At 70.0% G+C, this 83,847-nt stretch carries 74 protein-coding genes and 1 pseudogene; 28 read left to right on the top strand and 47 right to left on the bottom strand.

What is annotated here, in order from left to right; translation table 11 throughout:
* Nucleotides 1-151 precede the first annotated feature (151 nt).
* From pheT to infC, 7 genes are all read right to left on the bottom strand, one after another.
* Nucleotides 152-2,680 (bottom strand): phenylalanine--tRNA ligase subunit beta, encoded by a 2,529-nt coding sequence (pheT, locus tag ACFYXH_RS39550; RefSeq protein ID WP_389573849.1) that lies wholly within the window; start codon nt 2,678-2,680, stop codon nt 152-154.
* Nucleotides 2,680-3,807, bottom strand: a complete 1,128-nt coding sequence (gene pheS, locus ACFYXH_RS39545; protein WP_385306367.1) for a phenylalanine--tRNA ligase subunit alpha — start codon at nt 3,805-3,807, stop codon at nt 2,680-2,682. Before pheS ends, pheT begins: the two co-directional genes overlap by 1 nt.
* Nucleotides 3,808-3,922: 115 nt before the next feature.
* The gene (locus ACFYXH_RS39540) at nt 3,923-5,044 is read right to left on the bottom strand and encodes an ATP-binding protein (RefSeq protein WP_389573845.1); all 1,122 of its coding nucleotides are present in this window, start codon (nt 5,042-5,044) and stop codon (nt 3,923-3,925) included.
* A gap of 98 nt (nt 5,045-5,142) precedes the next feature.
* Nucleotides 5,143-5,982, bottom strand: coding sequence for a TrmH family RNA methyltransferase (locus ACFYXH_RS39535; RefSeq protein ID WP_389573843.1), 840 nt, complete (start codon nt 5,980-5,982; stop codon nt 5,143-5,145).
* Nucleotides 5,983-6,149: 167 nt separating this feature from the next.
* Nucleotides 6,150-6,542 (bottom strand): 50S ribosomal protein L20, encoded by a 393-nt coding sequence (gene rplT / locus ACFYXH_RS39530; protein ID WP_326648697.1) that lies wholly within the window; start codon nt 6,540-6,542, stop codon nt 6,150-6,152.
* A gap of 109 nt (nt 6,543-6,651) precedes the next feature.
* Entirely contained in the window at nt 6,652-6,846 is a 195-nt protein-coding gene (rpmI, locus tag ACFYXH_RS39525) for a 50S ribosomal protein L35 (protein ID WP_142216133.1), read from the bottom strand.
* A gap of 121 nt (nt 6,847-6,967) precedes the next feature.
* Complete coding sequence (gene infC / locus ACFYXH_RS39520) at nt 6,968-7,642, bottom strand: translation initiation factor IF-3 (RefSeq protein WP_389573840.1); 675 nt, start codon at nt 7,640-7,642, stop codon at nt 6,968-6,970.
* 355 nt (nt 7,643-7,997) lie between these two features.
* Here infC and ACFYXH_RS39515 point away from each other — a divergent pair, with 355 nt between their 5' ends.
* Nucleotides 7,998-8,360: a DUF1844 domain-containing protein gene (locus ACFYXH_RS39515; RefSeq protein ID WP_389573838.1), complete on the top strand. Its 363-nt coding sequence runs from the start codon at nt 7,998-8,000 to the stop codon at nt 8,358-8,360.
* 17 nt (nt 8,361-8,377) lie between these two features.
* Here the strand turns inward: ACFYXH_RS39515 and ACFYXH_RS39510 are convergent, their stop codons facing one another.
* Entirely contained in the window at nt 8,378-9,109 is a 732-nt protein-coding gene (locus ACFYXH_RS39510; RefSeq protein WP_389573835.1) for an SseB family protein, read from the bottom strand.
* Between the two features lie 23 nt (nt 9,110-9,132).
* On the opposite strand from ACFYXH_RS39510, the gene ACFYXH_RS39505 reads away from it, so the two are divergent.
* Complete coding sequence (locus ACFYXH_RS39505; RefSeq protein WP_389573832.1) at nt 9,133-9,732, top strand: serine hydrolase; 600 nt, start codon at nt 9,133-9,135, stop codon at nt 9,730-9,732.
* On the opposite strand, the gene mycP is transcribed toward ACFYXH_RS39505, so the two are convergent.
* Both mycP and ACFYXH_RS39495 read right to left on the bottom strand, forming a co-directional pair.
* Nucleotides 9,719-10,888 carry a type VII secretion-associated serine protease mycosin gene (gene mycP / locus ACFYXH_RS39500; RefSeq protein ID WP_389573829.1) on the bottom strand — a complete coding sequence of 390 codons (1,170 nt, stop codon included), beginning with the start codon at nt 10,886-10,888 and terminating at the stop codon, nt 9,719-9,721. The genes ACFYXH_RS39505 and mycP overlap by 14 nt on opposite strands.
* Nucleotides 10,885-11,670 carry a hypothetical protein gene (locus ACFYXH_RS39495; RefSeq protein ID WP_389573868.1) on the bottom strand — a complete coding sequence of 262 codons (786 nt, stop codon included), beginning with the start codon at nt 11,668-11,670 and terminating at the stop codon, nt 10,885-10,887. The genes mycP and ACFYXH_RS39495 overlap by 4 nt, the downstream gene beginning before the upstream one ends.
* A gap of 978 nt (nt 11,671-12,648) precedes the next feature.
* Here ACFYXH_RS39495 and ACFYXH_RS39490 point away from each other — a divergent pair.
* Entirely contained in the window at nt 12,649-13,851 is a 1,203-nt protein-coding gene (locus tag ACFYXH_RS39490) for an amino acid deaminase/aldolase (RefSeq protein WP_385306355.1), read from the top strand.
* A 39-nt stretch (nt 13,852-13,890) separates the two neighbouring features.
* On the opposite strand, the gene ACFYXH_RS39485 is transcribed toward ACFYXH_RS39490, so the two are convergent.
* The 5 genes from ACFYXH_RS39485 to ACFYXH_RS39465 form a co-directional block, all read right to left on the bottom strand.
* Nucleotides 13,891-14,841 (bottom strand): DUF2510 domain-containing protein, encoded by a 951-nt coding sequence (locus ACFYXH_RS39485; RefSeq protein ID WP_389573826.1) that lies wholly within the window; start codon nt 14,839-14,841, stop codon nt 13,891-13,893.
* 22 nt (nt 14,842-14,863) lie between these two features.
* Nucleotides 14,864-16,132, bottom strand: coding sequence for a haloacid dehalogenase-like hydrolase (locus tag ACFYXH_RS39480; protein ID WP_389573823.1), 1,269 nt, complete (start codon nt 16,130-16,132; stop codon nt 14,864-14,866).
* Nucleotides 16,133-16,233: 101 nt separating this feature from the next.
* Nucleotides 16,234-17,016 (bottom strand): 3-oxoacyl-ACP reductase, encoded by a 783-nt coding sequence (locus ACFYXH_RS39475; protein ID WP_327322397.1) that lies wholly within the window; start codon nt 17,014-17,016, stop codon nt 16,234-16,236.
* Nucleotides 17,017-17,022: 6 nt separating this feature from the next.
* Nucleotides 17,023-18,405, bottom strand: coding sequence for an aldehyde dehydrogenase family protein (locus tag ACFYXH_RS39470; protein WP_389573818.1), 1,383 nt, complete (start codon nt 18,403-18,405; stop codon nt 17,023-17,025).
* An 8-nt stretch (nt 18,406-18,413) separates the two neighbouring features.
* Entirely contained in the window at nt 18,414-19,778 is a 1,365-nt protein-coding gene (locus ACFYXH_RS39465) for a glutamine synthetase family protein (RefSeq protein WP_389573816.1), read from the bottom strand.
* Nucleotides 19,779-19,855: 77 nt separating this feature from the next.
* Here ACFYXH_RS39465 and ACFYXH_RS39460 point away from each other — a divergent pair, with 77 nt between their 5' ends.
* The 3 genes from ACFYXH_RS39460 (at nt 19,856) to ACFYXH_RS39450 (ending at nt 22,896) form a co-directional block, all read left to right on the top strand.
* Nucleotides 19,856-20,584 (top strand): FadR/GntR family transcriptional regulator, encoded by a 729-nt coding sequence (locus ACFYXH_RS39460; protein WP_389573813.1) that lies wholly within the window; start codon nt 19,856-19,858, stop codon nt 20,582-20,584.
* 135 nt (nt 20,585-20,719) lie between these two features.
* Nucleotides 20,720-22,165, top strand: coding sequence for an ethanolamine permease (gene eat / locus ACFYXH_RS39455; protein WP_389573811.1), 1,446 nt, complete (start codon nt 20,720-20,722; stop codon nt 22,163-22,165).
* A 47-nt stretch (nt 22,166-22,212) separates the two neighbouring features.
* On the top strand, nt 22,213-22,896 hold the full coding sequence (locus ACFYXH_RS39450; RefSeq protein WP_389573808.1) for a gamma-glutamyl-gamma-aminobutyrate hydrolase family protein: 684 nt from the start codon (nt 22,213-22,215) through the stop codon (nt 22,894-22,896).
* A 235-nt stretch (nt 22,897-23,131) separates the two neighbouring features.
* Here ACFYXH_RS39450 and ACFYXH_RS39445 read toward each other — a convergent pair whose 3' ends face one another.
* Nucleotides 23,132-24,070, bottom strand: coding sequence for a LysR family transcriptional regulator (locus ACFYXH_RS39445; RefSeq protein WP_389573805.1), 939 nt, complete (start codon nt 24,068-24,070; stop codon nt 23,132-23,134).
* 70 nt (nt 24,071-24,140) lie between these two features.
* Between ACFYXH_RS39445 and ACFYXH_RS39440 the strand changes: the two genes are divergently transcribed.
* Complete coding sequence (locus ACFYXH_RS39440; protein WP_389573866.1) at nt 24,141-25,268, top strand: TDT family transporter; 1,128 nt, start codon at nt 24,141-24,143, stop codon at nt 25,266-25,268.
* A 190-nt stretch (nt 25,269-25,458) separates the two neighbouring features.
* On the top strand, nt 25,459-27,528 hold the full coding sequence (locus ACFYXH_RS39435) for a right-handed parallel beta-helix repeat-containing protein (protein WP_389573803.1): 2,070 nt from the start codon (nt 25,459-25,461) through the stop codon (nt 27,526-27,528).
* Nucleotides 27,529-27,634: 106 nt separating this feature from the next.
* On the opposite strand, the gene ACFYXH_RS39430 is transcribed toward ACFYXH_RS39435, so the two are convergent.
* The 4 genes from ACFYXH_RS39430 to ACFYXH_RS39415 all read right to left on the bottom strand — a co-directional run bounded on the left by ACFYXH_RS39430 (nt 27,635) and on the right by ACFYXH_RS39415 (nt 32,102).
* On the bottom strand, nt 27,635-28,357 hold the full coding sequence (locus tag ACFYXH_RS39430) for a helical backbone metal receptor (RefSeq protein ID WP_389573800.1): 723 nt from the start codon (nt 28,355-28,357) through the stop codon (nt 27,635-27,637).
* Nucleotides 28,358-28,368: 11 nt separating this feature from the next.
* A complete protein-coding gene (locus ACFYXH_RS39425) occupies nt 28,369-28,956 on the bottom strand; it encodes a helix-turn-helix domain-containing protein (protein ID WP_389573863.1) in 588 nt (195 codons plus the stop codon).
* A gap of 166 nt (nt 28,957-29,122) precedes the next feature.
* Nucleotides 29,123-30,955, bottom strand: a complete 1,833-nt coding sequence (locus tag ACFYXH_RS39420) for an ABC transporter permease/substrate binding protein (RefSeq protein WP_389573797.1) — start codon at nt 30,953-30,955, stop codon at nt 29,123-29,125.
* The gene (locus ACFYXH_RS39415; protein WP_389573794.1) at nt 30,948-32,102 is read right to left on the bottom strand and encodes a glycine betaine/L-proline ABC transporter ATP-binding protein; all 1,155 of its coding nucleotides are present in this window, start codon (nt 32,100-32,102) and stop codon (nt 30,948-30,950) included. Before ACFYXH_RS39415 ends, ACFYXH_RS39420 begins: the two co-directional genes overlap by 8 nt.
* A 277-nt stretch (nt 32,103-32,379) precedes the next feature.
* Between ACFYXH_RS39415 and ACFYXH_RS39410 the strand changes: the two genes are divergently transcribed.
* Together ACFYXH_RS39410 and ACFYXH_RS39405 are read left to right on the top strand one after the other, a co-directional pair.
* On the top strand, nt 32,380-33,285 hold the full coding sequence (locus ACFYXH_RS39410; protein ID WP_389573860.1) for a 5'-3' exonuclease H3TH domain-containing protein: 906 nt from the start codon (nt 32,380-32,382) through the stop codon (nt 33,283-33,285).
* Nucleotides 33,286-33,336: 51 nt separating this feature from the next.
* Nucleotides 33,337-34,185: a siderophore-interacting protein gene (locus ACFYXH_RS39405; protein ID WP_389573791.1), complete on the top strand. Its 849-nt coding sequence runs from the start codon at nt 33,337-33,339 to the stop codon at nt 34,183-34,185.
* A gap of 254 nt (nt 34,186-34,439) precedes the next feature.
* Here ACFYXH_RS39405 and ACFYXH_RS39400 read toward each other — a convergent pair whose 3' ends face one another.
* Entirely contained in the window at nt 34,440-35,084 is a 645-nt protein-coding gene (locus ACFYXH_RS39400; protein ID WP_389573788.1) for a MerR family transcriptional regulator, read from the bottom strand.
* Between the two features lie 113 nt (nt 35,085-35,197).
* Here ACFYXH_RS39400 and ACFYXH_RS39395 point away from each other — a divergent pair, with 113 nt between their 5' ends.
* From ACFYXH_RS39395 to ACFYXH_RS39375, 5 genes are all read left to right on the top strand, one after another.
* Nucleotides 35,198-36,175, top strand: coding sequence for a hypothetical protein (locus ACFYXH_RS39395; RefSeq protein ID WP_389573785.1), 978 nt, complete (start codon nt 35,198-35,200; stop codon nt 36,173-36,175).
* Nucleotides 36,172-36,633: an ABA4-like family protein gene (locus ACFYXH_RS39390; protein ID WP_389573783.1), complete on the top strand. Its 462-nt coding sequence runs from the start codon at nt 36,172-36,174 to the stop codon at nt 36,631-36,633. The genes ACFYXH_RS39395 and ACFYXH_RS39390 overlap by 4 nt, the downstream gene beginning before the upstream one ends.
* Before the next feature lie 163 nt (nt 36,634-36,796).
* On the top strand, nt 36,797-37,381 hold the full coding sequence (locus ACFYXH_RS39385) for a sigma-70 family RNA polymerase sigma factor (RefSeq protein WP_327322410.1): 585 nt from the start codon (nt 36,797-36,799) through the stop codon (nt 37,379-37,381).
* Nucleotides 37,378-38,124, top strand: a complete 747-nt coding sequence (locus tag ACFYXH_RS39380) for an anti-sigma factor domain-containing protein (protein ID WP_389573779.1) — start codon at nt 37,378-37,380, stop codon at nt 38,122-38,124. The genes ACFYXH_RS39385 and ACFYXH_RS39380 overlap by 4 nt, the downstream gene beginning before the upstream one ends.
* 13 nt (nt 38,125-38,137) lie before the next feature.
* Complete coding sequence (locus ACFYXH_RS39375; protein ID WP_389573776.1) at nt 38,138-39,508, top strand: cryptochrome/photolyase family protein; 1,371 nt, start codon at nt 38,138-38,140, stop codon at nt 39,506-39,508.
* A 43-nt stretch (nt 39,509-39,551) separates the two neighbouring features.
* Here the strand turns inward: ACFYXH_RS39375 and ACFYXH_RS39370 are convergent, their stop codons facing one another.
* Both ACFYXH_RS39370 and ACFYXH_RS39365 read right to left on the bottom strand, forming a co-directional pair.
* On the bottom strand, nt 39,552-40,814 hold the full coding sequence (locus tag ACFYXH_RS39370) for a class I SAM-dependent methyltransferase (RefSeq protein WP_389573773.1): 1,263 nt from the start codon (nt 40,812-40,814) through the stop codon (nt 39,552-39,554).
* Between the two features lie 116 nt (nt 40,815-40,930).
* A pseudogene (locus ACFYXH_RS39365) lies at nt 40,931-41,089 on the bottom strand (FAD-dependent oxidoreductase); the annotation flags it as partial.
* A gap of 231 nt (nt 41,090-41,320) precedes the next feature.
* On the opposite strand from ACFYXH_RS39365, the gene ACFYXH_RS39360 reads away from it, so the two are divergent.
* Entirely contained in the window at nt 41,321-42,919 is a 1,599-nt protein-coding gene (locus ACFYXH_RS39360; RefSeq protein ID WP_389573770.1) for an amino acid permease, read from the top strand.
* A 39-nt stretch (nt 42,920-42,958) separates the two neighbouring features.
* Here the strand turns inward: ACFYXH_RS39360 and ACFYXH_RS39355 are convergent, their stop codons facing one another.
* A complete protein-coding gene (locus ACFYXH_RS39355; protein ID WP_389573768.1) occupies nt 42,959-43,198 on the bottom strand; it encodes a hypothetical protein in 240 nt (79 codons plus the stop codon).
* 75 nt (nt 43,199-43,273) lie between these two features.
* Here ACFYXH_RS39355 and ACFYXH_RS39350 point away from each other — a divergent pair, with 75 nt between their 5' ends.
* Nucleotides 43,274-44,215, top strand: coding sequence for an ADP-ribosylglycohydrolase family protein (locus tag ACFYXH_RS39350; protein WP_389573765.1), 942 nt, complete (start codon nt 43,274-43,276; stop codon nt 44,213-44,215).
* Nucleotides 44,216-44,386: 171 nt separating this feature from the next.
* Here ACFYXH_RS39350 and ACFYXH_RS39345 read toward each other — a convergent pair whose 3' ends face one another.
* Nucleotides 44,387-45,013, bottom strand: a complete 627-nt coding sequence (locus ACFYXH_RS39345; protein ID WP_389573763.1) for a TetR/AcrR family transcriptional regulator — start codon at nt 45,011-45,013, stop codon at nt 44,387-44,389.
* A 172-nt stretch (nt 45,014-45,185) separates the two neighbouring features.
* On the opposite strand from ACFYXH_RS39345, the gene ACFYXH_RS39340 reads away from it, so the two are divergent.
* The 6 genes from ACFYXH_RS39340 to ACFYXH_RS39315 all read left to right on the top strand — a co-directional run bounded on the left by ACFYXH_RS39340 (nt 45,186) and on the right by ACFYXH_RS39315 (nt 53,765).
* On the top strand, nt 45,186-46,010 hold the full coding sequence (locus tag ACFYXH_RS39340) for an urea amidolyase associated protein UAAP1 (protein ID WP_389573760.1): 825 nt from the start codon (nt 45,186-45,188) through the stop codon (nt 46,008-46,010).
* A complete protein-coding gene (locus ACFYXH_RS39335; protein ID WP_389573758.1) occupies nt 46,007-46,612 on the top strand; it encodes an urea amidolyase associated protein UAAP2 in 606 nt (201 codons plus the stop codon). Before ACFYXH_RS39340 ends, ACFYXH_RS39335 begins: the two co-directional genes overlap by 4 nt.
* On the top strand, nt 46,609-50,115 hold the full coding sequence (locus ACFYXH_RS39330) for a 5-oxoprolinase/urea amidolyase family protein (RefSeq protein ID WP_389573755.1): 3,507 nt from the start codon (nt 46,609-46,611) through the stop codon (nt 50,113-50,115). Before ACFYXH_RS39335 ends, ACFYXH_RS39330 begins: the two co-directional genes overlap by 4 nt.
* A 235-nt stretch (nt 50,116-50,350) precedes the next feature.
* Nucleotides 50,351-51,991 (top strand): allophanate hydrolase, encoded by a 1,641-nt coding sequence (gene atzF, locus ACFYXH_RS39325; protein ID WP_389573753.1) that lies wholly within the window; start codon nt 50,351-50,353, stop codon nt 51,989-51,991.
* 173 nt (nt 51,992-52,164) lie between these two features.
* The gene (locus tag ACFYXH_RS39320; RefSeq protein ID WP_389573751.1) at nt 52,165-53,274 is read left to right on the top strand and encodes an LLM class flavin-dependent oxidoreductase; all 1,110 of its coding nucleotides are present in this window, start codon (nt 52,165-52,167) and stop codon (nt 53,272-53,274) included.
* 95 nt (nt 53,275-53,369) lie between these two features.
* Nucleotides 53,370-53,765, top strand: coding sequence for a nuclear transport factor 2 family protein (locus ACFYXH_RS39315; RefSeq protein ID WP_362679034.1), 396 nt, complete (start codon nt 53,370-53,372; stop codon nt 53,763-53,765).
* Between the two features lie 63 nt (nt 53,766-53,828).
* Here the strand turns inward: ACFYXH_RS39315 and ACFYXH_RS39310 are convergent, their stop codons facing one another.
* From ACFYXH_RS39310 to ACFYXH_RS39260, 11 genes are all read right to left on the bottom strand, one after another.
* On the bottom strand, nt 53,829-56,657 hold the full coding sequence (locus tag ACFYXH_RS39310) for a DEAD/DEAH box helicase (RefSeq protein WP_389573858.1): 2,829 nt from the start codon (nt 56,655-56,657) through the stop codon (nt 53,829-53,831).
* Between the two features lie 197 nt (nt 56,658-56,854).
* Nucleotides 56,855-57,757, bottom strand: coding sequence for a twin-arginine translocase subunit TatC (tatC, locus tag ACFYXH_RS39305; protein WP_389573855.1), 903 nt, complete (start codon nt 57,755-57,757; stop codon nt 56,855-56,857).
* Nucleotides 57,758-57,865: 108 nt separating this feature from the next.
* Nucleotides 57,866-58,153: a Sec-independent protein translocase subunit TatA gene (gene tatA / locus ACFYXH_RS39300; RefSeq protein WP_362679032.1), complete on the bottom strand. Its 288-nt coding sequence runs from the start codon at nt 58,151-58,153 to the stop codon at nt 57,866-57,868.
* Between the two features lie 213 nt (nt 58,154-58,366).
* Nucleotides 58,367-58,564, bottom strand: coding sequence for a hypothetical protein (locus ACFYXH_RS39295; protein ID WP_389573747.1), 198 nt, complete (start codon nt 58,562-58,564; stop codon nt 58,367-58,369).
* Nucleotides 58,565-58,583: 19 nt separating this feature from the next.
* Complete coding sequence (locus tag ACFYXH_RS39290) at nt 58,584-58,838, bottom strand: hypothetical protein (RefSeq protein WP_327322427.1); 255 nt, start codon at nt 58,836-58,838, stop codon at nt 58,584-58,586.
* A gap of 42 nt (nt 58,839-58,880) precedes the next feature.
* Nucleotides 58,881-59,849 (bottom strand): WYL domain-containing protein, encoded by a 969-nt coding sequence (locus ACFYXH_RS39285; protein ID WP_327322428.1) that lies wholly within the window; start codon nt 59,847-59,849, stop codon nt 58,881-58,883.
* 17 nt (nt 59,850-59,866) lie between these two features.
* Nucleotides 59,867-60,823 (bottom strand): helix-turn-helix transcriptional regulator, encoded by a 957-nt coding sequence (locus ACFYXH_RS39280; protein ID WP_389573745.1) that lies wholly within the window; start codon nt 60,821-60,823, stop codon nt 59,867-59,869.
* A 127-nt stretch (nt 60,824-60,950) separates the two neighbouring features.
* Nucleotides 60,951-61,325 (bottom strand): FKBP-type peptidyl-prolyl cis-trans isomerase, encoded by a 375-nt coding sequence (locus ACFYXH_RS39275; protein WP_327322430.1) that lies wholly within the window; start codon nt 61,323-61,325, stop codon nt 60,951-60,953.
* A gap of 43 nt (nt 61,326-61,368) precedes the next feature.
* Nucleotides 61,369-62,313, bottom strand: a complete 945-nt coding sequence (locus ACFYXH_RS39270; RefSeq protein ID WP_389573743.1) for an FKBP-type peptidyl-prolyl cis-trans isomerase — start codon at nt 62,311-62,313, stop codon at nt 61,369-61,371.
* A 108-nt stretch (nt 62,314-62,421) separates the two neighbouring features.
* A complete protein-coding gene (pafA, locus tag ACFYXH_RS39265) occupies nt 62,422-63,783 on the bottom strand; it encodes a Pup--protein ligase (protein ID WP_327322432.1) in 1,362 nt (453 codons plus the stop codon).
* Between the two features lie 9 nt (nt 63,784-63,792).
* The gene (locus ACFYXH_RS39260; protein ID WP_389573741.1) at nt 63,793-65,061 is read right to left on the bottom strand and encodes an MFS transporter; all 1,269 of its coding nucleotides are present in this window, start codon (nt 65,059-65,061) and stop codon (nt 63,793-63,795) included.
* 473 nt (nt 65,062-65,534) lie between these two features.
* Between ACFYXH_RS39260 and ACFYXH_RS39255 the strand changes: the two genes are divergently transcribed.
* Together ACFYXH_RS39255 and ACFYXH_RS39250 are read left to right on the top strand one after the other, a co-directional pair.
* Nucleotides 65,535-66,692, top strand: coding sequence for a LacI family DNA-binding transcriptional regulator (locus ACFYXH_RS39255; RefSeq protein WP_389573852.1), 1,158 nt, complete (start codon nt 65,535-65,537; stop codon nt 66,690-66,692).
* A gap of 58 nt (nt 66,693-66,750) precedes the next feature.
* A complete protein-coding gene (locus tag ACFYXH_RS39250; protein ID WP_389573740.1) occupies nt 66,751-67,806 on the top strand; it encodes a hypothetical protein in 1,056 nt (351 codons plus the stop codon).
* Between the two features lie 112 nt (nt 67,807-67,918).
* Here ACFYXH_RS39250 and prcA read toward each other — a convergent pair whose 3' ends face one another.
* The 5 genes from prcA to arc all read right to left on the bottom strand — a co-directional run bounded on the left by prcA (nt 67,919) and on the right by arc (nt 73,602).
* Nucleotides 67,919-68,686, bottom strand: coding sequence for a proteasome subunit alpha (gene prcA, locus ACFYXH_RS39245; RefSeq protein ID WP_389573737.1), 768 nt, complete (start codon nt 68,684-68,686; stop codon nt 67,919-67,921).
* A 52-nt stretch (nt 68,687-68,738) separates the two neighbouring features.
* Nucleotides 68,739-69,584, bottom strand: coding sequence for a proteasome subunit beta (gene prcB, locus ACFYXH_RS39240; RefSeq protein WP_385306298.1), 846 nt, complete (start codon nt 69,582-69,584; stop codon nt 68,739-68,741).
* Nucleotides 69,585-69,731: 147 nt separating this feature from the next.
* A complete protein-coding gene (locus ACFYXH_RS39235) occupies nt 69,732-69,950 on the bottom strand; it encodes a ubiquitin-like protein Pup (RefSeq protein WP_326648749.1) in 219 nt (72 codons plus the stop codon).
* A gap of 137 nt (nt 69,951-70,087) precedes the next feature.
* Entirely contained in the window at nt 70,088-71,599 is a 1,512-nt protein-coding gene (dop, locus tag ACFYXH_RS39230; protein ID WP_385306297.1) for a depupylase/deamidase Dop, read from the bottom strand.
* A gap of 236 nt (nt 71,600-71,835) precedes the next feature.
* Nucleotides 71,836-73,602 (bottom strand): proteasome ATPase, encoded by a 1,767-nt coding sequence (arc, locus tag ACFYXH_RS39225; protein WP_389573732.1) that lies wholly within the window; start codon nt 73,600-73,602, stop codon nt 71,836-71,838.
* Between the two features lie 253 nt (nt 73,603-73,855).
* Between arc and ACFYXH_RS39220 the strand changes: the two genes are divergently transcribed.
* The gene (locus tag ACFYXH_RS39220; protein ID WP_389573729.1) at nt 73,856-74,167 is read left to right on the top strand and encodes a ferredoxin; all 312 of its coding nucleotides are present in this window, start codon (nt 73,856-73,858) and stop codon (nt 74,165-74,167) included.
* 4 nt (nt 74,168-74,171) lie between these two features.
* On the opposite strand, the gene ACFYXH_RS39215 is transcribed toward ACFYXH_RS39220, so the two are convergent.
* From ACFYXH_RS39215 to ACFYXH_RS39205, 3 genes are all read right to left on the bottom strand, one after another.
* Nucleotides 74,172-74,744: a hypothetical protein gene (locus ACFYXH_RS39215; RefSeq protein ID WP_389573727.1), complete on the bottom strand. Its 573-nt coding sequence runs from the start codon at nt 74,742-74,744 to the stop codon at nt 74,172-74,174.
* A gap of 225 nt (nt 74,745-74,969) precedes the next feature.
* The gene (locus ACFYXH_RS39210; protein ID WP_326648753.1) at nt 74,970-75,857 is read right to left on the bottom strand and encodes a tRNA (adenine-N1)-methyltransferase; all 888 of its coding nucleotides are present in this window, start codon (nt 75,855-75,857) and stop codon (nt 74,970-74,972) included.
* Between the two features lie 415 nt (nt 75,858-76,272).
* On the bottom strand, nt 76,273-77,523 hold the full coding sequence (locus ACFYXH_RS39205) for a site-2 protease family protein (protein WP_389573725.1): 1,251 nt from the start codon (nt 77,521-77,523) through the stop codon (nt 76,273-76,275).
* A gap of 139 nt (nt 77,524-77,662) precedes the next feature.
* On the opposite strand from ACFYXH_RS39205, the gene ACFYXH_RS39200 reads away from it, so the two are divergent.
* Both ACFYXH_RS39200 and ACFYXH_RS39195 read left to right on the top strand, forming a co-directional pair.
* Nucleotides 77,663-78,523, top strand: a complete 861-nt coding sequence (locus ACFYXH_RS39200; protein ID WP_389573722.1) for a RecB family exonuclease — start codon at nt 77,663-77,665, stop codon at nt 78,521-78,523.
* Nucleotides 78,524-78,537: 14 nt separating this feature from the next.
* Nucleotides 78,538-79,209, top strand: coding sequence for a response regulator (locus ACFYXH_RS39195; protein ID WP_389573719.1), 672 nt, complete (start codon nt 78,538-78,540; stop codon nt 79,207-79,209).
* 71 nt (nt 79,210-79,280) lie between these two features.
* Here ACFYXH_RS39195 and ACFYXH_RS39190 read toward each other — a convergent pair whose 3' ends face one another.
* The 3 genes from ACFYXH_RS39190 to ACFYXH_RS39180 form a co-directional block, all read right to left on the bottom strand.
* Entirely contained in the window at nt 79,281-80,876 is a 1,596-nt protein-coding gene (locus ACFYXH_RS39190; RefSeq protein ID WP_389573716.1) for an ABC transporter substrate-binding protein, read from the bottom strand.
* A 502-nt stretch (nt 80,877-81,378) separates the two neighbouring features.
* Entirely contained in the window at nt 81,379-82,080 is a 702-nt protein-coding gene (locus tag ACFYXH_RS39185; protein WP_389573713.1) for an HAD family hydrolase, read from the bottom strand.
* 96 nt (nt 82,081-82,176) lie between these two features.
* A partial coding sequence (locus ACFYXH_RS39180) for a vitamin B12 dependent-methionine synthase activation domain-containing protein (protein ID WP_389573710.1) occupies nt 82,177-83,847 on the bottom strand: 1,671 nt, incomplete at its 5' end.

The raw sequence follows: 83,847 nt of genomic DNA, 5'->3' as shown, positions 1-83,847 counted from the left end.
GGCCCCGGGCCGGCCGGCCGGCCGCCCCCCCGGGCCGGGACGATTGTGTCTAGCGCCGGGGCCCGTAGGCCACACCCCCCCCCCACCCCCCCCCCCGGGGGGGGGGGGGCGCCGGGGGGGCGGGGCCCGCCCCTCAACGGGCAGGGAGCGGTCAGGCTCCGCGCAGTACCGCCCCGGTGCGCTCGGCGGCGAGCGCCACCGCCGCGTCGCGGGCGGCCGAGGCCTCCTCGACCGTCAGCGTCCGGTCGGCGGCACGGAACCGCAGCGCGTACGCCAGCGACTTCTTGCCCTCGCCGATCTGCTCACCGGTGAAGACGTCGAACAGCCGGATGGACTCCAGCAGTTCACCCGCTCCCTCGGTCAGCACCTTCTCGACCTCCACGGCCGGCACCTGCTCGTCGACGACGAGCGCGACGTCCTGGGTCGCCACCGGGAAGGTGGAGATCCGCGGCGCCTGGAGCGGGCCCTGAGACGCCTGCTCCAGCAGGTCCAGATTCAGCTCCATCGCGCAGGTGCGCGCGGGCAGATGCAGGGACTTCACCACGCGCGGGTGCAGTTCACCGGCGTATCCGACGGTCTGCTCCGCCCCGTCGATCACCACGGCGAGCTCGGCGCACCTGCCCGGGTGCCACGGACCGTACTGGCCCTGGCGGACGATCAGTTCGGTCCCGGCCTCGCGCGCGACCGTGCGGGCGGACTCGACCGCGTCGGCCCAGGTGGCCGGTCGGCCCTTGCCCCACCAGCCTGCCTGCTCACGCGCACCGGCGAGCACGACCGCGACATGGCGCGGCTGCACCGGCAGCACACCGGTCAGTCCGGCGATCTCCTCGTCGGTCGGGCGGCGGTGGACGGGCAGCCGCACCGCGATGCCCTCCTCCGTGGGAGCCTTGAAGACCAGGCCGGTCTCGAAGAGGGAAAGATCGTGGCTGCCGCGGCCGTCGTTGCGGCGCAGCGCGCCGAGCAGTCCCGGCAGCAGCGTGGTGCGCAGCGCGGGCTCCTCGTCGGAGAGCGGGTTGACCAGCTTGACCAGCCGGCGGCAGGTGTCGTCCGCCGGGATGTCCAGCTGATCGAGGATCTGCTCGCCGATGAACGGGTAGTTCAGCGCCTCGACATAGCCGGCGCCGGCCAGCGCGCGGCCGACGCGGCGGTGCAGCCGCTGCCGTCCGGTGAGCCCACGGCCGGGCGGCGGCGTGGGCAGCGTCGACGGCAGGTTCTCGTAGCCCTCGAGCCGGATGACCTCTTCGGCGAGGTCGTTCGGCTCGCTCAGGTCGGGACGCCAGGACGGGACGGTGACGACCAGTTCGTCCTGCCCGTAGACGTCACAGCCGACCTCCTGGAGGCGGCGTACGACGGTCTCGCGGCCGTAGTCGACGCCCGCGACGCGGTCGGGGTGGTCCGCCGGCATCGAGATCGTACGAGGCGCGGACTGCGCGACGATCTCGGTGACGCCGGCCTCCGCGGTACCTCCCGCGAGGAGCACCAGCAGGTCGACGGTCCGCTGCGCGGCTGCTGCCGCGGCCTGCGGGTCGACGCCCCGCTCGAAGCGCTTGGACGCCTCGGAGGCCAGCTTGTGGCGGCGCGCGGTACGGGCGATGGTGATCGCGTCGAAGTGCGCGGCCTCGATGACGACCTCGGTGGTGCCCCGGACCTGGCCGGTCTCGGCGTCCGTCTCGGAGTCGGCGATCTCGGTGTTGGCGCCGCCCATGACGCCCGCGAGGCCGATCGGCCCGCGGTTGTCGGTGATGACCAGGTCTTCGGCGTCCAGGACGCGGTTGACTGCGTCGAGGGTGGTGAGCTTCTCGCCGGGCTCGGCGCGGCGCACCCCGATCGGCCCGTCGAGACGGGAGCGGTCGTAGGCGTGCAACGGCTGGCCGAGCTCGAGCATCACATAGTTGGTGACGTCGACAGCGAGCGAGATCGGGCGCATCCCGGCCTTCTGCAGCCGGCGCTGCAGCCAGATCGGGGAGCGGGCCTCGGGCTCCAGGCCGACGACCGTACGCGCGGTGAAGCGGTCGCAGCCCATCGGGTCGGAGACCCTCACCACGTAGCCGAAGGAGTTCGGGACGGGGACGTCGAGCAGCGCCGGGTCGCGCAGCGGCAGTCCGTACGCGATGGCGGTCTCACGGGCGACGCCGCGCATCGAGAGGCAGTAACCGCGGTCGGGCGTGACGGCGATGTCGAGGACCTCGTCGATGAGCTCCAGGAGCTCGATCGCGTCGGTGCCGACCTCGTACTCCGGCGGCAGCACGATGATGCCGCCGCTGCCGTCGTCGCCCATGCCCAGCTCGTCGCCGGAGCAGATCATGCCGTGGGAGGTCTTGCCGTACGTATCGCGCGCGGCAATCGCGAAGTCACCGGGCAGGACGGCGCCCGGCAGGACCACGACGACCTTGTCGCCGACGGAGAAGTTGCGCGCGCCGCAGACGATCTCCTGCGGCGCACCGGTGCCGTTGGCCATGCCGACGTCGACGGTGCAGAAGCGGATGGGCTTCTTGAACTCCGTCAGCTCCTCGATGGTCAGCACCTGGCCGACGACGAGGGGGCCCTTGAGCCCGGCGCCGAGCGGCTCGACGGTCTCGACCTCGAGGCCGGCGGAAACGAGCTTGGCCTGGACGTCACGGCCGGTCTCCGTCGCCGGCAGGTCGACGTACTCCCGCAGCCAAGAAAGCGGGACCCGCATCAGATCTCCATCCCGAACGGCCGGGTGAACCGGACGTCACCCTCGACCATGTCTCGCATGTCTTCGACGTTGTGGCGGAACATCAGCATCCGCTCGATGCCGAACCCGAAGGCGAATCCGCTGTACTTATTGGGGTCGACGCCGCAGGCGATGAGCACCTTCGGGTTGACCATGCCGCAGCCGCCGAGCTCGATCCAGCCCTCGCTGCCGCAGGTGCGGCAGGGCCGGTCCGGGTTGCCCACGGACTCGCCGCGGCACACGTAGCAGACCATGTCCATCTCGGCGGACGGCTCGGTGAACGGGAAGAAGTTCGGGCGGAGCCGGGTCTTCATGTCCGGGCCGAAGAGCGCCTGGACCATGTGGTCCAGCGTGCCCTTGAGGTCGGCCATGGTCAGGCCCTCGTCGACAGCGAGCAGCTCGATCTGGTGGAAGACCGGGGTGTGGGTCGCGTCCAGCTCGTCGGTGCGGTACACGCGGCCGGGGACGACGACATAGACGGGCGGCTCGCGGTCGAGCAGGGTGCGGGCCTGGACCGGCGAGGTGTGCGTACGCAGCACGATGCCGGACTCGTCGTCCGTGGTGCCCTTGGGGCCCTGGACGAAGAAGGTGTCCTGCATCTGGCGCGCCGGGTGGTCGGGCACGAAGTTCAGGGCGTCGAAGTTGAACCACTCCGCCTCGACCTCGGGGCCCTCGGCGACCTCGTACCCCATGGATACGAAGACGTCCTCGAGCCGCTCCATGAGCGTGGTGAGCGGGTGGCGGGCGCCGGCCGGGATCCGGTCGTGGGGCAGCGTGACATCCACTGCCTCCTCGACGAGCACCCGGGCGTCGCGCTCGGCCTCCAGCTCGGCCTGGCGGGCGGCGAGGGCCTTGCTCACGGCGCCGCGGGCCTGGCCCACGCGCTTGCCGGCCTCGGCCTTGGCCTGCGGCGGCAGCGCGCCGATCTCCCGGTTGGCGAGCGCGAGCGGTGAGGCGCCGCCGGTGTGCGCGACCTTCGCGTGGGCGAGAGCGTCGAGGTCGCCGGCGGCGGCGAAGGCAGCGAGCGCCTCGTCCCGCATGCGCTCGATCTCTTCCGGCTTCAGTGCCTCGACCTCAACAGGGTCGTACGACTTATTGGGTGCGGACATCTCTTCCCGTACTTCCGATGGGCTGGCTGGGGCCCCCGCTCGTCGACCGAGGACGCAAAGGTGCCAAAGAACGAGTCTAACGGGGTGTGGAGAGGCAAATGAGCCCGCGGGCTGCTCAGGCCAGATAGGCCGGGGCGCCGACGGGCAGAATAAATCGGAACTCGGCGCCGCCGCCGGGTCCACGGCCGACGGTGATCGTCCCGCCGTGCGCCTCGACGATGCCCTTGACGATGTAGAGACCCAGGCCCGTACCGCCGCGCTTGCTTCCCCGCCAGAAGCGGGTGAAGACACGGCCCATCGACTCCTCGGGGATGCCGGGACCTTCGTCGCTCACGGTGACGGCCGTTCCCTTCTCGTCGTCCTTCGCGGATGCCGGTGCCACCTCGATGGTGACGGTTCCCTCGCCGTGGCGCACCGCATTTTCCAGCAGATTGCCGAGTACCTGGTCGATCTTGTCCGGATCGGCCCACATATCGGGCAGCTCCCGCTGGATGCGTACGAAGAACCGGTCCGGCCGCTGGCCGCTGGCTATGTGGGCCTGGATGTGCCGACCGACGGCCGCCGCGATATCGACGGGCTGGCGGCGCACTTCGAGCCGTCCGGAGTCGATACGGGAGATGTCGAGCAGCTCCGCGATCAGCCGGGTGACGCGGTTCGCGTCGGCGTCGACGGTCTCGAGCATCAGCCGCTTCTGGTCGTCGGTGAAGCGTTCCCACTTGGCGAGCAGCGTCGCTGTGAACCCCTTGACGGAGGTGAGCGGGGAGCGCAGTTCATGGGCGACGGTGGCGATCAGCTCGGCATGGCTGCGTTCGGTACGGCGCCGGGCCTCGGTGCCGCGCAGGCTGATGATCAGCCTGCACAGGGGGCCGGTGGGGCGCTCGCGCACATAGCGGGCGGAGACGAGGACTTCACGGCCGCCGGGCAGCAGGAGATTGCGCTCGGGCTGGCCGACACGAGTGGCGAGTCCGCCGTACGGATCGGTCAGCGTCCACCAGCGGCAGCCCTTGAGGTCCTCCAGGGGCAGCACGCGCTCCAGCGGCAGGCCCAACGCATCGGCCTTGGACACGGCGGTGATCCGTACGGCCGCGTCGTTGAAGCAGATCACCCGGCCGGTCTCGTCGGCGACGACCAGTCCGTCGGGAAGGTCGTCGGGGTCGATCCCGTACATGTCGGAGCCGTCGGAATGGCACAGCAACGCCCCGTGTGTCCCCGCGGGCCTGCTCGTCCCGACAGCCATCCCCGTACCCCACCTCTCCGACGGTGCAGTGGGCCCCCGAGCCCGTCACCCTACTAGCTGGAAGTGACGGAGCGGACCCCCTGAGCGAGTACTGCTGGTCAGCGAGCACTGCCTGCGCGCTGGGCACGCGCCGAGGCATAGAGACATACGGCTGCGGCGGTCGCGAGGTTCAGGCTCTCGGCCTTTCCATGGATCGGGACGCGCACCACCGCGTCCGCGAGCGCGCGGGTCTCCTCCGGCAGGCCCCAGGCCTCATTGCCGAAGATCCAGGCGGTGGGGCCGCCCATGGTGCCCGCGTCGAGTTCGTCGTCCAGGTCGTCGTCGCCCGCGCCGTCGGCGGCCAGTACGCGCACTCCGGCGGCGCGCAGCCCCTGGACGGCCTGCTCGACGGGCACGCCCACCGCGACGGGCAGATGGAAGTGCGAACCGACCGAGGCCCGCACGGACTTGGGGTTGTAGAGGTCCACGGAGGCATCGGTGAGGACGACGGCGTCGGCGCCCGCGGCGTCCGCGCAGCGCAGTACGGTGCCGGCGTTGCCGGGGTCGCGTACATGCGCGAGGACGGCGACGAGTTTGGGCCGCGCCGCGAGGATCTCCTCGAACGGCGAGTCCAGGAAGCGGCAGACCCCGACCAGGCCCTGCGGAGTGACGGTCTGCGAGACCTCCGCGAGCACCGCGTCGGAGGCGTGGTGCACCCGGGCCCCTGCGGCATGGGCGGCGTCGACGATCTCCGCGTACCGCTCGGCGGCCTCGACGGTGGTGAAGAGCTCGACCAGGGTGGGCTCGCCACCGGGGCCGCGGTGGGCGACGGCCTCGCGCACGGCCTGCGGGCCCTCGGCGATGAACAGCCGTTCCTTGCCGCGGAAGGCGCGCTTGGCAAGCCGCCGGGCGGCAGTGACACGCGGGGATCGCGGGGAGATCAGCTCGGGGGTGCCCATGTCGCCTGCGGCTCTCTGATTCGGGTTCCGGGGTCGGCCCGGACGGACTGCGTGGTGCCCCCGCCCGGGAAGCCGACGGGGGTTCGGGGGCCACCCCCGAAAACAACGCCAAACACACCGGACCCGCAGGCCCAAGGCCTGCGGGTCCGGTCGGCTCGACGCGGCCGTCAGGCCGCCGACTCGGCCTTCGGGGCGTTGACGTCGCTCGGAAGCGCCTTCTGGGCGACCTCGACGAGCGCGGCGAACGCGTTGGCGTCGTTGACCGCGAGCTCGGCCAGGATCTTGCGGTCCACCTCGATGTTGGCGGCCTTCAGACCCTGGATGAGGCGGTTGTACGTCATGCCGTTCTGGCGGGCAGCGGCGTTGATGCGCTGGATCCACAGCTGACGGAAGTCGCCCTTGCGCTTCTTGCGGTCGTTGTAGTTGTAGACCAGGGAGTGGGTGACCTGCTCCTTGGCCTTGCGGTACAGGCGCGAACGCTGACCGCGGTAACCGCTGGCGGCCTCGAGAATTGCCCGGCGCTTCTTGTGGGCGTTGACTGCCCGCTTGACGCGTGCCACTTGTTAACTCCTTGTAGCGGGGCTGGGATTGAGAGTTCGACTCACCCCGGCCCGGAAACGAATTGGTCCCGGTCTCGGCGCGTGTCCCCGGGGACCGGGGACACGGACGTCACTTGCCGAGAAGCTTCTTGATGGTCTTCGAGTCACCCGGGGCCATCTCGGCGTTGCCGGTGAGGCGACGCGTCAGCTTGGACGACTTGTGCTCGAGCAGGTGGCGCTTGCCGGCGCGCTCACGGAGCACCTTGCCGGAGCCGGTGATCTTGAAGCGCTTCTTGGCACCGCTGTGCGTCTTGTTCTTCGGCATCGCGCCGTTATCTCCTCGTCAGTGGCGCTCCCCGGTGCGGACACCGGACAACAGGAGCGTCAGATCTTGGTTTATGGGTTCCGGGCGGGACCGGGGGCCGCCTGGGTGGCAGCCCCTTGGATCACGCCTCGGAGGACGTCTCGGAGGGTGCTTCGGCCGGAGCCTCCGCGACCTCGTCCGTCGACTCCTCGTGCGTGTAACCCTGACGCTCCGCCTTGCGGGCGGCCTGGGCCTCACGCGCCTCGGCCATGGCCTCGGTCTTCTTCTTGTGCGGGCCGAGAACCATGATCATGTTCCGGCCGTCCTGCTTCGGGTTCGACTCGATGAAGCCGAGGTCCTCGACGTCGGAAGCGAGACGCTGCAGCAGGCGGAAGCCAAGCTCGGGGCGGGACTGCTCACGACCACGGAACATGATCGTGATCTTGACCTTGTCGCCCTGCTTGAGGAACCGGACGACGTGACCCTTCTTGGTGTCATAGTCGTGCGGGTCGATCTTCGGCCGGAGCTTCATCTCCTTGATGACCGTGTGCGCCTGGTTCTTGCGCGCCTCACGGGCCTTCATGGCCGACTCGTACTTGAACTTCCCGTAGTCCATGAGCTTGCACACGGGCGGACGGGCGGTCGCCGCGACCTCGACCAGGTCGAGGTCGTACTCCTGCGCAAGCTCGAGGGCCTTGGCAAGCGGAACAATCCCGACCTGCTCGCCGCTGGGACCGACAAGTCGCACTTCGGGAACGCGAATCCGGTCGTTGATGCGGGGCTCGGCGCTGATGGATCCTCCTAAGTAGCACCACACGGATGTCTGGCAGGCAGCCGCGTAACGTCTGTTTTCGTAAGACCAACCGCACCGGATAATGAAAAATGCCCCGGACGGGACACAGGCGGCAGCTCCGTGAATACCGGAGCACCGCCGCGGTCAACCGCGGGGCGCACATCGGGCGACTTCCATCGTCCGTACGGAACGATGGGCGCCGCCTGACCGGTGACCCGCCGCCCAGTAAGGACGGCCAGGTGGGAGATCGGAGCCTCCACTTGTGGGCCGAGCACACACGTGTCCGGCCGGTCGTTACACAAGGTTAGCAGCTCCGGCTATGCAGGGCTAATTGGGGTCAGCAGCCGGTCGCGGTCCGCCGGGGCCTATCGTGAGGGGCATGAGCGACGCGACCAGCCCCAATGAATCTCCCGGCTTCGACGACATGACCCGCGACATCGCGGAGGTCCCCGCCGTCCAGGTGATCGTCACGGTCGCGGTGAACCTGATGAGCGCCGCCGCCGTGAAGCTCGGCCTGACCGAGGACGGCGCCGACCACAAGGACCTGGACGAGGCCCGCAAGCTGGTGCACGCGCTGGCCGGTCTGATGGACGCGAGCGCGACCGAGATCAGCTCCTTCCATGCGGCGCCGCTGCGTGACGGACTGAAGTCGCTGCAGCTGGCGTTCCGCGAGGCGTCGCTGGTGCCGGACGAGCCGGGTCAGGGTCCGGGCGAGAAGTACACCGGACCCGTGTACGGCTAGGGCGCACGGCTCAGCAGCTACTCACGTACGAAAAGGGGCTCGCCCGGAGGGGTGGCCTCGGCGGGCAGCAGCGCCAGGTCGAGGCCCCGCACCAGGCGGGCCCTCAGTGCGTCGTCCGCCGCCAGCGCCTCGGCGACGCGCCGGGCCGCCTCGGCGGGGACCGCGTCCCGCGCGAGTACCAGGGCGAGGGTGCCGTCCGCGCCGCCCGGGCCCAGATGCGCGCGGAGCACCGCGGGCTCGGCGGCGACCGCCGCCGTCACCGCGGCGATGACCGTGGGGTCCTGGAGCGGGTCGGCGTTCGTACGGCCCTCGGCGAGGGCGAGCAGCGCCGGGCCGGTCAGCTGGTACGGGACGGGGCCCGCCAGGTCGAGCACCAGCGTGTCGGCCTTTTCGTGGGCCGCCGCCTGCAGCGCCTGGTGCATCGGTACGGCGACGGGGCGGGCCTCGGGGTTCCAGCGGGCGAGCGACGCGATCGAGGTGAAGGCGGGCAGCGCGCGGCGGTCGCCCGCGGTCAGCGTCGGCACCGCCATATCGCTGGTCTTCTCGCGGCGCAGTCCGTTCTCGTCCTCCTCGACCTCGCCGAGCACGGCGACGACGGGGACCAGCAGCCGGGCGGTGCGGAGGGCCTCGAGGACCGGACGTACGGCGGTTCTGTCGTCCGCCCAGGCGGCGAGGGCCGCCGTCAGTGCCGGGTCGGCCGTGCCGTCGTCGTCGGAGAATCCGGGGTTCGGGATGTTCTTGAGCGCCACAGGTCGACCCTAACCTCCCTGGTATGAGTGCCAGTGTCTCGGTCGCCGTCTCGGTCGCCCCGCCCGACCGGTCGTACGGCGAGGAGCGGACGTATCCCTCGGCGAGCATCGTGAAGGTCTCGATCCTGGCCGCACTGCTGCAGCAGGAGCGCCCGCTGACCGCGCGGGAGCGGTCGCTCGCCCGCGCCATGATCGTGCGCAGCGACAACGACGCGGCGTCGGTGCTGTGGGAGACGATCGGCGGCGCGGCCGGGCTGGACGCCGCGCATGGACGGCTCGGGCTCACCGGGACGTGGGCGGAGTCGGCGTGGGGGCTGACCCGGACCACCGCGCGGGATCAGCTCACCCTGATGCGGGCTGTGTTCGGCGGCCGCTACCCGTATCTCTGCTCCTTGATGGAGCAGGTGGTCGACGGGCAGAACTGGGGGGTGTCGGCCGCGGGCGGTGAGTGGGCGCTGAAGAACGGCTGGATGCCGATGCGCGACACCGGCCTGTGGGTCGTCCACTCCGTCGGGCGGGCCGGGGGCCGTCCGATCGCGGTGCTCTCCGACGGGCATCCGACGAAGGAGGCGGGCATCGCGCGCGTCGAGGAGGCGGTGCGGGCGGCGGTCAGTTCCTGCTGACCCGGCCGCCGCGCCAGAGCACCACGGCTCCCGCCAGCAGCAGGGCGCCGACGCCGCCGGCGAGCGGGGCGAGCCAGCCCGCCGGTTCCGCGTCCTCCTTCACGACGGCGGGACCTGAGCCGAAGTACCGCTTGCCGTAGCCCGCAGAGGCCGCCTTCAGATCCGTGGGGCGCATTTTCGCCGCCGCCTTGAGCGCGGCGACCGGATCGACCATGCCGTACCCCTTGGCGTCGTCGCGGCCGCTCTTGCCGCCGCCCCGGGCCGTGTCGGTGAGGAGCTGCTTGATCTGGGCGGGGGCCAGGCCCGGGTGGGCGGCCCGCACCAGGGCGACCGCGCCGGAGACGAACGCGGACGCGGCGCTGGTGCCCCAGCCCTGGTAGTACTTGCGGTCGGGGTCGGCGATGACGATGTCGACGCCGGGGGCGCTGACGCTGGCGTACCAGCGCCGGGTGGAGAAGGCGGCGTGGGTGCCGAAGCGGTCGACGGCCGTGACGGCGATCACGCCGGGGTAGGCGGCGGGGTACGAGATGTGGTCGCCCTTCTCGCCGCTGTTGCCGGCCGAGGCGACGACGACGGAGCCCTTGGCGAGGGCGTACTGCACTGCGGCGTCCTCGCCCGCCTCCGGGTGCGCGGACTCGCTGTCGTCGCCGAGGGAGAGGTTGATGACGTCGGCGCCCTGGTCGGCGGCCCAGCGGATGCCCTGGGCAAGGGCGTTGCCGCGGGAGGTGCGGGCCTTGTCGCGGGCCTTGTCGGTGCCTTCGAGGATGACCCGGACCGGGAGGATCTTCGCCTCGGGAGCGATGCCGATGACACCGTCCTCGCGGTCGGAACCATGGCCGTGAGCGGCGATGATGCCGGCCATCGCGGTGCCGTGGCGGGCCCAGGCGCGTGAGCCGCGCTGCGCGCCGAAGCCGATGAAGTCCTTGCCGGGCAGGACGGTGCCGGCGAGGTCCGGGTGGCTGTCGTCGACACCTGTGTCGAGGACGGCGACCGTGATGCCGCTGCCCTTGGTGGTGGTCCAGGCCCGGTCGGTCTTCATGGCGTCGAGCGCCCACTGCTGGGCCCGGATCGCGTCCGCGTGCGCGGGTGTCGCCGGCAGGAGCACGAAGGCGGCGGCCGCGAGGGCGGCGGCGAAGCGGTGGCGGCGACGTGTCATTCGGGCTTCTCCGTGGCCGTGCGGACGGTCTTGCGCAGACCGGCCTCGATACGGTCCGCGATTCCCTTGGCCTCGTGGCCGAGGCCGGCCTGGGCCGGCGCGGAGGTCGCGCCCTCGGCCTTGGCCTCGTCGGCGGGCTGGGGGTCGGTGACGGCGCGCCCGTCGGCAAAGCCGGACACGGCGTAGACGACGACAGGCGCGTCGGTCAGCACGCTCACGGTCCAGCTCGCGCGCTGTCCGTTGCCGAACCCGTCGGCGACGGTGCTCTTGGCCGGGAGGGTGCGGGGCATCAGATCGGGGCGCTCGTCGAGCCCCTCCGAGGTGAAGCGGGCGGCCAGCGCGTTCATCGCCTTCACATCGGCCTCGGTGAAGATCATGCCGACCGTGGTGACGCTGCTGGTGGTGGCGTCGGTGTAGGTGGCGCGCAGCACCCGCGTACAGCCGACCGGCTGCAGGGTCTTGAGCAGCAGCGGATCGAGCGCGGTCGCGCAGCCGCCGTCGGGCGCGACGGCGATCCGGGTCCACACCCGGTCCGCGCCGCCGGGACCCGCGCCGTCGCCGTTGAGGGTGCGCGGGAAGAGTGTGTCCACGGGGACGCTGTGCCAGAGCGTGCGCGCCTCGGTGTAGCCGGTACGGGCGGCGGGGTCCGCGTTCGAGTCGCCGGTCAGCCAGCTGCCGGTGGCCGCACCGCCGATCAGCCCGAGCCCGAGTACGACACAGGCGACGGCGCCGAGGGTGCGCCCGGGGTGCCGGGTGCGCACCGGGCGCAGCCGGGTGGTCATCTCGACCGGCGTCTCCGGCGGCGCCCACGAGCGGGGGGCGGGAACCGTGTGCGCGGCGGGCCGTCCGGCACCGGGCCGCGGCGTGAGATCGACGGACCCGACGGGCCTGCGCCGGGTGGGCGGGGCCGTGGGCCGGGGCGGCGCCTGGGGCGGCAGGGGCGCGGACGCCGGCGCACGTCGGGGTGCGGAGATGGGCCGCAGCCGGGTGGTGGTCTCGACGGCGGGGACGCCGACCTCGTCCGGGGGCGTGTCGGGCCGCGGCGGCACGGGCCGCTCGGCGGAGGTGGCTGTCCCGGGCGGGGGTGTGTCGGGGCGCGGCGGCAGACCTGGCGGCGGCGGCTCGGCGGCGGGCGCGGTCGGCGTGGACGGGAAGGTCGAGGGCCGACCCGCCTGGTGGCCGCCCGCAGGGGGCGCGGTCGGCGTGGACGGGGAAGCGAACGACCGGCCGGTTCCAGGTGAGGCAGGACGGCCGGCGTCGGCTCCGCCCGACGGCCTCGGGATGGCGACACCCCCAGCAGCGGGCCGGGCGCCGGACCCGCTCGGCGTCGACGGAAGCCGGTCCGACCCACCGGGGGCACCGTGGCGCTCGGGCTCCGCGGCCTGAGAGGCATCAGGACGCGCGGGCGGCGGCGGATCTGTCGGCAGGAGTTGAGTGATGCCGGAAGCGCGGAGCGCCCTCGGCGCCGTCTCCGGCGGGACCAGGGCATCGGTGATACGCGAGGTGCCGGGCGCCGTCTCCCCGTTGTCGGGATGGGACGAGGCCGGGCCGGGAGGGCGCTGCGCCTCCGTGCTCATCCCGCCCCCTGTTCTTCGTCCACGGACACCGACGGTTCGCCTTCCGGGCAGGCCCGTTCGTCACCGCGTGTCGGTCACTCTACGGGCTGGAACGCACCCCGCGGCAACGTGACCGGGGGTCCGGGAGGATCTGCCCAGAACATCCCCCTACCCTGCGGTAATCCGGTCTGGCAAGCTCGGGCCATGACTCCCCGTGCAGCTGACCGGGCCCGCTACGACAGGGCCACTGCCCAGCTCGACGCACCGCTCGCCGTCGTCGATCTCGACGCGTTCGACGCCAACGCGGACGATCTGGTGCGCAGAGCGGGCGGCAAGCCGATCCGGGTGGCGAGCAAGTCCGTACGCTGCCGGGCGCTTCTGGAACGGGTGCTGGAGCGGGACGGGTTCGCCGGAATCATGTCCTTCACGCTGGCCGAGTCCCTGTGGCTGGCCAGGTCGGGCTTCGACGATGTGCTGCTCGCGTACCCGTCCGCGGACCGGGCCGGTTTCGCCGAGCTGGCCGCCGACCCGAAGCTCGCCGCCGCGGTGACCGTGATGGTCGACGATCCGGCTCAGCTGGAGCTGATCGACCGCGCCCGCGACGGCGGCACGGAAGAGGTCCGGATCTGTCTGGAGCTGGACACGTCCCTGAAACTGCTCGGCGGGCGGGTGCGGATCGGCGCGCTGCGCTCCCCGCTGCGCGAGGCGGCCCAACTGGCCGAGCTGGCCCGGACGATCGCGCGTCGCCCCGGCTTCCGGCTGGTGGGGCTGATGGCGTACGAGGGGCATGTCGCGGGTGTGGGCGACTCCCTCGCCGGGCGCCCGATACGCTCCCGCGCCATCCGGCTGATGCAGGGCGCGGCGCGTAAAGAGCTGGCGGCCCGGCGGGCGGCGGTGGTGCGTGCCGTACGGGCGGTGACGCCGGACCTGGAGTTCGTCAACGGCGGCGGCACCGGCAGTGTCCAGCACACGGCGGCCGAGGACGCGGTCACGGAGATCGCCGCCGGTTCCGGGCTGTATGTACCGCGGCTGTTCGACAACTACACGTCGTTCACCGGGCGTCCGGCCGCACTCTTCGCCCAGCCGGTGGTGCGCAGGCCGGGCGTGGGTGTGATCACGGTGCTCGGCGGCGGCTACCCGGCCTCCGGTGCGGCGGGCGCGGACCGGCTGCCGGTGCCGTATCTCCCGGAAGGGCTGCGCTACGACCCGCAGGAGGGGCCCGGCGAGGTGCAGACCCCGCTGCTCGGCGCACCCGCCGACGATCTGCTGATCGGCGACAAGGTGTGGTTCCGGCATGCCAAGGCCGGGGAGATGTGCGAGCGGTTCGACACGCTGCACTTGATCGAGGGCGACCGGGTGACCGGTACGGCGCCGACCTACCGGGGCGAGGGCCGCACGTTCCTCTGAGTACGGATTCCTCTGAGCACGGAGGCAGTCAGCCGGGTCCTAGCCCGGGCCGATGCTGCTGCCGACCCCGCCGCTCGTGGAGTCGCCGATCGGGCGGATGCTCGCGGCGATCTTGTCCATGTCGGTGAGCTTGGGCCCCTGCGGACCCGCGTCGAAGGCGAAGCGGACGACCACCAGTGCCTCGCTGCCCACGGTCGAGGGGAAGGCCAGCGACTGGACGTAGCCGCCGGGACCGGCTCCGGTGGTGACCCGCCAGCGCACGAGGTAGCCGGCGCGTCCGGCGACCGCGACGGACTGCGACTTGAGCACCGTGTGGGACTTGATGCCGCCGTGGATACGGTTGCCGACGGCGTCTTCCTCGTACGCGTCGTCCGCCGCCGTCACGATGTCCTTCCTGGCCAGCGCTTCCACGGAGGAATCGCCGGTCTGTGTCGCCGTGATGGACGACACCCGGCCGTGCCGACAGAGCGGCGAGCCGCCGGCGGGGCACTCGTACGTCTCGTCCGTCACCATCGTCGTGCCCTCGTCGAGGGAACTGTCGGACTTCTCCCAGCCGGCCGGGATGGGCATGGAGATGCCGTTGAGCTGGTCGGTCAGGAGAGCGGAGCCGTCCGTCGCCGGCGGGGTGGTGGCGGGAGTGTTCTTGGGGTCGGCCGTGGTGGGGACCGGTTCGCTGACGGTCGGCGCGGACTCGGGCTTCGCGGACCCGTCCTTGCCGAGCAGCACGGCACCGGTGGCGACCGCGGCGACGAGCACGACGCCCGCGGTGACGAGTGCGACGACACGGCTCTTGCCGCCACTACTGCCGCCGCGTGCGAGGGCCGACTGATGCATCGGTACGGTCTGCGGGCCGAAGCCCGGCACCGGGGCGGCCGGGACCTGCGCCTGGACCGGGCGTGTGTGCGCGGTCCAGGCGGTCCCGTCCCACCAGCGTTCGGTGCCGGGCGCGTTCGAGTCCGGGTACCAGCCAGCCGGTGTCGTCATGCTCATCCGGCCACCTTAGGGGGCCCGTTCAGGACGGGTACACCGAGTCCCGCTGGTCGGGAACGACGCTGCCGTCCGCCCTGCGTACGGGCGCGGATGTGCCGTCCCGCTCGGTGAATGCCGAGGTGGCGCAGGGGTATGGGGCGACCTGCCGCTTCTTCGGCTCTATGAACATCGGGTTGACGATCCAGCGGCCGTCACCGTTGTCGTAGGCGCGGCACATGACTTCCTCCTTGTTGCGGTTCAGGACCAGCCGGAGGCCGGTCGCGTCCCGCAGGAAGGAGATGTCGGTGTCGGAGTCACCCGCCGCGAACACCGGCCGGCGGTGGACGGGCTGGACCTTCTCGGCGGCCGCGCCTCGCACCCCGAAGATCTCCTTGTTGATCCAGCAGCGCTTCCCGTCGATGTACGTGATCATCGAGTCGTCGCCGTCCGCGACCGTCCCGCAGCCCTTGAGATGCGACGTGAGGCGGCCGTGCTCGGTGACGCTGCGGATGCCGAGCGAGTGGTCCGCTGCGATGCCGACTCCGCGCGCCCAGACGTCGACGACGGGCTCGGGCGAGGCCGAGGTGATCCAGACGTCGAAGCCGGCCTTCTGCAGAGTACGGATCAGATCGCGCTGCTGGTCGTAATAGCGCACCCAGCCGGTCGCCCTGCCCGAGCCGACCTGCTGCTCGGCGCCGATGGGCGCGGCCAGGTTCTCGGCGCGGGCAGCGGCGGCGAAGGTCTGGATCTGCCGGGTCGTCCAGCCGTTCATCAGCTGGGCGAGCCAGGCGTACTGCGGCTCGATCCGGCGGTGGTCGAAGCCGGCGAAGGCGGTCCCACCGCTCGTGGTGGTGCCCTCGGAGTAGACGGAGTTGATCTCGTCGGCGCAGCGTGTGTCGGTGCCCGTGGGGAGCGTCCGCACGCCGGTGGGACAGGCGGTCTTCAACGAGTCGGCGGCCTCGGCGGTCAGATGGCGACTGGTGGTGCGCCAGTCACCGCCCCTGGGCGGCCGGATCTTGCTGTTGCGCAGCATCCAGAACATGGTCGCGTCGCCGACATCGTTCTTGACGACGGTGTTGTCCCAGTCGAAGACGGCGACGGGCCTGTCCCTCTTCTTGCGGTGATCGCCGCAGCGTCCGTGGTCGTCGATCAGCTGCTGGAGCCGCGCCTTGTTCTCCCCGTACCAGCCCTGCGAGATCTCCAGCGTCGGGCAGCTCCGCGGCTTCGCCTGGGCGGGCTGGGCGGCGGCGAGACCGGTTCCGGCGATGGCGAGAGCTGCGGCTGCCGCGGGCCAGCGGTGCTTGTGGTTCATGAACATCCTCCTCGGTACGCAGAACAGCCGGGCGTCGTGCGACGCCCGGCTGTCGGGGTGGTTGCTGCGGAAAGAACTACAGAGGCGAAGAAGCGGATGACCTACAGAGGCGTGACGTACGCGCCCGAGATTCCGCCGTCGACCAGGAAGTCGGTGGCGTTGATGAACGAGGAGTCGTCGCTGGCGAGGAAGGCCACGGCGGCGGCGAGCTCGTCCGCCTCAGCGAACCGGCCGGCCGGGATGTGGACGAGCCGGCGCGCGGCGCGCTCCGGGTCCTTGGCGAACAGCTCCTGCAGGAGCGGGGTGTTGACCGGCCCCGGGCAGAGCGCGTTCACCCGGATCCCCTCACGGGCGAACTGCACGCCGAGTTCGCGCGACATGGCGAGCACGCCGCCCTTGGACGCGGTGTACGAGATCTGGGAGGTCGCCGCGCCCATGATCGCCACGAAGGACGCGGTGTTGATGATGGAGCCGCGGCCCTGGCGCTGCATATAGGGGATGGCGGCCTTGCAGCAGAGGTAGACGGAGGTGAGGTTGACGTCCTGGACGCGCTTCCAGGCCTCCAGTCCTGTGGTGAGGATGGAGTCGTCGTCGGGCGGCGAGATGCCCGCGTTGTTGAAGGCGATGTCGACGCTGCCGTAGGTGTCGTACGCCGTCTTGAACAGCGCCTCGACCTGCTCGGGGTTGGTCACGTCGACACGTACGAAGGTGCCGCCGACCTCGTCGGCCGCCGCCTTGCCCGCGGTCTCGTCGATGTCGCCGCAGACGACGTTCGCGCCCTCGGAGGCGAGGCGGCGCGCGGTGGCCAGGCCGATTCCGCTGCCGGCGCCGGTGATGACTGCGGTACGGCCCACGAGGCGGCGGCACACAGGGGTTTCGGTCATGGTGGTTCAGGCCTCCGTGCTGATGAAGACGTTCTTGGTTTCGGTGAAAGCGGTGAGGGCGTCCGGGCCCAGTTCGCGGCCGAGTCCGGACTGCTTGTAGCCGCCGAACGGGGTCCAGTAGCGGACGCTGCTGTGGGAGTTGACCGAGAGGTTGCCGGCGGCGACGGCACGCGAGACGCGGATCGCGCGGCCGACGTCGCGGGTCCAGATCGAGCCGGACAGGCCGTACTCGGTGGCGTTGGCGAGCCGGATCGCGTCGGCCTCGTCCTCGAAGGGGAGGACGACGGCGACCGGGCCGAAGACCTCCTCGCAGGCAGCCGGGGCGTCCGGTTCGAGGTCGGTGAGGACGGTCGGCGGGAACCAGAAGCCGGGGCCGTCGGGGGCGGTGCCGCGGATCCCCTTCAGCTCTTCGGGTACGTAACCACGCACCCGCTCCAGCTGCGCCTGCGAAATCAGCGGACCCATCTGGGTCTTCTCGTCGGACGGATCGCCGACGACGACGGACTCGATCCCGGGGGTGAGGAGTTCGAGGAAGCGGTCGTACACCGACCGCTGCACCAGCACACGGCTGCGTGCGCAGCAGTCCTGTCCTGAGTTGTCCAGGAACGACATGGGGGTTGCGGCGACCGCGGCCTCGAGGTCGGAGTCGGCGAAGACGATGTTGGGGCTCTTGCCGCCGAGTTCGAGTGTCAGGCGCTTCAGACGGTCGGCGCTCTTGGCCATGATCTGCTTGCCGACCCGGGTGGAGCCGGTGAACACGATCTTCGCGACGCCGGGGTGTTCGACCAGCGCGTTGCCCGTGACGTCGCCCGCGCCCGGGAGCACCTGGAAGAGATGCTCGGGAAGGCCTGCCTCCAGGGCGAGTTCGGCGAGCCGCAGCGCGGTCAGCGGCGTCGTCTCGGCCGGCTTGAGGAGTACGGCGTTTCCTGCGGCGAGGGCCGGGGCCGTACCCCAGGCGGCGATCGGCATGGGGAAGTTCCAGGGCGCGATCACGCCGATGACGCCGAGCGGTTCGAGGATCGTGATGTCGAGTCCGCCGGCCACCGGGATCTGGCGGCCGTTGAGCCGTTCCACTCCTCCGGCCGCGAAGTCGAGGAGATCGCGGACGTTGCCGGCCTCCCAGCGGGCGTTGCCGATCGTGTGACCGGCCTCGCGGACCTCCAACAGGGCCAGTTCTTCGAGGTGCTCGTCGACGACCGCGGCGAACCGGCGCAGCAGTCTGGCCCGGTCTGCGGGGGCCGCGGCCGCCCAACCCCGCTGCGCCTTCGCGGCCCGCGCGACGGCGGCGCCCACCTCGGCGGCCGTCGTCGCCGGGACGGTCTCGATGACCTGCCCGGTGGCGGGGTTGAGTACCTCGTGGTGCGTGACCTCGTGGTGCGTGTACGACAAAGCGTCCCTCACAGACGTTCGAAGGAGCGGCGGAGCTCCCAGTCGGTCACCGCGGCGTCGAACGCTTCCAGCTCGACCCGCGCCATGTTGCGGTAGTGCGCGACGACTTCGTCGCCGAAGGCCGCCTTGGCGATGGGGCTGTTCTCCCAGAGCTCGGCGGCTTCGCGCAGCGTGGTGGGGACCTGCGCGTATCCGGCGGTGTACGCGTTGCCCGTGCACTCCTCGGGCAGCTCCAGCTTCTGCTCGATTCCGTACAGACCGGCGGCGACCAGGCCCGCGACGGCCAGGTGCGGGTTGACGTCGCCGCCCGGCAGCCGGTTCTCGAAGCGCATCGAGCGGCCGTGGCCGACGACGCGGAGCGCGCAGGTGCGGTTGTCGTAGCCCCAGGCGACCGCGGTCGGCGCGAAGGAGCCGGGCTGGAAGCGCTTGTACGAGTTGATGTTGGGCGCGTACAGCAGCGAGAAGTCACGCAGCGCGGCCAGCTGCCCGGCCAGGAAGTGCCGCATGACCTGCGACATGCCGCCGGGTCCGTCGCCGGCCATGACGTTTGTGCCGTGTTCGTCCTGGAGCGAGAGGTGGATATGACAGGAGTTGCCCTCGCGCTCGTTGTACTTGGCCATGAAGGTGAGCGAGACACCTTCCTGGGAGGCGATCTCCTTCGCGCCGGTCTTGTAGACGGCGTGCTGGTCGCAGGTGACCACGGCCTCGTCGTACTTGAAGGCGATCTCGTGCTGGCCGGGGTTGCACTCGCCCTTGGCGGACTCGACGGTCAGGCCGGCCGAGGCCATCTCGTTGCGGATCCTGCGCAGCAGCGGTTCGATACGGCCGGTGCCGAGAACCGAGTAGTCGATGTTGTACTGGTTGGCCGGGATGAGGTCGCGGTAGTTGCGGTCCCAGGCCTCCTCGTACGTGTCCCTGAAGACGATGAACTCGAGCTCGGTGCCGACATGTGCGGTGAAGCCGTGCTCGGCGAGGCGGTCCAGCTGGCGGCGCAGCACCTGGCGGGGTGCGGCGACGACGGGTGAGCCGTCGTTCCAGGCGAGGTCGGCGACGAGCAGTGCCGTGCCCTCGTTCCAGGGGATGCGGCGCAGTGTGGTGAGGTCGGGGTGCATGGCGAAGTCGCCGTAGCCGCGCTCCCAGGAGGACATCTCGTATCCGTCGACGGTGTTCATCTCGGTGTCGACGGCGAGGAGGTAGTTGCAGCCCTCGGTGCCGTGTTCCAGGACCTCGTCGAGGAAGAAAGGTGCGGCGAACCGCTTGCCCTGGAGCCGCCCTTGCATATCGGGGAAGGCCAGGACGACTGTGTCGATCTCACCGCTCGCGACGAGGGCACGAAGCTCCTCGACCCCGAGCGGGGCTTTGCGGTCTGCCACGGGATACGCCTCCTTGGGTCAGCCGGAAGCCTTAAGGTATTACCGAAGACCATTGTCTGGGAAGAGGAAACGGCGACGTGGTGAAGACGAATGAACCGGCCGACCGGCTGACACCCGTACTGCGCCCCGTGCGTGCGGGCAACGGCTTCGAAGAAGCGCTGGAACAGATTCTTCAGCTGCTGCGGCTCGGCCTGGTCCCCGGCGGGGAGCGGCTGCCCGCGGAGCGCGAACTCTCGGAACGGATGGGGATCAGCCGGGTCACGCTGCGCGAGGTGCTGAAGGTCCTCACCGACCAGGGGCTGGTGGAGAGCCGGCGCGGCCGGTACGGCGGAACGTTCGTGCTGCAGCGCCCCGACAGTCACGGCGAGGACGAGCTGCGGCGGCGCGTGGCGGCGGTGGACGTCGAGGACACGCTGCGTTTCCGGGAGGTTCTCGAGGTGGGGGCGGCCGGTCTCTGCGCCGCGCACGGCCTGACCGAGGAGGGCGCGGACCGGCTGCGTACGGCACTGGCCGCGACGCACGACGCACCGCTCGCCGAGTACCGCAGGCAGGACACACTGCTGCATCTCACCCTCGCCGAGCTCTCCGGCTCCCCCACGCTGACCGCGCAGTACGCCGCGGTGCGGTCGACGCTGAACGAGCTGCTGGACTGCATTCCGCTGCTCGTACGGAACCTCGAGCACTCGCAGCATCAGCACACCGCACTGGTCGAGGCGGTGCTGGATGCGGATGCGGACGCGGCCCGCGAGGTGATGCGGGAGCACTGCGAGGGGACGGCGGCGCTGCTGCGCGGCTTCCTTCCCTGACCATCTCCTGCCCCTCCCTCCGACCCTTCGCGTCAACCGATCCGTAACCTCGGCTTTACGCGCGGGGCTTGCGCATCCGTGATGGCTAGCGCAAAGGTGTGCCCACAAACCTTTGACCTCTGCCAGGAGCGACTCATGGCCGAAGACACCACCACGCGCGCGCCATCACCGGCCGACGACGCCTACCTCAACCGCCGCACGCTGCGCAGGGGCAGCGCCGGCTGGCTTCTGCTCACCGGCCTCGGCGTCGCCTATGTCGTCTCCGGGGACTTCTCCGGCTGGAACATCGGCCTGTCCAAGGGCGGCTTCGGCGGACTCGCGATAGCCACGCTGCTGATGGGCGTGATGTACGCCTGCCTGGTCTTCGCGCTCGCCGAACTCTCCGCGATCCTGCCGACAGCGGGCGGCGGCTACGGCTTCGCCCGCCGCGCGCTCGGGACCTGGGGCGGGTTCCTGACCGGTACCGCGATCCTCATCGAGTACATCCTCGCGCCCGCCGCGATCTCCATCTTCATCGGCGACTACGTCGAATCGCTCGGTCTCTTCGGCCTGGAGTCCGGCTGGCCGGTCTATCTCGCCTGCTTCGCGATCTTCATCGGCATCCATCTGTGGGGTGTCGGCGAGGCGCTGCGCTTCAGCCTGGTGGTGACGGCGATCGCGGTCGCGGCACTGCTGATCTTCGCGGTCGGCGCGTTCACCGAGTTCAGCGCGAGCGGGCTCGACGACATCCCCGTGGACAAGGACGCGCTCGGCTCGGGCTCCTGGCTGCCGTTCGGGCTGCTGGGCATCTGGTCGGCGTTCCCGTTCGGCATGTGGTTCTTCCTCGGCGTCGAGGGCGTACCGCTGGCGGCGGAGGAGGCGAAGGACCCGGTGCGCTCCATGCCGCGGGCGCTCTCGATCTCCATGGGCATCCTGGTGCTGCTGGCCGTGCTGACCTTCTTCGCCTCGACCGGCGCACGCGGCTCGAACGCCATCCAGGAGGCCGGAAACCCGCTGGTGGTGGCGTTGCAGGGAGACGGCGACCCGACGGCACTGAGCCGCTTCGTCAACTACGCGGGCCTGGCGGGCCTGGTCGCGTCCTTCTTCTCCCTCATCTACGCGGGCTCGCGCCAGCTCTTCGCGCTCTCGCGGGCCGGCTATCTGCCGCGCTTCCTCTCGCTGACCAGCCGCCGGAAGTCGCCGTATCTCGGACTGCTGATCCCGGGAGCGATCGGCTTCGCGCTGGCGGCGGGGACGGGCAACGGGGCGCGGATGCTGAACATCGCGGTCTTCGGCGCGACGATCTCGTACGCGCTGATGGCTCTCTCGCACATTGTGCTGCGGCGCCGCGAGCCCGAACTCAACCGCCCGTACCGCACGCCCGGCGGCATCCTCACCTCGTCCGTGGCCTTCGTCCTTGCGCTGTCCGCGCTGGTGGCGACGTTCCTGGTGGACAAGGACGCGGCGTTCATCGCTCTGGGCGTCTACGCCGTCGCTCTCGCCTACTTCGCGATCTACAGTCGGCACCATCTGGTCGCGCGGGCGCCGGAGGAGGAGTTCGCGGCGCTGGCGGCGGCCGAGGCGGAACTCGAACGGGACTGAGCTGAACTCGAACGAGCGCAATTCGAACGAAGCTGAACGGAGTCACTGTGTCCAAGCCGCTGATCGGCGTCACGACCTATCTGGAACCGGCCAAATGGGGCGTGTGGGATATGCCCGCGGCGTTGCTGCCCGCCGGGTATCCGCGCCTCGTCCAGGCGGCAGGCGGCCTCGCCGCGCTGCTCCCACCGGACGATCCGGCCCTGGCCGAGTCGGTCGTATCGCGGCTGGACGGGCTCGTCATCGCGGGCGGTGCGGATGTCGAGCCCGTACGGTACGGGGCCGAGCCCGATTCCCGCACCGGCCCACCGGCGCGGGACCGGGACGCGTGGGAACTCGCCCTGATCCGGGCGGCGTTGGAGTCCGGCACACCGCTGCTGGGGATCTGCCGGGGCCTGCAGCTGCTGAACGTGGCGCTCGGCGGGACGCTGGTCCAGCACCTGGACGGGCATGTCGGGGGTGTGGGCGTCTTCGGCCGGCACACGGTGAAACCTGTGCCGGGGACGCGGTATGCGGAGATCGTGCCGGAGGAGTCGTCGGTCCCTACGTACCACCACCAGTCGGTGGACCGCCTGGCGGACGCGCTGGTGGCGAGCGCGTACGCGGAGGACGGCACGGTGGAGGCGGTGGAACTGCCGGGTGCGGGGTGGGCGCTGGGGGTGCAGTGGCATCCGGAGGCGGGCGAGGACGACCGAGTGATGTCGGCGCTGGTCGCGGCGGCGTCGGCAAATTGAGCCCCTCCGGCGATCGAGGGGCGGGGGTCCGGGGTAGAGCCCCGGACCCCCGCCCCTTCGGCGTTTGAGGCGCGGGGCCCGGAGCGAAGCCCCCGGAAACCAGCCCCGCCGGCGACTGAGACGCACGGCCCGGGGCAGAGCCCCGGTTACGGGAAGGGGCGGGGTGGGGGCTGTATCCGATCTGCGGATCCGCCGCGTGGGCCCGCCGCAGGCGATCGACGCGCGGGAATCCGGGTCAGCCCGACGTCGGACGTCTCCTCGTCAGCGTGAGCAGATCCCGCGCCGGGCCCGTCGGGCGATGCGACGTCGGCCAGACGGCACGCAGATCCCGGTGAAGGTCCACATCCTCCACCGGGACGGCCGTCAGGCGGCGGGCCGTCAGTTCCTCCGTGACCGCCAGTTCGCTCAGGACCGCCGGGCCCGCGCCGCTCACCGCCGCCGCCTTGACCGCCGTCGTCGACGCGAGCTCCAGAAGCGGGTCCGCGAGGCCCCCGTACTCGCTGAGCGCCGAGTCGAGGACCTGGCGGGTGCCCGAACCCCGTTCGCGGAGGATCAGCGGGGTTGCCGCCAGTTCCGCCAGGGGCAGCGGTGACCGGCGGCGGGCCCACGGGTGGCTCGGGGCGGCCAACACGACGAGCCGGTCGTGGCCGATGGGCGTCCCGTCCAGGCCCTCCGGCACGGACAGGCCCTCCACGAAGCCCAGATCCGCCTCGCCCGCGAGCAGGCTCCGGGCCACCATCGCCGAGTTTCCGGCCATCAGCGAGACCGCAGTGCCGGGGCGCTCGGCACGGAGCGCGATCAGCCAGCCCGGCAGCAGGTACTCCGCGATGGTCATCGAAGCCGCCACCCGCAGCCGCGAATCGCGCCGCCCCCGCAGCGCCTGCGCCCCCGCGTCGAACGCTTCCGCCGCCTCCACCACCCGCCGCGCCCAGTCCGTGACGAGCGCACCGGCGTCCGTGAGCCGGGAGCCGCGCGGCGACCGGTCGACCAGGGCCACGCCCAGCTGCCGTTCCATCGAGCGGATCCGGCTGCTCGCGGCCGGCTGGGTGATCCCGAGCTCGCGCGCCGCACGCCCCAGACTGCCGTGCCGGGCGACAGCGAGCAGGAGCTCCAGCGCGCCCAGATCCGGCACCCGGTGTGCGAGCGGCACCCGTCCGTCGTCCTCGTCACTCATAAATCCAGCTTATGGGGCCATAGAGGAGTGATCCCTGGTGGGGCCCCTCACCCCGCGTGACAGTGGAGACATGGTCACCGCCGTGCAGCCCAGCCCACGCACCGCCGTCGCACTCGCGGCCGTACGGCTGCCCTCGTTCCGCCACTTCGGCCCCAACTGGTACGCGACCGTCATGGGCACCGCCATCGTCGCGAACGCCGGCGTCGCCCTCCCCGTCGATGTCCCGGGGCTGCGGACGGCCTGCGCCGCGGTGTGGGTGCTCTCCGCCGTGCTGCTGGCCCTCGTCCTGACAGCGCGCGCCACGCACTGGATCCACCACCGCGACCAGGCCCGCGCCCACCTCGTCGACCCGGCGATCGCACCCTTCTACGGCTGCCTGTCCATGGCGCTGCTGGCCGTCGGCATCGGCACGTTGACCGTGGGCCAGGACTTCATCGGCGAGCGCGCGGCCGTGGCGGCCGCAGCCGTGCTCTTCGGTGTCGGCACCCTCGTCGGACTCTCCGCCGCCGCCGTCGTCCCGTACCTCATGGTCGTACGCCACCTGGTGACGCCCGGCACCGCCTCGCCCGTCTGGCTGCTCCCCGTCGTCTCTCCCATGGTCTCCGCATCGCTCGGTCCCCTGCTGGTGCCTCATCTGCCGGCCGGCCAGTGGCGGGAGGCGATGCTGCTCGGGAGCTATGCGATGTTCGGGATCAGTCTGCTGGCCACCCTCGTCATCCTGCCGATGGTCTTCGCCCGGCTCATGCACCACGGCCCGCTGCCGCTCGCGCTCACCCCCGCCCTCTTCCTGGTCCTCGGACCGCTCGGCCAGTCGACCACCGCCGTCAACAGGCTCGCGGAAGTGGCTCCGGCCGCGATCTCGGCTCCGTACGCCACCGGTCTCGGCACCTTCGCGGTGGTCTACGGCGTCCCGGTGATGGGTTTCGCCCTGATGTGGCTGGCGCTCGCGGGCGCGACGGTGGTGCGGGCCGCACGCGAAGGCATGCCGTTCACGATGACCTGGTGGGCCTTCACCTTCCCGGTCGGTACCTGTGTGACCGGCGCGGAGGCTCTGGCGGCCCACACCGGGCAGGCCCCGTTCGAGTGGCTCGCGGTCGGCCTGTTCGCCCTGCTCGTCACGGCGTGGGCCGTGACCGGGGTGCGTACCTTGCGCGGTCTGTTCAGCGGAGCGCTGCTCGCAGCACCTGTACAGCGGTGACAGCGCCGCTGATCCCTCCGTGCTGAGCAGAGTCCGGGCGGTGTCCAGCCGGCGACATCCGACGCACGGCCTCGCGCCCAGGCTGTCGGCGCATTGGCGTCCGTAGCGGATGCTGCCGCCATCCGTAACGGGTCAGTCACAATGCGCTTTCCTTGCGCTCCCGCATCTGCCACTGAACTAAGAACGTCGTGTGACCACGGAACCCAACACCCCAGTCGACACCGGGCCTGAAGGCAACCCGCCGCCCGCTGGCGCCCACTGTGGTGGGGAGGGGGATGCAATGCCCGGTAAGCCTGTGGCGTTCATGAGTTATGTCCGTTTCAATGACCAGCACGATGACGGCCTGCTCACCGCGTTCCGGGAACGGCTCGGTACCGAAGTCCGGGCGCAGACCGGCGAGGAGTTCGTGATCTTCCAGGATCGTAACGATGTCGCCTGGGGGCAGAACTGGCAGCAGCGCATCGATGAAGCGCTGGACGCAGTGACACTGTTGCTGGTCATCATCACGCCGAGCCTGTTCCGCAGCCCCGCCTGCCGGGCAGAGGTGGCACGGTTCCTGGAGCGGGAGCGTGACCTGGGCCGCCAGGACCTGATCCTGCCGGTGTATTACATCAGCGCCCGGGAGCTGGACGATCCCGGGCTGCGCGAAGCCGATGACATGGCCCGGATGCTGGCCTCACGGCAGCACGCCGACTGGCGGGAGCTGCGGTTTGAGCCGTTCACCTCACCGCTCGTGCGCAAGGCCATCGCGCACCTGGCGTCGCGGATGCGGGACACGTTCTGGCAGCCGCCCGCCACCGCCCCGATTCGCCCCGCCAGGCGTGCGGAGGCCAGTCGAGCCACGGCCGGGCCGATGGAACAGACGGGGGACACGGCCAGAGTCACGGCCAAGACCGAGCCGCCGACCCATGTGGTGGATCCCTATCAGCGGGGGGACTTCGTCACGGTCAGCGCTGCGATCAAGACCGCGAGACCCGGTGACCGGATCCTGGTCCGGCCGGGCCTGTACGAGGAGGGCCTCGTGGTCGACAAGCCGCTGGAAATCCTCGGCGACGGCCCGGTCGCCGACATCGAGATCCGCGCCCGCAACGCCGACGCGCTGATGTTCCAGGCCAGCATCGGCCGGGTCGCGAACCTGACACTGCGCCAGACGGGAGGTAAATGGTTCGGCGTGGACATCACCCAGGGGCGGCTGGAGCTGGAAGGCTGCGACATCAGCAGCCAGGGCCTCGCGTGCGTCGCCATCCGCGACGGCGCCGACCCGCGGCTGCGCCGCAACCAGATCCACGACGGTAAGCAGAGCGGCGTGTACGTCCAGGCCGGCGGCGCGGGCACGCTGGAGGACAACGACATCACCGGCAACGCTCTTTCGGGCGTGGAGATCACAACGGGCGGCAACCCCACGCTGCGCCGCAACCAGATCCACGACAACAAGCAGAACGGCGTGTACGTCCAGGACAGCGGCGTCGGCACGCTGGAGGACAACGACATCACCGGCAACGCTCTTTCGGGCGTGGAGATCACAACGGGCGGCAACCCGACCTTGCGCGCCAACCGGCTCAACGACAACAAAGGTGGCGGCGTGTTCGTCCAGGACAGCGGCATGGGCACGCTGGAGGACAACGACATCACCGGCAACGCCTATTCGGGTGTGACGATCAAAACGGGCAGCAACCCCACGCTGCACCGCAACCAGATCCACGACAACAAAGGTGGCGGCGTGCTCGTCCTGGACAGCGGCGTCGGCACGCTGGAGGACAACGACATCACCGGCAACGCTTTCGCGGGTGTGACGATCCAAACGGGCGGCGACCCCACGCTGCACCGCAACCAGATCCACGACAACAAGCAGAACGGCGTACTCGTCCTGGACAGCGGCATGGGCACGCTGGAGGACAACGACATCACCGGCAACGCCTATTCGGGTGTGACGATCAAAACGGGCGGCGACCCCACGCTGCACCACAACCAGATCCACGACAACAAGCAGAACGGCGTGTACGTCCTCGACAGCGGCATGGGCACGCTGGAGGACAACGACATCACCGGCAACGCTTTCGCGGGCGTGCAGATCACAACGGGCGGCAAACCGACCTTGCGTGCCAACCGGGTCAACGACAACGGATACGAGGCGGTATGGATTTACGAGGATGGCGGTGGCGTGATCGAGGGCAATGACCTGACGGGCAATACCAGAGGCGCGTGGGACATCGCAGAGGATTGCAAGGACAACGTGACCCGCGCCCGCAACAAGGAATGAAGGATCGTGCGGGCGTCGATTGCCAGGGTCCGGTTGGTCGCACCGGCCTCCTCGGAAGGTTTCCCCCATGTGCCCGATGCACCAAGTCGCCGGCCGTGCAACGCAGTTACATCTGCTGGGTTGCTCGTCGCAGCGCCGCGCCGAGCACCGCGGGCGCCTCGGCCAGTGAGGGCCCGTACCAGGTCAGATGGCGGCCGCCGACAAGCGCGGCGGGCAGCCCGGGAAAGGCCTCGGGTCCGTCGTCGGCCGCGAAGCGATACGGCTCGTCGGGCAGGACCACCAACTGGGCGCCGCGGTTCCGCAGTTCCTCCAACGGGATACGCGGATAGCGCTCGGCGTGCCCCGCGTACACATTCCTGACACCGAGCCGGGCCAGCAGATCACCGGCGAAGGTGTCGCGGCCGAGCACCATCCACGGTCGCCGCCAGATCGGCACGACCGCCCGCCACTCCCCCAACGACGCGACCGCGGCCCACGCCGCCTCCGCCTCGTCCAGCCAGCGCGGCCGCGCCATCCCGCACCCGGCCACCAGCACCCGCTGCAGCTCGCGGAACGCCTGCTCCAGATCGCGTACCTCGGTGACGAGGACCTCGAGGCCCGCCGCCCGCAGTGCGGCCAGATCGGGCTCCCGGTTCTCCTCCTCGTTCGCGATCACGAGATCCGGGCGGAGCCGGACGACGGCCGCCACGTCCGGGTTCTTGGTGCCCCCGATCCGTACGACATCGAGGTCCGGGGGATGGCTGCACCAGTCCGTGGCCCCGACCAGCAGCCCGGGTGCGCTGACGGCCACGGCCTCGGTCAGCGAAGGCACCAGCGAGACGACACGCACCGGGGCCGCCCTCAGCGCCGCTGGTCTGTGGACGCGTCGATGTGGTCGGAGACGGTGACGACCAGGATCCGGGTGTCGGGCGTGGTGGCGCGCCAGCGGTGCCGGACGCCGCCGGAGAGGAAGAGGGTGTCGCCGCGCGCGAGCCGGTAGGCGCGTCCTTCCGCCTCGACCTCCGCCGTACCTTCGGCGACGTACATCAGCTCGTCGTTGCGGTGCTGGAACTCGCGTCCCGCATCCTGCTCACCGGTGAATTCGAGGGCTTGCAGCTGATGCTGTCCGCGCACGAGGCGGCGGGTCGTGGCGGCAGGCGGAAGCCCGGCGTCGTCCGGGGCGCGTACGACATTGATGGTGCGGGCGGCGTCGGATGCGGCGATCAACCGGCCGGCCGTGGTCTCCAGCGCGTCGGCGACTCGCTGGAGCGAACGCATGCTGGGGCGGGCCCGCTCGTTCTCGATCTGGCTGAGGAAGGGCACGGAGAGACCGCTGCGCTCCGCCACGGCGGCCAGCGTGAGGTCAAGGGACCGGCGGCGCCTGCGGACGGCCGCGCCCACCCGAAGGGGTTCGGTCTCCTTCGGGTCCTTCGCGTCCTTCGCGTCCATCGCGTCCATCAGCCGGGCTCCCCTCCCTGGTCCTGTCTCACCTTACGCAGCTTCCGACCGCCGGTGCTCAGGGAGCAGGCCGGTACCGCGGCCGCCCCGGCCCGGAAAGCCCGAAGGGGTGGGCCCGCCAGAAGCGGGGCCCACCCCTTCGCGCAACGCTCAGCCGCTACTGCGGAGCCGTCGTGCTCGCGGCCTTGCCCGCCTCGGCGAACGGGGTCCACTTCTCGGCGAGGTCCGGGTTCTCCTTGAGCCAGGCGCGTACCGCGTCCTGCTCCTTGCCCTTGCCCGTCGTCTGGATCTTGGCTTCAAGGTCCGTGAGCTGCTTCTCGGTCATCTTGAAGTTCTTGAGCCACTTGCCGACCTGCGGGTTGTCGGCGCCGAAGCCCTTGCGGGCCAGGGTGTGCACGCCGTCGCCCTTGCCCCAGGAGCCCTTGGGGTCCTTGAGCTTCTTCAGGTCGTAGCTGCTGTACGCCCAGTGCGGCGACCACAGCGTGGTGACGACGGGTTCCTTCTTGTCGTACGCGCGCTTCAGCTCGGCGAGCATGCCGGGCGTCGAGCCGTCGACGACCTTGTACTCGCCCTCCAGGCCGTAGTCCTTCAGGACCTTGTCCTTGAGGATGCCCATCATTCCGGCGCTCGGCTCGATGCCGACGATCCGGCCCTTGAACTGACTCGACTTGCCCTTGAGGTCCTCGAGGGAGTCGATGCCCTTCATGTACGAGGGAACGGAGAGCTCCAGCGAGGTGGGGCCGTACCAGGGGCCCAGGTCCTCGAGCTTGTTCTGGTACTTCTTCCAGTACTGGGCGTGGGTGACCGGGAGCCAGGAGTCGGTCTGGAAGTCGACCTGACCGCCGGCCAGACCGGTGTAGAGCGCGCCGGCCTCCAGCTGCTTGGTCTCGACCTCGAAGCCGCGCTTCTCCAGCATCTCCTTCCAGAGGAAGGTGGAGGCGATGCCCTCGTCCCACGGGATGTATCCGATGGAGACCTTCTTGCCCTGGCCGACGTTGCCGGCCGAGGCGTCGGCGGACTTGGCTCCGCCGAACATGCCCATGCCGCCCGCGACGAGGGCGAGGACGACGACGCCCGCGACGGCGACGGCCGGCTGCGGACGGTAGTTCCAGATCTTCACCCCGCCGGTCAGCGACTTCGCCTTGGCGAGGGCGCGACGGCCGAGCGGTGAGACCTGCCGGCCCAGCGCGCCGGTCATCCGGTCGAGGTACATCGCCAGGATGACGATGGAGATGCCCGCTTCGAAGCCGAGGCCGATGTCCACATTGCCGATGGCGCGGTAGACCGCGCCGCCGAGACCACCGCCGCCGACCATGCCGGCGATGACGACCATGGACAGGCCCAGCATGATCACCTGGTTGATTCCGGCCATGATCGTGGGCAGGGCGAGCGGGAGCTGGACGCGGAGCAGGGTGTTGCGCGGCGTGGTACCGAAGGCCTCGGCGGCCTCGACGAGCTCCTCGTCGACCTGCCGGATGCCGAGTTCGGTCATCCGTACACCGGGCGGCAGGGCGAAGACGATGGTGGCGATGATGCCGGGGACCACGCCGACGCCGAAGAAGATGATGCCGGGGATCAGATAGACCATCGCCGGCATGGTCTGCATGAAGTCCAGGACCGGCCGGGTGACGGCGCTGACGGTCTTGGAGCGCGAGGCCCAGATACCGAGCGGTACGGCGATCACCAGGGTGACGATCGTGGCGACGAGCACCAGGGAGAGGGTCGACATCGCGTCGTCCCACAGCTCGATGGAGTCGATCAGCGCGAAGCCGGCGAAGGCCAGCACGCCGCCGAGCAGCCCGCGCAGCCACCAGGCGACGACGGCGAGGATGCCCGCGAAGAGCAGCGGCTGGGGCGCGGAGAGCGCCGCGTCGATGCCGTCGTACATACCGGTGACGACCGAGGTGATGGCGTCGAAGAGCCAGGAGAGATGGGACTGGAGCCAGTTGACACCGGCGTCGACCCAGTCGCCGAGATGGAGCCTAGGCACTGGCCACCTCCTTGGTCACGCCCTGCTGCGGGACCGCAGCCTGCCGCGATCCCGCGTCCTGCGGCGGAATCGCTGCCGGGGTCATCGGCTCGCCGAGGACCGCGAGCAGCCGGGCGCGCGGTACGACGCCGATCAGCTCCCCCTCGTCGTCGATGACGGCTACGGCGACGCCGCTGGTGGAGCAGGGGGTGAACAGCTCGATGATCGGCGTGTCGGCGGAGACGGTGGCGGGCGCCGCGGCGAGCACGTCCTTGGCGTTGCGCAGTTCCTTGCCGCTGTCCGTCTTCCTGCCGAACGACGTCTGCGGATCGGCCATGATCGCGCCGGCGGTCAGCACCCGCGAGCGGTCGACGTCCTGGGTGAAGGAGGCGACATAGTCGTTGGCCGGGGTGACCAGGATGTCCTCGGCGGTGCCGAGCTGGACGATCCTGCCGTCCCGCATCACCGCGATCCGGTCGCCGAGGCGCATGGCCTCGTTGAGGTCGTGGGTGATGAAGACGATGGTCTTCTTGAGCCGTTTCTGCAGCTCGAGCAGCTGGTCCTGCATATCGCGGCGGATCAGCGGGTCGAGCGCGCTGAAGGACTCGTCCATCAGCAGCAGATCGGCGTCGGTGGCGAGCGCGCGGGCCAGGCCGACGCGCTGCTGCATACCGCCGGAGAGCTCGTCGGGCCAGGAGTTCTCCCAGCCGGCGAGGCCGGCCAGCTCCAGGGCCTCGGCGGCGCGCTTGTCGCGCTCGGCACGCGGGACACCCTGCACCTCGAGGCCGTAGCCGGCGTTCTCCAGCACGCTGCGGTGCGGGAAGAGCGCGAAGTGCTGGAACACCATGCTGATCTTGGTCGAGCGTACGGAGCGCAGCTCGCGGCGGCTCAGGGCGGTCAGGTCCTGACCGTCGAAGAGCACGCGTCCGGCGGTGGGCTCGAGCAGTCCGTTCAGCATGCGCAGCAGCGTGGACTTACCGGACCCGGACAGACCCATGACGACGAATATCTGCCCCGGCTCGACGGCGAACGATGCGTCGATCACCGCTGCGGTCGTTCCGTCGGCGCGCAGCTCGTCGCGGTCACTGCCGCTCTCGAGCTTGCGCACCGCTTCGTCGGGTCGTCTGCCGAACACCTTGTACAAGTGCTCGGCTTGCAGCCTGGACACATACACCTCACGCGTTGAACCGAAAACGGCTCGCCAACCCCCGCAGGCGAGCCGTGGAGCAGGACGGGTTCCGCCCGCTTGCCCGTGGCATGTGCCGGCCGTCTTGATCCAAAGCCGTGCCGCGGGGTCCGCTCCGGGTCCGCGCCTGCCCGCGCCATTTCGGGCCAAACCCAACAGTGACCCACCTCACGAGGGCGGTGCGAGGGGGCCGCTGTGGGTGGAGAGCGGGTGGCTGTCAGTGGGGTGCGGCATCATCAAGGTTGTGACGCGACGCCTGATGCTCCTCGACACCGCTTCCCTGTACTTCCGGGCCTATTTCGGGGTCCCCGACTCGGTACGGGCCCCCGACGGCACTCCGGTCAACGCCGTGCGCGGACTGCTCGACTTCATCGCCCGGCTGGTCCAGGACCACCGCCCCGACGACCTCGTGGCCTGCTGGGACAACGACTGGCGGCCGCACTGGCGGGTCGAGCTGATCCCTTCGTACAAGGCACACCGCGTCGCCGTCGAGACGGAGACGGGGCCGGACGAGGAAGAGACCCCGGACACCCTCGCGCCCCAGGTTCCGGTGATCGTGGACGTGCTCGACGCCCTCGGCATCGCCCGTGTCGGCGTTGACGGGTACGAGGCGGACGACATCATCGGCACGCTCACGGGGCGCGCCACCGGGCCCGTCGACATCGTCACCGGCGACCGCGACCTCTTCCAGCTGGTCGACGACGCCCGCGGCCGGCGCGTGCTGTATCCGCTGAAGGGCGTCGGGACACTGCAGGTCACGGACGAGGCGTGGCTGCGCGAGAAGTACGGCGTCGACGGACCGGGCTATGTCGATCTGGCGCTGCTGCGCGGCGACCCGAGCGACGGGCTGCCGGGTGTGCCCGGGATCGGCGAGAAGACCGCGGCCAAGCTGCTGGACTCGTTCGGCGACCTGGCCGGGATCATGGCCGCCGTCGACGATCCGCTCGCCAAGCTGACACCGTCGCAGCGCAAGCGGCTCGACGAGGCGCGGGACTATGTCGCGGTCGCGCCCAAGGTCGTACGGGTGGCCTCGGACGTATCACTGCCCGACTTCGACCCCGCGCTGCCCTCCGAGCCGCGGGATCCGGCGTCGCTCGACGAGCTCGCGGCCCAGTGGGGGCTCGGTGGCGCGCTCAAGCGTCTGCTGTCCACACTCCAGGGCTGAGATGTTAGCTTAGGCAAGCCTAAGCACTGCACGAGTTCAGGGGAGACTGACGTGGCGGAACGACCGGCCCGCAAGGCAAGGAAGGCCCACGAGGCGCAGGTGGTGCGCGTGGAGCGGATCACGCCTCACATGGTGCGCGTCGTGCTGGGCGGTGAGGGCCTTGCCGGGTTCGCCATCGACGAGTTCACCGACCACTACATCAAGCTGCTGTTCGCGCCCGAGGGCGTGACATATCCGGAGCCGTTCGACATCGACCGGATCCGTGAGGAGTTCCCGCGCGAGCAGTGGCCCGCCAACCGCACATACACGGTACGGAGCTGGGACCCGGCCCGGCGTGAGCTGACGGTCGATTTCGTGGTTCACGGCGATGAAGGCCTGGCCGGGCCGTGGGCGGCCCGGGCGCGGGTGGGCGAGACGGTGCGCTTCCTGGGGCCCGGCGGCGGCTATGCCCCGGCTGCGACGGCGGACTGGCATCTGCTGGTGGGCGACGAGAGCGCGCTGCCCGCGATCGCCGCGTCGCTGGAGGCGCTGCCGTCGGGCGCTCGTGTCCATGCCTTCGTCGAGATCGACGGCCCCGAGGACGAGCAGAAGGTCGACACGCCCGAGGGAGTCGAGATCAACTGGCTGCACCGCGGGGCCCGGCCGGCCGGTGAGGCACTGGTCGCGGCGGTCACCGCGCTGGAGTTCCCGGCGGGCGACGTCTGCGCGTTCGTGCACGGCGAGGCGGCGTTCGTGCGGGAGCTGCGGCGCCATCTGCGGCTGGACCGGCAGATTCCGCGCGAGCATCTGTCGATCTCGGGGTACTGGCGACTGGGCCAGAACGACGAGGCGTGGCGCGCGGTGAAGCGCGAATGGAACGATCAGGTGGAGCGGGAACAGGAACAGGAGAAGGCGGCCTGACGCAGGCGTCTCCTGGCCCTCGGCTGCGGTTGCGGCCGGGGGCGTTTTCGTTCCTGGGGCAGGGGGCTCGGCCGGGACCTGACCGGCGCGCGGCCGAGCGATGCCGTTCTCTGCGTAGCGGGCAGAGCCGTCAGCCGTTCTCTACGTGACGGGCAGAGGCAGTCGGCCGCACGAAGGGGGAACGGCATCGGACACCGACCCCTCGCCCCCCTCAGCCCGACCCCTCGCCCCTTCAGTCCGACCCCCTCGTCCCTTCAGTCCGGCGGTCTGTCGTCCCCGTACCTGCGCGCCGAGACGTCCACGTGGGCAAGTCGGCGCAGTGCGACCAGCACCGCGTCACCCAGCACCGTGCCGATCACCACGCTCTCCACCAGGTCGTCAAGGCCCGCCCGGCGTCCGACATACGCGATGTCCGCCCGCGCCACCTGTTCCGCGGCGGACGCGTAGTCGTCCAGCACTTCGATGAAGGCTCCGTGCCCCACACGGTCCATCGCGGCCAGCGCGGTCGCGAGCGCCTCGACGGCCGGGGTGTCGTCGTCCACCCGCCAGCCACGCCGTGCGATCAGTTCCCGGACCTCGTCCCGCGCCCCTTCCAGCTCCGCGTCCGGCTCACCTTCGGCGTACCGCGGGACGATGGGGTCCGTGGCCGCGCCCAGCACCTTGTGCACGGATCGGCCGGGGTCGTCGACCGCCGCGAGGACCTCCGCGATCGCCGCCACCTTCAGCCCGCCCACATCGAGCAGCGCGCGGATCAGCCGCAGCCTGCGCTCGTGCGCGTCGTCATAGCTCGCCTGGTTCGGGCTCGTCAGCTGCCCGGCGGGGAGCAGGCCTTCCCGGACGTAGTACTTGATCGTCGGCACCGGGACCCCGGTTCTGCGACTCAGCTCTCCGATGCGCACCGCGTGTTCACCTCTTCGCTCTTGCCAGCCACAGCACTCATCATAGATAGTTCCACTATCGGATAGCGGATAGTTCCGCTATCCATTCGAGGAATCCGACGGAGGGGATACCTATGTCTTCATGGCGTTCTTGGCACCGGCCGCTCATGGTCTTCGCCGCCTCGATGGCGGTCGTATTCGCCGTGTCCGGCGTGGGCATGGTCGTCGACAACCGGGTTTTGGTGGGCTCGCCGATCTGGTTCAAGCCCCTCAAGTTCTCGGCCTCACTGATGATCTACGCGCTGACGCTGGCCTGGATGCTCTCGCTGGCCGGCCGCGGCCGCCGGCTGGGCTGGTGGGCCGGCACCGTCGTCGCGCTGACCGGCGCGATCGAGATGGTGATCATCACCGGGCAGGTGATCCGCGGAAAGCGCAGTCACTTCAACTTCGAAACCGCCTTCGACGGGATGCTGTTCAACATCATGGGGGCGACCATCGTCACCCTCTGGATCAGCTCTCTGATCATCGTCATCCTGTTGTTCCGCTCGCCGATGGCCGACCGCGCCGCCGCCTGGGCGATGCGGCTCGGCGCGGCCATCGCACTGGTGGGCGCCGCCCTCGGAAACCTGATGACACGGGCGACGCCGGAGCAGGAGGCGGCCGGTGGCCGCAGCGTCTCCCAGGTGGTCGGCGCCCACAGCGTCGGCGTACCCGAAGGCGGTCCCGCCATGCCGCTCACCGGCTGGTCGACCACCGGCGGCGATCTTCGCATCCCGCACTTCGTCGGTATGCACGCCCTTCAACTGATCCCGCTCTTCCTGCTCGCGCTCATCGTCCTGGCTCCGCGCTTCGCCCGGCTGCGGGACGAACGCGTACGGCTGCGGCTCGTGCTGGTCGCCTCGGGCACGTACGCCGCCGTGCTCGCTCTCGTTACCTGGCAGGCGCTGCGCGGCCAGCCGCTGATCCACCCGGACGGTGCGACGCTCGGCGCCGCGGCTCTGATCCTCGTCGCCGCCGCAGCCGGAGCGCTCGTATCGCTCCTGAGTACAACTCCCGCACCAACTCCCGCACAGGGCACCGCAGATGACACCGAGAAGGAGCTTGTGGCATGACCGGAGCGCTCTTTGAAATCACCTTCTGGCTGGCCGCCCCGTTCTGGCTGCTGATGATCTTCGCGCCCGCCTGGCGGCCGACCGCGCGGCTGGCCGCTTCGCCCTGGACCATCTCGGGTGTCCTCGTCATCTATGTCGTCATGGCGGTACCGGTCTTCCCGGAGCTCTGGACCGCGGTGAGCAGCCCGGACATCGACACATTCCGCGAGCTGGCGGTACGGGCCAACGGCGCCGGCGCCCTCTGGGCACAGGTCATCGCCTGGGATCTGCTCATCGGCCAGTGGATGTTCCTCGAGGCGCGGCGGCTGGGTATCCATCCCCTGGTGATGGGCCCGCTGCTGGTGCTGACCATCCTGCTGTCGCCGTTCGCCCTGCCCGTCTTCCTGGTGCTGCGCACGGTGAAGGCCCGGTCCGCGACCGGAGTCACGGACCGGGCCGTACACCCGCTCTCGTACTAGAAAGCTCAACGGTCTTCTGGTCAGGAAGCGGTTCGGCGTGCCGCACCCGAACCAATCCGCCTGGAATCAGCTTCGAACCCTGTACCAATCCACCTGGCCATCGGCTCCGAATGCCTGATGAAATCTGTCCGTCCACTCATCCACACCGTGGAGGAAAGTGCGCGTGAAAGAAGCCGTACACATCGGCGGCCCGACCTCGGCGGGTCCCGATCTGCAGCAACTGCTCGGCCTGGTGGCCAGAGGCGACCAGGAGGCCTTCTCCCGGGTCTACGACAGTGTCTGCGGACCTGTCCTCGGGCTGGTGCGCGCCGTGCTGCGCGACCCCGCCCAGTCGGAGGAGGTGACCCAGGAGGTGCTGATCGAGGTCTGGCGTACGGCAGCCCGCTTCCAGCCGTCCCGCGGATCGGCGATGACCTGGATTCTCACGCTCGCGCACCGGCGAGCCGTGGACCGGGTCCGGTCGGCACAGTCCGCGAGCGACCGCGAGCGGCGAGCGGCGCTGCTCGAACGGACGCCGGCCTATGACGACGTCACCGAGCAGGTCGAGGCCCGCCTGGAACGTGAGCAGGTACGGCGGTGTCTGCGCAGCCTGACCGAGCTGCAGCGGCAGTCGGTGACGCTCGCGTACTACCGGGGGCTGGCCTACCGGGAAGTGGCCGAACTGCTTTCCGTGCCGCTCGGCACGGTCAAGACACGACTGCGCGACGGGCTCATCCGGCTGCGCGACTGCCTGGGGGTGAGCGCATGACCATCGCTGATCTGCACACGCTGACCGGCGCCTATGTGCTGCACGCGCTGGCGCCCGACGAGCGTGCCGAGTTCGAGCAGCATCTGGAGGTGTGTCCGGCCTGCGCGCAGGAAGTACGCGAACTGGCCGCCACCGTCGGAAAGTTGGGGCTCGCTGTGGCCGTGACGCCGCCGCCCGCGCTCAAGCAGCGGGTGATGCGGCAGGTCTCCGGGGAGCGCCAGGTTCCGCCGCGGGTCTCACGCCGGGCACGCCCCGGCGGGAGCCGCGGCCGGACTCTGTCGCGCTTCGCGCTGGCGGCCTGCCTCGCCGCTGCCGCCGCCTTCGGCGGGGTGGCCGTCTGGCAGCACCAGGAGGCGCAGGACGCACGCGACCTGGCGCAGCGCTCTCAGCAGCAGGCCGAGGAGCTGGCCTCGGTGCTCGCCGCCCCGGACGCGAGGGTCAGCGCCGTGAAACTCAAGGACGGGGCGACCGGCACAGTGGTCGTCTCACGCGACAGGAACAAGGCGGCCTTCCTCGCCTCCGACCTGCCGAAGCCGCCGCAGGGCAAGGTCTACCAACTCTGGTTCAGCGACAGCGGAAAGATGCGTTCGGCGGGGCTGATGGACTCCGCAACCACCACCAACGCCGTCCTGATGGACGGACCGGTGAACACCGCCTCGGGCATGGGCATCACCCTCGAACCGGCGGGCGGCTCCCCCCAGCCGACCTCCGCCCCCCTTGCCCTGACGAGCTTCCCCGCCTGAGGAAGGACGGCGCATGAGAGTTGCGGTCATGCTCTTCACCTCCGATCTACGGCTGCACGACCAGCCGGCGCTGCGTGCGGCACTGCGCGGCGCCGACGCGGTCGTACCGCTGTTCGTGCTGGATCCGGGCATCCGGAAAGCGGGCTTCGACGCACCCAACCGCCGCGCCTTCCTCGCCGACTGCCTGGCCTCGCTCGATGCCGGGCTGCATGAACGCGGCGGTCGGCTGGTGATCCGTACCGGCCATGTCGCCGAGCAGGTCTGCCGGGTCGTCGCCGAGACCGGGGCCCGCGCTGTGCATGTCGCCGCCGGGGTCAGCGCCTACGCCGTACGCAGGGAGGAGCAGCTGCGCAGTGCGCTGGCGGCGGTGCGCTGTGCCCTGCACGTCCATGACGCGGTGGTCACCGCGCTGCCGCCGGGACAGGTCACGCCTGCCGACCGCGACCATTTCGCGGTGTTCTCGGCGTACTTCCGCAGGTGGGAGGCGGCCGGGCTGCGCGAGACCATGGCGGCGCCGCGGTCGGTGCCGGTCCCCGAGCTCGCCGGCCATCCGCTGCCGCGCCGCACCGCGGTGACCGGCGTGTCACCCGGCCTCGCCAAGGGCGGGGAGCCGGCGGGCCGACGGCGGCTGAGCGCCTGGCTCGCCGACACAGACGCGGGCATCGCGGCGTACGCGGAGCGGCACGACGATCTGCCGGGCGATGCCACCTCCCGGCTCTCGCCGCATCTGCACTTCGGCACGCTCTCCGCCACCGAACTCGTCCACCGGGCGCGGCGCAAGGGCGGTCCTGGCGCGGACGCCTTCGTACGGCAGCTCGCCTGGCGGGACTTCCACCACCAGGTCCTGGCGGCCCGGCCCGGGGCGGCCCACGCCGACTACCGTGCGCGCGGCGACCACTGGCGCAGTGACGAGAAGGCGATCGCCGCCTGGAAGGCGGGCCGCACCGGCTGCCCGATCGTGGACGCGGCGATGCGTCAGCTGCTGCACGAGGGCTGGATGCACAACCGCGGGCGGCTGCTGACGGCGAGCTACTTCACCAAGACTCTGTACATGGACTGGCGCATCGGCGCCCGCCACTTCCTGGATCTGCTGGTGGACGGGGACATCGCCAACAACCAGCTCAACTGGCAGTGGGTGGCGGGCACCGGGACCGACACCCGCCCCAACCGTGTCCTCAATCCGCTCGCTCAGGCGAAGCGCTTCGACCCGCAGGGCGACTACGTACGCCGCTGGGTCCCTGAGCTCGCACAGCTGGCCGGGCCCGCCGTGCACCAGCCGTGGAATCTCGACGGGCTGGAACGGGCCAGGCTCGACTATCCCGATCCGCTGGTGGAACCGGAGGAAGGGCGGGCGCGGTTCGAGCGGGCCCGCGGCCTGCACTGATCGAAGATCTCCCGGGCGCCGGGCACCCGGGGCGGGGTGGCCATCACGCCATCTCCTCCTTCGTCAGCAGCAGTTGCTGCACATCCAGCCGGCCGGAGCGGAAGCCCGCTTCGGAGTAGGCGAGATAGAAGGTCCACATCCGGCGGAAGGTCTCGTCGAAACCGAGGGCGCCGACCGCGGCGGCTCGGTGGGCGAAGCGTTCGCGCCACAGCCGCAGCGTCTCGGCGTAGTGCGGGCCGAAGCCGTACCGCTCGGCCACCCGCAGTCCGGTGCAGCCGGTGACGACCTGCTCGATCGCCTCGGTCGAGGGCAGCAGCCCGCGCGGGAAGATGTACTTCTGGATCCAGCTGTAGTTGGTTCGGGAGGCCGGCAACCTCTCCTGCGGCGTGGTGATCGACTGAAGCGCGATCCGCCCGCCCGGCGCGAGCAGCCGGTCCAGCATCCTGAAGTACTCCGGCCAGAGCTCCTCGCCGACGGCCTCGATCGTCTCCACGCTGACGATCGCGTCGTAGCGGCCGAGCACCTTGCGGTAGTCGCGCAGCAGGACGGTCACCCGGTCCGCCAGTCCCGCCTCGTGGACGCGTCGCCGCGCAAGCGCATGCTGCTCGCCCGAGAGGGTCACGGTCAGCACGCGGGCGCCGCGCTGTGCCGCACGGATCGCCAACTCACCCCAGCCTGTGCCGATTTCGAGCAGCTGAGTTCCGGATCCGACCTGCGCCAGGTCGAGCAGCCGGTCGATCTTGCGGTGCTGGGCGGCGGGCAGCAGATTCTGTTCGGCGGGGAAACCGCGGAAGAGGGCGGAGGAGTACGACAGGGTCTCGTCGAGGAAGAGCGCGAAGAGCTCGTTCGGCAGGTCGTAGTGGTGGCCGATGCCGGCGCGGGGGCCGTCGGACGTGTTGCGGTGCCCGGCCGGCCGCGTGGGCCCCCAGGCTCCGCGCAGCCGGCGGAGCGGCTCGGGGACGAGGGTCGCGGGGTGCTCGGCGAGTACGGCCAGTACGCCCACGAGGTCACGGGCCTCCCATTCGCCCGCCATGTACGACTCGCCGAAGCCGATGAGTCCGCTCGCGCCGAGACGGCGGAAGAAGGCCTGCGGATTGTGCACCTCCATGAGGGGCCCGCCCAGGCCGATCGGCTCGCCGCCCGCGAGGCGGACCCGTAGCGGCAGCCTGCCGAGCGCGCGCAGGACGAGCCGTTCGGCGGCGGCGGTCCGCAGCCGGGAGGTCCGGGGCAGCCGGGCCACGTCGGGCCAGCTCCGCGCGTCGACGGACGCGGCTCTCGATGGTGCCGGGGACACGGTCACGCTCACTTCACACCCTCCTGGGGGCACATGGCGGGAACGAGGTTGTACGGGCGGTCCGCGCCGATGGAGGCGGATGCCGTGGAACGGGATACCGGCGGATACGGCCGGGGTGGAGAGGGGTTGCCCAGGGCCGCACGGAGCAGGGGGGTGTGCGTATGCCCGCCGAGCCGGTCGTCCGCCTCGTACAGCGACACCTTGTGCGAGCGCTGCAGCACGTACGCGGCGCTCAGCCCTGCGACTCCACCGCCGACCACGGCCGTACGCCGCCGTTCCGCTGTCATTCCCGCTCCCCTCCCGGCCGGCTCCGGCACCGCCGTCCACCGTTCATTCGGCGCGGTGGGGGCGTTGGATTGGTCGACGGGGAGATCTTTCGGCGGACGGCGCACAAGGAGTACGGGCGTGAGGAGTTGGGCCCCGCGCGGACATGGACGTGTGACACCGGTGAAACAGCCCGTCCCTAATTTCTGTCACCCGACCGGAATCAACAACCGGAATCAGCGACAGGGGCTGCCATGACCGCCACCGCACCCACCGACGTACGGCCCGATCCCCCGGAGAACGACCGCGGCGGCGACACGGCCGCGCTGGCCGGCTTCGGCTACCGGCAGGAGCTGCACCGCAGCATGGGGCGGTACGCCTCCTTCGCCGCCGGGTTCTCCTTCATCTCCGTCCTCACCACGGTCTTCCAGTTCTTCGCGTTCGGCTTCTCCTTCGGTGGCGCGGCCTTCTTCTGGACCTGGCCTGCCGTGCTGGCCGGGCAGTTGCTGGTCGCGGCCTGCTTCGCCGAACTCGCCGCCCGCTACCCGCTGTCGGGCGCGATCTACCAGTGGTCGACGCGGCTCAGCACACCGTCCTTCGGCTGGTTCGCGGGCTGGATCATGGTGATCGGCCAGATCGTGGTGGTCGCCGCGGCAGCCCTGGCACTCCAGGTCGTACTCCCCGCGATCTGGTCGGGCTTCCAGCTGTTCGGCGGCGACCCGTCGCCCGTGACGCCGTCGGGCGCCGCGAACGCCGCGCTGCTCGCGGTCGTACTCCTCGCCCTGACCACCGCCGTCAACCTCCTCGACAACCGCGTCATGTCCGCCGTCAACCGCATCGGTGTGACCGCGGAGATCATCGGCGCGGTGCTGATCGTGGTGCTGCTCCTGACCCACTCCGAGCGTGGCGCGGGCGTCACCCTGCACACCGGCGGCCAGGGCGGAGCGATCGGCGCGCTGCTCGTCGGCTCCTTCACGGCGGCGTACGTCCTCATCGGTTTCGACAGCGCCGGCGAACTCAGCGAGGAGACCCGCAGCCCTCGCCGTACCGCCCCGCGCACGATCCTTCTCGCACTGGTCTCGGCCGGTGTCCTCGGCGGACTGCTACTGCTCGGCGGGGTGCTGGCCGCGCCGAGTCTGACCGACGGGCGGCTCGCGACCGAGGGTCTGTCGTACGTCCTCACGAGCAGCCTCGGCAACGGCGTCGGCAAGGCGCTGCTCATCGATGTGGTGATCGCCATCGCGGTGGCCACGCTGGCCATCCAGACGGCGGGCGCCCGGATGCTCTTCTCGATGGCGCGCGACGGCGTGCTGCCCTTCTCGGCCCGCCTCGCGAAAGTCTCCCCGCGCACCGGAATGCCGGCCGGCCCCGCGCTGGCCGTCGGCGCAGCGGCCGCGGCGCTGGGCCTGCTCAACCTCGCTTCGCCGGAGGCCTTCCTCGCCATCGGCACGACTTGCATCGCCATGCTGTATCTGGCCTACGCGATGGTGACGGGCCCGATGCTGGTACGCAGGCTGCGCGGCGAATGGGCCCGCGGCCCCGGCGCCGACGAGGTGGACGAGTCGGGCCGCCCACTGTTCTCGCTCGGCCGCTGGGGCCTGCCGGTCAACATCGTGGCTCTGGCGTACGGCCTGTTCATGACGGTGAACCTGGCCTGGCCGCGGGCGGCGGTGTACGACCCGTCGGGCGGGCACTGGTACTTCCAGTGGTTCACGGTGCTGTTCCTGCTGGGCACGGTGGGACTCGGAGCGATTGCGCGCGCGTGGCGGTCGCGCAAGGCGATCCCGGCGCCGGAGGCCGGGCAGACGCCGGAGGCCGGGCCCGCTGGAGGGCTGCCGGAAGGCGCACTGTAGCCGCCGCCGTGGCCGCGCTGGGCCGCCCCGTCCCGTGCCTCAGGCTGTGCCGGTCCTGATCCGCTTCCTGCGCGGAAAATCGGCGTCGTCCTCGGCCAGCGGAAGCGGCCGGTGCCCCTCCGTGTGGTCGTTGACCCAGCCGCACACTCCGCATGCGTAGCGCCCGTCGAGACCGGATACGCGGGTACCGCACTGCCTGCACTCGGTCTCGGTGATCTCCGGGGCGATGAGAGCCTCGGGATCGGGTAGCGGCTCGAAGTCCGGCAGCCAGTTGTTCATGACCGGAGGTTACCGCTGCGGCGCGGGTGCGGATGCGGCGTGCGGCCCGCTGCTGAGCCTCTCTACGCTGGCGGAATGAACCGCGTGGACCGCGTCAACCGCATGGACCGAGTGATCGGCACAGTCGTAGGCTCGGCGGTCGGCGACGCGCTGGGTGCCCCCTTCGAGTTCCGTGAGCCGGGCGTCTACACCACGCAATTCCCGGACGGCGTGGGCGAGATGTGCGGGGGCGGCGGCTGGGACCCCGGCGAAGCGACGGACGACACACAGATGGCGGTGCTGGTCGGCGAATCGCTGCTGGAACGGAACGGACTGGATCTGCCGGACATCTTCGGCCGCTTCCAGCGCTGGGCGGCGGACGAGCCGAAGGACATCGGCCTCCAGACCGAGGACGTGCTGACGAACGGCTCGCCGTGGGACCTCGCGGCACCGCTGCACTTCCGGATCACGGGCCGGGCGGCCGGGAACGGCTCCGTGATGCGGGCCTCGACATCGGCGGTGTACTTCGCGGGCGCAGGACGCGAGGCCACGATGGCGGCCGCCCGCCGGATCGCGGCGCTGACCCACGGTGACCGCGCGGCCTGGGAGGGCACGGCGATCCTCCACGAACTGGTCCGAGCGGCCCTGGACGGCGCGGATCCGCTCACCGCCGTGCCGCCGACGCTGCAGCTGGTCGACGCGGACCACCGCGCCGGATGGGCGAAGGTACTCGCGGCTGACTGGCACCCGGACGAGGCGACGGAGTTCAACGGCGCGGTATGGCCGTGCCTGGGCTCGGCGCTCTGGGCACTGCGTACAACGGCGTCGTACGAGGAGTCCGTGGCGGCGGCGATCGACCTGGGCGGCGACACGGACACGGTGGCGGCGGTGACGGGCATGCTGGCGGGGGCGGTGTACGGGATCGGGGCCATCCCGACGAGATGGCTGGAGCCGCTGCACGTACCGCTGCCGGGGTACGGGGGCCGGGTGCTGCGACTGGCTGAACTGACGTGGCTGGCCGAGGCGTTGGAGCCGTGACGGCCACCAGAGGGCCGGGCCTGTGCGGGGCGGCCGATGAGTCTCCGACGGCGCGAGGCCGCCGCACGGCGGCGGTGTGGGGTGTCAGCCTCTGTGCAGCCCGCCAGCCAGGGGCCCGGGGGGAGTCTTCGGTTTCGGGAAGGGGCGGGGTGAGGAAAACCGCGCCCTATCTCACGCCCCGGCGATCCGCAGCGCCGCATCCGCCGTCGCCCGCGCGAACACCCCCACAGCCCGCTCCGGATCCGACCTGTGCACCAGGATCACGCCCTCGATCAGCCCGAACACCAGGTCCGTACGGAGCTGCAGCTCGCCCTTGTCCAGCTCGGCCCCCACCGCCGTCGCCCCCAGCAGCTGCCCGTACGCGTCCTTCAAATCCGCCCGCACCCGGTGGAAGCCCGCGAAGCGTTCGCCCCGCACCTCCGGCAGCAGATACAGCGCGCCCAGGTTGTGCGGCCCGCCGCACAGCAGTTCCACGTCCGAGCGGCACAGCTCCCACAGGCGCGTCTCCGCCGGGCGCGTATCGTCCGCGAGCAGGTCGCGCGCCAGGGTCAGGGAGGGCGTGACCGTCGACTCGAGGAGCTCCGCGAGCAGGTCCTCCTTGCCCCCGAAGTAGTGGTACATCGTCGCCTGGCGCATCCCCGCGCTCTCCGCGACCACCCGCGTCGTGGTCGCCGCGTAGCCGTGCGTCGTGAACAACTCGGCCGCCGCGGCCAGCAGTTCGTCCCGCGCGGACAGCCCGCTGTCCGGCCGCTGCTCCGCGCGCGGCCGCCCGACCCGTCGTCCTGAGGTGGTGCCCATGCAGCCGATCGTCGCACACCCTCGGAGCGCCAACCGCACACCCCTTCGACCAAGGTCCCGGTGAGCGTTCCGTAACTGACCGGCAACGGACGGGCAACGGTCCCGACTCCCCCTCCGCCTAATTTCTGTCGCGCGACAGAAATAACTGCCGAGCCGGAGGAGGTACGCCGCAATGGCGACCGCGACGACATACGGGGCCCGCGACCACGCCCGTGCGCAGGACGGCGCCCGCGCCGAGGCCATGCCGGTCGTGCCCGCGACCGACTGGCCCGCGCCGCCCTGCGGGGCCGGTCATCTGGTGTGGGCCGAGACCGTCGGGGGCGGCAACTACACCCACCGCGTGCTCGCCCGCGGCACTGAGCTGCGCCTCACGGACCTGCACGGAGACGCCTGCGCGCATGTGCTGCTGTACGTGGACGGGCGACCGTGGGAGCGCCTCAACGCCGCCGACACCGTCAAGGTCCAGTGGAACGCCTACCTCCGCGCCGGGCAGCTGCTCCTCTCCGACCAGGGCCGCGTACTCGCCACTCTCGTCGCGGACACCGGAGGCCGGCACGACGCCCTGTGCGGCACCTCCACGCTCGTACGCAACACACAGCGGTACGGGGACGGCTCACCCCAGTCCGCCTCCCCCGCCGGCCGCGAGCTCCTCAAGCTCGCCGCGCTCAAGAACGGACTGGAGCCGCGCGATCTCCCGCCCTCCCTCTCCTTCTTCCAGGGCGTGGAGGTACGGGACGACGGCGCACTGGACTTCACCGGATCCGCCGGCCCCGGAGCCTCCGTGACGCTCCGCGCCGAGCAGGATCTGACGGTGCTGATCGCGAACGTCCCGCATCCTCTGGACCCGCGCGCCGAGTACACCAGCACGGCGCTGGAGGTGCTGGCCTGGCGCGCCGCGCCCACCGCGCCCGGCGATCCGCTCCGGGAGGCCTCACCCGAGGGACGCCGCGCCTACGCCAACACCATTGATTTCCTTGCCTCGAGGGGACTCGCATGAGCGCGACCACCGTCGTACCCGCCCGCGCCGCCTGGTCCGCCGTCGTCCGCGCCGGTGAGCAGCTGACCATCACCGATCTGCACGGCAATCAGGCCGTGGACTTCCTGGTGTACGACGCCCACGACACCGCCGTCCGCTACAGCGCCGCCGACACCATCCACGCCCGGGGGAACATCTTCCTCACCACCGGGAGCGTGCTGATGTCGAACGAGCACACCCCGCTGATGACCGTCACCGAGGACACCTGCGGACGGCACGACACGGTCGGCGGCGCCTGCTCCAAGGAGTCCAACACCCTGCGCTACGGCCACCACACCTGGTCGCAGCACGCCTGCGTCGACAACTTCCTTGCGGAGGGCGCGCGTTACGGCCTCGGCAAGCGCGATCTGGTCTCCAACATCAACTGGTACATGAACGTCCCGGTCGAGAAGGACGGCACGCTCGGCATCGTCGACGGCATCTCCGCGCCGGGCCTGCGCGTCACCCTGCACGCCGAGACCGATGTCCTGGTCCTCGTCTCCAACTGTCCTCAGATCAACAACCCGTGCAACGGATTCGAACCGACCGCCGTCGAGATGACGATCAGCGAGGCCGCCGTATGACCGCGTTCGACACGCTGCTGGTCGCCAATCGGGGCGAGATCGCCGTCCGTATCATCCGCACCGCCCGCCGCCTCGGGCTGCGTACGGTCGCCGTCTTCTCCGACCCCGACCGCGCCGCACCCCATGTCCGGCTCGCCGACGAGGCGGTACGGCTCGGCCCCGCGCCCGCCAAGGAGTCGTACCTCGACGCCGATCTCATACTCAAGGCCGCGAAGGACACGGGCTCGGGCGCCATCCACCCCGGTTACGGCTTCCTCTCCGAGGACGCGGACTTCGCGCGCCGCTGCGAGGACGCCGGGCTCGTCTTCGTCGGGCCGACCGCCGGGCAGCTGGAACTCTTCGGCGCGAAGCACACCGCGCGGGCCGCCGCCGAGGCCGCGGGCGTACCGCTCGCCCCCGGCACCGGGCTGCTGCCCGATCTGGCCGCCGCGCTGGCGGCGGCGGACGGCATCGGCTACCCGGTGATGCTCAAGGCGACGGGCGGCGGTGGCGGCATCGGCATGCGGGCCGTGCACGACGCCGAGGGCCTGGTCGACGCATGGGAGCGGGTGCACCGGGTCGCCGCGGCCTCCTTCTCCTCGGCCGGCGTCTTCCTGGAGCGCCTGGTCGAGCGCGCCCGCCATGTCGAGGTGCAGGTCTTCGGCGACGGCGAGGGCCGGGTGGTCACCTTCGGCGACCGCGACTGCTCGCTCCAGCGCCGCAACCAGAAAGTGCTGGAAGAGGCCCCGGCCCCAGGTCTGCCCGATTCCGTACGCGCACAACTGACGTCTTCGGCACGGGAGTTGTGCGCCAGTGTCGGATACCGCTCGGCCGGCACGGTCGAGTTCGTGTACGACACGGCCCGGGAGGAGGCGTACTTCCTGGAGGTCAACACCCGCCTCCAGGTGGAGCATCCGGTGACCGAGGAGATCTATGGCGTCGATCTCGTCGAGTGGATGCTGCGGCTCGCGCAGGGCGAGACGGCTGTCGTACGCGAGCCGGGCGCACCGCGCGGACACGCCGTCGAGGCCCGCGTCTACGCCGAGGACCCGAGCCGCGACCACCGCCCCGGCGCCGGCCTGCTGACCCGGGTGTCCTTCCCCACCGACGTACGTGTCGACTCCTGGGTCGAGACGGGGACAGAGGTGACGACGGCGTACGACCCGATGCTGGCGAAGGTCGTGGCGTACGGTGCCGATCGTGCCGAGGCCATCGACCGGCTGGACTCCGCGCTGGCCGCGACCCGCGTCGACGGCATCGAGACAAATCTGGGCCTGGTGCGGGCCGCGCTCGCCGACGCGTCCGTACGGGCCGCCGCACACAACACCGCGACGCTGGCGACGATCAGCGACCCGACGCCGCGGATCGAGGTCATGGCGTCGGGAACCCTCACCACCGTCCAGGACTGGCCGGGCCGCACCGGCTACTGGCAGGTCGGCGTGCCGCCGTCGGGGCCGATGGACGATCGCTCGTTCCGCCTCGGCAACCGCGCGCTCGGCAACGACGAGGGCACGCCAGGACTGGAGTGCACGCTGCAGGGCCCGACGCTGCGGTTCACGCACGCGGCGACGGTCTGCGTTGCGGGCGCGCCCGCGCCGGTGACGGTCGACGGCGAACCGGTCCGCCAGTGGGAGCCGTTCACCGTCCCCGCGGGTTCCTCGCTGGCCGTCGGCACCCCCGGCGGCCAGGGCCTGCGCACCTACATCCTGTTCGCGGGCGGTCTGGACGTCCCGGACTTCCTGGGCAGCGCGGCCACGTTCACGCTGGGCCGGTTCGGCGGCCACGGCGGACGGGCGCTGCGTACGGGCGATGTCCTGCACGGCGGCGCGGCGGCGGTGACCGGCCCGGGCGTTGCCGGCGCGCCCGTCCCGCACGCCGAGCGCCCTGCCTTCCCGAACATCTGGCACATCGCGGTGACAGAAGGCCCGCACGCCGCACCGGAGTTCTTCACCGAGGAGGACATCCACGACTTCTACGCCGCCGAGTGGAAGATCCACTTCAACTCCGCGCGCACGGGCGTGCGGCTGATCGGCCCGAAGCCGCGGTGGGCGCGGACGGACGGCGGGGAGGCGGGACTGCACCCGTCCAACATCCACGACACTCCGTACTCGGTCGGCGCGGTCGACTACACCGGAGACATGCCCGTGCTGCTGGGCCCGGACGGGCCGTCGCTCGGTGGCTTCGTCTGCCCGGCGACGATTCTGAAGGCGGAGCGTTGGAAACTCGGCCAGCTGCGGCCGGGTGACACGGTCAGGTTCGTCCCGGTGACGGTCGAGGGCGAGGAGCGCCGGATCATCGTCGACGGCGGGATCCTCGGGCGGGGCGAGTCGGTCACGTACCGCCGCAGCGGGGACGACAATCTGCTGGTCGAGTACGGGGAGATGCAGCTGGATCTCGCTCTGCGGATGCGGGTGCACGCGCTGGCCGAGGCGGTGGCGGCAGAGGGGCTGCCGGGCGTCGTGGATCTGACGCCGGGCATCCGCTCGCTCCAGATCCAGATCGACCCGGAAGCCCTCTCCCAGTCGGCGCTCCTCTCCGTCCTGACCCGCCTCGAGTCCGAACTCCCGCCCACGGACGCCCTGGTGGTGCCGTCACGGACGGTCCACCTCCCGCTGTCCTGGGACGACCCGGCGACGCGGGAGGCGATCGCCCGCTATATGGCCGGGGTACGGGACGATGCGCCGTGGTGCCCCTGGAACATCGAGTTCATCCGCCGCGTCAACGGCCTCGATTCGGTGGACGACGTCTACCGCACGGTCTTCGACGCGGAATATCTCGTACTCGGGCTGGGCGACGTCTACTTGGGCGCACCGGTCGCCACGCCGCTGGACCCGCGGCACCGGCTGGTCACGACGAAGTACAACCCGGCCCGGACATGGACGGCGGAGAACTCGGTCGGAATCGGCGGCGCGTACTTGTGCGTCTACGGCATGGAAGGGCCCGGCGGTTATCAGTTCGTGGGCCGTACGACTCAGGTGTGGTCGCGCTGGCAGGAACGGCCGTGGCTGCTGCGCTTCTTCGACCGGATCAAGTGGTACGCGGTCGAGGCGGACGAACTCGTGGAACTTCGCGCGGACATGGCGGCGGGCCGCTTCACGCCCCGTACCGAGGAGGGGACCTTCTCGCTGGCGGACTACCAGCGCTTCCTCGCCGAGAAGGCGGAGTCGATCGCGTCCTTCCGCGCCCGCCAGTCGAGGGCGTTCGGGGCGGAACGGGACGCATGGGAGGCGGCGGGCGAGTTCACCCGCGCGGAGTCGCCTGCCGCGCCCGCGGTCCCTGAACTGGACGTTCCGCCGGGCGGGCAGGTCCTGGAGGCCGAATTCGCCGCCTCGGTCTGGCAGTTGAACGCGGAGCCGGGGGCTGTTGTCACGCCCGGTCAGCCGCTGCTGACGCTGGAAGCGATGAAGATGGAATCCCGCGTGCACGCGCCGTACGCGGCGCGGGTCGCGCGATTCCTGGTCACGCCCGGCACCCAGGTGGAAGCGGGCACCCCGCTGGCCATCCTGACCCCCACGAACCCCTGACCGGGGCGGAGTCTTCCCCCACCCCGCCCCTTCCCGTAACTGGGGGCTTCGCCCCCGGACCCCAGTTTTCAATCGCCGGACGGGCTGAAAGATTCAGCCCGTCCGGCGGAAAATCAAGCCTCGCCGGCGATTGAGGCGCGGGGTCCGGGACGGAGCCCGGTTACGGGGAGGGGCGGGTGGGGGACAAGATCCCCAGCCCGTACCCCAACCGCCCCCACCTCAAGGAGCCGCCCCCATGCCCACCCCCACCACCGCCCTCGCCCGTGTCCGGGACGCATACGACCGCATCGACCGCGCCCGTCGGCCAGACATCTGGATCACCCTCCGCCCCCGCGCCGACGCCGAATCGGACGCCCGCGCCGTCGACGCGCGCGTCGCCGCCGGTGAGCAACTCCCCCTCGCAGGCCGCACCGTCGCCGTCAAGGGCAACATCGACATCGTCGGCCTCCCCACCACCGCCGGCTGCCCCTCCTACGCCTATGACCCGCCCGCCGACGCCCCCTCCGTCGCCAGGCTCAGAGCCGCCGGTGCCGTCGTGCTCGGCAGTACCAACATGGATCAGTTCGCCACCGGCCTCGTCGGCACCCGCTCGCCGTACGGCGCGGTACGCAGCGCCCACGACCCGGCAAGGATCGCCGGAGGATCCAGCTCCGGATCCGCCGTCGCCGTCGCCCTCGGCATCGCGGACCTCGCGCTCGGCACGGACACCGCCGGCTCCGGCCGTGTCCCCGCCGCCTTCAACGGCATCGTCGGCATCAAGCCCACCCGAGGCCTCGTCCCCACCGACGGCGTCGTCCCCGCCTGCGCGAGCATCGACTGCGTCAGCGTCTTCGCCCGAACACTCCCCGAGGCCGAACTCGCCCTCGCCCTCATCGCCACGCCACCCGGCCGCGCGGCCCCGCACCGTACCCCCGGCCCCTGGCGGGTCGCTGTGCCGCCGGCGGAGCAGCTCGGGGCCATGGACGAGGGCTGGGCCGAGGCATACGAAGCGGCAGCAGACCGTCTCGCTGCTGCCGGCGCCCGCCTCAGCCCCATCGACCTCACCGCCTTCACCGAGGCGGCCGCGCTCCTCTACGACGGCGCATTCGTCGCCGAGCGCTACACCGCCACAGGCGCCTTTGTCGATAAGGAAATGAACGACCTCGATCCCACCGTCGCCGCCATCATCCGCCGCGCCCGCGACATCCCCGCCCATCGGCTCTTCGCCGACCAGGCCCGGCTCGCCGCCCTCCGCGCCCGCGCCATGACCGCCCTCGCCGAAGCGGACGCGCTCCTCCTGCCCACCACCCCGGGCCACCCCACCCTCGACGACGTCGCCGCCGACCCGTTCGGCGCCAATGCCCGGCTCGGCCGGTTCACCAACTCCACCAATCTCTTCGACCTCGCCGCGGTCGCCGTCCCCGCAGGTGAAGTGGACGCCCGCCCCTTCGGTGTCATGCTGATCGGCCCGGCCGGCACGGACGACCGACTCGCCCGGATCGCGGCACTGCTCACTCCGCACGTTCGCCTCGCCGTCGTCGGAGCCCATCTCACCGGCCAGCCCCTCAACCCCCAACTCCTCGCCCTCGGCGCCCGGTTGATCCGTACCACCACCACAGCCCCCGCCTACCGGCTCTTCGCCCTGCGTACCGACCCGCCCAAGCCGGGCCTTGTCCATGTGGACAGCGGCGGCCGGCATATCGAGGCCGAGATCTGGGAGCTGCCTCCGGAGGGCCTCGGCACGCTCACCGCCGCCCTCCCCCGCCCCATGGCGATCGGCCGCCTGGAACTGGCCGACGGCACCACCGCCCCCGGTTTCCTCTGCGAACCCGCCGCCCTCGACGACGCCGTCGACATCACGGAGTACGGCGGCTGGCGAGCGTACAGAAACAGTTGACTCGGCCCCAACACGCCTGTTCCACTGGGCAGATGCGCCCTCGGCTGCGGTTGGTCACCCGCGACCACATCGACTTCGGTCGTGTGTGGTCCGCCTCGTGTTGCCTCTGACGGTTCCACACCGGCTCCACGCCACTGACCACGTCACCGCATCACGAGATATGAGGCCGCACCATGCCCGTCGAGTTTCTCGGCATCGCCGCAACCAATGAAGGCTCCGAAGTCACGCCCCGTTCCGGGCCGTCCTTCGACAAGGAGTACACGCTCAAGCTCGCCCGCGCCCACGAGGACCACGGCTGGGACCGCGTCCTGTTCGCGTACGGCTCCGGCTCGCCCGACCCCTCCCCGGCCGCCGCGTACATCGCGGCCCGCACCGAGAAGCTCCAGATCCTCGTCGCGCACCGCCCCAACGTCGCGTACCCGACCTTCGCCGCGAAGACCTTCGCCACGCTGGACCGGATCAGCGACGGCCGGCTCGCCGTCCACTTCATCACCGGCGGCAACGACCACGAGCAACAGCGCGAGGGCGACTTCCTCACCAAGGACGAGCGCTACGCCCGTACCCGCGAAGCCATCCAGATCATCAAGAAGGCCTGGACGAGCCATGAGCCCTTCGACCACGAGGGCACGCACTACCGCTTCAGCGACTTCGTGAGCGACACCTTCCCCGTACAACAGCCGCATCCGCGCGTCTCGTTCGGCGGTTCCTCACCCGCGGCCTACGAGGCCGGTGGCGCCGAGGCCGATATCTACTGCCTCTGGGGCGAGCCTCTCGCCGAGACCGCTCAGCAGATCGAGTCGGTGAAGGCGGCCGCGAAGGCGGCGGGCCGTACCGATGTCCCGAAGATCCAGGTGGCGTTCCGTCCGATCATCGCGCCCACCGAGGAACTCGCCTGGGAGAAGGCGTACCGGACCCTCGACCGGATCAAGGCACGCAGGGCGGGCGCGCCGCTCAGCCGCCGCCACCCGCTCAAGGACCCGGAGAACACGGGCTCACAGCGCCTTCTGGCCGTCGCCGCGCGGAGCGAGCGGCACGACCGCGCGCTGTGGACGCCGACCGCGGCCGAAACGGGCGGCGCGGGCAACTCCACCGCGCTCGTCGGCACACCCGAGACCGTCGCCCGGGCACTGCTCGACTACTACGACCTCGGCGTGGAGATTCTCTCCGCCCGCGGCTACGACCTGCTGGACGACGCGATCGACTTCGGCCGCCAGGTGATCCCGATCGTGCGTGAGGAAGTCGCCAAGCGCGACGCCGCGAAGGCGATTGACGCCGCCGCGTGACGACGGCGGGCCCCGGCACCTTGCGTGGACAGCCCTCTGGACCCGGCGGATGATGGGAAAAGAGGGATCCATAGGGACGGAAGGTGGGAATCGCTATGGCTGAACACCCGGACTGTGCCCTGATACGCCGGGGTTACGCAGCGTTCGGATCAGGTGACATGGAGACGCTGGGCTCCTTGATGACGGCGGATGTCGTCCACCACGTACCCGGAAGCAGCCCGATATCCGGGCACCACAAGGGCCGGGACGCCGTTCTCCAGCTCTACCGCAGGTTCGGCGAGGAGACCAACGGCACCATGCTGATCGAGCTCGAAGCCGTGCTCGCCGACGGGCGCGGCCATGTGATGTCCTTCCACACATCCCGGGCCGACCGGGGTGACCACGGCCTCGAAATGCGCGAAGGACTGTTCTTCACGATCGTCGGCGGAAAGATCTCCGACATCGACGAGTGCCTCGAAGACATCGACGAGTCGGACAGGTTCTGGAGCTGACCGGAAACGCTGCCCCGTTCACCAGCGGCCGGTGGTGAACGGGGCCTTCATGCGTCGTCCCGCTCAGCCCACCGAGCTGTACGCCACCACACCCCGCAGCAGCGCGTCGACCGCCCTGCGCGCGTTCTTGGCGACCGTGCTGCCCTCGCGCGGCGCGGCTGCCGCGATCTGGCCGAGGACATCGATGACCTGCTTGCTCCAGCGGACGAAGTCGCCGGCAGGCATCTCCGCCTCGCGCAGCACCTCGTCCAGGCTCCGGTCGGAGGCCCACTGGTACGCGGCCCAGGCGAAGCCGAGATCGGGTTCGCGCTGTCCGACGCCCTCCGCCTGGTTGATCTTGAACTCTTCCTCCAGGGCGTCGAGCCGGCCCCAGATGTGCACCATCTCGCCGAGTGCGACCTTCGCCTTGCCCGCCGGGACCTTGGGCGCCACCGCGTCGTCCGACTGCCGCGCCTCGTACACCAACGCCGAGGCGCACGCGGCCAGTTCGGCCGGACTGAGTCCCTCCCACACACCGTCACGCAGGCATTCGCTCGCCAGCAGATCCAGCTCGCCGTACAGCCGGGCGAGCCGCCTGCCGTGCTCGGTGACCTCGTCCCCGCGCAGATAGTCCAGCTCGGTCAGCAGCGCCACGATCCGGTCGAAGGTACGGGCGATGGTGTTCGTACGCCCCTCGATGCGCCGCTCCAGCTGCTGGGTGTCGCGCTGCAACCGGTGGTACCGCTCCGCCCACCGCGCATGGTCCTCGCGCTCGTCGCAACCGTGGCAGGGGTGCGCGCGCAGCTCGGCACGGAGCCGGGTGATCTCACGGTCGTCGGCGGCCGCGGCCCGCTGCTTGCGGTGCCGCTCGGGAACGATGTGGCCGGCCTTCGTCCGCAGCGCGGACGCCAGATCGCGCCGTGACTGGGGCGAGCGCGGATTGAAGGACTTCGGGATCCGCATCCGCTCCAGCGCCTCGACCGGCACCGGGAAGTCCATCGACGCCAGCCGCTTGACCTGCCGCTCGGCGGTCAGGACCAGCGGCCGCGGGCCGTCGTGCTGCTCGAAGCCGCGGTGGCCGTTACTACGTCCGGCCGGGAAGCCCGGGTCGAGCACCAGCGCGAGGCCCGCGAACTTGCCCGTCGGGACATGGATGACATCACCGGGCTTCAGCTTCTCCAGCGAGGAGGCCGCGGCGGCCCGCCGCTGTGCGACGCCCTGCTTGGCCAGCTCCGTCTCGCGGTCCTTGAGCTCACGGCGCAGCCGTGCGTACTCCTCGAAGTCCCCCAAGTGGCAGGTCATGCCCTCGCGGTAGCCCTCGAGTCCCTCTTCGTTCTTCTGCACCTGGCGACTTATGCCGACTACCGACTTGTCCGCCTGGAACTGCGCGAACGACGTCTCGAGCAGCTCGCGCGAGCGGTGGCGCCCGAACTGCTGCACCAGATTGACGGCCATGTTGTACGAGGGCCTGAAGCTGGAACGCAGGGGATACGTGCGGGTGCCCGCGAGACCGGCGAGCGCGGCCGGGTCCATGCCCCGCTGCCACAGCACCACCGCATGGCCCTCGACATCGATGCCGCGCCGTCCGGCCCGGCCGGTGAGCTGGGTGTACTCACCAGGGGTGATGTCGGCGTGCTGCTCGCCGTTCCACTTGACGAGCTTCTCCAACACCACTGAGCGGGCAGGCATGTTGATGCCGAGCGCCAGTGTCTCGGTGGCGAAGACGGCCTTGACCAGACCGCGTACGAAGAGCTCTTCGACGACCTCCTTGAAGGTCGGCAGCATGCCGGCGTGGTGCGCGGCGATGCCCCGCTCCAGACCTTCCAACCACTCGTAGTAACCCAGGACATGCAGATCCTCGCCGGGGATGGCTGCGGTCCGCTCCTCGACGATCTCGCGCACCTTGAGCCGCGCTTCCTCGTCGTTGAGCCGCAGCCCCGCGTACATGCACTGCTGTACGGCAGCTTCGCAGCCCGCCCGGCTGAAGATGAAGGTGATCGCGGGCAGCAGCCCTTCCGCGTCGAGTCGCTCGATGACCTCGGGCCGTCCCGGCGTCCAGATCCGGGTGCGCTGGCGCCGCTCACGCTCACGGTCCGCCTCACGGACCATCTTGCCGCGGCGGCGGTCGCGGGGGTTGTACGTGCGCTGGTTCTCCATCCGCGCCAGGCGTACGAGATCGGGGTTGACCTCGCGCCGGGTCACGCCGCGGCCGCCGTGGTCGGTCTCCTCCTCGAAGAGGTCGTACATCCGGCGGCCGGCCATGACGTGCTGCCACAGCGGCACGGGCCGGTGCTCGGAGACGATCACCTCGGTGTCGCCACGGACGGTGTCCAGCCAGTCGCCGAACTCCTCGGCGTTCGACACGGTGGCCGACAGGGACACCAGGGTCACCGACTCGGGGAGGTGGATGATCACTTCCTCCCAGACGGCACCGCGGAAGCGGTCGGAGAGGTAGTGGACCTCGTCCATGACCACATGGCCGAGGCCGAGCAGGGACTGCGAGCCCGCGTACAGCATGTTGCGCAGCACCTCGGTGGTCATCACGACCACCGGCGCCTCGGAGTTGACGCTGTTGTCGCCGGTGAGCAGGCCGACCTTGTCCGCGCCGTAGCGCCTGGCGAGGTCGGTGTACTTCTGGTTGGACAGTGCCTTGATGGGTGTGGTGTAGAAGCATTTGCGGCCCTGCTGAAGAGCCAGGTGGACGGCGAACTCGCCGACGATGGTCTTGCCGGAGCCGGTGGGCGCCGCGACGAGCACGCCCTTGCCCGCTTCCAGGGCCTGACAGGCCTCGATCTGGAAGGGGTCCAGGTCGAATTCGTACAGCGCTCGGAAGGGGGCCAGCGCAGTGGCCTCCTCAGCGGCGCGGATACGGGCAGCGGCGTAGCGCTCAGCGGGAGAGAGGTCCTCGGTCATCTTGCTCACGAGCCTACCCGTCACCTCTGACAGTGAGCGCGATCTTTAATTGACCGGGGCAAGTACCGGTACGGTCACCCGCACGTCGCCCGGAACGCACGAGCGGCCGGTTGCGCGGAGTGCGCGCCCCGGCCGCGTCCCGCGGTGGTATTGGCGAAGAAGGTGATCCCGCCGGTCATCCGGCGGACCCGGCAAGGTCAGGTGATGTCGTCGTAACCGTTGAGCCGGTTCGAACGCCCACCGTCCGCTTCGCCGCCGGTCTGCTCCGGTACGGAGCGCGCGGCCAGGACGGGCTCGACGTCACTGACGGCCTCGGGGGTCAGATCGAGGTCGGAGGCCTCGTCGTCGTCCAGCTCGGCGTCCGGGTCGTTGCGGCGTCGCCGCTTGTCGTTCAGTAGCGAGAAGCCGACGGCCATGAAGTAGAGGATGCTGATCGGCCCGGCCAGCGCGATCATGCCGATCGGGTCCGTCGTCGGGGTGATCACGGCACCGAAGACGAAGACACCCATGATGACGCCGCGCCACCACCGGGCCATGCGCCGGCCGCTGAGGATGCCCGTGAGGTTGAGCATCACCAGCACGAGCGGCAGCTCGAAGGCGAGCCCGAAGACGAGCACCATCCGCAGCGTGAAATCGAGGACATCGCCCAGCGACAGGATGTTCGCCGAGCCGTCCGGCGTAAGGCTGATCAGGACCTTCACGCTGACGGGGAGGATGAGGTACGCGAGGTAGGCACCGGCGGCGAACAGCGGTACCGCCGCGCCGACGAAGGCGTACGTGTACCTCTTCTCGCTCTTGTGCAGTCCAGGTGCCACGAAAGCCCAGAGCTGGTAGAGCCAGACCGGGCTCGCGACAACGAGGCCGGTGGTCAAGCTCAGCTGGATCGTCGTGCTGAAAGGCGCAATCAGCGTGTTGAAGGAGACGATCGCGCAGTTTCCGCCGTTACTCGTCACGCCCGGCGGACATTTGGGCACCGACTTCGTCAGGAACTGCATGAGCTGCTCGCTGTACATCAGGGCCACAATCGTGACCGCCATGATGGCGAGCATTCCCTTCGCGAGCCGGTTGCGAAGCTCTCGCAGGTGCTCCACGAGAGGCATCCGCCCCTCGGGGTCCTTCTCCTGCTTGCGGGCAGACTTGAGCAACCCACGTCCTCATCTCGTGCGGCAGGCCATCACCGTTGTTTCGGTGCCTGCGGCGGCCCAGGGTCAGCGCTTGGTGGTGTCGGTCGGCTCGGTTACGGGACGTGAGCTGGTCACATCACCGGGCGCGGCCTGGATGGTGCGCGGCGCGGGCTGGTCCTGGGCGGCGCCCGGCTGCGGCGGGTCGGCCGGGGCGCTCTGCGTGTCGTCCGACTTCATGGCCTTGGCCTCGCTCTTGAGGATTCGGGCCGACTTGCCCAGCGAACGGGCCATGTCCGGAAGCTTCTTGGCGCCGAACAGCAGGACGATGACGACAAGGATGAGAATGATCTCGGTGGGGCCGAGCCTACCCATAGCTGTTTACCTTCTTCACCGAGGCGACAGGGAGTCTGATTGCCCGACTGCCGGACAAATGTCTGGCCACCGCGCTACCAGCGATCGTAACCCGCAGGAGTAAACACAGGGCAATGCCTGCGCATACGCACGATTGCAGCCCGTGCCCCCACTGTCCGGGCCGCCACCAGCAGCGTACCGCTCGCAGTTTCGGCGCAGCAGAGTGCACCCGGGCTAGCGCAAAGCGTCACCGGTGCGGGCCAGACCGGTCGCCGCGTTCTCCAGATCCTCCGCGGCCCGGTTGATCCGCTCCGTGGTGCGGGCCACCTCGATGCCCAGCCGCTGGGCCTCGAGAAAGACGCGGACACCGAGGATGCCGAGTACAGCGATCCCGAGGAAGCCGAGGGCGATGGCGAGCATGGGCCAGAGCATGGGCAGAACCTAGACCGTTCTAGACGGTGGAGTAGAGGCGCAGGGTCCGTACGCCGCCGCCGGTGAGGAGCTCGACGATGCGCTCCCCGGCCGGCTTGCGGACGGCCATGTCGCACTCGGGGCAGGTGAAGGAGTAGAAGGTGGTGCGGCGGCTGGCTCCGATGGCGAGCCGCAGCGCCCCTGCGGAGAGCTCGAAACGAGCGCGGCACTCGGGGCACGCGGCCTTGTAGAGGACCGGCCCCACCGTCGCCGGAATTCCAGACATCACAGACATGCCGCGCGAATCCCCTTATTCCTGAGCGTCATAGGCAGCGAGCTATTCCTGGGCGTCATAGGCAGCGAGCGCCTCACGCGCCGCCAGCCGGGCACTGTCCGTAAGGTCCTGCGGCGAGACGATCCGCCCGTCCCGCCCCAGCCGCAGCGCCAGCCGCCGCAGCGAAGCGGGGGCAGGCGTACGCAAAGTGATGCGCAGACCACCCTCCGGCAACTCCTCCGCGCTGTCGTGCGGGTAGTACTCGGCGACCCAGCGCCCGCCGGGGCCGACCTCGACCACAACCTCCGGATCGTCCGCCGACGGCTGCACCAGCCCTTCGGACAGATCCCGCAGCTCGATCTCGGGCGGTGCGGCCGGGGCGTCGAGCAGCTTGATCTCGGCCACCCGGTCGAGGCGGAAGGTCCTGCGCGCCTCGGAGAGACGGCACCATGCCTCCATATACGTATGACCCACCGCGAAGAGCCGGATCGGGTCCACCTCGCGCTCGGTGAGCTCGTCGCGCGCGGGCGAGTAGTACTTCAGCCACAGCCGCCGCCGCTCCGAGATCGCCCGGTCCACATCGGCGAAGACACCGCCCTCGGACTGGAAGGTGACCGAGAGCCGGGAGCTCGCGCCGGCCGCCTCGCCCGCCGCGGTCTCCAGTTTGGCGGTGGCCCGCAGCAGCGCCTCGCGATCGCCCTCGCGCAGCCCGGGCAGGGTGGCGACCGCGCGCGCGGCCACCAGCAGGGCGGTCGCCTCGTCGGCAGCGAGCCGCAGCGGCTCAGCTGTACTCGTGCCGGAGGCATCCGGATTGCGCCACCAGATGCGGTCACCGTCAGTGTCGATGTCGAGCAGATCGCCGCCGCGGAAGCTGGTCCCGCACATCGGCAGTACGTCGAGGTCGGAGATCAGCTCGTCCTCGGTGATCCCGAAGGCGCGGGCGACGTCCCCCACGCGCGCGCCGGGGCGCTCGCGCAGATAGGTCACCAGCGAGAGCATTCGCCGGGTCTGGTCAATGGCGTTGGCGGCCATGGTTGTACGAGTCCCCCTCAGCCCTTGGCCACGGCACGGAGCCGGTCGACCACATCGGCCCGCAGATCCGCGGGCTCCAGTACGACGACGTCCGGGCCGAATTCCACGAGCCAGGCATCGAGCCCGTGCCCGTACGGAATCTCCAACTCGTCCCAGCCCTCGCCCAGTTCCCGGATGGACTGTGCTCTTGAGCGCAGCGGATAGCCGCAGCCGGTGCGCAGCCTGATCACCGCGGAGCGGGTCGCGATCTCACCCGCCCAGCTCTCGACGGTCTCACGGACGGTCACGACGTCGGGCACGGGCGCGGTGAACGAGCCGACGCGGGAGCGGACCCGGCCGGTGATACGAGAGAGCCGGAAGACCCGCTCGGCGCCCCGGTCCCGGTCCCAGCCGGCGAGATACCAGTGACCGCGCCAGAACTCGAGCGTCCATGGTTCGACCTGGCGCTGCTCGGGGCGGGCGGCATTGGCCTTGCGGTAGTCGAAGACGACGGGCCGGCGGTCGCGGCAGGCGAGCATCAGCGGTTCGAAGGCGGCCTCATGGACCGGGATGCGGGGCTCGAGCGCGCTGTGATGGGCCTCGTACGAATCCCCGGCCTCGGGCATACCGGCCGCGCGCAGCTTCTGCAGGGCACCGCTGGCGGCTCCGGCCAGCCGCGCCTGCTGCCACACCTTGGCCGCGAGGCCGAGGGCAGCGGCCTCCTCGGCGTCCAGCGTGATGGCGGGCAGCCGGTTGGAGTCGCGGCGTGCGAGATAACCGGTGTCTCCTTCGAGGTTCTCCACCGTCTCGATGACCAGGCCGAGTTCGCGCAGATCGTCCTTGTCGCGCTCGAACATCCGGTTGAAGGAGTCGTCGGAGCCGGCCTCCAGATAGGCCTCGATGGACCCGCGCAGCTCGCGCTTGCTGAGCGGACGCCGGGTCCCCAGCAGGCACAGCGCCAGATTCATCAGCCGCTCGGCCTTGGCAATGGCCATCGACGCCCTTCGCCCCCATCTACGTAGCACTTCTGAGCGTTGACCGTACCGCTCCGGGCTGTCGGGGCAAAAGCGAGGGCCCACGCCAGACGGCATGGGCCCTCGTTACGCTACGAAGCGATCGGACTCAGACAGCAACCAGATCGCAGACGAAGATCAGCGTCTCGCCGGGAGCGATGGCGCCGCCACCGGCGCCGCGCTCGCCGTAGGCAAGGTGCGCGGGGATGATCAGCTGGCGACGGCCGCCGACCTTCATACCCTGCACGCCCTGGTCCCAGCCGGAGATGACCTGGCCGACACCGAGCTGGAACTGCAGCGGCGTACCGCGGTTCCAGGACGCGTCGAACTCCTCGCCGGTGGAGAAGGCCACGCCCACGTAGTGGACGGAGACGGTGTCGCCGGCCTTGGCCACCGGTCCGTCACCCTCCCAGATGTCCTTGATCTCCAGGTCGGCCGGCGGCTCGCCACCCGGGAAATCGATCTCGGGCTTCTCGATGCTCACTGAACTGCTCCTCTAAATGATGAACGGGGCAACCTGGACAGTCTTACACCTTTGTCAGAAGGTCCACGGCGAAGACGAGCGTCGAGTTCTTCGGGACGCCCTGCTTCTCCTCGGCCCCGAATGCCTGGTCCGGCGGGATGACCAGCAGCAGGCGGCTGCCGACCTTCTTACCGACGAGACCGTCCTTGAGGCCCTTGAGCGTCACCTGCGCCAGCGGGAAGGTCTGGGGCTTGCCCCGCTGGTACGTGCTGTCGAACTTCTTGCCGCCGTTCCAGAGATAGGCCTCGTAGTTCACGATGACGGTGTCCTTCGCCGTGACCACCGGGCCCGTGCCCTCGAGCACGTAGTTGGAGACGAGCTTCTTCGGCGGGTCGGGCTCCTTGGGGAAGGTGACCGAAGGGGCCTTGCCGTCGGTGTTGGTGCCCACCTTCGGCAGGTCGATGTTGTCCTGTGCGACCTCAGTGCCCTTGGCGGACACCGGAATGGTGGTCGCCTTCAGAATGTCGACGACGAAGACCAGAGTGGAGTTGGCCGGGATCTGGTCGCCCTTGGCCTGATCCCCGTAACCGAGCGCCGGCGGGATCGACATCTCGACACGGCTGCCGACCTTCTGGCCCTCGAGGCCCTTCTCCCAGCCCGGGATGACATCGCCGGCACCGAGCGTGAGGTCGAGCGGTTCCTTGCGGTCGAAGCTGTTGTCGAACGGCTTGTCCGAAACCCAGGTCTGCCCGAGGTAATTGACCTGAAGGGCATCGCCCTTCTTGGTCGTCGCGCCGTCACCCTTGCTGATGACCTCGACCTTCAGCTCCTTGGGCGGATCACCTTCGCCCTTCGCCAAGGTCGGCTTCTGACCGAACTTGGCGCCGGCGGTGATCGCAGGCAGTCCGTTTTTGGACGAGGTGGAGTCGGAGCCCTTGTCGTCACTGCCGCACGCCACTGTCGACAACAGCAGCAAGGGGACGACGAGAAGGCCGGCAAGTCGGCGCACGTGTTCCTCAGATCTCAGACGGCACAGTAGTTGCCCGACACTCTAGGGCGTGCCAAGGGCCCCGTACGAGGACGTACGGGGCCCGAGTCGCGTTCCACCGGGTGGTGGCTACATACCGGCGATGAGCTTCTCCACCCGGTCATCGACCGACCGGAACGGGTCCTTGCACAACACGGTGCGCTGCGCCTGGTCGTTGAGCTTGAGGTGCACCCAGTCGACGGTGAAGTCCCGCCGCTGCTCCTGAGCCCGGCGGATGAAGTCGCCGCGCAGCCGCGCCCTGGTGGTCTGCGGGGGCACCGACTTGCCCTCGAAGATCTTCAGGTCGTTGCAGATCCGGGCGGCCTGGCCCTTCCGCTCGAGGAGGTAGTACAGCCCCCGGCGGCGGTGGATGTCGTGGTACGCGAGGTCTATCTGGGCGACTCGCGGATGCGACATGGTCATATTGTGCTTGGCCCGGTACCGCTCGATGAGCTTGTACTTCATCACCCAGTCGATTTCGGTGCCGATCCGGTCGAGGTCCTCCGAATCGATCGCGTCCAGCGTGCGGCCCCAGAGTTCCAGGACCTGCTCGACGGTGCCGGTGCGGATCCCGCGCCGCTCGACGAAGTCCACGGCTTTCTCGTAGTACTCGCGCTGCACTTCGAGGGCCGAGGCCTCGCGGCCGCTGGCCAGGCGCACCTTGCGCTGTCCGGTGATGTCATGGCTGACCTCGCGGATCGCCCGGATCGGGTTCTCCAGGGTCAGATCGCGCATGACCGTGCCCGCCTCGATCATGCGCAGTACGAGGTCGGTCGCGCCGACCTTCAGCAGCATGGTCGTCTCGGACATGTTCGAGTCGCCGACGATGACATGCAGACGGCGGTAGCGCTCCGCGTCGGCGTGCGGTTCGTCGCGGGTGTTGATGATCGGGCGCGAGCGGGTGGTGGCGGAGCTGACGCCCTCCCAGATGTGCTCGGCGCGCTGGCTGACGCAGTAGACCGCGCCACGTGGGGTCTGCAGTACCTTGCCCGCGCCGCACAGCAGCTGACGGGTGACCAGGAACGGAATGAGGATGTCCGCGAGCCGGGAGAACTCTCCGTGGCGGGCGACGAGATAGTTCTCGTGGCAGCCGTAGGAGTTTCCCGCCGAGTCGGTGTTGTTCTTGAAGAGATAGACGTCGCCCGCGATTCCCTCCTCGTGCAGGCGGCGTTCGGCGTCGACGAGCAGGCCTTCGAGAATGCGCTCGCCCGCCTTGTCGTGCGTGACCAGTTCGGTCACGTTGTCGCATTCGGGAGTTGCGTATTCCGGATGCGAACCCACGTCGAGGTAGAGGCGGGCGCCGTTCCGCAGGAAGACATTGCTGCTGCGGCCCCATGAGACAACACGGCGGAAGAGGTAGCGCGCCACTTCGTCAGGTGACAGTCGGCGCTGTCCCCTGAACGTGCACGTGACGCCGTACTCGTTCTCCAGCCCGAAAATGCGGCGGTCCATGTCTGAACATTACGCCTCAAGGCCTGTGCTGAAACCGGGTTCGGCAGCACCGTTTCGATCATTTTCCGATGAGCTCGCGATGTCCTTGGTACGGCCGGGAACTGCGAGTACCCGCTGAGTGGCCATCAGAACCATGAGTGCGGCGATCCCTCCGGCTCCGGCGACGGCGAAGCTCCAGCTCGTCCCGCCCAGCTCGACCGCCGGGCCCGCGACAGCCGTTCCGACCGCCGCGCCGACGCCGAAGGTCGTGACGAGCCAGGAGAAGGCCTCGGTCACCGTGCCGCTCGGAGCGTGCCGGTCGACGACGATGAAGGCGCAGGCGATCGCGGGCGCCAGGAAGATTCCGGCGACGGCGGACAGCGCGGTCATGGCGACCACGCCTGGGGTGAGCGCGAGCGGCAGATAGCCGAGCGCGAGGAGGGCGACGATGACGCGCAGGCGGCGCTCGGGTGCTCCGGCCCACTGCCGGGCACCGTAGACCACGCCGCCGAGGAGTGCGCCGAGGCCGAGGGCGGCCATCAGCCAGCCGTACACCGCCTGGCGGCCGTGGTCGTCGGCGTACGCGACGCCGGCGACGGTGATGGAGCCGAGCGCGAGGCCGACGAAGAAGAAGGCGCCGAGGAGAGCGAGCAGCCCGGGTGAGCGCAGTGCGCCGAGCCAGTGGGACTCGCGGGGGGCGGAACGCCAGACGCGGGACGGTTCGGCGAGGACGACGGAGAGCGCACCGAGCACGCCCACGGCGTTGATGACGAGCAGGGCGGCGGCGGGCGACCAGAGCGAGACGAGCAGGGTGACCAGCAGTGGGCCGACGGTGAACATGACTTCCTGGGCCACGGCGTCCATGGCGTAGGCCCGGTGCACCTGGTCCTCACGGCCGAGAACGCTGGGCCACAGGGCCCGCAGTCCGCCTTCGAGGGGCGGGGTGAAGAGGCCTGCGACAACCACGGCGGCGTACGCGGCGGGCAGTGAGCCGGTGCCGACGGCGGCGAGGAGGGTCATGCCGAGGGCGGAGAGGACGGCGGCGGGCAGCTGGACCCGTGGCTGTCCGTACAGGTCCACGGCGCGGCCGAGCAGCGGCTGGCCCATCGCGGTCGCCAGTCCGTACACGGCGGCAAGCGCCCCGGCGAGGGTGTAGCTGCCGCCTTCGGCGCGGGTGAACAGGACGATGGCGATGTGGGCGGTGGCGTTGGGCAGCCTGCCGACGAGCGTGCCGGCGAGCAGCCGTGCCGCGTGCGGCGCCTTGAGGATGTCTGCGTAGCCGGTGGCTCCCAGGGCCATGTTCCGCCCCTCTCTCCCGGCTGACCCGAGGTTTTACGTATAACGTGGTCGGTCATACGTACCATGTCGGCAGTCCGCGGGTCCACCGCGGGCGCATAACGGAACGAGCGGCGAGCGCCGAGCGGCGGAGGACGGCACCGATGGCACACGGGTCCCAGGACGAGCCCGCGGCACCCGCCCCCGGGACCGACGGCCTCGTGGCAGGCGGGCGGCAGCCCGCCGGACCGGGCGAAAGGGGGCCGGGCGAAAGGGGGCCGGGCGGCGCCCTCGCGGCCGAGAGGCCCGGCGCACTCCAGCCGGCTGACCGCCCCGCCCGCGGCACGTCGGACCAAGTGCCGCCCGCCGGCACCGAGGCGGACGGGGCGCCCTCCGCCGGACCCCGCACCTCCGACGCGCCCGCAGGCGGAACGGCCCCGGCCGCCGCCGCGGAAGCCCGACCAGGCCTGTCGGGCGACCGCCCCACTCGCGGCGCGGTGGACGAGGAACCGCCCACCACCGGCGGAGCGACGAGCCGAACCGGACCGGCCGCCGCCCACACGGCCGCGGGTCATGGCCCTGCCCGGCCGGGCGAACCGCCCACCCACGCCGCGGCGGAACGCAAGCCGCCCACCGGCCACCGCAGCGAGAGCAGCCCCCGGCCCACCAGCCGGGATGTCGCCCGGGCCGCCGGGGTTTCGCAGGCCACCGTGTCGCTCGTCCTCGGTGACAAGTGGCGCGGCAGGGTGTCCGAACGGACCGCCGGGCTGGTGCGGGACGCCGCGCGCGAGCTCGGGTACCGGCCGAATCTCGCCGCCCGCAATCTGCGGCTCGGGCGGACCAGGACCGCGCTGCTCGTCGTCCCGGCCCTCACCAATGAGTTCTTCGCCCGCGTCTACACGGGCGCGGCCACCGTCGCCGCCGAGCACGGCTTCGGTGTGGTGCTCTACCCCTCCCCCGAAGGCATCGGCCCCGCCAAGGACCCCTTCGCCTCCGCCCGTGCCGCGCTCGACGGGGTGATCGCCTCCTCCATGGCCGCCGAGGCGCTGACGGCCATCCGCGGTACGGACCTCCCGCTGGTGATGCTCGACAGCGACCCGGCCGACCCCGGCGCCGCGGCCCACGTCAACCTCGATATCGCCGACGGCATGCGGCAGATGACGGACCATCTCCTCGCACTCGGCCACCGTCGCTTCGTCCATCTCGCCTCGGCCGTGGCCTCCTGGACCTTCGACGTACGGGCCCGGGCTCTCCACGAGCATCTGCGTGACGTCCCCGACGCCGTCGTACGGACTGTCCCCGCGCCGCTCGACGTGGGCAGCGCACGCGCGGCCGTGGAGCGGGCGCTCATCGGCCCGGGACCGCGGCCCACCGCCATCCTCTGCGACGACGACATCCTGGCCGCCGGAGCCTGCAAGGCGGTACGGCGGCTGGGCCTGCGGGTGCCCGAGGACATCTCCGTCACCGGCTTCGACGATCTCGCGCTCGCCACCGCCGTGGAGCCCGAGCTCACTACGGTGCGCCTGCCTGCGGAACGGGTCGGCGAGCGCGGCATGTCCGCTCTCCTCGCGGTCCTCGACGGCCGCCCGCCCGAGGAGGGCGATCTCCCGGTGAATCTGGTCGTACGGGGCTCTTCGGCCGCCCCCTCCTCCTGATCCCGTCCGTGCGGACCGGTCTTGAGCCCACGAGACCCGCCGTGGAACCATCACGATCATGATGAGTACGGCGGCGAATCCGATCGACGCGACGCTGATCGGAACGGTTCCCGCGGCAGGCTGGATCGAGCCGCTCTCCGAGGGACGTCTTTCCGTCAGGACGGACGACCGGCTCGAGATACACGACCGGGAGGCGTTCCTCGCCGGCACGCCGTCCCCCACGCAGTCGCTGCGCCTCCCGGCGCACTCCGCGGCGACCCCGTTGCCCGACGGCGGCCTCGTCGTCGCCGAGGGCACCCGAATCCGCGCCCTGGACCCCGACGGCAGCACCCGCTGGGAACTGCCCCACGCGCCCTGGCACGGCGGTCAGTGGAACCCCAGTCCACCGGGCGCCCCGGCCGCGAGCCCGGACGGCGGGCTCATCAGCGTCGTGGTTCCGACGCTCGCCGACGGCGACACCCCTGCGGCGCTGGTCTACGACGATCCGCCCCGGCACCGGTACGCCCGCGACGCCCTGCTCCTCATCGACACCGCGTCCGGCCAGGTCAGAGCGCGGCGGCCGATCGGTGCGGTCGCCTCGGACGTGACGCAGCGGTGGCATCCGGACGGCTCGCTGCTCGCTCTCTCCTGCTGGACGGCCTGGTACAGCTGGTCGACCTGGTGGATCGAGCCGCGCCGGGACGGGCTGCACATCCGCGGCGGCACGACCATGCGCGAGGTGATCGACTTCCTGCCGGATACGTCGCGTGTGCTCACGCTGCGGCGCGCCGAGGCGATCGCCCACAATGACGACCGCGACGAGCTCGCGTCACACGATGTGAGCGCCGATGACCCGGCCGGACTGCTCGACCTCGGCGAACTGGCCGTCGACCCCGACAACGACGAGTTCACCGGTGCGTATCTGCTCGATACCGCGCATGTCCTGGTCACCGGCCGGGTGTACCTTCCCGGGCGCCCGGCGGCGGTCCGCCACTGGCTCTGTGACACGGCGACACTGCTGCCGCTCGGCCGGGTCCGCTACCCCGTGCCGGTCGGCGCTGAGGCGACCCCGCTCGGTGACGGGAGCTGGCTCACCCGGGATTGCGAACGCCTCCACCACTGGGCGCTCCCCTGAGCCGGCGATACGGCTGCGCCCCGGAACCGCACAAGGCGGTCCGGGGCGCAGCCGTGTAAAGCCATGTATGTGGTTGTCAGCGGTCGTCTTCGGTCGTGGTCAGCGGTCCGGGCTACTCCCCGGCGTCCTCTTCCGTCTCCTCGGTGTCCGACGGGGCATCCGTCGGGGTCGACGCGGCGCCGTCGGCCTCGAGCAGCCGCGACAGCTGCCGCCCGACAATGCGCTTGAACTTCCGCTGCTGCGGTCGCGTGCGGTCCAGGACCGCCACCTCCAGCCGCTCCGCGGGGATTTCCCGGTCGTTGCCGTTGGTCTGGTTGGACAGGGCCTGGACGGCCAGCTTCAGTGCCTCCGCCAGCGACATTCCGTCACGGTGCCGCTGGTCGAGGTAGGTGCTGATCTGTTCGGAATTGCCGCCGACCGCGACCGAGCCGTGCTCGTCCACGATCGATCCGTCGTGCGGCAGCCGGTAGATCTGGTCGCCCTCAGGTGTGGCGCCGACCTCGGCGACGACCAGCTCCACCTCATACGGCTTCTCGGCCGCACTGGAGAAGATCGTGCCCAAGGTCTGGGCGTAGACGTTGGCGAGCCCACGGGCCGTCACATCGTCGCGGTCGTAGGTGTATCCGCGCAGATCGGCGTAGCGCACGCCGCCGATCCGCAGATTCTCGTACTCGTTGTACTTGCCGGCCGCGGCGAAGCCGATCCGGTCGTAGATCTCACTGAATTTGTGCAGGGCACGGGACGGGTTCTCACCGACGAAGACAATGCCGTCGGTGTACTGCAGCACGACGAGGCTGCGACCACGGGCGATGCCCTTCCGGGCGTATTCCGCCCGGTCGGCCATGGCCTGCTGGGGTGAGACATAGAACGGCGTCGACACCGGCTATCCGTCCCTTTCTGTCAGTGGCATATCGGTTCAGAAGAAGGGGGCATCAGAGCAGCGAGGCGCGCGGGCCGTCGGGCCGTTCGAGGCGCCGCTCCAGGATCGAGCGGGCGACCTCGGAGGACTCGGCCTCGGTGAGCTTGCGGAAGCCCTCGTCGGTGATGACGGTGACGATGGGGTAGATCCGCCGGGCCACATCGGGCCCGCCGGTCGCCGAGTCGTCGTCGGCCGCGTCGTACAGCGCCTGGATGACCAGAGTGACGGCCTGCTGCTCGGTCATGTCGTCGTGGTACAGCTTCTTCATCGCCCCGCGGGCGAAGATCGAACCGGAGCCGGTGGCCGCGTAGCCGTGCTCCTCGGAGCGGCCGCCCGTCACGTCGTACGAGAAGATGCGGCCCTTCTCCCGGTCGACGTCGTAGCCCGCGAAGAGCGGCACGACGGCCAGGCCCTGCATGGCCATGCCGAGGTTGCCTCGGATCATGGTGGAGAGCCGGTTGGCCTTGCCCTCCAGGGAGAGCTGGGCGCCTTCGACCTTCTCGAAGTGCTCCAGCTCGAGCTGGAAGAGCTTGACCATCTCCACCGCGAGACCGGCGGTGCCGGCGATGCCCACGGCCGAGTACTCGTCGGCCGGGAAGACCTTTTCGATATCGCGCTGGGCGATCATGTTGCCCATGGTCGCCCGACGGTCACCGGCGAGCACCACACCGCCGGGAAAGGTCGTCGCGACGATGGTCGTCCCGTGCGGTGCCTCGATGGCGCCCTGCACAGGCGGCAGGACGCGCTTGCCGGGCAGCATCTCCGGGGAGTGCTGGCCCAGAAAGTCCATGAACGAGGACGAGCCGGGCGTCAGGAAGGCTGCCGGCAGACGCCCGGTGCTACGAGGGTTGGCTTCCACGCGTTTCCTTCCGGATTGGCGGCGGCCCGCCATGTCGGGCGCGGGCCGATCTTACGAACTGTGCACGGACCTTACCCGCGCCGTCGCCGGTCATCCGCCCCGGTGCCACCGGCTTTCGCCGACGGCACCGCAGACGGACAACAGGTGCTACTCCCCGCCCTTTTGGACAAAGGAACGCACGAAGTCCTCGGCGTTCTCCTCGAGGACGTCGTCAATCTCGTCCAGTACGGAGTCGACGTCGTCCGACAGCTTCTCCTGGCGCTCCTTGAGGTCCTCCGAAGCCTGCGCTTCCTGCGTCTGCTCCTCGGTCTCCTCAGTGGAACGCGTGGCCTTCTGCTGTCCGCCGCCGGTGTCCTTGGTCGCCATATCCCTCACCCCGCTCGGTTTGCCCTGACGTGAGTTCGCTCGGTCAAGATCAGACCCTACAAGCAGGGTCCGACATCGGCCCCGCACTTGCCTCAACGTCCGGGGACCACCTCGATGATTCCCGGACTGGAACCATTTCAGCCCCCGGACAGCACCCGGACCAGGTCTTCCGCGGTCCGGCACCGGTCCAGGAGCTCCTTGACGTGGTTGCGTGTACCGCGCAGCGGTTCCAGCGTCGGCACCCGCTGCAGCGAGTCCCGGCCCGGCAGATCGAAGATCACCGAGTCCCAGGAGGCCGCGGCGACGTCGTCGGCGTACTGCTCCAGGCAGCGACCGCGGAAGTACGCACGGGTGTCCTCGGGCGGCTTCGTCCGGGCCCGCGCGACGTCCGGCTCGTCCAGGAGCCGTTTCATCTTCCCGCGGGCCGCCAGCCGGTTGTACAGGCCCTTCTCGGGGCGTACGTCGGCGTACTGGAGGTCCACCAGGTGCAGTCGTGCCGCGTCCCACTCGAGGTTGTCACGCCGCCGGTAGCCCTCCATCAGCTCCTTCTTGGCGATCCAGTCCAGCTCACCGGACAGGCTCATCGGGTCGTTCTCGAGCCGGTTGAGCGTGTCCTCCCAGCGGATCAGGACGTCCTTGGTCTGTTCGTCGGCGTCCACGCCGAAGCGCTCCTCGACGTACTTCCGCGCCAGCTCGAAGTACTCCATCTGGAGCTGGACTGCGGTGAGTGTCCGGCCGCTGCGCAGCGTGACCAGCCGCTTCAGGGTCGGGTCGTGGGAGACCTGGTGCAGGGTGCGTACCGGCTGGTCGACGGCCAGGTCCACGGCGATGAAGCCGTCCTCGATCATGGACAGGACCAGGGCCGTGGTGCCCAGCTTGAGATAGGTCGAGATCTCCGACAGGTTTGCGTCGCCGATGATCACATGGAGCCTGCGGTATTTCTCGGCGTCGGAGTGCGGCTCGTCGCGGGTGTTGATGATGGGCCGCTTGAGGGTGGTCTCGAGCCCGACCTCGACCTCGAAGTAGTCGGCGCGCTGGCTGATCTGAAAGCCGTGTTCATGGCCGTCCTGGCCGATTCCGACCCGTCCGGCGCCAGTGACGACCTGGCGGGAGACGAAGAACGGCGTCAGGTGGCGCACGATGTCCGAAAAGGCGGTCTCCCGCTTCATCAGATAGTTCTCGTGGGTCCCGTAGGAAGCGCCTTTGTTGTCGGTGTTGTTTTTGTAGAGGTGGATCGGCTGGGCGCCGGGGAGCTGGGCCGCGCGCTCGGCGGCCTCCGCCATGATGCGTTCGCCGGCCTTGTCCCAGAGCACGGCGTCGCGCGGGTTGGTCACCTCGGGCGAGCTGTATTCCGGGTGGGCATGGTCGACGTAGAGCCGCGCACCGTTGGTGAGGATGACATTGGCGAGGCCGATGTCCTCATCGGTGAGCTGGCTGGAGTCGGCGGCCTCGCGGGCGAGGTCGAAGCCGCGGGCGTCCCGCAGCGGATTCTCCTCCTCGAAGTCCCAGCGTGCGCGCCGCGCCCTGTGCATCGCCGCCGCGTAAGCGTTGACGATCTGGGACGAGGTGAGCATGGCATTGGCGTTCGGGTGGCCAGGGACGGAGATTCCGTACTCCGTCTCGATGCCCATTACTCGCCGTACGGTCATGCGGCCCTCCTTGCCCGGCGTCGCTCCCCTCCGGGAACGGCGCTCAAGTACCGCTGTCTCTCCGGTGCGTGTGCGGTGCCCGTCCCCGCACTGCGCGACTCGGCGGTACCGAAGAGCCTAGAACGCCTCTGCGCTGGTGGGGAGATCAATTGCGTCATTGCTCCGGTATGGCCGGACCTGTCGAGAAAGCAACCGGCTGCGGATGCCCGGCCGGGCATCCGCAGCCGGTTTGCGTTCTACAGGTACTGCCCGGTGTTCGCCACCGTGTCGATGGAACGCCCTGTGTCCGCGCCCTGCTTTCCGGTGACAAGGGTGCGGATGAAGACAATCCGCTCGCCCTTCTTTCCGGAGATCCGGGCCCAGTCGTCCGGGTTGGTGGTGTTCGGCAGGTCCTCGTTCTCCTTGAACTCGTCCACGCAAGCCTGGAGGAGATGGGAGACCCGGAGGCCCTTCTGGTTTTGGTCGAGGAAGGCCTTGATGGCCATCTTCTTGGCCCGGTCGACGATGTTCTGGATCATCGCGCCGGAGTTGAAGTCCTTGAAGTACAGGACTTCCTTGTCGCCGTTGGCGTACGTGACCTCGAGGAAGCGGTTCTCCTCGGACTCCGCGTACATCTGCTCGACGACCGACTGGATCATCGCGTGTGCCGCGGCGTCCTTGGAGCCGTTGTGCTCGGAGAGGTCGTCCGAGTGCAGCGGCAGCGAAGCCGTCAGGTACTTGGCGAAGATGTCCTTCGCGGCCTCCGCGTCCGGACGCTCGATCTTGATCTTCACATCGAGCCGGCCGGGCCGCAGGATCGCGGGGTCGATCATGTCCTCGCGGTTGGAGGCGCCGATGACGATGACGTTTTCCAGGCCCTCCACACCGTCGATCTCGGCGAGCAGCTGCGGGACGATGGTGTTCTCCACGTCCGAGCTGACACCGGAACCACGGGTGCGGAAGAGGGATTCCATCTCGTCGAAGAAGACGATGACGGGGGTGCCCTCACTCGCCTTCTCCCGGGCACGCTGGAAGACGAGGCGGATGTGCCGCTCGGTCTCACCGACGTACTTGTTGAGGAGCTCGGGGCCCTTGATGTTGAGGAAGTAGCTCTTCCCCGCGGGCTGGCCGGTCACCTCGGCGACCTTCTTGGCAAGGGAGTTGGCGACCGCCTTCGCGATCAGCGTCTTGCCGCATCCGGGCGGGCCGTAGAGCAGGATGCCCTTCGGCGGCCGCAGTTCGTGCTCCTTGAAGAGGTCCGGATAGAGGTAGGGGAGCTCGACCGCGTCGCGGATCATCTCGATCTGGCCGCCCAGACCGCCGATCTTGTCGTAGTCGACGTCCGGGACCTCTTCGAGGACGAGTTCCTCGACCTCGCTCTTGGGAACAACCTCGTAGACGTAGCCGGAGCGGGGCTCGAGGAGCAGGGCGTCGCCGGGGCGGATGGTGATGTCCAGCAGCGGCTCCGCGAGCCGCACCACCCTTTCCTCGTCGGTGTGCCCGACCACCAGGGCGCGCTCGCCGTCCTCGAGGATCTCCTTGAGGGTGACGATGTCCCCGGCACGCTCGTACTCCATGGCCTCGACCACGTTGAGCGCCTCGTTGAGCATGACTTCCTGGCCGCGCCGGAGCTCTTCGAGCTCGACGCTGGGGCTCACATTCACCCGGAGCTTGCGGCCCCCGGTGAAGATGTCACATGTGCCGTCCTCATTCGCCTGCAGGAAGACACCGAAGCCGGCCGGCGGCTGCGCGAGCCGGTCGACCTCCTCCTTGAGGGCCACGATCTGGTCGCGGGCCTCGCGGAGCGTGTTGGCGAGCCGCTCGTTCTGTGCGGACACGCCGGCCAGGTTGGTCTGCAACTCGACGATCCGCTCTTCGAGAATCCTCGTATGACGCGGAGAGTCGGCGAGCTTGCGGCGCAGGACGGCGATTTCCTGCTCGAGATAGGCAACCTGGCCGGCTGGGTCTTCAGACCCCCGCCCCGGCCGGATGCCGCGGTTGATGTCGTCGTCGTGGGCTGCCACGGTCCTCACCTCCTCCAAGGGGAGCTGGACGCTTCCTGACCCTACCTGCGTGGGTGATGATTGAAACCCCTAGATCACAAAGACGGTAGGGGTGTGTCCGATCTTCACCCTTGCGCTCTCCCTTACGCCAGGGGAATACCCACCCAACAACATCGGAAAGCGGGCGGAGGTATCGTCGAAGCGTTCAACACCCGTCAGGGCTGGCACGACTTGCTTCACATTGCTACACCCGACGAAGGAAACGGCAGGAGATATGACCGTGCAGCACGAGGCCCCCACGGAAGGCGTCGGGGAGGCTCTGGAGGTCTGGATCGACCAGGACCTCTGCACAGGGGACGGGATCTGCGCCCAGTACGCCCCGGAGGTCTTCGAGCTCGACATCGACGGGCTCGCCTACGTGAAGAGCACCGACGACGAACTGCTCCAGAACCCGGGCGCCACAACGCCCGTACCCCTGCCGTTGCTGAGGGATGTCGTGGACTCCGCAAAGGAGTGCCCGGGCGACTGTATCCACGTACGTCGCGTTTCGGACAGGGTCGAGGTCTACGGACCCGACGCAGGGTGACGGATCACACACCGAGCGCTTCGGCGGGGGCGGTGCGTACGAACTTCCCGCCCTTCCACTGCCACTTGACCTTCTCCTGCTTGTCGGGGCAGCAGCTCGGGACATCGGGCGAGGAGTAGCCGAGCAGCGTCGCCGTGACCGCTCCGTCACGTACGGCGAAGTCGCCGACGCTCTGCTTCTGCACGGGCTCGAGCAGCGTCGCGACGACGCGCGGGCCCGTCCCGTTGCCCCGGGTAAGTACGAAGATGGCGCTCGGCGGGGTGCCGGAGCCTGCGTCGCAGCGGGCCACCGCCACGGTCTCGGGGCTGCCGTCGCCGTCGAGATCGCCCGAGGCCTTCTTGGTCACCACACTTTTCGCGCCGCCGCACTCCAGCGGAAGCTGCACTCCCGCGGGGTCGGGCGCCGGGGCTGCGGCGGTGCTGATCTGCGGCTGCGAGCCCGGCTGGGACGCGGTGGCGGCCTTGGGCTGCAGCAGTCCGGCGGCCGCGACGACCGCTGCCATCGCCGTCGCGGTGGCGAGCCAGTGCACCGGGCGGGCGTCGGTGTGCGCGAGGTCCGGGACGGCGGAGGTCTGCACGCGGGATGTCTCCTGGGAAGGCGGTACCGGCGGGGAGTCAGCGACGGGAGGAAGTCTGCATCGTGCCATACGTCACAGCGGGTGCGGAACAGCGGGGTCCGTAACTCTCACGTAAAGACACCCGACGTACACACGGTGTGGAGATGGTCAACGCGATGACGCCGCCGCCGAGTTCTCCGTGGTGTCACGGGAACTCGGCGGCGGCGTCGGTGCGTTGTGCGGGAGTCAGCCCTTGTTGGGGCCTTCGTAGTCATCGCCGTACGCACCCTTGGCGGGGCGACGGCGGCGCATCGGGGGCTCCACACCGTCGGCGAGACGGCGGGCGGTGACGAGGAAGCCGGTGTGGCCGATCATCCGGTGGTCCGGGCGGACGGCCAGTCCTTCGACATGCCAGTTGCGGATCATCGACTCCCAGGGCTGCGGCTCGGCGAAGCATCCGATCTCACGGATGGACTCGACTGTGCGCGCGAGCTGGGTGGTGGTCGCGACGTAGCAGCAGAGGATGCCGCCGGGGACGAGCGCCTTGGAGACGGCCTCCAGGCACTCCCAGGGGGCGAGCATGTCCAGGATGACGCGGTCGACGTCGGCGTCGGTCAGGTTGTCCTGGAGGTCGCCGACGGTGAGCTGCCAGGCAGGGTGCGGGCCGCCGAAGTAGCGCTCCACATTCTGCTGGGCGATCTCGGCGAAGTCCTCGCGGCGCTCGTAGGAGTGCAGCATGCCGTGGTCGCCGATGGCGCGCAGCAGGAAGGCACTGAGCGAGCCGGAGCCCACCCCCGCCTCGACGACGCGAGCGCCGGCGAAGATGTCGGCGAAGGCCAGGATCTGCCCCGCGTCCTTGGGGTAGACCACGGCGGCGCCGCGGGGCATGGACAGGACATAGTCGGGGAGCAGGGGGCGCAGCGCGAGGTAGGCGACGTTTCCCGTGGTACGGACAACACTGCCCTCGGGAGCCCCGATCAGCTCGTCGTGCGGGAAGGAACCCTTGTGGGTGTGGAAATTCTTCCCGGCCTCGAGCGTGAACGTGTAGTGGCGTCCCTTGGGGTCGGTGAGCTGGACCTGGTCCCCGACCTTGAAGGGCCCGCGTCGGCGGGCGGCACCGGTCGGTTCGGACATGTGAACAGCCTACCGGGCCGGGCCGGGCCCCGATGACCACGTGAAGCCTGCGGGACAGCCTCGCCCTGGCGAGCCGGGCGCGGTCCCCGAACCTCGCGGGTCCTGCCCCGGCCGCCCGGCCCGTGGGTCCTGACGACCCCACCCCAGCCGCCTGGCGAGTGAGCCGAGCCCGCCGCGCCCGTGGGCCTGGCCCGCCCCGAGCGCTCACCTCTGCGGCGAGTGAGCCGAAGGGGCGCGCGGGTGTCGAAAGGGAGAGCGCGCGGAGGCCGCGAGGAACGAGTGGTCGAGCACGGTCGACCGTCGACAGACGCTAAAGCGCCCCGGAGGCGAACCGAGCCTCCAAGAAGAAGCCGAGTGGTCGAGCACGGTCGACCGTCGACAGACGCTGAAGGCGCCCCGGAGGCGAACCGAGCCTCTAAGAAGAAGCAGGCCGGGCCATGGCGGCGACGAACGCGCGCTCGACATCTGCCGTGGACAGGACGCCGTAGATCTCGCCCGTCTCCTCGACCACCAGGTACTCCGTCGCCGGCGAGGCCCTGAGCCTGTCGAGGAGCGCCTCGCCGGCCAGTTCGGCCGAGACCTTCATGCCCTCGGTGAGTTCCTGTGCGAGGCCGCTGACGGCGACCCAGGGGCGGCGGTGTTCGGGGACACCGACGATGGCTGTCTCGCGGACCAGGGCCTTCGGGTCGCCGTGGCCGTCGACGACGACCAGGGCGCGGGCTCCGGCCTCGTTGGCGCGGCGCAGGGCCTCGGAGAGCGGGGTGTCGGACTCGACGGGAACGGCGCGTCTGGTGAGCGTACGGGCCTCGAGCTCCGGGAGGTGTTCACGCAGCCGCGCCATCCGCAGGCTGTTGCCGGCCCCGGTCCAGATGATCGCGGCGAGGATCGCGGCGAGCAGCGCGTCGGTGACGGTCTCCATGCCGCCGATGTCCTCGGTGGCATTGCCGAGCGCTCCGGTGTGGGTGAGGAGCGGCAGGCCGATGAGGACGGTGACGGCCAGCGCCCGGCCGACCCAGGCGGCGGCGATCGTGCCCGACATCGGCTTGCCGGTGATCTTCCAGACGACGGCGCGCAGCATCCTGCCGCCGTCCAGCGGCAGGCCGGGCAGCAGGTTGAACGCGGCGACGATGAGGTTGGAGATCATCAGGCCGGCGAGCAGCACGCCGGGGACGGTGCCCGGCTCGACGGCCTTCATCCCCAGATAGAAGACGCCGGACAGGACGAGGGAGAGCAGCGGCCCGACGAAGGCGAGGATGAACTCCCGGCCCGGGGTCTCGGAGTCCTTCTCGATCTCCGAGACGCCGCCGAAGAACTGGAGCTGGATGCGGCGCACCGGCAGTTTGAAGCGCAGCGCGGCGATCGTGTGCGCCAGTTCATGGACGAGTACGGAAGCGTAGAAGGCAACCGCGAAGAAGAGGGAGACGAGATAGCGGACGCCGCCGAGTTCGGGGAGCACCCGGTCGAGCTGGCCGCCGAACACCCAGGTGATGAGGGCGGCGACGATGAACCAGCTGGGGGCGACGTAGACAGGCACCCCGAAGGGACGGCCCATGAGGATTCCGCCGCCGGGGCCGTCGGAGCGCCGCGGCTTGCCTCCGCCGGGGTTCGCTCCCCCCGTTCCGGACTGCGGCCGCTCGCGATCACCGCTCGTGTCGTCCTCGTTCACGGGTTCCCTTCGTTGCGGAGTACGTCGCTCGTTCGGTCATCTCGATCATCTTGATCATGCATCTCGATCATGCAATGCGCAGCGTCTGACGTCGATGGTATTCCGCTCGCTGTCAGTGGCGGGCCGTAGGGTCTGAGTCATGAGTACGAGCCAGCAGCCCACATCGCTGTCGCCGTCGCGGGCGAGCGACTTCATGCAGTGCCCCCTGCTGTACCGGTTTCGGGTGATCGACAGGCTGCCGGAGAAGCCCAGTGAGGCAGCTACCCGCGGCACGTTGGTCCACGCGGTGCTGGAGCGACTCTTCGACGCCCCGGCGGCTGAGCGTACGGCTCCGCGCGCCAAGTCGCTGATCCCGGGTCAGTGGGACCGGCTGCTCGAGACAAAGCCGGAGCTCGGCGAGCTGTTCGCCGAGGATGCCGACGGCGTGCGGCTGGCGGGCTGGCTGGGTGAGGCGGAACGGCTGGTCGAACGGTGGTTCTCGCTGGAGGACCCGACCCGGCTCGAGCCCGCCGAGCGGGAGATGTTCGTCGAGACGGAGCTGGAGTCGGGGCTTCGGCTGCGCGGCGTCATCGACCGGGTCGATGTCGCGCCCACTGGCGAGGTACGGATCGTCGACTACAAGACGGGCAAGGCCCCGCGTCCTGAGTACAGCGAGGGCGCGCTGTTCCAGATGAAGTTCTACGCCCTGGTGATCTGGAGGCTGAAGGACGTGGTGCCGCGTCGGCTGCAGCTCGTATATCTGGGCAGCGGCGATGTGCTGACGTACGACCCGGTCCCGGCGGACCTGGAGCGTATGGAGCGCAAGCTGTTGGCGCTCTGGGACGCGATCAAGCAGGCGACCGAGACGGGCGACTGGCGGCCGCGGCCGACCAAGCTGTGCGGCTGGTGCGACCACCAGGAAGTCTGTCCGGAATTCGGCGGCACTCCCCCGGTTTATCCGCTGAGCATTTCCCCGACCGCATCGGCGGAGGATGGCCAGGGCAGAATGGGCCCGGTCTAAACGAAGGAGTACCCGTGGCTATCCGCGTCCTACTGGTCGACGACCAACCGCTGCTGCGTACCGGCTTCCGGATGATTCTGGAGGCGGAGCAGGACATCGCGGTCGTCGGCGAGGCCGGGGACGGCCTCCAGGCTCTGGACCAGGTGCGGGCGCTGCAGCCCGATGTGGTGCTTATGGACATCCGGATGCCGCGGATGGACGGGGTCGAGGCGACCCGGCAGATCACCGGGCCCGGCCGGGACGGTCCGGCCAAGGTGCTGGTGCTGACCACCTTCGACCTCGACGAGTATGTGGTGGAGGCGCTGCGCGCCGGCGCGAGCGGCTTCCTGCTGAAGGACGCGCCCGCCGATGAGCTGGTGCAGGCGATCCGGGTGGTCGCGGCGGGCGAGGCGATGCTGGCGCCGAGCATCACCCGCAGGCTGCTCGACAAGTACGCGGACCATCTGCCGTCCGGCGAGGAGCCGGTCCCCAACACGCTGAACACGCTGACCGAGCGTGAGGTGGAGGTGCTCAAGCTCGTCGCTCGGGGTCTGTCCAACGCCGAGATCGCCGCGGACCTCTTCGTCAGCGAGACCACCGTCAAGACACATGTGGGCCATGTCCTGACGAAGCTGAGCCTGCGCGACCGCGTACAGGCCGCCGTGTACGCGTACGAGAGCGGTCTGGTGCGTCCCGGCGCGCAGTAGGGCACCGGGGGAAGAGCAAGCGGCGGCGGGCTGATGCCCGCCGCCGCTTGTCTATCCGGATACCGCGGGGGTCATGCGGTGCCGCGACCCAGCTCCCAGAGCTGCAGGTCGGAGCTGGAGTTGAGCACCCGCTCGACGCCGGTGACACCGACGCGGGCGGCGACGTACTGCTTGCCCTGCCACAGCGGCAGCACCGGGACGTCGTTCGCGACGATGTCCTGCATCTGGGTGAAGGCCTTGGACGCGGCGGTGCGGTCCGCGGAGCGCCGCGACTGCGGGATGAGGTCGCGGACCACGGTGCTCACGTACGGGGTGTTGAGGAAGTTGCCCTTGTCCAGGAACGGGGCGATGTAGTTGTCGGGGTCCGGGAAGTCGGGGAACCAGCCCAGTCCGTAAACCGCGTAGTCACCGTGCTTCTGGGCGGGCCGGAACTTCGACCACTCGGCGCCCTCGACGGTGACGTCGAAGAGCTTGGTGGCGTTCAGCTGGTTCTTGAGCGCCTCGAACTCCTTGGCCGTACCGGCACCGTAGTGGTCGGTCGTGTAGTGGAGCTTCAGCTTCACCGGCGTGGTGATGTTGGCGGCACTGAGGATCTCCGCGGCCTTGCTGCGGCTCGGCTCGCCGTACTTGTTGTAGAAGGAGTTGGTGTGCGCGGCGATGCTCGTCGGGATGAGCGAGTAGAGCGGCTCGGCGGTGGAGCCGTACACCTCGCCGGCGATGTGACCGCGGTCGACGACCGCCGCCATGGCCTGCCGGACCGCCTTGTTCTTCACCGACGGGTCGTTGGTGTTGAAGCCGAGGTAGCGGATCTCCAGACCCGGCATCTCGGTGAGCTCGATGTCCTTCTTGGGGTTCTCGGACAGATCCTTGATCTGCTCGGGCGACATCGCGCGGGTCATGACGTCGATGTCCCCGTCCTCCAGCGCCTTGCCCATGGAGGCGGCGTCCGGGAACGATCGCAGCTCGACCTTGTCGTTGAGGAGCTTGAGGTCGCCCTGGTACTTGGGGTTCTTGGTGAAGACGACCCTGGAGATGTTCTCGCCCTTGGTCTCCGTCTTCATGGTGTACGGGCCGGAGCCGTCCACCTGGAAGCCGTCGCGGAGCTTCTTGCCCTCGTAGTTCTTCTTGCTGACGATGCCGGCGGCCGGCGTCGAGAGCTTGTACGGGAAGGTCGCGTCCGGCGTGGAGAGGTGGAAGGCCACCTCGTCGCCGTTGGCCTCGATGGTGTCGATGTTCGCGAGGAGGGCGGCCGTACCGTTGTCGGCGTTGATGTCCCGCACACGCTCGATGGAGAACTTCACATCGTCGGCGGTGATGGGGGTGCCGTCGGCGAACTGCAGCCCGCTGCGCAGCTTGCAGCGGTAGCTCTCGCTCGCGTTGTCCGTGAAGGAGCAGGACTGGGCGGCGTCGGGCACCGGCTCGCCGCCGCCGCGCGGCGCGTGCATCAGCGTCTGGATGGTCTGCCGGAGCACGTTCCAGGCGCCGGTGTCGTACGCGTAGGCCGGGTCGAGGGGCGCGGGCGCGTCCGCGGTGGCGGTGAACTGGTCCGTGGTGCCCACGACAATGGCACCACCGCCGCCGGACCCGCCGTCCGTCCCGCCGCAGGCGACGAGCACGGGCGCGAGCAGGCCGACCACGGCCGGCAGCACCAAAGTCTTACGGTTCATCCTGGACGTACTCCCTCATCCGGCACTGGGATACAGCGATGCTTACGGGACACTCCGCCGCGACCGCCCGTTCGGGGCGGTGCGATCGGGCCGGGGAACAGAACGATCAGTTCTGTGTTCGCGTCGGCTTGATGGCCGCCGGGGCACATCGATGATGCGGCGAAGTTCTCGCGATGAGATTAGTCGGCAACGCCAGGAAAGCTTGACCGCGCCTGAGTTGGAGCGTATTCGCTCAGTGATCAGTTGTGCCTGTGAGTGGATGATTGCGCCACGGAATGATTCGCACACCACTCCATCAATACGGACAGAACGGCGGGACCGACCCGCCCTGGACGGGCACGGAACGGTCTGGACCTATCCCTTCAATACCACTGAGCGTGACGAACGTCACGCAGTGAAACCCCTTACGGGACGCCGGAAAGCAGTTGCTCATGTCACGGAAAATGAGCGATCCGGTGCCGAGAGTTTCCCGTGCATTCAAGAAACACGGACAGTACACGCATCAGTTCATTGTGGTGATGAGAGTCCGCAGAAAAACAAGGTCGACTTCTTCGAGCGAGCGTACGACCACCCGGCCGTCGGCGGGCGCGATCGGCGCCACGGACGGCACGGCCACCACCCGGCAGCCCGCAGCCTCGGCGGCCGCCACACCCGTCGCCGTGTCCTCGATGACGGCGCATCTCGCCGGCTCGGCGCCCAGCCCCTGGGCGGCGAGCAGATAGGGATCGGGGTGCGGCTTCGTCCGCGCCACCTCGTCACCCGCGACGGAAAGCGCGAAGTGCTGGGGGCCGAGCGAGGCAAGGATCCGGTCGATGATGCGGCGGTGGGAGGCGGAGACCAGCGCGGTGGGCACGTTGTGCCTGGCGAGCTCGGCGAGCAGCCGGGCGGCACCGGGCATCAGCGGCACACCGCGACCGATGCGATCCTCGAAGCGATCATTGAGCAGCACGGTCAGCTCGGCGAGCGTGATGTCCGCGCCGGTGGCCTCGATGAGATACCCGGCGCTGCGCGTCATGGGACCACCGACCACCACGTCCTTCCACGCCTCGTCGAGTCGATGGCCGAGATCGGCGAAGACCTCCACCTCCGCGTCCCACCAGAAGCCTTCGGTGTCCACGAGGGTGCCGTCCATGTCGAGAAAGACGGCCTGAAGGGCAGAGCTTTCGGCCGAACGGGTCAAGGACGCGGGGACCGTACTGGTCATCCGGCACACCTCCACTAGGGACGAGAAGGCCGGTCGCCTTCCCAGCTGGGAAGGCGACCGGCCTGCACTGGACCGACCAGTGTACGACTCGTTCGACTAACGTGCGTTGAAGTACTTCGCTTCGGGGTGGTGGATGACGATGGCGTCGGTGGACTGTTCCGGGTGGAGCTGGAACTCTTCGGACAGCTGGACACCGATCCGCTCGGGTTCCAGCAGGGTCGCGATCTTCGCGCGGTCCTCCAGATCGGGGCAGGCGCCGTAGCCGAGCGAGAAACGGGCGCCCCGGTACTTCAGGGCGAACATGTCCTCCACATCGGCGGGGTCCTCGCCCGCGAAACCGAGCTCCGCACGGACACGGGCGTGCCAGTATTCGGCCAGTGCCTCGGCCAACTGCACGGACAGGCCGTGCAGTTCGAGGTAGTCGCGGTAGGAGTCGGACGCGAAGAGCTCGGCGGTCGCCTCACCGATCCTGGAGCCGACGGTGACGACCTGCAGACCGACCACGTCCCTCTCGCCGGACTCCTCGGGACGGAAGAAGTCCGCCAGACACAGCCGCCGGCCACGGCGCTGACGCGGGAAGGAGAACCGGGTCCGCTCGGAACCGTCCTCGTTCAACAGGATCAGATCGTCACCCTTGGACACACACGGGAAGTAGCCGTAGACCACGGCCGCCTCCAGCAGGTTCCTGGTCTGCAGCTGCTCCAGCCAGCCCCGCAGCCGCGGCCGGCCCTCACTCTCCACCAGCTCCTCATACGTGGGCCCGTCCCCCGTACGGGCCTGCTTCAGCCCCCACTGCCCCTTGAACAGCGCGCCCTCGTCCAGCCAGGACGCGTACTCCTTCAGCTGGATCCCCTTGATCACCCGCGTGCCCCAGAACGGCGGGGCGGGCACCGGATTGTCGACGGCCACATCGGAGCGGGCCCAGCCCTCCTCGGGACGCTCCTCGATCACCGCGTTCGCGGCGGCCCGGACCCGGCGCTGCTTGAGTTCGGGCAGGACGGCCCCGGGGACGCCGCGCTTGACCGCGATCAGGGCGTCCATCAGCCGCAGCCCCTCGAACGCATCACGCGCGTAGCGGACTTCGCCCTCGTAGATCTCATGCAGATCCTGCTCGACATACGCCCGGGTCAGTGCGGCGCCGCCGAGGATGACCGGGTAGTCGGCGGCCATCTTGCGCTGGTTCAGCTCCTGCAGGTTCTCCTTCATGATCACCGTGGACTTCACCAGCAGACCCGACATGCCGATCACATCGGCCCGGTGCTCCTCCGCGGCCTCCAGGATCGCCGAGACCGGCTGCTTGATACCCAGGTTGACCACGTTGTAGCCGTTGTTGGACAAAATGATGTCGACAAGGTTCTTGCCGATGTCATGGACGTCCCCGCGGACCGTCGCCAGAACGATCGTGCCCTTGCCCTCCGCATCCGACTTCTCCATATGCGGCTCGAGATACGCGACCGCGTTCTTCATCACCTCGGCCGACTGCAGGACGAACGGCAGCTGCATCTGGCCCGAGCCGAACAGCTCACCGACGACCTTCATGCCGTCCAGCAGCGTCTCGTTGACGATGCCGAGGGCGGGGCGGATCTGGAGCGCCTCGTCGAGGTCTGCCTCCAGGCCGTTCTTCTCGCCGTCGATGATGCGGCGCTTGAGGCGCTCGTCCAACGGCAGCGCGAGGAGTTCCTCCGCCTTGCCCGCCTTCATCGACTTCATGTTGACGCCCTCGAACAGCTCCATGAGCCTCTGCAGCGGGTCATACCCCTCACTGCG

This window comes from Streptomyces sp. NPDC002730 (assembly GCF_042888805.1).
In the GTDB taxonomy this organism is placed as follows: Bacteria; Actinomycetota; Actinomycetes; order Streptomycetales; family Streptomycetaceae; genus Streptomyces.
This window is presented reverse-complemented; position numbering and strand designations above follow the sequence as displayed.

Coding starts and splice junctions, on each gene's coding strand:
- pheT (WP_389573849.1), bottom strand. CDS start 2,680: ATGCGGGTCCCGCTTTCTTGGCTGCGGGAGTACGTCGACCTGCCGGCG.
- pheS (WP_385306367.1), bottom strand. CDS start 3,807: ATGTCCGCACCCAATAAGTCGTACGACCCTGTTGAGGTCGAGGCACTG.
- ACFYXH_RS39540 (WP_389573845.1), bottom strand. CDS start 5,044: ATGGCTGTCGGGACGAGCAGGCCCGCGGGGACACACGGGGCGTTGCTG.
- ACFYXH_RS39535 (WP_389573843.1), bottom strand. CDS start 5,982: ATGGGCACCCCCGAGCTGATCTCCCCGCGATCCCCGCGTGTCACTGCC.
- rpmI (WP_142216133.1), bottom strand. CDS start 6,846: ATGCCGAAGAACAAGACGCACAGCGGTGCCAAGAAGCGCTTCAAGATC.
- ACFYXH_RS39515 (WP_389573838.1), top strand. CDS start 7,998: ATGAGCGACGCGACCAGCCCCAATGAATCTCCCGGCTTCGACGACATG.
- ACFYXH_RS39505 (WP_389573832.1), top strand. CDS start 9,133: ATGAGTGCCAGTGTCTCGGTCGCCGTCTCGGTCGCCCCGCCCGACCGG.
- mycP (WP_389573829.1), bottom strand. CDS start 10,888: ATGACACGTCGCCGCCACCGCTTCGCCGCCGCCCTCGCGGCCGCCGCC.
- ACFYXH_RS39495 (WP_389573868.1), bottom strand. CDS start 11,670: ATGACCACCCGGCTGCGCCCGGTGCGCACCCGGCACCCCGGGCGCACC.
- ACFYXH_RS39490 (WP_385306355.1), top strand. CDS start 12,649: ATGACTCCCCGTGCAGCTGACCGGGCCCGCTACGACAGGGCCACTGCC.
- ACFYXH_RS39485 (WP_389573826.1), bottom strand. CDS start 14,841: ATGAGCATGACGACACCGGCTGGCTGGTACCCGGACTCGAACGCGCCC.
- ACFYXH_RS39480 (WP_389573823.1), bottom strand. CDS start 16,132: ATGAACCACAAGCACCGCTGGCCCGCGGCAGCCGCAGCTCTCGCCATC.
- ACFYXH_RS39475 (WP_327322397.1), bottom strand. CDS start 17,016: ATGACCGAAACCCCTGTGTGCCGCCGCCTCGTGGGCCGTACCGCAGTC.
- eat (WP_389573811.1), top strand. CDS start 20,720: ATGGCCGAAGACACCACCACGCGCGCGCCATCACCGGCCGACGACGCC.
- ACFYXH_RS39445 (WP_389573805.1), bottom strand. CDS start 24,070: ATGAGTGACGAGGACGACGGACGGGTGCCGCTCGCACACCGGGTGCCG.
- ACFYXH_RS39440 (WP_389573866.1), top strand. CDS start 24,141: ATGGTCACCGCCGTGCAGCCCAGCCCACGCACCGCCGTCGCACTCGCG.
- ACFYXH_RS39425 (WP_389573863.1), bottom strand. CDS start 28,956: ATGGACGCGAAGGACGCGAAGGACCCGAAGGAGACCGAACCCCTTCGG.
- ACFYXH_RS39410 (WP_389573860.1), top strand. CDS start 32,380: ATGCTCCTCGACACCGCTTCCCTGTACTTCCGGGCCTATTTCGGGGTC.
- ACFYXH_RS39395 (WP_389573785.1), top strand. CDS start 35,198: ATGTCTTCATGGCGTTCTTGGCACCGGCCGCTCATGGTCTTCGCCGCC.
- ACFYXH_RS39390 (WP_389573783.1), top strand. CDS start 36,172: ATGACCGGAGCGCTCTTTGAAATCACCTTCTGGCTGGCCGCCCCGTTC.
- ACFYXH_RS39380 (WP_389573779.1), top strand. CDS start 37,378: ATGACCATCGCTGATCTGCACACGCTGACCGGCGCCTATGTGCTGCAC.
- ACFYXH_RS39375 (WP_389573776.1), top strand. CDS start 38,138: ATGAGAGTTGCGGTCATGCTCTTCACCTCCGATCTACGGCTGCACGAC.
- ACFYXH_RS39360 (WP_389573770.1), top strand. CDS start 41,321: ATGACCGCCACCGCACCCACCGACGTACGGCCCGATCCCCCGGAGAAC.
- ACFYXH_RS39355 (WP_389573768.1), bottom strand. CDS start 43,198: ATGAACAACTGGCTGCCGGACTTCGAGCCGCTACCCGATCCCGAGGCT.
- ACFYXH_RS39350 (WP_389573765.1), top strand. CDS start 43,274: ATGAACCGCGTGGACCGCGTCAACCGCATGGACCGAGTGATCGGCACA.
- ACFYXH_RS39345 (WP_389573763.1), bottom strand. CDS start 45,013: ATGGGCACCACCTCAGGACGACGGGTCGGGCGGCCGCGCGCGGAGCAG.
- ACFYXH_RS39340 (WP_389573760.1), top strand. CDS start 45,186: ATGGCGACCGCGACGACATACGGGGCCCGCGACCACGCCCGTGCGCAG.
- ACFYXH_RS39335 (WP_389573758.1), top strand. CDS start 46,007: ATGAGCGCGACCACCGTCGTACCCGCCCGCGCCGCCTGGTCCGCCGTC.
- ACFYXH_RS39330 (WP_389573755.1), top strand. CDS start 46,609: ATGACCGCGTTCGACACGCTGCTGGTCGCCAATCGGGGCGAGATCGCC.
- atzF (WP_389573753.1), top strand. CDS start 50,351: ATGCCCACCCCCACCACCGCCCTCGCCCGTGTCCGGGACGCATACGAC.
- ACFYXH_RS39320 (WP_389573751.1), top strand. CDS start 52,165: ATGCCCGTCGAGTTTCTCGGCATCGCCGCAACCAATGAAGGCTCCGAA.
- ACFYXH_RS39315 (WP_362679034.1), top strand. CDS start 53,370: ATGGCTGAACACCCGGACTGTGCCCTGATACGCCGGGGTTACGCAGCG.
- ACFYXH_RS39310 (WP_389573858.1), bottom strand. CDS start 56,657: ATGACCGAGGACCTCTCTCCCGCTGAGCGCTACGCCGCTGCCCGTATC.
- tatC (WP_389573855.1), bottom strand. CDS start 57,757: ATGCCTCTCGTGGAGCACCTGCGAGAGCTTCGCAACCGGCTCGCGAAG.
- tatA (WP_362679032.1), bottom strand. CDS start 58,153: ATGGGTAGGCTCGGCCCCACCGAGATCATTCTCATCCTTGTCGTCATC.
- ACFYXH_RS39295 (WP_389573747.1), bottom strand. CDS start 58,564: ATGCTCTGGCCCATGCTCGCCATCGCCCTCGGCTTCCTCGGGATCGCT.
- ACFYXH_RS39290 (WP_327322427.1), bottom strand. CDS start 58,838: ATGTCTGTGATGTCTGGAATTCCGGCGACGGTGGGGCCGGTCCTCTAC.
- ACFYXH_RS39285 (WP_327322428.1), bottom strand. CDS start 59,849: ATGGCCGCCAACGCCATTGACCAGACCCGGCGAATGCTCTCGCTGGTG.
- ACFYXH_RS39280 (WP_389573745.1), bottom strand. CDS start 60,823: ATGGCCATTGCCAAGGCCGAGCGGCTGATGAATCTGGCGCTGTGCCTG.
- pafA (WP_327322432.1), bottom strand. CDS start 63,783: ATGGACCGCCGCATTTTCGGGCTGGAGAACGAGTACGGCGTCACGTGC.
- ACFYXH_RS39260 (WP_389573741.1), bottom strand. CDS start 65,061: ATGGCCCTGGGAGCCACCGGCTACGCAGACATCCTCAAGGCGCCGCAC.
- ACFYXH_RS39250 (WP_389573740.1), top strand. CDS start 66,751: ATGATGAGTACGGCGGCGAATCCGATCGACGCGACGCTGATCGGAACG.
- ACFYXH_RS39235 (WP_326648749.1), bottom strand. CDS start 69,950: ATGGCGACCAAGGACACCGGCGGCGGACAGCAGAAGGCCACGCGTTCC.
- dop (WP_385306297.1), bottom strand. CDS start 71,599: ATGACCGTACGGCGAGTAATGGGCATCGAGACGGAGTACGGAATCTCC.
- ACFYXH_RS39220 (WP_389573729.1), top strand. CDS start 73,856: ATGACCGTGCAGCACGAGGCCCCCACGGAAGGCGTCGGGGAGGCTCTG.
- ACFYXH_RS39210 (WP_326648753.1), bottom strand. CDS start 75,857: ATGTCCGAACCGACCGGTGCCGCCCGCCGACGCGGGCCCTTCAAGGTC.
- ACFYXH_RS39200 (WP_389573722.1), top strand. CDS start 77,663: ATGAGTACGAGCCAGCAGCCCACATCGCTGTCGCCGTCGCGGGCGAGC.
- ACFYXH_RS39190 (WP_389573716.1), bottom strand. CDS start 80,876: ATGAACCGTAAGACTTTGGTGCTGCCGGCCGTGGTCGGCCTGCTCGCG.
- ACFYXH_RS39185 (WP_389573713.1), bottom strand. CDS start 82,080: ATGACCAGTACGGTCCCCGCGTCCTTGACCCGTTCGGCCGAAAGCTCT.